This is a genomic window from Bacillus canaveralius, assembly GCF_002860125.1.
Classification (GTDB): Bacteria; Bacillota; Bacilli; order Bacillales; family Cytobacillaceae; genus Bacillus_BJ; species Bacillus_BJ canaveralius.
Window position 1 is genome coordinate 1 of record NZ_PGVA01000003.1, and the last position, 115,343, is coordinate 115,343.

Genomic DNA, 115,343 nt, shown 5'->3' on the forward strand with positions numbered 1-115,343 from the left:
AAATAAAAATAAACTTAACGTTGACGTTTTTGCTTGCTTGTTCAGTTTTCAAAGAGCAATACTTTGGAGCGGGTGATGGGAATCGAACCCACATCATCAGCTTGGAAGGCTGAGGTTTTACCACTAAACTACACCCGCAATATTTACATATGGTCGGGAAGACAGGATTCGAACCTGCGACCCCTTGGTCCCAAACCAAGTGCTCTACCAAGCTGAGCTACTTCCCGTATCTCAATTTTAATGGCGCGCCCGACAGGAGTCGAACCCATAACCTTCTGATCCGTAGTCAGACGCTCTATCCAATTGAGCTACGGGCGCTTACTTAAAATAGCAACTAAACTATCATAGCACCTAACTATTATTAAGTCAATACTTTTTTTGGTGCGGCCGAGAGGACTTGAACCTCCACGGGGTTGCCCCCACTAGGCCCTCAACCTAGCGCGTCTGCCGTTCCGCCACGACCGCATCGTTTTAAGGCGACAAAAACTATTATATCACGATAGTTTTCATCATTCAACTGGTAAAGAATGGTGCGGGTGAAGGGAGTCGAACCCCCACGCCTTGCGGCGCCAGATCCTAAGTCTGGTGCGTCTGCCAATTCCGCCACACCCGCGCATTAAATATCGAAATCAGATGTATTTGTTCAATCCGACTTCCGTTTTCTTACTACTAAAATGGTGAGCCATGAAGGACTCGAACCTTCGACCCTCTGATTAAAAGTCAGATGCTCTACCGACTGAGCTAATGGCTCTTTGGCTGGGCTAGCTGGATTCGAACCAACGCATGACGGAGTCAAAGTCCGTTGCCTTACCGCTTGGCTATAGCCCATAGATAAAGAGTTATATTTTAAGTATAATACTGGATTCGTTCTCCAGTTAGATAAACACTTCAATATAAAAAATAACACTAAAATGACCCGTACGGGATTCGAACCCGTGTTACCGCCGTGAAAGGGCGGTGTCTTAACCGCTTGACCAACGGGCCATGCTAAAATATTCTGGCGGAGAAGGAGGGATTTGAACCCTCGCGCCGCTTACGCGACCTACACCCTTAGCAGGGGCGCCTCTTCAGCCTCTTGAGTACTTCCCCATATAAATGGCTCCGCAGGCAGGACTCGAACCTGCGACCATTCGGTTAACAGCCGAATGCTCTACCACTGAGCTACTGCGGAATATTAATAATGCTTCCTAAATTCAGTTTTGCTTCGAATGTCCCCATCTCAGTAAGCTATGCCAAGTTGCAGCTCGATGGGTACAACTCGCAGTTCTTTCATGGAAGCCTTGCTCGTTGCTCTACCACTGAGCTACTGCGGAATATTAATAATGCATCCTAAATTCAGTTTTGCTTCGAATGTCCCCATCTCAGTAAGCTAAGCCAATTTGCGGCTCATACAGCAGTTTAAAGTGAATTTGGCTGAACTTCTATCAATATCGACTCTTACTATTATAAAAACCTCAGGCATATAAGTCAAGATGATTTTTTCATCTGGTCATAGTCCCAAGGTTTCATGAATTTAGTGCGACTTCTTTAACTTTCATCAGTTTGCCTTTACATTTGCCACATACGTATTTAGATGTATTCACTGTCCGTTTCCGTTTGTAAAGATGCCCGCATTGTTTGCATTGGTATATAAGCATTTTACTCAGTGTTTTCTTTTTAGGTTTTTCCGGCAGTGTCGAACAAAAACGGGGAGCGTCTACTTGTTTGAGCAGGGTCCTGAAGTCCTGATCACGATGGCGGTAACCTTTGCCCTCCAAGTGAAGATGATAATGGCATAACTCGTGTTTAATAATACCGATTAATTCTTCCTTACCGAGCTGTTCAAAATACTTTTTGTTGATTTCTATATTGTGGGAGTGGAGGAGATAACGTCCTCCTGTTGAGCGGAGTCGCGCATTGAAAGTAGCCTTATGCCGGAAGAGCCTATGAAAGGATTCAATGGATATTTGCTCGACTAATCTTTGAAGTTCATCATCATTCATGGTGTGTCTCTCCTTTGGGTGAACATGACAACCTATTATAGCATACATTATATATACCTTTTGAAACGAAAATGATTAGGGAGGTATCATTATGCCGGCCTGGTTCCAGAATCAAATGAAGAAGGCATTTTATGAAAAAAATAGTTACCAAATTAAATTATTAAATCAATGTTGGTTTTTTTACCAAAAAAAACACTGCTCTTAAAAAGCAGTGTTTTTTAAAGCGACTGTCTACTCGGCGGGCGACAGCATCGTCAGCGCAACCCTGCCTTTTTGTTTGTCGACACTATCCACCCAAACCGTGACGACATCCCCAACAGAAACGACATCCAACGGGTGCTTTACAAACTGGCGGCGCAGCTTCGAAATGTGAACCAAACCATCCTGTTTGACCCCGATATCGACAAAAGCGCCGAAGTCAACGACATTTCTTACCGTTCCCTGCAGTTCAAGGCCGGGCTTTAAGTCTTCCAATTTGAGAATATCCTGCTTTAACAATGGTTTTGGCAATTCATCACGAGGATCCCGCTCCGGCCTCATTAAAGCTTCGACAATATCCTTTAAGGTTAGTTCACCAATTTTCAATTCAGCGGCTGTTGCTTTAATATCCAAATTATTTAGAGATGCCTTTAACGCTTCTGTGCCAAGGTCTGTTGATTTGAACCCAAGCATACTTAACAATTTTTTAACTTCAGGATAAGTTTCCGGATGGATTGCAGTCCGGTCAAGGGGCTCGCTACCATCAATAACCCGAAGGAATCCGATTGCCTGCTCATATGTCTTGGCGCCAAGCCGGGGTATTTTTTTCAACTGTACCCGGCTCAAAAATTTACCTTCTTCATCACGTTTTTTGATTACATTGATGGCGACCGTTTTCGATAAACCGGCGACATACTGCAAAAGCGAGGCTGACGCTGTATTAACGTTGACGCCGACCTTATTTACAGCTGTTTCTACAACGAAGGTCAGAGACTCAGATAATTTTTTCTGGGACACGTCGTGCTGGTATTGGCCGACACCAACTGACTTCGGATCAATCTTAACGAGCTCAGCTAGAGGATCCTGAAGTCTGCGGGCAATCGATACTGCGCTTCTTTCTTCCACCTGGAATTCAGGAAATTCCTCTCTCGCAATATCTGATGCTGAATAAACACTTGCCCCTGCCTCATTGACAATCAAGTAGAAAATCTCTCCTTGAATCTCTTTGAGGATATCTGCAACAAATTGCTCTGTTTCCCGGGAAGCTGTTCCATTGCCGATCGCGACCATTTCCACTTTATATTGTTGCAGAAGTTTGATTACCTTCTCCTTTGCCTCGTTTACTTTTGAAACAGGCGGATGCGGATAAATAACTCCTTTTTGCAAAAGCTTGCCGGTCTCATCGACAACCGCTAGCTTACAGCCTGTCCGGTATGCAGGATCGACTCCAAGCACAACCTTGCCTTTTAATGGCGGCTGGAGCAGCAGGTTGCGAAGGTTTTCAGAAAAAATATGGATCGCCTGCTCCTCAGCCTTTTCTGTCAACTCATTGCGGATTTCACGTTCAATCGATGGTTGGATAAGCCGCTTGTAGCTATCTTCAATAGCTTCTTCCATGAGGTGTGCTGTAATCGATTCGCGGTTTTTCATCCATTTTCTCGTCAGGAACCCGATGATTTTATCGGTGTTAGGCTTGATCGCGACGCGGATGATATCTTCTTTTTCGCCGCGGTTTAAGGCCAATATGCGGTGCGGGACTATTTTGCTGACAGGTTCGCTGTATTCATAATACATTTCATAAATGTTTTTCTCATCTTTATTTGCATCTTTTACGGCCGTTTCAATTAATCCGCTTTGACTCGTCTCTCTGCGAATCCATTTTCTACTGTCTGCATCATCAGAAACGATTTCAGCAATGATATCTTTTGCACCGGAAATCGCTTCTTCAATTGTAAGCACTTGTTTTTCTTCGGATAAAAAATCATTTGCTTTTTCATCCACTGATCCTTCCTTCGGCAATGCCATGATCCATTCCGCAAAAGGTTCCAGCCCTTTTTCTTTCGCGACAGTCGCCTTCGTCCGGCGCTTCTGTTTATAAGGCCGATATAAATCTTCGACTTCCTGAAGCTTGTTTGCCTGTTCGATTTGCACTTTCAGTTCATTCGTCAGCTTTCCCTGTTCATCAATTAAACGAACGACCTCTTCTTTTCTTTGCTCTAAGTTTTGAATGTATTGCCACCGATCCATAATATCCCGGATTTGTACCTCATCTAGTGCTCCTGTTTGTTCTTTTCGGTAACGGGCGATAAACGGAACCGTGTTCCCTTCCTCCAATAAAGAAATAACACTGCTTACTTGTTTACCCGTAATCTTTTGTTCTGTTGCAATTAAATTTATATATGTATCTTTTTTTTCAACTGTTTTCTCCAAGCTTCGAGCCTCCCGCTAAAAAATAAAGTCTTTTATCCTATTTTACAAAATGTTTTCCTGGTTTGCACGATTATACAGACAAAAAGAGCTTACTGTATTATTGAAGTAAGCTCCCGATTATAAAGGTGGTGTCATCACTTGTGGTCATATATTTAGATTTAATTTCATTAGCGATAAGTTCGAGTGGAAGAAATCCTTTGAGCAAAGACTTTGCTCCCTGCAAATGCAGCCCGTCAGAATGAATGAGGAATTTCGATCTTGGCTCATAAAGAAACCGTTGAGTATGAAAGGATTGCGGTCTTCCTGATAAATAGCCAGTCACCGGCAGGGGATATGTGAGCTTACCGGAGGGGGAATAGAGAAAAAACCGGATGTTTCCTACGCAGCTGTACACGAATTCCCTTGTTTTAAAATAAACCTTGAATATCGATACAGCAGCGCCTCGTTTTTGTAAAAGTGCTTTATTGCAATGATTCATGAGTGTTTCTACATCATCCCCATGATATTGTTCTACCGCAGCTACAACAGCGGACGAAGCTTCATTTGCATATTTACCACTTCCGAGTCCATCTGCTACAACACAGATAAAATATTCATCGGTTTCCTTATAATAATAAGCATCTCCGCATTCCTGCCGGCCTTCTTTTGCTGTTTGGTGAGCTAAAAGTTGGACCTTTTCTTTTGCTGAATCGTTCATGAAAGGCACTCCGAGTTATTCACCTCTGCATGGATGGCTTCTTGTAGTTTCTTGATGGCTCTCCTTTGCAAACGTGAGACGTGCATCTGAGAAATTCCCAATTTGTCACCTGCATCCTTTTGGCTCATATTTTCCAAATACGTATATTGAATGATTTTCTTCTCACGGTCTGTCAGTACATGCAACACTTTTTCCAGCACCATTCGCTGATTAATCTTTTCGTAGCCTTCATCTACATTTCCGACAATATCAAGCAGGGTAACCGTTCCACCGTCAGAATCCGCTTCGATTGAATGATCGACAGACAAAGCCTGATAGCTTTTCCCCATTTCCATTGCTTCAAGCACTTCTTCTTCGGAAACCTCAAGTGCAGCAGCGATTTCTTCTACTTTAGGAGAGCGATGCAACTCCGTAGTCAAATTCTCTACCGTTGTCTTGATTTTCGGGCCAAGCTCCTTAATTCGGCGCGGAACGTGGACACTCCACGTTTTATCTCTTAAAAACCGTTTAATTTCACCAATGATTGTCGGTACGGCAAAAGCTTCAAAGCTTTTGCCGAAAGTTTCATCATAGCGGCGGATCGCTCCCAGCAAGCCAATCATGCCGACTTGAAAAATATCTTCATGAAAGGATCTGCCTTTGGAATACTTTCTAGCGATTGTTTCAACAAGGTTTTGATATTGAAGGACGAGCTGTTTTTGCGCTTCTTCGTCCTGATGCAGCTGATATGCTTTAATTAAGTCGTTCGTTTCTTGCTTGGGTTGGTTAGGTTGAGATTGTTTCTGCATCTATCTCCACCTGCTCTCCTTCCAGGTATTTGGTCATGAAGACCGTCACACCCTCTTTTTGATGGATTCGAACTTCATCCATCAATGTTTCGATAAGATAAAGGCCTAAGCCTCCTTCTCGCATAAATTCTACAGAATCGGTTTGCTCGTACGGTCCGAGTCCTTGACGGGCAGATTGGAAGTCAAAGCTTCTTCCGCTATCCGAAACCATCACTTCCAGGCGGTCCGTGTACAAGCCGAAGCCGATTACAACCTCACCATGTTCGTTTTGCCTGTATGCGTGTTGAACTGCATTCGTACATGCTTCACTCGTGGCAATTTTCAAGTCCTCAATCTCATCATAAGAAAACCCCAGCCTGCTCGCAATGCCAGAAAGGGTTAACCGAATAACTCCGACAAATTCCGGTTTTGCCGGAATTTTCATCTCAATATAGTCAAACGGCTGATTCATTGCACTCCACCTTCTATCTCGCTGTTTATATCGATAATATCGGCAAGACCGGTAATGTCAAATAGCCTTTTTAGCCGTTCAGACAAGCCAACTAATTGAAATTTCCCGTCATGGGAACGGATATTTTTAAAGGCGCCGACAAACACACCTAAACCTGTACTGTCCATATAGGACACTTCGGAAAGGTCGACGATCATTTCAATCCCTTTCTTTTCGGACATTGGTAAAAGGGCTTCTCGGAGTTTTGGCGCAGTATATGCATCAATTTCACCGCTTACTGTTACTTCAACCAAAGTTTCTGTCTCATTTACATCTATTGTTAAATTCATTTTTTGACCCACCTCTTTATCTCAATTGCTCTTTCTGTTTACCCTTTTCGAAAAAAATTAAACATCTCTTTTTAAAATGATTAACGTAAAGTCGTCACGCAATTGAAAGTGCTGAAGCTTTTCAAGTTCCTTATATATATTATTAACAATTTCCTGAGCACTTAAGTGATGGTATTTCCTGATATACCCGATTAATGTTTCTCTCTCGATGAATCCCTCTTCTGTCCTGCATTCTGTTACTCCATCAGACATAAGGACAACCATATCTCCCGGCTTGATTGCCTTTTTATATTGGGTGTATTTTGTACGCTTGTCTACGCCAAGCAGCAAACCCTTTGCTTCCAATTCAAAAAATTCATCCTGAGCTGAACAATAATAAAAACCAGGCTCGTGACCGGCTGATGCATAGTAAAAAATATTTTCGGCCGGATTAAACATACCGTAAAACATCGTGATAAACATGCTTGGATCGACATTTTGTTCGACGACACGGTTGAGGTTTTCAAGAATCACACTCGGTTCATTCCGATTTTCAGGCAAACTGTCCATCGCATATTTGATCATCGACATACAAAGAGCGGCGGGAATTCCTTTTCCAATTACGTCTGCAATCGCGACGCTTATATAATCATTTTCATCCTGGACAAAATGATAGTAATCCCCGTTCATGTGCCTGGCCGGCACACTGATCGCCCCAATATCAAGCCCGTCGATTTTCGGAACTTTTGTACCAAGCAGCGTTTGCTGGACGTTAGCGGCAATTTCCATTTCCGACCTGAGTTCCTGCTGCATATGCCTTAATGTTTGATGTTCCCGGTAAGCTAAGCCATATCCGATCATCACTTCCAATAAAATATCAAACGAGTTCATTACATGGTTCGGAATATCGGGATATAGATCAGTAAGAAGCCCTTTATGAAGGCTGATAATTTCTTCCGGTGAAATCTTATGCTCAATCGTTTTGCGACTGAATTTTTGACTTGCATATAATGCCTGTTCATTCTGTTCTTTTAAATAACTTTCCAATATTTCTCGATACTTTGACTCCATCGATTCGCGAAAATCCATTATGTTCCCCCTAACGGAGCCACTTTGTTGCTTTTATATCTGTACCATTTCCCGGCGATGAATCGATATCAAATTCATCCATTAATCGCTTAACACCCGGCAGCCCGGCTCCCAGTCCGCCTGATGTTGAAAATCCATCTTCCATCACTTGGCGCAAATCACTTATACCAGGTCCGCTATCTATCGCATGAATCAGCAACCCGGCTTTTCCGCCATCATATATTTTTTCGATGCAAATCTGTCCTTGCCCGGCATACAAATAAATGTTCCTTGCGAGTTCGCTTATCGCCGTTGTAATTCTTGCCTGGTCAACTGTTCCGAACCCAAGCTCTTTTGCAACATTCCGCCCAAGCTGGCGGGCTGCAACAATGTCCCACTCATTTATAATCTTAACGCAGGATTGGATTCCCATACAGTCAATCCCCCAGTTCCAGTTGCAATTTCTCCAACCCTTTTTCTAAATCTAAAGCTGTGAGGACATCATCCAACCCAATCCCCAACTCTATCAGCGTAATAGCAACGGCAGGCTGTATTCCGGTAATGACAACTTTTGCACCCATTAGCTTGGACATGCTAATGACATCTCCCAAAACCTTTGCAATAAACGAATCGATAAAATCGATCGAAGTAAGATCGATAACGACTCCGTTTGCGCTTGTTTCATGAATTTTGTGAAGCAAATCCTCTTGGAATTGGAGAGCGGTTTGGTCATCCAACTCCCATTGGATGGAGACTAATAGGCAATCATGCAATTTTAAAATAGGTATTCTCACTCTGCTCCCTCCACATTCACAATTTTGCGATTTGTAATTTCTAATGCCGCTTCAATTCCCTTTTTCAAGGTATTTTTCGTAGTAAATTGATTCAGTTCAATCCCTAAATTCACAATGGTTTGGGCAATTTCCGGACGAATTCCGACAAGCATGCATTTGGCCCCGACAAGACGGACAGCATCTGCCGCCTGGATAATATGATGCGCTACCATCGTATCAACAACCGGAACTCCTGTGATATCAATCAAAACAACTTCCGAACGGTGTTTAACAACCCCGCTCAACAGGTTTTCCATGATCTGCTTGGCCCGTTCTGTATCAATCGTACCAACGAGCGGCATCACCGTGATCTTTTCAAATACGGGAATTAACGGTGCGGATAACTCTTGCAACGCTATTTTTTGCAGGGAAACGGTTCTTTCCCAGGTAGTGGAATACATACTGACGATTTCATTTGTCATCGGTGTCAGCCATTTATCAAAATCATAAACTATATCCATCTGATTATCCCGGGTTATCAGGCCTGCTTCTTGCATTCCTTCAAACACAATTTTCCCGAAAGTCTGTAAACCTTTTGTTACAAATGTTAATGGCCAGCCTAACCGGACCACCTTTTCAGCAAAGTCAGACAGTTTTGCAATGAATTCTTCGTTCGAATCTGTTATGTTCGATACAATCAAATCAATAAATTCACGGCTTGTCCCAATAAACACCTGGTCGGACGCTACGCGAATAATGCGCTCATCGGCCTGTTCCCTAATCTCCTCGATCCAGTCCGTTAACATTGCTTCTCTATTGGTTTGAATGTAATCAACAATTTGTTTATTCATTAAGCCGAACCCTCCCCATTCTATCACACAAAAATTAACCGTACCGTTTTCCTGTATGCTGTAAAGTAAATTTAAATTTGTAAACTAAATTAAATAATCCTTCTCGCGATTCCTTATAACTATTTAATGATAACAAATCCTCTTCGTCAAATTAAATACTACAGGAATGCAGGGATTTCCTGCAAACAAACAAACCTTTTTTGCACCTCTCATGACTAAAGTCATGAGATTCCAGCATACAGAACTGCAACGAACCCTTAAAACAAAATAAAACACCCGCCATTCATCCCACGATTGATATCACGGGTGTTCTGGCGGGTTTCATAAAAACAAAAAAGCAAGCTGCCCAAAACAGCCTGCTATGCAGAAAAAACAAATCTTCATGATGATATATAAACAATATTGGCGGCTGTCCCCTGTAAATTTCTTCATAATCAAGCAAGCGTTTAGACCTGCGCGGGTCAACTTTTTACAATCTCATCATATTATAACTTTATACACGTAAATTTCCGTCGCAACGGCGTTCGGCATGTCTTTTTTCAATAAAAAACGCCCTTTCACCAAAGAGCGTGCTTGCAGTTAAAATTCGATGAGACCCAAACTTATCTGCAAGGCTTCATCCACTTTTTCCATCATTTCGTCATCGAGATGTGTAATCTTATCGGTTAACCGCTGTTTATCAATGGTACGAATCTGTTCTAATAGGATGACCGAGTCGCGTTCAAAACCATATCGTTTCGCATCAATTTCAACATGAGTAGGCAACTTTGCTTTTTGAATTTGTGCTGTGATTGCGGCTACAATTACTGTCGGACTAAACCGATTCCCGATGTCGTTTTGGATGACTAACACTGGACGGACTCCACCTTGTTCTGAACCAACAACTGGTGATAGGTCCGCGAAATATACGTCACCACGTTTGACAATCAAGGGATTACCCTCCGCTTACTAGACGTTCAACTGTGTGTTCTGCCTCATATTCTGCTTGGAATGCTTCAGATGCAATCGTCAAATTAATTTTGGCCATTTCCATATAGCCCCGTCTCATTGATTCACAAATTTGCCTTTTTTTTCGCTCACGTAAATACATTTTTGTAGCTTGGTAAATGAATTCACTTCGGTTTACATTTTCTTGTTTAACAAATCCATCTAATTCGGTTAAAAGATGTTGCGGCAATTTTACCATGATCTCTGTTGTTGCGCCGGATTCTGACACAAACATACACCTCCACCATCAACTACACATCATTTTGAGTCTCTACCATTTCTAATATTATCACTATTCAAGGCCCATGCAAAGACTATTCATTAATTCTTCTGTATTATCGTCCAAAAAAATCAACTTTTATGCATGAAGGCAAACCGAATCCTTCCTTCCAGCGCAAAATAACAACTAAAAAGGTCTGTCATCGGTTTTTTTCACTTTCTCATGGATTTGCTCCCGCCACTCCTATACTATGTCAACAAAGGATTGTTTATGGCTAACATTTTTCCATTTTGTTTAAATATCCTCGGTACACGGTTTGAAATCATACAGGGAATTTCATAGTTAATCGTTTCCAGCTTGGAAGCAATCTCATTTATGGAAATTGTTTCTGCTTTTTGTGAACCAATCAAGGTACAGTTTGTTCCGACTGGAACATAACTTGGTAGCTTGACCATGCATTGATCCATACAAATCCGCCCAACAATTGGCACCCTCCTGCCCTCGACCAGGACGTCCTGTCCCTGAAGCTTTCGGATCCAGCCATCTGCATAACCGATCGGCAGTGTGCCGATCCATTCATCTTCTGCAGCTTCATATGTTGCACCGTAGCTGACCTTTTCACCTTTGTTGATTTTTTTTACATGGACAAGCCGCGAGTGTAATGAGAATGCTTCCTTTAATGCAATCGGCAACTGAGCTGCGATTTCGAGTGAGGGGGTTAATCCATACATGGCGATTCCAACGCGCACCGCATTAAAATGAGCTTCCGGAAACCTGATAGCTGCTGCACTGTTGCTGCTATGGATATAGCGGGGAAGGTTGTCAAGAACGCCGAGCAAATCATTGAAGCGCTCCAACTGCTCCCCAGAATACGAAAGGTCCAGCTCATCCGCGGTCGCAAAATGAGTATAAATACCTTCCATGCGAATTTGGCGATTATTCGTGATCGATGCTTCGAGCTTCCTAAGTTCATCCCTGGTACCGACGCCAATTCTATTCATTCCGGTATCCACTTTAATATGCACCGATATTTCCAGCTCCGGTTTTAAGATTCCCGCAGCCTTAACAATCCACTCCTCTTGAAAAACGGTAAGCGTAAGATTTAACTCAGCTGCGACATTTATATCTTCCGGGCGGCTTGCACCGAGAACAAGAATCGGGGCTGTGATTCCTTTCCTCCTCAGTGCGATTGCTTCGTCCATAAACGCTACGGCCAGCATCGATGCACCGGCACGAAGGGCTGCTTCAGCGGTTTGAATGTCGCCGTGTCCATAGGCATTGGCCTTCACTACAGCAATCATTTCCACCTCGTTCGGCAGTAGTTTTTTTATTGACTTCAGATTATCTTCGATATGATTTAAGTCTATCTCAACCCAGGTATCCCGATAAAAACTTCCTTGGTATTCCACCTGCTCCACTTCCTCCTGAATCCGTTCAACGCTGTATATTTATCATAAAAAGCTACATCCTTGATTATTATGCTCAAGCACCTCTGATGTCAAATGAAGAATTTACTATCCAGCGTCGTTCCTGGATTGCATTCCGCTTCCGGCAAGGCTCTTTAAAGCCAATCAGATTAGATCGCTTTCCCTGAAACTTAAAAACACGGCTCCAAATAGACGTAGAAAGCAGGCTACCAGTCGGAGCCTGCTTTCGCATGTTATTATTTGAATTTCATAAAGCATTCCTTTAATAGAAAAACGAACGGTTATTTACGATTAAGATAGTATTATTCGGTATCCTGCGGCATACTACCGTTTATTAGACAACTACATTCGTTTTTCAGTTTAGCCTATTATATTGTGAAATTCACTCATTTACTTACATTTCCTTGTACAGAACGGGCGATCATTACCAATTCTTCCTTCGTTAAATCGTTGGAAGCAACCATATAGTCGACCCCCTGTTGAGTCCATGTCACCATATTGTCAGCTAAAGCCCCAATCGTAAACCCTAAATCGACCGGCTCGCCATTCATCGTCATAGCCGAAGCAGTTGACTCCATCACTTCTGCTTTTTCTTGCACAAGCGTGAACGTTTTTTCATCGCCATAAGTTAAGACGACCCGTTTTCCATCCGCAGTTGCGATTTCCTTTTCATCTACCAGACTGGCACCAGGAATCTCTGCTGTTGGATATTTGACTGTAAATTCCATCTCATTTAGGTCAGCCATCACTGGCACTTCCAATTGGGCTCCGGTCATATTTTTCTTCATGTCAAAGTCGTTTTTGTCAAAAGTCACATCGAACTTAACATTGGAAAACTCCACTGTTACTAACGCTTTCCGGTCAGGATCCATTACTTTGACACTGACAGGGGCCAGGTCTTTGTTTAAGGTGATTTCCTGCAAAGGAAGCATTTTTTTATTTTGGTAGCGTGTTTTTGTTTCAAACACATAACCTTCTTTCGTTGCTTTGAATTTTGCCTCATTGTCTTCAATAATGTCCGTAATTAAGGATTCATATAAATAGGCCTGGCTGCTATTTTGCGGCCATTCACTCTGGAAACGGAAGCTCTTATTAAGAGCAGGAGTCAGGACAAACACTCCTTCTTCGTTTCGGAGAATCATCTGGCTTTGATCCTTCTGGGCATTTTTTAGATTTACCCGGTAGAAATCAGGTTGTTTATGCCAAATTTCAACATCATACTCCTGCGGCTCCTCCCCCATTTGCAAGGTCATTTTTGCGTCAGCCTTGTAGCCTTTCATTTCCTCAAACTTGCCATTCAGTTCTTGAACAACATCCTCCTGAGTTTTTGAACCGCATGCAGATAAAACGAAAATAACCATTAGCCCGGCGAGAAGCAGCAACCATTTCTTCTTCATTTTTCCAACCCCTTTTGTCTCATTTCAACACGGTTACGGAGAGTAAAAGGATGATCAGACATTGACGCCAGAAACATTTTTCGGTCTGTTGGAGTGACCCTTTTAAAGGGCTTAACGCCAATGTTCCCGCCTTTTTGCCTTGTCTCTCCTGTTGCACACTATGAATATATGAGACAACCTTAATGAATATACCGGGCCGGATGACAAGCTTTTATTTTTTAGAAACTTTTTTCTAAGACCACCTGGGCAACCGCATATTGACGGCTATGGGAGATCGACAAATGCGCACCTGTTTGCAAAGGCTTAATGAAAAACGGCTTTCCTTTCTCATCAGTTGCAACCTCGATGTCCAAAAAAGAAAGATCTTTCCCGATTCCGGTTCCTGCTGCTTTCGCAAAAGCCTCTTTCGCTGCAAATCTTCCTGCCAAATATTCGATTCTTCTGTTAGGAGAAAGCCGTTCAAATTGCTTAATTTCGGCATCTGTTAAAACTCGTTTAATAAATTTCGGCTGGGAAGAGACAATTTCAGAGATCCGCTCCAGCTCGACAATATCCACTCCAATGCCTGAAATCATCATTCATCATCCTTCTATTTCAATTTTTATTGCATAAACAATAGTACAAATAAGGTTTTCCGCTATCGATCCGGGATAGAATGTATGTATATAAATTCGGGGGGTTAATTATGTTTACAAGAACAGAAAGCTTTCGGGAGTTTATCCGTTTTTACCCAGTTATCACCTTTATTCTCATTTTACACGCAATTCTCTATCTATTAACAGTTCTTCCTCTATTTCCCGGCATGCTTTTATTTGAACAATTGGCCGGAGTTAATCTATTTGTTTCAGAAGGACAATGGTGGCGCCTGCTTACACCTATTTTCATGCATGCCGGCTTTGCCCACGTCCTTTTCAACAGCTTTTCCCTTGTATTATTCGGACCGCCCCTCGAGCAAATGCTCGGCAAAATAAAGTTTATTCTTTTATACACGTTCAGCGGGATTCTTGCAAATGTGGCCACCTTTTTGTTGATGCCTTTAACATATACACATGTTGGATCAAGTGGGGCTATTTTCGGTCTGTTCGGCTTTTATCTTGCGATGTTCACTTTTAGAAGGTACATGCTTTCCCGCCAAAATGCCCAAATTATTTTAACTATTTCTGTTATTGGAATCATCATGACGTTTATCCAGCCAAATATCAATATTACCGCACATATTTTCGGTCTTATAGCGGGATTTTTAATCGGGGCTTTCTCTTATACAGACTCAAAAAAAGACATTTATCATCAAGTGAGAGACAACAGTTCATGGCGGCCTGCTGGCAACCGAAAATCGTTCTGGCAGATGCTTCTTTGGGGAGGCGTCGCCTTGCTCGCTGTTCTTGGACTGATTAATAGGTGAATGAATTGCTGTTTATTTAGACAACTGCATTCATTTTTGGGTTTAACTGCGAATTTACTGAGGTAAGTAAGCCAAAACGCGAAAAAGCATCCCTGTACGAAAGGTTTGACAGGGATGCTTTTATTTATGCAATCATAGTTTTATTCAATCTGTTCCGGAATACCATTTATATATTTGAATTGCATCGTTTCTTTCGATGTCAATGACTTTCCCGCCGCCGGCACCAATTCCCGACATGACGAACGCTTCAACTGTTGCCAAGTCTTTGTTCTTTTGAAAATAGCTTTCTTGATTGCTCAAAGACTGGATTTTTATTTTTCTCATATACACAGTGTTTTTAACAATCCCCCGGTATCTGAGCGCAAGCTGCTGATTGTCAAGATTCCAGCCGGCATCTTTATACATTAACAGCGACCAGATCACTGCTGCAATAAAAAGCAGCAGGGATAAATATCCCCACGGACGAAAGAAGACAGCCGGCACAACAGCGAACGGGAAAGCAATTAGCAATCCTCTCGTCACATATCGTACTTTCGCCCTAAGCGGTGCCGGGACAAAACATGTTTCAAGCTGATAGTCATTCAAAACATTTTGCAAAAGATCGCCGATCTTATTTTTTCTGATCATCGGCAGCAACAAAACCTGCGATTGATCGCCTTTTTCGAATGAGCCTCCGGCGCTTTCCAATGATACAGCAGCATAACCAAACGGCTGCCTGATCAAGTTTTCGCTAATTCTCATTGCCTGAATCCGCTTCAACGGAATCGTCGTCTGGCGTTTTTCCAAAAGGCCCCTTGAGATGACTAAATCATTGTTAATTCTTTTTACTGTAAAATCTGCATATTTAAGCATCGTCCCTATTAAGGCAATCACCCAGGCAATGAAAAACCCGATGAACACCAGTGTACTTACAAAAACAATCCCGCTTCCGATCAATCTTTCAAATCCTGTGAACAATCGCCGATAAGGGATAAGCTCATCAAATTGAAAAAAGAACGCGATCACGGCAGAAATGACTACCCCAACACCTCCGGAAGTAGAAGCAAGCAGAAGCAGTTCAGGAGCAGATATTTTATAAATGAGTTCTTCTTCCGTTTCATTAAGTATTTCGACAGGAATGCGGTGATTGTTTTTTGCGGAGGTCAAGATCTGTTGAATAGCATCTGCCTCTGCTTTTGTAATCGCAGTTAAAACAGCCTCCGCCTCGTTCAATCCAAGTCCGCCTGCTGTTTCCACTTTTACTTTCACAAGCCCGAACGGACGATGGAAAATTCCTTCTGAATAGTCAAGGCTTTGAATTCGTTCAAAAGGAATATAGCGTTTCTTTCTAATGACGATTCCGTATTCGATCCTCAATTCACCGACTTCAACGCGGTAAGTAAACCTCAGCCAGGAGAGCACGCCTCCTACAAGGATAAATAGCACTGTTCCAATTGAAATCAACCAGAAAACCCAATCAGCGCCTGTTCCATTTCCGCCCCAGAAAACGAAAATGATAAACGGGAAGAACAGTTCCTTCACATGCCTGGCAAAATTATAAAGTGTAGAGATCGGGTGCAGGCGTTTTGCTTCAGACATCCTCATCCGCCACCCTTGCCAGTTTTGAAATAAAGACACGAAGTTCATCCGCTTCCGCAACATCGACGGCAGGAATTTCATGTACAGTCGCCGCAGTTGAGATCGCGACTGTCGCCAGACTGTATTTTCTCAATAAAGGTCCCTGCCGGGTGTCAACATGCTGAACCCGAATCATCGGCACAAGCGTCCTCTTAATAATAAATATCCCCTGCTGGAGTTCGATCTCTTGTTCTCTAACCTCGTAGCGCCACCGCTTCCAGCGAAGGGAAGGAAACAAATAAACATAAAGATAGCTGTAGCCAAGCATAATCACGACAGTCAATCCAATGATCCAGCTCGGCCAGGAAAAAACAATCGATAAAATAATCAGCGCGGCTCCAACCAGGCCAATAATAACAGACTGGATTGTACCTGATATCCTCCACACTTTTAACGCCCGTTCAGAAATTCTCGTTTGCGGTTCCATTATCACGCCAGTATCCTCCTGCGTTTTCCTTGGTATATCCCCTTTAAGTATACATGAATGTCATACATTTGAAGAAGATGCTATTACTTTTACGCAGAAGCCAAGCTAAAAGTTTTATAAAAAGCAAATCCTCACGGCATCCGAAAGCTTGCTTCATTGATCAATTCTACTCCGGGTACCCGCTTAATCTGCCTCATCAGCTGAAAAAGCGCTTCATCCTTCTTTTTCGCTTCAATCATACAGTAAATTTCCGGAACGGAGCCTTTGATCGTCTTTAAAAACGTCAAAAACATCTCCACATCGATATAATCTCTATGTGCCCGAAAATCTTTTTCGAATCTCGGGCTGGAAATGTGCATTTTAATCGGCAAACTGGAATCACCCCATGTTGAAACAACCCGTTCCCATGCGCCTTCCCAATTGCCAGCCCCTTGATTGGCAAGATGATGGTGTAGTCGAAAACAAGCGGAATCCCGAGCCCCGATAAAAGCTTGAAAGAATGACTTAATGATTGAGCGGAAATTTGCTTTTTACGAGCTGTTTTTCGCACAAAAAAGAGAGCAAATGCTCTCTTACCGATAACTTTTTGAATTGGTTGACTGGCTGCTTCGCTTCGTCCCGGAACGCGGCTTATAAGGGCCTTTTCTTCGACTATTGGCATCATTACCCCTTTTATTATCGTAGCCTCTGCTCCGGTCATTTGAGCTGCGATCTCTCCGCTGCGGGCGAGGAGCTTCTTCTGTCAGCTTAACAGGTGTCATATCAGGTTCTTTTGTAATCATTTTTAATACGGCAGCTACAATAGTGGAAGCATCATGCTGTTCGAGCAGTTGATCCGCTGTTTCTTTATACTGCTGCAGGTTATTGTTTTCGATCGTTTGAAGAATCCTATCGACAGCCGCTTTCTGTTGACCTTCGAACGCTTCATGTTGAGTAGGCGGCTTTAATAGTTCCATCCGCCGTTTTGTTGTTCTTTCGACAACTTTTAAGTAGTCTCTTTCACGGTAAGTAACAAACGTGATCGCCATTCCCGTTTTTCCGGCACGGCCAGTACGCCCAATCCGGTGCACATAGCTTTCAGGATCCTGTGGAATGTCAAAATTATAGACATGGGTCACTCCAGAAATATCCAAGCCGCGCGCAGCAACATCGGTGGCAACAAGAACATCAATCGAACCCTCTTTAAATTTGCGCAATACCGAGATGCGTTTCGCCTGGCTGAGATCGCCGTGGATTCCTTCTGCCATATATCCGCGAAGATTCAAGGCTTCGGCGAGCTCATCTACACGCCGTTTTGTCCTTCCGAATACAATCGCCAGTTCAGGAGATTGGCTGTCAAGAAGCCTTGTCAAAACGTCAAACTTGGTCTTTTCCTGGACCTCTACATAATACTGTTCAATTAGAGGAACCGTTACTTCTTTTGTTTTTACGCGGACAACTTGCGGGTCCTTCATGAATTTTTCAGCCATTCTCTGGATCGGTGCCGGCATCGTTGCTGAGAAAAGTAGCGTTTGCCGCTCTGTTGGAATTTGGCCAAGAATTGCTTCAATATCATCAATAAAGCCCATGTTCAGCATTTCGTCCGCTTCATCGAGAATCGCCATCTTAACATTATTAAGCCGCAATGTTTTACGGTTAATATGATCTAAAATCCGGCCTGGTGTACCCACAATGATATGCGGGTTTTTCTTTAAGGCTCGAATTTGCCGGTTAATGTCCTGCCCGCCATAAATCGCCAAAACGCGGGCTCTTTTTCCATAACCAATTTTATATAGCTCCTCAGACACCTGGATTGCAAGTTCACGAGTTGGTGCGACGATAATTCCCTGGATGACGTCCTGGTCTTTGTCGATTTTTTCAACTAGGGGAATTCCAAATGCAGCCGTTTTACCGGTTCCTGTTTGGGCCTGGCCGATGATATCTTTGTTCTCAAGGCTCAACGGGATCGTCTGGGCTTGAATTGGAGTTGCTTCTTCAAATCCCATTTTCTGAACTGATTTCATTAATGCAGGGCTTAAACCTAAATCTTGAAACTTTGTCAATTTTCATTCTCCTTCTATTCGTACAAAAATGATATAAGGTATGCATCTTTTAAGGGCTTGCTTAAGCTAAGATGACAACCAAATCGGACTCTTCAGCTATTTTTTGCAAATAGCTGGAGCACCTACTAGAGTAATATGTGATGTGAACAGCTGGTGAGTTTTAAACAGCACAACCCAGCAAAACACAAAACTTATTCAGGGTGGTTCGTAAAAAAAGACATTCTCCATCAGGAGCATGTCCGCTTGAAAAAGAAATTTCTCTCTTAGGCACTTTGATGTTAATCTTAGCATTTAACAACATTAAATGCAATGATATCGCATGCCTCAGAGGGGCTTCTAATTCATTATAGACAGATAAATCTAACTCAGATTACTTCTGCTGGTTCGTCTGCTTTTAAAAATTGGAAGACGTCTGAAAAGAGCTGCTCCCTTTTATCACAATGACAAATTAAATGACCCGAGTTGCTCACGTATTTAATATCTTTATGATTCGTTCCAATTTTATCGTACAAGTATCTGGCACTTTTAAGGGGAACAATTCCATCCTCTTCACCCTGGGCAATAAATGTTGGTATTTGGATTTGCTTCAAGAGAGGCCGAATGCTGGCAACCAGCCGTCGGAATTGAATTGTTGCCGATAATGGCGTGCTGATGATTTTTCGCTTATACCTATGAAACAATTCATTTTCTAATAAGCTCCCGGCAACTGCATCCTTGACCATTAATCCTATGTCGGCAGCAAGTTGTCTCGGGTTCACATAATAAGCCGCCGCACTTAGCAGGACCAGTTTAGTAACTGGATAATGAACCGCCAGGTAACTTGCAATGATCCCGCCCATCGAAAAACCGATCAAATAAACTTCATCACATTTCTCCAATAGCATTTGTAATTCTTTTTCTGCATGTTCAATCCACTGTTTGTAACGAATACCCTTCAAACTAAGGGTTTCTCCATGTCCCGGCAGAGTTGGAATTGAGAATTCCCAATCCGTCCTTTCTTGCAAATAGCTAACTAACGGTTCAATTTCAAAGGGAGAGCCGGTAAAACCATGAATGCATAAGCAGCCAATCAGTTTGATCACCCACCATTACTTTCAGTAAAAGTTTGATATAAACATGACTTCCAAAAGAAGTCCTCTTTCTCAGACCGGACCGTTAATGTCGATAGGAAAGGATTATCGACTTTCTCCACGATATCAAAACTCTTTCCCTATTCTTTACTGGTTTACACTTATGATACTAAAGAACAAGAAAGATATCAGTTATGACCAGTGACATGTCAGCAAACGCTTGGTTGAAATGGGCGAGTACTGCAATCATTTCGCATTCTCCTTACACTGGATTTTGCAACCCGATAACAACGTCCTCAAGCTTCATTCCCCGCGAAGCTTTTACGAGGATCAGTGTATTCCGGTCCGTATATTTTTTTAATTCGTTTATTAGATCGTTTTTATCATCAAAAGCAAATATCTTTTCCGCCTCGAATGACTGACGGGCACCTTCTGCGATAAAGCGGCCTAAGGGGCCGTATGTAAAAACATAATCGATCTTTTCAGGATCAAGGCTTGCGCCAGTTTGCTGATGGTATTCAATTTCGAGCGGTCCAAGCTCCAGCATATCGCCAAGAACGACAATCCTTCTTGAAAAGCCCTCCAAATCCGAAATAAGCTCAATCGCAGCCCTCATCGCTGTTGGACTCGCATTATAGGCGTCATTTATAATTCTTTCTCCCTTGGCGCCTTCGACCAGTTCCATTCTCATCTGTGTTAACTTTAAGCCTTGAAAGCCTTTGTCCATTTTTTCGTAAGAAACACCAAAAAAGCGGGCGGTCAGCATGACAGCGAGCGCATTGAGAACATTATGAACCCCAAGAACAGGCAGATGAAATTTTCCTTCAAACCGATTTACTGTAAATTGACTGCCTTGTCCACTCTGGATAATATCGGTGGGATAAAGATCATTTTCGCGCGATTTACCAAATGTTTTAACGGTAAACTTTGCTTCATAATCCTTCAGCCGTTCCCGGAGAAGCGGTTCATCACCGCAATAGACAATCAGACCGCCATCCTGCAAGCCCTTCACAATTTCGAGCTTTGCTTCGGCTATCCCTTCCCGTGATCCGAGATCCTGCAAATGGGCTTCTCCGATATTTGTAATAATCACGGCGTCAGGCCGGGCAAGCTTTGTTAACAATTCAATCTCACCTTTTGCACTCATGCCCATTTCAAGAACAGCCATTTCCGTTTCCGGTTTCAACTGCAGGACGGTCAGGGGCAACCCGATATGGTTGTTAAAATTCCCTTCTGTTTTTTGGACTTTATATTCGAGGGAGAGAACGCTAGCCATCATGTCCTTTGTCGTCGTTTTCCCGTTGCTTCCAGTAATCCCGATGATTTTTGTTGATAACTCGTCTCGATAATTGGCGGCCAGCTCCTGTAAAGCAAGAAGAGTATCCTCGACGATAATAACCGGCAAATCGACGGGTGGGTTTGGTACATCCTTTTGCCAGAACGCGGCCCCTGCACCTTTATTAACTGCTTCCTCCACGAACCTGTGACCATCGGCGTGTTCACCTTTAAAAGGTATAAACAAATTCCCTGTTTCTATCTTTCTCGAATCAATGCTGACCCCGTTAATTTCAGTGTCTCCCCATTGCTGGAGATCAATTTCGGCTTTAATCATTTTTGAAAGCTGCCTGATCGTTTTTCGGATCATTATACTCCTCCTCGGATTATTCCAAAACATGAAGGAACACGGCATCAAGCGCCGTGTATCCCTTTGCTGCTAGAATGTATGCTTAATGTTTTGCTTTTCTGCATGTCTTTCTTCTGCAAGCTTAACAAGACGTTCAATCAGCTCCGGGTATTCAACCCCGGTGTGCTTCCACAGTAAAGGAAACATGCTGAAGGGCGTAAAGCCAGGCATCGTATTGACTTCATTGATATATGCGTTTCCGTCCTTTGTTAAGAAGAAGTCGGCGCGTACCAGTCCTGAGCAATCCAGAGCTTTAAACGATCTAATCGCCATTTCCTTAAGCTCACTGTATTCTTCTTTTGTAACATCCGCCGGGATAATCATCGCGGTATCGCCGTCTTCATATTTTGCTTTATAGTCGTAAAAATCCTTTTTCGGCACAATTTCACCGGCAACTGAACATTCAGGCTCATCATTTCCAAGTACACCGATTTCAATCTCTCTGGCGGTAATGCCTTCTTCGACAATGATCTTCCGATCAAATAGGAAGGCTTCCTCACAGGCTGCTGCTAATTCATCACGGTTGGAAGCCTTGTTGATGCCAACACTGGAACCGAGATTGGCCGGCTTCACGAAACAAGGGTAACCAAGTTGTTTTTCGATTTTTTCATAGGCTGCTTCGCTGGCCTTCACCCACTCACTGCGGGTAAACCAGGCATATTTGACCTGGGCAAGCCCGGCTTGTGCAAATACATTTTTCATGATGATTTTATCCATGCCGGCAGCGGAAGCAAGCACTCCATTACCTACATAAGGAAGGTTTAAAAGCTCAAGCAGACCTTGAACCGTTCCGTCTTCTCCATTTGGTCCATGAAGAAGCGGGAAGATCACATCCAAAGATTGATCCTGCCCTGCTGCGCTTCCTTGAAACAATGCCGGAGCGAGAGCAGCTTGAGAAGCTGCGTCTCCTTGAGAAAACTGCAATGCTTTAACATCAGCCACGGGACCGCTTAATTGCGGCCCTTTTACCCATTTTCCTTCATCTGTTATGTAAATAGGATGAATATCGAATTTTTCTACATCAAGCGCTTTAATGACAGCAAGAGCTGTTTGTAGAGAAACATTATGTTCAGCGGATTTACCCCCGTATAATAACCCAAGTTTAGTTTTCATCATCGAACCTCCAATTAGTCATTCACACGAGTGAATTTCACAATGTAATAAGCTAAACCGAAAAACGAATGAAGTTGTCTAAATAAACAAGAGAATGCCGTAGGAAACGAATAATAATATCTTAATTTTAAATTACTGTTCGTTTTTCAATTAAAGAATTGCTTTATGAAATTCACTCACACACATGGTTTTATTTTAACATGTTCTTTTGAAAGAAAAGAGTCATACGCGATTGTTTTCTAATGGAAATTTATCGCCCGGCGATTTGCCATTACTATTCTCTGTTAAATGACATGCAACATCTTTTCGTACAGCCTGCAGGCGCGAACACAGAAAGCGATTCCGTAATCGCTCTGCTGGGAATAAGTATGGCTGAATGATTGATCCCTCACTATAGTCAACAGATTATTATTTTAACATTATATTAAACTCATTGAAATCTTGTCTATTTCAGAAAACACACAATTATTTTATTTTTATAATATTTATTAGTTAACTTTTCGATTTATTCACGATATAATCCGCCTGATAAAAACAAATGCTTATTTTAGGAGGACATCATCAATAAATTAGGCCTACTGCGCAAGATTATTGTCGCAATTGCCGCTCGGGATCCGGGATCGCCCCTCGGCCTTATTGCTCCTCAATGGTAAGTACTGATCAATTGACTGATCGCACTTGATAGGCCTTTTTTATTTTGTTTTATGACGGATCTGCGTTATTTCACAATCATAACCGGTGCTTTTGCCCTTTTTGGCAACCTTATGGCTGACACTGCCAAGCACCATTTCTTGTCAAGCAACTCTTGATGTAAGCGGCATTTTCGTAACCAATCTCTCATTTTCGCCATTTTTAATGTTTTTCATATATAAAATGTATCTATAATTTTTTTCACCAAAAACATTTCCAGTTGGTGTTTTCCGACAAATAGTTTTAAAAAATATTTCATTGACAACCACTTCCCGAAATCCTAAAGTTATAAGTAACGAATTGCTGTTAATTTAATAATTTTGTTCTCTTATCGAGAGTGGCGGAGGGACTGGCCCTGTGAAGCCCGGCAACCATTCCAATTTGGAATTGGTGCTAAATCCAGCAAAACATTTTAGTTTTGGAAGATGAGAGCGGGCGACCATACATATGATCAAACCTCTCTACTTTGGAGAGGTTTTTTTGTTTTAGAACCTTTATCAAAAAATCAGCTATTTAGAAAGGAAATGAAATCATGGCGGTAATCAGCAAGGAAGATCCTTTATTAGCAAAAATGAAAGAGACCGGGCTCAATTTTTCAGTCGAAGAGTGGGAAAGGGCGGCTGAACGTATTCTTGAGCAAGGCTCGTTCGGTTATATCCAATCAGGGTCCAGCGGTGAAGAAACGCTGCAGAAAAATACGAGAGCTTTTGAACAATACAGCATTTTGCCAAGAGTTTTAACGAATGTAGCAAATCCAGACTTTTCAATAGAATTGTTGAATCAAACTTTTCCTTCCCCTTTATTGTTCGCTCCGGTTGGAATGCAAAGGATTGCTCATCAAGACGGAGAATTGGCTGCAGCAAGAGCAGCAGGCTCGTTTGGAATTCCTTATATTGCAAGTACTGTATCGAGCTACACTATGGAAGAGATTGCCGAAGCGAACCCGTTTAGCCCAAACTGGTTCCAGCTTTACTGGTCCAATGATCGTGATTTATCGTTAAGCATGGTTAAAAGGGCTGAAAACGCCGGTTATCAAGCCCTCGTCGTTACAGTCGATACCGTCATGCTCGGATGGCGGGAAAAGGACTTGCACAATAGCTACTCCCCGCTCAGACTTGGTTTTGGAAAAGCAAACTATATTTCTGATCCTGTTTTTCAGGCTAAAGTGAATATTGAAGACAGTGATGAAGTCGTGGACGAAATTTTAAACCAGATTCTCCATCCTTCCTTTAACTGGGATGATTTGCAGTGGCTAAAAACGCAAACGAGTTTGCCGATTGTTTTAAAAGGAATCCTTCATCCTGACGATGCAGTCGAAGCAGTTAAAAGGGGCTTCGAGGGAATTATTGTGTCAAACCATGGCGGAAGGCAGCTGGACGGGGTCGCATCCTCGCTGGATGCGTTACCATTAATTCGCAACGTTGTGCCCGAAACATTTCCAGTTTTGTTTGACAGCGGCGTCCGCCGTGGCACGGATATGGTCAAGGCGCTTGCACTTGGTGCGGATGCTGTATTGCTTGGAAGGCCTTATGTATACGGGCTGGCGGTTGCAGGCGAACACGGAGTTCAAAAGGTTGTTTCGAACTTACTCGATGAATTTAAAGTATCGGCAGGTCTGGCTGGGGCGAAGAATATTACTGAGGTGAAAAAGACTACTCTCATGCGATATATCATGGATGATGCAAAAGGTTGATAAGTACTGGCGAGCATTTTTTGCTCGCTTTCTTCATGTGACTCAAGTTCGTGAAGCATATCGTTGCCCAGCTAAAAATGCTAACGGTTGTGTAATGATAAAGATTTTGACAACCCTCTCACTTTAATGCTAATTTAAAGAATAACGTCCGTCTGAACAAGAGAAAGCCTTACCAAAAGCCCGTGTAAATTGCTTTTTCTAAGGAGAGGTGAAAGATGAATAAAGAAATTGTAAAATTTTTAAGAAAAAGCTATAACATGAATCAGCGCGACTTTGCAAAGCTCGTTAATTGCAGCTTCTCGCTTATTGCCCTTGTTGAAGTTGGCAAAAGAAGGGTTACAGAAGATCTTGAAAGTAAAATTAAAAACACTTTTGACCTTGATGAAGAACAATTGCAATCGATCGCAACCCTCGTCTCTGAATTCAGCAAAGGCATACCGCCTTTGTTTTAGGGCAATAAAAGTTTCAAGTGCTCTATGTAAAAAAAGATGGAACTGCTAAATCCACCCTTCCGCTATTGAAATTGCCTCTATTTGATTTTTTACACTCAAGCTTATTTAAAATTTCTGATATATAGTTCCGGATGATAAAAATAGCTTGAAATCTCCTTGGCTTTTTTACCTTCTGCGACCATCTTCAATATTTCCCTTTCACAATGCGTCAGTGGATTATCTGTTCGAACGCTCCCAAAAATCAATTTCGGTGAAAATTCCTTTTTCCCCTTCATAACACTCACGTTTCCACTCTTTTTCATCTTACAATCCAGGCCATTTTCTCACAATTTTGATATGATTAAATTATCTTTTAACAGACAAAGGCGGGACACTAGTGAACTGGAAAGAAATCGAACATCAAATGTACACATTATGTATGGTGGTGAAAGGCGATAAGGTGCTGTTAATCAAAAGGCCGGAAGAACGCGGATACCCTGGATTTGTTGCACCCGGCGGCAAAGTCGACTATCCGGAAAGTTTATCTGCAGCGGCCATCCGCGAAGTTAAGGAAGAAACAGGTTTAACTGTTCGCAATATTACGTATAAAGGCCTCGATGAATATGTCAGCCCCCATGAAAATATCCGCCATATGGTTTTTAATTATTTGGCAGACGATGTTGAAGGCGAACTTCTCGATGATCCCCCTGAAGGAGAATTATCTTGGTTTCATAGAGAAGAAGCCTTACAGCTGCCGATGCAGAGCTGGTTTCGACGTAAATTCCCGTTATTTTTTAAAAAAGGGACATTTGAAATCCATACCGTCTGGGATGCGCGAAACAATCGAGAAGCCGAGCATTTCATCAAAAAAATATAGGGAGGTCAGCCCTCTCATGAAACTGCTTTTAAGCCAATCACACTTATGATAATCATGGCGATGAAAAGAATTCGTCGCCAATTTCTGGGCTCGCCGAAAAATAACATCCCAAGCAGCACACTGCCGGCAGCGCCAATACCTGTCCAGACACCATAAGCCGTTCCGATCGGAAGCTCAAGCAATGCCTTTGATAATAAATAAAAGCTTGCAAAACCTGAAATTCCGCAAAGAATGCTATATTTGGTGCGGGTAAAACCATCAGAAAGCTTCATAAATATGACGAAGCCTACTTCACCCAGTCCAGCAAACAGCAAATAGATCCACGACATATTACGAAGCCCCCTCTGTTCTCTCATCTTGATCTGTTGATGAACGTTTCAAACCGATAATCCCTCCGAGCAATAAGGAAATAAACAAAACCTTCAGCAAGCCGGCCGGTTCACCCAAAAATACAATGCCGATTAATGCAGTGCCAGCTGCGCCAATCCCCGTAAACACCGCATAGGCCGTTCCTATCGGAATGGTTTTCATCGCTTTTGCAAACAACATGAAGCTGACAATAATTAACATGATTGTCACAACAGTTGGAACCGGTTCGGAAAAACCCTTTGAGTATTTTAACCCGAACGCCCAGCCAATTTCGCTAAGTCCAGCGAGCAGCAAATAAAACCAAGCCATGATGTGATTCCTCTCTTGTAATCAGGAATTGTTATTTTGCAGTATTCCCTGCCAGAAAATCGTCCAAATCGAGTTTCGCCGTTTTTCATATTCATCCTGATCGTAATAATGAGACTCCATTAACAATCCATCAAGCATGCAGTAAAACGTTGCGACCAAATCCTCCGGGTTTAGAGGGACAATTTCACCTGCATTTATCGCTGTTTTAAAGAAATCCGTGAGCCGTTCACTCGCTTTATTTTCAAAGCCGACAAACTCCTGTTTCATTTTTTCTTTAAGATGATTGGGCGGAAGCAGGACAGCTCTTTTGAAAAAAAGCTTTTCTTCTTTATGGTCGTTAAGATCTGTCAGTTCATTAAAGATCGTTCTTAGTATTTCCCCGGTTCGTTTATCTTTTTCTTCCATTAAAACATTTTCAATCGTCCGCATCTCACTGGACGCATGCTCACGGTAAATGGATAAAAACAAGTCTTCCTTTGAAGGGAAATGAGCATAAATAGACGGTGTCTTGATTCCAACCATTCTCGCTATTTCTGATAAAGCAGTGCCCTCATATCCCTTTTCAGCAAACAATTGCAAAGCAGCGGCCTTTAGTTTGTTAGAAGTCATTATTCCACCTTCCTAATTATCATTAGTTAGATTTTAACAACATAAAGTTTTTAAATCAACTGGAACAACTTGTTATAAAAATCTTTAGGTACATTGATACGAAAGTATTATTTCTAAAAATTCACAATATATACTATAATTTAGAAATACAAATCAGGGGGTGAATGCATTGAAATCATACTTACATATAGGAAAGAAAGTATCTATTAGGGAGATTACGGAAGATGATATCCCAGTGTTTTGGGAGTATATTTATGGCACGGGTGAGCCTGAGTGGAAGAAATGGGATGCCCCCTATTTTCCGCTGGCACCGATGAGCCTTGAGGATTACCGTATCCATATGCGGATGGTTTTAGAGGTTGATCCCGCGCCAAGAATGGCAATCGAAATTGACGGGGAGATTGCTGGCCAGGTTAGCTATTATTGGGAGGATAGGGACTCTCATTGGCTTGAAGCCGGAATTGTGATTTATGATTCAAAGTATTGGAATGGCGGCTATGGAACGGAAGCGCTATCGATATGGGTGGAGCACTTATTTCAAAGCTTGCCTCTTGTTCGTGTAGGAATCACAACCTGGTCCGGAAATAAACGAATGATGCGGGCCGCCGAAAAAATCGGGATGAAGTTGGAAGGACGCATGCGAAAATGCCGGTTTTATAACGGGGAATATTACGATTCAATCAGGATGGGAATTTTACGAGAAGAATGGAGAGAAAAAAAGGAGAGCCAGCTTCTTTAGGAGCTGGCGGTTTATGATATTGCTAATCTCTTAAATACATTCAGAAATTGTTTAACACCCCGTTCCTGCTCCTTTAAAAATACGCTTTGTGTGAAGTGTCCCCTTCCAGCAAAACTTTAAAGCTGCCTCGTTCGATCTGCACAATCGTCAAGCTCGCCCCTTCGATGACAGGTGGCTTCCAAACTTTTTTTTAAAAATCAACATCATCGTTTTTATGACGACCCCATGGCTAACAATCAATAGATTGCCTGCATCATGGCTAGCTTGTAAATCTGTTAGAAAACTGACGAGCCGCATCTTTACATCCTGAAAACATTCTCCATCAACACGCTTGTAGAGTGCAGGTGAATTCCGGTAATGGTCGTAATCCTCTCGATACAGCTCTTGAATCTGATCCTCTGTCATTCCTTGCCAGCAGCCAAGCTGAATTTCCATGAGCCGTTCGTCTTCAATAACAGGAATGGTCCTGCTCCCTTTAATGATCGTGGCCGTTTCTGCTGCTCTGCCGCTCGGGCTTGTATACAGAGCTGTGAACTCGAAATCATGCAGTCTTTCTGCAAGCAGCCCTGCATCTGCTATTCCCCGGGAAGTGAGCTTCGAATCCATCCGCCCCTGCATGCGCTTTTCGATATTCCACTCTGTTTCTCGTGCCTTGTGATGTATAGTGCCAGCATTTTTTCATCCCTTCAGCTGAATCTCCGAAAATAAATCAGCAGCTTTCCGGCGCAGTTTCTCTTCTCCGTTTTTGGAATAAGCGATTAAGAAGCAGGTTGATGGGCCTGATGATTTTTGTAAATCGAGATTGTTTTCACACACATACTCTTTTACATCGCAAAAATGAAGGAGCTCATGTAAAATCCCCTTCGAGCCAACAGGCATCACTTCTTTTACTTCATCCTGTTCGGTACACCATTGAAACAATTGAAGAGGAGCAATGGACTCGGGCTGCTCGACAACCTGATCACCAACCAGCGGCTGGCCGATTACTGCAAATCCGATATCATCGGAAAGGGAAAATTTCCGGTCTGTTTTGTTAAGCTTGCTCCCAACAACGATGATCCCTGCTGCAGATTGCAGCAGCTGAAAATTACTTTCTGTACTGCCGGATATCGGTATATGATCCAGTTCAAGCTCTCTTAGTCCTTGCTTAATACCGATGATCAGTTCCTCCCAGGCACTATCCCCGCTAAAATTATGAATAATGACTGCTAAAGGAGCACCGCCAGCCGCAATGCATTCCATCGCGGCAACGCGAAAACCATAATACGAAACAACCCCGTAAGGCACATGAACGATATCATGCTCCTTTAAACCAATTCCGCCGCTGTTATCACTGGCGATCACAAGCGACTCCCTTTCATTAAAAGGTAAAATGAGCGCATCCCTCACAGCCAGCCTCCTTCCAGCCATGCCATTCGCCTGTTCATTTCACTTGTCCTCCTTGCGCTTGCCCTCACGAAATACTTTTGCGCTTCTGATATACTCAACATCGTGTACGCCGGATCGAAAGTTAACGACCCTTGCCAATGCAAAAAAGTAGTCGGATAAACGATTTAAATATTGCAGAGTAATCGGCGGCATATTCTCATCAGCCTTCGCGAGCTTGACAACAAGGCGCTCAGTCCGGCGTGTAACAGTACGGGCAATGTGAATCGATGCGGAAGCTTTCGTGCCACCCGGCAAGATAAATCTTTCAAGCGCTGGTGCTTCTGCAATAAACTCATCAATTCTTTTCTCAAGGTACGTAACAGCTTCGTCGGTCAGTTTTAGCTGCCTGTTTTTCGAGATGTTCGCCAGATCACCGCCGCAGTCAAACAGCTCATGCTGAATCTTTTCGAGATCGTCCAACACATCGCCGAACAGCTTCCGGTCCAACTCTGCCATGGCCTGGCCCACATAGCAGTTTACCTCATCGACAGTTCCGTAAGCCTCGACCCGTGTATCATCTTTATCAACACGGCCACCAATTAAACTCGTTTGTCCCTTATCCCCTGTGCGCGTATAAATCCTCATCTTCATTCCCCCTGTTTGAGCTGTTTTGACATGCCGTACCAGATTAAATCAACCCTGCTTGAAAACTTTGCGATATCCTGATAAACCCAGCCGGTTAAATCGCGCCACTGTCTCGCGCCCGGATCGGCCGGAACGACCCCTTTTGTAATGTCAGCCCCGATCACCACGAACGTTCTTGCTGGATCCCCCGCTTCCCATGCGAGCCAATTCTGCAATAACCTCTGCCACTCTTCTCTTGAAGCATCAATGCTGCTATTGACATGGCAGTTTTTTAACCACTCTTCTATTCCTTCTAAAACCACCACATGCCCAAAAAATGAACCAGGAAGTGAATTACCTTTATAAGCCGATATCCAAAGATGTTCTTGTTCATTTAACTGATAAAAATTTTTTACCCACGCTGATTTTCCGTTAAAGGCACCGCCCGTAACAAAGTGCACCGATTACCACCTCCAAATGAGTTTAATGACCATTCAAGCTGATAACCTGATCCAAAGGGAATTTTCCATTCCCAAAAATTTTTTTCTTCCGGGGCATATGTCATCAGCAAATACCGGATCACCCCGCCGTGTGTAACAAGGGCTGCACTTTTTCTATGATCAGCAAGCATTTTATTTTGCAATTGGGAAAAGCCTTCTTCAATCCGTTCCGTGAACTGCCCAAAGGATTCCCCTTCCGGCGGCTGAACGGTGAACGGACTTGTCAGCCATTCCTGATAATATGAATCTTTTTCTAGTTCGAAATGGTTTTTACCTTCCCATTCGCCAAAATGCAGTTCGCGAAATTCGCTCATTGGCAGCAGGCATTTTCCCGGAAATAAAATCCCGGCTGTTTCCTTGGTTCGCATCAGGTCACTGGCGACGATCAGTTCATAATCCGGAATATGCTTGATCGCTTTAAGCTGCTTCACTCCCTCTTTGCATAATTGCGGATTGGTCCAGCCACAATAGGCCCCTTTTTTGTTTGCCCCGGTCATACCATGACGTAACAGTGCAACAACCATACGATCATCCATAGGAAAAACTCCATTCCTTCAGCAGAGGCCCCGACCACATCCCCGGTGACTCCGCCAAACCATTTGATGATTTTTATTTTTCCATACAATCCTGCACAAATAGATGTGGTAAGCAGAATAACCGCGGTCAGCAGCGATTCCTCGACAAAAAGCCAGCTTGCCACGATAATAACGATTGTATAGAGAAGGTAAGGCCATAAACTCTTCCTGTCCACCGCGTTCGCAAAAAATCGGGCCATCCCCTCCTCTCTTGCCGGCGGCAGGGTGACCAAGTAATAGCCCATCAGGCTTTTGCTCAAAAATGGAATGATCGCAACCACCCAGGCAGCAGCATTGATATCTGCATAAGCTGCCAGCTCATAAATGAACAAAAACTTCCCGGACAGTAAAACGATAACGGATAACACGCCAAAGGCACCTGTTCGCGGATCCTTCATAATTTCAAGGCGCTTATCCTGGTCCTGATAAGAAAAAAAAGCATCACTTGTATCGATCCAGCCATCAAGATGAATGCCGCCAGTCAGCACTATCATTAGCAGCCAGACAACAAAAGCTGTTGCCAGGGCCGAAAGCGGCGTAAACTCCGTGAGTCCGAAAAAAGCCCCACCAATGATCAAGCCTTGAAAAAGTCCCAGTAACGGAAAGGTTTGCACCGCTTTTTGCAGATGATGGGCGTCCATTGGCAGCTGGATGCGGATCGGAATTGAACTGAACAACTGCAGATTAAGCAATAATCCTTTCAGCATCGCGAACCGCTCCCAATCATCATTTCTTTTAGCGTTTGCCAATCCAGGTGCGGAGCAAATCGTTCAGCCAGCTCGTCATATTTCTGTTCCTTGAGTGTCTTCAGCATAACCGGCTTGTGCGTCTGCAGTCCTTTACGGCTCCGCAGCCTGTTCAGCCATTCACTGCGCCATTCATCATTATGAAACAGATGGTGAACGTATGTACCAATCACCCTGCCGTTAAGCTCGCATATTCCTTCCCGGCGATTGTCTTCCAGAAGCAGAAACGGCGTAAGCGATTCTCCATTTTCAGGGAGCGTTTGCCCGAGATGAATTTCATAACCTTCAATCGAAATTTCCTGATTTTTATAAAGCGAGCCCGATGCCCTGACTGTTATCTTTTTTTCGTAAAAAGTCGTAACAGCCGGAATCAAGCCAAGTCCAGGCACACTTTTGCCCGGTGTCCCGGTGTCCGATCCTTCCGCATCAATAAGTGTTCGGGACAGCATTTGGTAGCCGCCGCACAGGCCAATAATCGTACCGCCTTCTTGCAAATATTTGATGAGCAGCTGATCCAGCCCTTGTTTTCTTAAATAAGTTAAATCGCTTATCGTACTTTTTGTGCCGGGAATAATCACGGCATCAGGCCGTCCGAATGTTTTGTTACTGCCAACCCAGCGGATCGCCACATCCTCTTCGTATAAAAATGGTTCAATGTCGCTATAATTTGAGAGATAAGGCAATCTTAACACAGCAATGTCGAGGCCGGTTTTTCCTTGCAGTGAAAAACGATCCGGGAGCGACAGGGAATCCTCCCCCTCAATCATATGCTGATCAAGATAGGGCAGGACGCCAAGAACGGGAAGGCCGGTTTTTGCTTCAATCCAGCTTATTCCATCTGTAAAAAGCTCGCTATCACCGCGAAATTTATTAATGATAATCCCTTTTACCCGTGAGCGTTCCCGGGGGGATAAAAGCCCAAGCGTACCAACAATACTCGCAAAAACTCCGCCTCTATCAATATCTGCAATTAAAATGACCGGGACATCGGCCAGCTCGGCAACTTTCATATTAACAAGCTCTTTATCTTTTAAATTTATTTCAACCGGGCTGCCTGCTCCCTCCATGATGATAAGCTCGTAATCCTTTTCAAGCCTGGATAATGCTTCCTTGATCGTTGCGATTCCTTTTTCGTAAAAAGTGTCGCGATAGTCTCTTCCTGATAAAGTCTGAAACGTTTCTCCGAGCAGGACTACTTCAGCCTGCTGGTCAGAGCGCGGCTTTAATAGAATCGGATTCATCCAGACTATCGCTTCCGTTCCTGCTGCCTCCGCTTGCAGCCCCTGGGCCCGGCCGATTTCCTTACCGTCCGAGGTAACGTATGAGTTATTGGACATATTTTGCGACTTAAAGGGAGCGACCCGGTAGCCTTCACCGGCTAACAGTCGACAAATTGCTGTGACAATCAGGCTTTTGCCAACATCGGAGGCTGTTCCTTGAAACATAATTCCGTTCATTGCGGTTCTCCCTTCATCTCAACAGTGAGACCTGACTCCACCAAATAGGCGCTCCTTGCCTGGCGGACAATCCATTGATGGAGCTCGCCTAGAATTTTACTGTATGTATAAATGACTTCATTATCACGGATCGACTCATTCAATATCTCATTGCTGACAATGATCATTGCCTTACACCGTGCTGCTATCGTCATAATGCTTTCTTTGATTGAAATTTTCACATGCTGGCAATAGTCTCGTTCCCGCCATCCATCCTGTTCTGAAAACAGTCTGTTATTAAGATGAGTTGTTAAACAGTCAAAGAGGACTACCGAATTTGGCGTCAGCTCGGATGCTGCCTGTTCGAGCCCATCCGGGCATTCCAGCGTGATCCAACCGCTCCCGCTCTCCGCTCTTTCCTGCCGATGATGGGAGATCCTCCGCTTCATTTCCTCATCTTCCGTCCGTCCTGATGCAAGATAAAATAAGGATGATCCAGCTTGTTCCGCAAGCTTAACTGCTACGTCCTCTGCAAACCGGCTCTTCCCGCTTCTGACACCGCCTGTTATAAAGATGATTGAACTTGCCGCCATTCCTTAAGTACCTCCATCAGCCTGTCGTTATCTCCAGTTCTTTTCACCGCAAGCCGGAGCCAGCGTCCGTGTAAACCTTTAAAATTGTATGTATGCCTCGCTGCGATTCCCTGTTCCAGTAAAAACTTCAATAATGAAAGCTGATCATTAAGAAACGGATCCTGCAGCAAATAGAAGTTCACGCAAGAATCAGAAAATCGATAGCCGCTCTCTTTATAGAAATGAAACAGTCTGCGCCGTTCGGCTTCAATATATTTACGGCTATCCGTTAAGAACGGGCCGCTGTTTAAGCATTCTACTCCAGCGGCAAGCGCGACACTGTTGACACTCCAATGCGGCTGGAACAACGATACTTTCCTGATTAGTTCATGATCAGCGATTAAGTAGCCGAGCCGTAATCCCGGAATGCTGTATATCTTCGTTAAGGATCGGAGAATCAATAAGTTAGGAAAATCCTTCACAAAAGACACAAACGAAGCTTCATCCTCCAAAAAATGATAAAAAGCTTCATCAATGATGACAAAAGTATTCATTTTAAAGGATTCTTCGACAATTCCTTGAATCGCAGTCCGCGAAAAAGACTGGCCGGTCGGGTTGTTGGGGTTACAAATAAAAACAGCATCCGCCCAGTTTAGCTTATGTAGTACGTGTTCCACATGAAGATCCCAATTTCCTTCTTCAAGAAAATGGTGGATGATTGTGCAGCCTGACGCTCTGCATGCTGTTTCATATTCACAGAAAGATGGTTCGATAATCAATATTCTTTTCCCGGCGAGCCATCTGCCGATAAGAGCAATTAACTCCGCCCCGCCATTTCCAAGCAGAATCGAGTTTTCTGCTAGATCGTCCTGAGCGGCAAGCAGCGAGACGAGTTGGGCTCCTTCAGGATCTGGATAGTCTATTATTTTCGTAAACATTTCATTCCATTTCTCTTTTAATGCTGGCGGCGGACCGAACGGATTTATATTGGCGCTGAAATCGCATATTTGCCGGGGGAGATCGATATTCAAAGTCTTGTATAAGGAATGGGGATTAGAACCGTGCAATGGCATATTCAAACGCTAGACCTCCCAGCCATAGTAATAATAAGAATAATAGAGATGCCCGCTTCATTAACGTAATAGAAGATAAAATATGTTTCTTTTCAAGAGAGAGAATTGGATCACCCATTTTTGCGCGGAAAGAAACAATTCCTTTATAATAGTTCGTTCCGCAGAGCTGGACGCTGAGAATTGCCGCGCATGCCGCTTCACACCAGCCACTGTTCGGGCTTGGATGCTTCTTTGCATCGCGAATAACTATTTTCCATGCTTGTTTTCGGCTTATCATTGCCGGTTGCATGCAGACAATCATCAACAAGGAAGTAAGCCGGCTTGGTAACCAGTTGGCGACATCATCAAGCCTGGCTGACGCCCAGCCAAACTGCCGGTACTTTTCATTGCGGTAGCCAACCATCGAATCGCATGTATTAATCGCCCGATAAGCTACAGAAAAAACAGCGCCGCCGAGCAAGCCCCAAAACAAGGGTGCGGTCACTCCGTCACTTGTATTTTCCGCAACGGTTTCAACCGTTCCGCGGACAATCTCCTCTTGATTAAGCCCATCCGTATCCCTGCCAACAATATAAGAGAGCTTCCTTCTCGCTTCCCCGATTTCACCAGCTTTTAGAGGCTTGTAAACATCAAGAGCTGCTTCCTGCAAACTCTTTTGCGCAACTGTCGTCGAAATTAATATTGCCTCCCAAGCGATCCCGGCTGCCGGATGGATGGCATAAAAACCAACCACACTTAATGCAGTGATCAACATAACGACTGTTAGGACGATTAAAACCATCCCAACCCCTTTCCACTTTCGAAACTGCCCTTTATTCCATTTTCTATCCACACATGCAATAAGAGACCCCATCCAGCGAACAGGATGCGGCCATCTTGGTGGATCTCCGACTAACCAATCAAGCATAAAAGCGATTGTAACGGCTGCGAGATGATAGAGAATCATCGTTCAAGCCTGCCCTGATATTTTTGCAGCGCTTCAACGGTGCATTCGTAAACACCTTTGCCAACGAGCTTGCCAAGTGGGGTAATCGTCCCGCCGAATTCCTGGAGCTTGCCTCGCTGGGAAGCGGCGATCATGATGCTGTCCGTTGAGGATCCGGTAGCCAGCGTTCCCGTCAACCGGTCGTAAACCTGCTCATTTTGCAGCCCTTTCACCTTTGCTTCTGTTGCAGTCATAAGCGCCTGAATGAAAGCCTCTTCACTGAGGGTTCCATTGATAAAAACCCAGATGTTGATCGTGCCGGGCTGCACAATTTCGTAACTGTGCCGTTCACTTTGCGACGCATCAATCGCATTTCCTGCTCCCGCTGTCACGACGATAAATACGGATAGGCCATCATCTTTAAAAAGGCGATAAGCAGCATCCGCCAGATTGACAGCCGTCATCATTCCGACCGTCTCGCCCGGCTCATAGCCGTTTTTTTTCAAAAACTGTGCCATCTCCTCACGATGGTCGCTGCAGTTATAATCCTGATTAACGTGACGGTTTATAAAATTTTGATACCAGCCTGTCCCCGCACCTGTTACCCCTGAGGACATCGTCCTGAGCGGAGCTGGTGCATGAAGCTCAATCATTTCGTCTGAAATTTTTAAAAAGCGTTCATCAATCTCGATGTTCAATTGGCCATCGGAATCCAGTTCGGGAATCATCAGCATTTGCGGTTTCGGAACGTTTGGATGGGGATGCTTTTTCACCGCGGTCCCGTAAACAGCCTGAATCCGGTCCTCCTGCAATACCTCGTTCGGGATATCGTTAATGCTGACCTCTCCGTTATTCAACAAGAGCAGCCTGTCACAATACAGCCCCGCCAAATTTAGATCATGAAAAATAGAAATAACGGTTAAGTCCTCTTCTTTTGCCATTTTTCTTAGTAAATCCAGCAAATCCTTTTGATAGGAGAGATCCAGATGATTGGTCGGTTCATCGAGTAACAACATTTCGGGCTGCTGGGCAAGCGCCTGGGCTAAATAGACGCGCTGGCGCTCCCCGCCGGATAGTTCCGAAAGATGATGATCCTGAAATGAGTCAACACCAGTTTGTTTCATCACTCGTTGAACAATTGCCTCATCTTCTTCGTTCCATGTTTGAAACCAACCCTGCTGATGGGCATATCGGCCAAGCGAAACCGTATCTTTCACCGAATAAGCAAACACCTCTGAAGAATGCTGGGGCAAAACGGCGACCGTCTTTGCGAGCTCCCTTGTAGCATAGCTTGAAATAGGTTTATCTTTTATCAGAATGCTTCCGCTTTTAAACTCGATGATTCCGCTTATCATCTTGAGTAATGTCGTCTTGCCGCTACCATTCGGACCAAGGATCCCAAAAAGTTGACCTTTATTTACTTTAAAAGAAACATTTCTTAAAATCGGATCCCCGGAATAGCCTCCAGACAGATTTTCGATCGTCAGCATGCTCTATCCACTTCTTTCTCTTCTTCTTCTCAGCAAAATCGCAGCAAAGACAGGCGCCCCAATTAATGCGGTGATAACACCGATCGGCAGCTCTGTAGGCGAGATAATCGTTCTCGACACCAAATCTGCCAGAATTAAAAAGCCGCTTCCGGTGATCATTGACAATGGCAGTAAATGTTTATGGTCCGGTCCCCACAGCAGCCTTATTAAGTGTGGAACGACAAGGCCGACAAAGCCGATCGTTCCGGATACAGACACGGCAGCACCGGTTAAAATCGAACCCGCTACCAGAACTATGTGCTTTCGCCTTTGCACATTTACGCCCAAATGCTGCGCTCGTTCCTCCCCAAACGACATCGCATTCAGCTCTTTTGCATTCATCATCAGCAAAAGTACTCCAACGATAAAAAACGGCAAGAAAATGATAATATAATCCCAGCCCCGCATTGAGACGCTCCCCAGCAGCCAGCCAATGATTTGGCGCAGCTCCTCACCTGTTAAAGCAATCATTAAAGAAATCAGTGCTCCTAAAAAAGAACTAAAGATAATTCCCGTTAAAATGATCGTTTCCACTCTCATCGACCGATCTATTTTTCTTGCAAAAAATAAGACAGCAAAAATCGTCGCAAACGAAGCAAGAATACTAAAGACAGGCAGTGTGAACATCCCGGCAAATGGGAGAGTGATCTGAAAGAAAAGCACGACAACCGCGCCAACTGAAGCCCCCGATGAAACGCCAAGTGTATAAGGATCTGCGAGCGGATTCCGTAACAAGCCTTGATAGGCGGCTCCTGCAATTGCAAGAGACGCCCCAACAAGTCCAGCGAGAATGACTCTCGGCAGCCGGATATTCATGACAATATTTGTGTACATCGGTTCTATTGTCCCGCCTATCGGTACTTGGAAAACTTTCGCAGCAATGATTTGGAAGATTTCGGTGACAGGAACCGAAACGGTCCCGACCGATATTCCCATCAGGATTGCAAAAAATAGAAACAATCCTGATAAAACATAAGCAGCTGTGCGATTATTCTCCAAAAATGTCCGGATAAATGGCCTTTGCAAGTTCCTCTACTCCTTCAGCAAGACGAGGGCCTGAACGGGTTACCATGTCAGAGTTTACATCCACTATTTGTTGACTTTGGACGGCCTTCACATCTTGCCAGCCATCCCGGCCCATCACTGCTGCGACCGGATCCCCCGTATATGTGCCATGTGTGGTTAAAACGACATCAGGATTTTTTTCAATAACAGCTTCCTGATCGATCTCAGCCCAGCCTTCCAAATCAGCAAAAGCATTCTTTGCATTGACGATTGTAAGCATTTCGTCCATAAATGTATTCTTTCCGGTAGTAAAAATCGGATCTGTCGAGACCTCAACGTACACCGTTTTCCGATCTGTTTCAGGAATATCAGCCGCTTTGTCCTTTATCTCGTTGATTCGGTCTTTCATGTCTTTAACAATGCGGTCGGCTTCATCAGACTCTCCAGTTGCCGTCCCGATCATTTCAATAGAATCGTATACTTTATCGAAGCTCGTCGCGTCATTGACAACCAAAACCGCAATACCTGCATCTTTTAATTGCTGAAGGCCTGCTTCACCATTATGGGCACTTGACGCGTGTGCCAGGACAAGTTCAGGATCCAGGGAAATGATTTTTTCAACATTAAACTCCATACCGCCAATTTTTTCCTTCGATGCTGTCTCTTCGGGATAATTGTCAAAGTCAGAAATACCGACAATTTCATCCCCTAAACCTAGTTCGAACGCAATTTCCGTATTGCTTGGCATAAGCGAAACGATTTTTTCAGGCTTGTTCTCTATTGTTACTTCTTCTCCGATCCCATCTTTAATCGTGACCGGAAAAGCAGCCTTTTCTGATTGATCAGTTTGTTCTTCTCCACTGTTGCCTGAGTCTGGAGCAGCTTTCTCTGTTTCTCCACAAGCAGCTAACAAACCAACTGAGAGCAGTAGTGCAAATAATAGTGAATATAGTTTTTTCATGTGCTTTCCCCCTACTAAAATATGAACAAACCCCATCCCCTCTCCGAATGTAAATGGGGCATTGTCCGTGTACTCAACGAAAAATAAAAAAAGCACCTCCACGAAATATGGAGATGCGGTGAGGGCTTGTCAATCACAATCCAGTTGCGAACTGTGAACCTTCACACACCTCCCTATCCTCGTAGGTTTTATCGGTGCAGAAACTCAGGCAGGTCTCCTGGCTCATGGTCATCACTTGCTGCATCCTTCCCGTACAATTGCTGTACAGTGGCTTTTTGCAGCTTGCTACCATTTACAGTGGCGGGACCGCGTTGGAATTTTCACCAACTTCCCTTTTAAGTCTTCATTAGAAAGACACCTGGTTCTGTTCGTATGTATTAAATTTTCCGTCAGATTGATTATACACTATCCCTCCGACAAAAAAGCAAGCTTTATCTTCCATAGACCTTGATAAAATCAAACAGGAAAGACACTAATTCGCCAAAACTTGCCACTCTTTCTGTTTTTTATCGTAAATCAGTTTTGCATCTGATCGTTGTCTGCGTACTTGCTGATAATGGTCATACATATCATCCATGTTGGCATAATCGCCGAGTACCCATATCGGAATTTCGATTCTGCTCCTGCTGTGGACAGCGTCCTTCAAGGAAAATAAGACCCCTTCCTTAATATAGCTTGACAGGGAAAACAACAGTTCTTTCGTTACTGGCGGGTATGTGCGTTTTTTCCTCATGCCGAGAAGTGTTTTCTCCATTTTCAAATGGGACAGTTTCAGCGCGGTTGCGTTGCCAAGCATATAGTAAAAATCATTAGTATTCCGGTAATAAATTTTATTAAACCAGCCATCGTCATGGGCTAAATAAACGAATTGGTTGCCAAGATGGCTATAAAAAGGGCGCTTTAAATGCTGCTTTAAATGCCCCAAATAAAGCAACTCGGCGATTTCCTGGCCGGATAATTCATCTAAAGCATCCAGCTCATCAAAGTCCAGCCAACAAAAATCGCCATAGCTATAAACATCATCCTTGATCAATTGTCCGACCCGCTCCTTTGGAACATATTCAAGGGACGTGTGCATATTAAAATCGCCGTCATCAAAACGATGCTTCAGCAATAACAAATGGTTCAATGGTTCGGGCAAGGATATAGCGAATTCATAGAACTCAATCCCATACGACATTACATATTGACTTCCCGTATTCAGATGAACATAAATGAGATCCCGAAATTCCTGATTATGCTTTTTCAATGGCGAAACCCCCGCGCAAGTTTAATACCAGCTTATAAGAAATAGACAGCTTCAGGCGAAACTGTCTAACTTTAACCAACTTAATTGTATCTTTTTCATTTTAGCAAAAATTTTCAATAATATCTCTTTTAAAAACCCATCTTTTTATTAGACCTTATTTTCTGAAAAATAGTTTCACTTTTTCAACGAATTTCTAAAAACTATTTACCGTTACACGGAAACTTAATGCAAAAATTTTTCGTCTATATTATATACGGGCTTACAGAACGATACTGACAGAGAACGAGGTTGAAAATGAATAAAAACCAGGCGAATTTTGATGCTAATTTATTATTTATTATATTTTTATTTATGATCATCAGCTGTGTGTCAATTTATAGTTCTCAAAAGTACTTGCCATATCCGGATAATTTCGCAATGAAGCAAGTTGTCTGGTATGTGGCCGGACTAGTTATATCGACTGCCGTTTACTTTTTTGATTTCGATCAAATTAAAAAAATTTCGGTCTATTTATATTTATTTGGAGTGATGCTTCTGTCTGTTTTAATTGCAGCTCCGGAAAGTATTGCACCAGTCACGAAAGGTGCTAAATCATGGTTTAATTTTGAAGGCATTGGTACGATTCAGCCGTCAGAGTTTATGAAGGTGTTTCTGATCGTGTTCCTGGCAAAATTGATTGCATCACATAATGAAAAGTTTTTGGAGCAGACCATCCGCACCGACCTTGTCCTGATTTGCAAAATCGTCGCAGCCACTTTGCCGCCGCTCGTGCTGATTTTAATGCAGCCTGATGCCGGTACAGCAATGGTTATCTGCATCATCATGATTGGTATGTTGTTGGTATCCGGAATTCATTGGTTAATTATTGCTAGCATGGCATTATTATCGTTAATGGTTCTGGGAGTACTTGTTTACATTTATGTGAAGGTTCCGGATCTTTTATTGCTTTTCCTCGATCCTTACCAGTTAAACCGGATTGAATCATGGCTCGATCCTTTTAAATACCGGGAAGGCATCGGCTATCAACTGGCAAATTCAATCCTCGCAGTAGGCTCTGGAACCTTGTATGGAAAAGGCTTTGACAACGCTCAGGTCGTGGTACCGGAAGCGCACTCTGATTTTATCTTTACAATTATCGGTGAAGAGTTCGGTTTCCTCGGAACAAGCATTGTCGTCGGCTTATACTTTATTCTAATTTATCGAATTATCATTATTGCCCTGCAAAACAAAGGAGTATTTGAATGCCTGATCGCCGCAGGAGTCATTTCCATGCTCACCTTTCATATTTTCGAAAATATCGGCATGGTGATCGGACTCGTACCGATCACAGGCATCCCGTTGCCATTGCTCAGCTATGGCGGCAGCTCGCTTCTAGGGTCTTTATTGGCGTTAAGCCTTGTTTTAAATATCTCGGCGAAAACGAAGAGGTATATGTTTGGGAATAATCAATGATTTGTTTTTCGATCGACTGCTATTTTCGTCATTAGGAGAAATTTGTATAACAGGAACAAAATATGGATCCGGTGCTTGAAGCACTGGATCCATATTTTTTTAACCATGATTATGCCTCAATCTTCTTAAAAAACTGCGGTAAGTGCTCTTTATGTGCTTCCATCATTTCGTCTAAAATTTCCCGGCCGATCCTATCGGACGGAGTCAAAGGATTTATCGTCATCGCCAGCAGGGCTGTATTATAATCGCCCGTGACAGCTGCCTCGGCAGCCACTCTTTCAAATGACTTAATTTGCTGAACAAGCCCGCGGACCGGGACGGGCAGATCTCCCATCACAATTGGTTTAGGACCGTCCTTTGTAATGACACAGCTTACTTCAACTGCAGATTCATTCGGGATACTGGCAATAGCCCCGTTATTCCTTGTATTAACAGGCTGAATATCGCGTTTATCATTGTAAATGGACGTGATCAGGCGTACTGCAGCATCTGAATAATAGGCTCCGCCCCGCTTTTCAAGTTGCGGCGGTTTAATATCCAGGTTGGGATCTTTATAAAGCTCGAACAATTCTTTTTCGAGCTTTTGGACTACTTCAGCACGGGTTCCTTCTTTTTCTGCATTAGCAACATCTTTATCGATCATTTCTTTTGTTTTGTAATAGTACATATGATAGGGACAGGTCAAAATATTTAATGCTTTAATGAATCCCGGTTCCCAGCCCAATCCTTGAATATTCTTGACGAAGCTGCTGTTATTCGGGTCTGTCAACAGATCAATGACTTTATCCTTTACACTCTCTCCGTCGACATAAACATCCAATCCATAAACCATATGATTCAAGCCAGTAAAATCAATACGGATGCGCGAATGTTCCACATCCAGTAATTTGGCGATTCCCATTTCCATCCCGATTGGAACATTGCACAGGCCGACGACTTTTTTAATGTTGGAATCGCGCAGTACTGCTTCTGTTACCATGCCTGCCGGATTCGTGAAGTTAATCAGCCAAGCGTCAGGACATAACTCTTCCATGTCCCGGCAAATTTCCAAGATCACTGGAATTGTCCGCAACCCCTTAAATAATCCGCCTGGGCCGTTCGTTTCCTGGCCAAGCACACCGTATTTCATTGGAATTCGTTCATCTTTTGCGCGTGCTTGCAACAATCCTACCCGGAACTGAGTGGTGACGAAATCTGCATCTTTTAAAGCCTCGCGGCGATCAAGTGTTAAAAAGATTTCTATTGGCAGACCCGCTTTTCTGACCATCCGCCTTGCGAGATTGCCAACGATCTCCAGCTTTTCCCTGCCTGCTTCAATGTCGACCAACCAAAGTTCACTTACAGGAAATTCATCATACCTTTTAATAAAACCCTCGACAAGCTCCGGTGTATAGCTTGAACCTCCGCCAATGGTTGCGATTTTTATACCCTTTTTCATTTCTTTGTACCTCCACCTATTTTGAAATTTTCTCTAACGTGATCATTTCATATAAGTCTACAAATTCAGTGGCTAAATCTTTCAATGTAATAGCATTCATTAAGTGATCCTGGGCGTGAACCATCAGAAGCGAAACTGTCGCTTGTTCTCCCTTTGCTTCTCCCTGTATTAACGAAGTCTGGAATTTATGCGCTTCATTTAATGCATCTGCAGATTCCAGCAATTTTGACCTTGCCGCCTCGAAATCGCCCTGTTTGGCAGCTGCAATAGCTTCCATCGCCGAGCTTTTCCCATTTCCTCCATAAAGGATAATTTGAAAAATAATCCCTTCTAATTCTTCCAATGCTTTCACCTCCGATGTCAAAGGAACTTATTCATATGAGATTGACAATCCCTTATCGCTCCCTCCATTTTCGTCATGAGGAACGTCGTGCTGCTGGCGATTATTCTTATGATGCTTGTTTCGTTATGCCCCGATGATTTCAGTTTATTGTAAAAACGCTTACATTTACACTTATGCTTTTTCCTTTAAGCAACGGAAAAAGTTGATCCTTGATATTTGACGAGATATTCAATGACAGGTAAAGTGAATCATAGCACGAGGCAGCAACGATAAATCTGGAGGTTTTCCCATGAATTCTTATTTGTTATTAGCTATTGCCATTATCTCTGAGCTGTTTGGCACTTCGATGCTAAAAGCATCTGAAGGGTTTACACGAATACTGCCCAGCATTGGTGTCATTTTAGGCTTCGGTGTAGCTTTTTTCTCCCTGTCGCTCTCTCTCAAAACGATCCCATTGAGCATTGCATATGCTATTTGGTCGGGAGTAGGAACCGCTGCAACTGCTGTTATTGGAGTATTAATCTGGAAAGAAAAAATCAGTTTTAATATGGTTGCAGGAATTGTCTTGATCATAGTTGGTGTTGTTTTACTCAATTTAAAAGCGCCATTGCATGAAACGTTTCAGGAACAGGGGCCAGGAAACGAGCAGCAGCATTCCAGGTAATCTAGGAAAGATTGATGCTGCCCCGTAAATCGTTTTGATTTCAGTCTATGTTTCTAGTACCCGTTCATAGAGGTCGACAAATTCCGCAGCTAATTCCTTGATAGTCATGGCATTCATTAAATGATCCTGGGCATGGACCATTAAAAGTGAGACTTCATTCTTAACACCACTTATCTCTACCTGGATTAAAGATGTTTGGATATGGTGCGCTGAGTTTAAAGCCTCGCCCGCCAGCTGCAGTTTTTTTCTCGCTTTTTCAAAATCCCCTTGTTTCGCTGCAGCTATCGCTTCGATTGCCTCACTTCTGGCATTTCCTCCATGAAGAATCAATTCAAAGATGATTTGTTCTTTGTTTTCCAATTGCTTCTCCTCTCTATACAAAGGACTGGTTAAAAGCCTCTTTGTAAGTAACCAATTCAACGCCCTTTTCTGCGACAGCGCTGCGGACATTGTTATCTGTTAGTATCGCAAGCTCACGCACTCTTTGAAGGGCGTAGGAACTCCCGGTTAAAAGCGGTTCGTCAATATATGCTGGATGGCACATTAGTTCAGCGCTTTCATAAGAAAGAGATTGATCAATTAGCTCCAGCAAGTGCTCCGCAGTTAAACTGTCCCCATAAAAATCCGGTATAAAATGCTGAACTGTCGACAATTCAATATTGCTGGAATGTTGCAGGTCAGCTGACACCTTTCGAACCGGAAGATGATATTTTCTGGCAAGCTTGCTGACAATCGGAAATATCTTTTCGTGGCCATGAAGATGATGGTGGCTGTCAAGATGCGTCGGGCTCAGACCGAACGAAAGAAATTTCTCAATTTGGCTCGTGTATTCTTTTTCAATATCCACCAGTTCAGCAACCTCGATCAAAGCATTTGCACGATGAAAATCCCCTTTTTCATTAATAAGCGAAGGGACATTTTCATTCACAGGCCGGCCACAATCCAGCACTAGATGAATTCCTACCCCGAGGTTCGGGTTTTGTAATGCAAGCGCTGCGGCATGCCGGGCGCCAGGCATATTTGTCATCAAAGTGGCTGAAGTAACAATGCCGTTTTGATATGCCTCGATAATTCCAAGGTTAACCCCTTTTGAATATCCAAAGTCATCTGCATTGATAATAAGTTTAGTCATTTTCTCCTCCTATGCATTTATCACTTTATTTTCTTCGCCGCTGATCGGTACAGCACCCTGTTCTTCAGCAAATTTTTGCTTATCCCACATCCTGAAAAACGGGTAATAAATAGAAAATGCAATCACGAAATTGACGAGTTGAATGACGATTCCGGAAATTTTTCCGCCTGTTGCCAAATATCCTCCGATAAATGGCGGCATTGTCCATGGAACGGCAATTCCCGCCGGCTTGGCAACCAGCCCGGTTCTCATGGCAATATAAGTGACAATGACAGTCGCCAGCGGTGTTAATATGAATGGAACAATCATGATCGGATTCATCACAACCGGCATTCCGAACGTGATCGGTTCGTTTATGTTGAATATACCCGGTCCAACCGCCAATCGTCCAAGCTGTTTCATCTGCTGGCTTTTCGCGAGGAAAACCATCGAAAGCACAAGAGCAAATGTAGCTCCGCTTCCGCCCAAGTGAATGAAAATGTCAAAAAACTGTGTTGTAAATATATTAGGAACCTCTTCACCTGCTTGAAACGCGATACGGTTTTGGTCCATTGCCGATAACCAGATTGGAGACATAACCCCGCCTACTATCGTAGCACCGTGCAATCCTGTTGACCATAGTAAATGGATTAAGAAAGCTGCAACAAGGCTGCCAATCAGACTTCCTCCCAAAACACCAAGCGGTTTCCCCAATAGAACCCCGACGATATTATGCAGGCTTTCAAAATCGGTTTGTTCTACTATTAAACGCAATATCCAGATTAGTGCGATAACAATAAAGCCAGGGATCAGGGCAACGAACGATTTACTCACCGCCGGCGGTACGCCATCAGGCATTTTGAAAACAATATTTTTTTGGATAATCCAGCGATAAATCTCTGTAGAAAGAATGGCAATCAACATTGCCACAAATAACCCTTTACTGCCCATTAGTGCAGAAGGAATAGCGCCTCCTACCAAAATAGCTTCAGTTGCACCTTCAGGAGTGAATGAGATTTCATAAGGAGTTGCCAGTAAGAAGGCCGCCACTGAAATTGCCCCCGCTGATAAGGCATCTACAGAATATTTTTCTGCAAGTCTGTAGGCGATCCCAAAGGCCGCGATGATCGCCATAATATCAAATGTAGCCCCTACCGGATAAGTGAGTTTTGTCAGCCATGCCTCTCCAAATGTGCGGGCCATGAAATCCGCATATCCCGGGATGGGCAGAAAACCTAATATTAAAAACACCGAACCGATAATGATTAACGGCATACTTAAGATCAATCCATCGCGCAATGCTTGCAGATGCCTCTGCCCTGCTATTCGCGCCGCTGTTGGCATAACTTTGTTTTCTAACACACTATTAAATTTGCCCACATTTTTCACGCTCCTATTTAGAAACTAATTGTTTAGCAAACTTTAAAACCTCAGCGCCATTACATGTACCATAGTGCACGGTATTTATGACATCGACTGGAATACCCTTTTCTTCGCCCAGCTTCTTAAATGTCGGAAGCAGATAGCGGACCTGCGGACCGACAAGGAGCACATCAGCCTCATCAATATGATTTTTGACCGCATCGCCCGGTACCGCCCAGATTTTACAATCCTGACCCTGTTCTTCCGCACTTTTCTCCATTTTGGTTACTAAAAGACTTGTCGACATTCCTGCTGCACAACATAATAGAATGTTCAAAACATGACCCCCTTTTTGAGAATAAAAGTAAAACTCTTTCGTAATCCAATCTTATTATGGAAACGCTTTCAATTACACACATTGTTTTTCCTTTGCATAACGGAAATCATTGTTTATTTCAAACCTATTGAAAAAACCACCGGCCTCAATTAGCACGAGGTGGTGGTTACTATTGACTGGCAAAGACACTTGTAAAATCTTTGTACGTTCTGCACCGTACCAATTGTTGGACAAGACTTGCATCATCGACTACTTTTCCTAGCAATCTGTACATTTCTTGCAAATCTGAGCTACTGTTTTTTTCAACACATAATAAACAGACAAATTGCACGCGCTTATTTGCCCATACAATTGGCTTTTGCAAAGTACAGATTACCCAGAAAGTTTCCTCAGTCTGCGGCACCATCGGATGCGGAATGGCTACCATATTACCGAAGCAAGTCGGGGATAAAGCTTCCCTTTCAAAAACCGATTGAATAAAAGTGTCATCTACCAATCCATATGATTTCAGCATATTTTCAAGAAAGAGCAGAACTTCGTCACGTGTTTCAAACTTTTCTTGCAGAAAGACTAATTCTTCCCTCGTGTAGTCAATCGTTATGTCCGACCGATGATTGATGACCATTTCAATTCTATGAAAATCCTTTCCGCCCAGAATCGTATTGACCTCTATAACGGGTATTGGCAAAGGCTCCCTGATCGGAATTGTACTGACGATAAAATCAAGTGTATCAAATGGAATCTCGTTTATCTTGTAATACTCAGTTGTGCCTACTACCTCAAGTGCCCCGCTAAACTTAGACTGCAGCTTGTAGAATAATAGCCTGGCACTTCCAAGACCTGAAGCACATACAATCATGCATCGTTTTAACTGGTTGTTCATATTTCTGCGTTCTATAGCTGCCCCAATATGAAGCGCAAGATAAGCAATCTCACTCTCATGAACATCAATCCCGATCTCTTCCTTTATAACCATCCCAGCCAGAATTCCTGATTCAAATGCAACGGGATAATTCGATTTGATCTCGTTAAGCAGCGGGTTTCGCAAGTTCATACCATATTTATAACGATTAATCGCAGGTTTTAAGTGTAGGCTCAAGCCGACAACCAGCTCTTTATCCTGTTTAACTCCAAGCATGAGTTTGTTTTCAATCTTATCCAGTATCTTCATAGTCAGGTCATAGATGCTTTTATCAAGAAAGTTTTGAATCTCTTTGTCACCTATATTCGGATTGGCAACGATTTTAGTGCCCATCAAATGAATCGCTACATAAGCAATTTCAGTTTCCGGGAACACTACCTGCAGCGCGGAATCGATCTTTTTGACTACCTCTTTGGCAACTTCATATTCTTTCTGCTTCATGATATCCATAAATTCGTCAGGATAGATTGATACATAATTGCCATTTCGTATCCGTAAGCATGCAATCGCAATGTGAATAATCAGATTATTTAAGCCGATATCCGATAAGGTGATTTTATTTTGTTTTACCTCATCGAGGATAATGTTTCGAACAGCGTCCATTTCTGCACTAGGCATAATCGAACTATGAGCAATCATATCGTGTTCAGTCCCTCTGCGCCGAAAAATGTATTCAGACATACAAAAGCGCAGCTTTACTTCTTCTCCTCTTAATTTCACACCATAATTAGGCCGCTTTTCTAAAACAATCCCGTAGGCCTGTAATATTTTCTTTACTTCGCGAAGATCATTTTGAACAGTTGATCTGCTGATGTACAATTCATCAGCCAACTCATCGAGCTTTACAAATTTGTCCGAAAGCAACAAGCGCTTGATTAAATAACGGATTCTTTCTTCCGGCAAGGTTGGAAGGTCCTCGTGAAGGGAGCTGTTTTGAAAAACTTCTTTTAATAGCTTTAGAAAACGCTGGTCGTCGTCAATTCTGAGCTCATACCCGCTCCCCCGCACTGATTTAATTCCAGCCCCATTCGCTGACAGTAGCCTGTCCAGCTCTTTAATATCGTTTCTAATGGTTCTCGACGTTACTTGAATCACATTAGCTAAATATTGACTGGTTAATGAATTCCGGGCTGCCATAAGTTCACGCAAAATACTGCTCAACCGGGCATTAAGCATTTTGGCCCCTCCATCCGGTTCATTGAGTGATTTCAGCTTCCTGAACATCATCTGTTGTGTTTTTTTCTATATTATACTGCATCCTTCACTCCAGTTTTCAATTTTACAAATGATTTCGTAAAAAAGAATCCAATAAACAGGGCCAATATGCCAAGGCCAATCATGCTGATTTCCATTAATTTAAGAACTACGCTTAACAATGTAGCAATATAAAGGAGCGCCATGTAGACTTTAATTTCCTTTTGTTGATAATAGCTCGTCAACTTTGCCCCAAACTGGGAGCCAAGCAGACCTCCCGCTGCGAGAAGCAGGCCAACGCGGTAATCAATTGAGATCGTAAGGGCGTAGGAGATAAACCCGACACTCACGATCATTAACACCGCAAAAAGGCTTGTCCCGACAGCCTTTTTCGGGTGGAAACCAAGAAACGCAATCGTTAACGGTACAATAATAAAGCCGCCGCCCACTCCGAGAGCAGTTGAAATAAAGCCGCCAAAAAAGCCGATCAACGCCAGCTTTATGTATGAGGGATGAGTTGCCGCATTGCTTTCGATTATGGCTCCGTTAGCGCCCGTCAGCATTTTAAAGGCAAAATAGCTTAATAAAATTATATAGAAAACAGGAATGACGATTTCATCAAATCCTCTTCTTTCCAAGAAAAAAACGAAAGGCCGGGCAAATTGGGTCGCGATGACTCCGCTGCTCCCAAGAATGAATCCTTCCTTCCACAAGATATTTTTCAGACGAATATGGCCGGCTATTCCTGAACCGGATGTTGCCATTGAATAAAAAAGGCTCATGGTAATTGCCACGATAGGCGAAAAGCCAAGCAATAATAGAATCGGTGTCAGGATAAAACCGCCGCCTACTCCGAAAAAACCAGAAAGGACACTGATGATTGCACCTAAAATAAAGTAAAGTATAATTTCCAACGTTAACACCCTTTTATATGCGTATGTAGTTACGCTGTCAATTTACGTACATGCTCTTCTATTATCACCCTTTTTCACTTCGACCTCAACAACGGAACCGAGCATTATTGTTTTTTACTATAAACACGTTTTAAATTATAATTATATTTATTTTATAATTATTATAATTTAGTATTGATTTTAATATGTATACAGGATAAAATACAAATAAGCTCACATTCAGGAGGGATTTCTATAATGACATTACAAAAACTATTAAACACACAAATTGCGAATTGGAATATTCTTTATACAAAATTGCACCGTTTTCACTGGTATGTAAAAGGGCCACTATTTTTCACCCTTCATGAAAAGTTCGAAGAGCTTTACACGGAAGCTGCCCTTGTTATAGACGAAACAGCTGAACGGTTGTTGGCGATTGGCGGCGAACCGATAGCTACCTTGAAGGAATATATAGAAGCAGCAACATTGCAAGAAACAAACGGCGAAACAACAGCGAATGAAATGGTCCAGTCACTTATTGAAGACTACAGAAAAATAAATGAAGGTTTACAAGAGGTGGCAGTCCTTGCCGAAGAACAAAATGATATCATTACCAATGATCTTGCTATCGGCTTGATTCAAAAAGTTGATAAACATATCTGGATGTTAAATGCATACTTAGGGGAATAAAAAAAAGATAGGTGCCGCAATTCGGCACTTATCTTTTTTTAGAAAAACAATTCTAATAAATGGCTTCAATTAAACAGCAAGGAAAATGACACTGCTTCTGTTCATAACTGAAAAATGTTGTCGGCATACTGGTTTTTTAAGCCGGCTTAATGAACCGAAAATAATGTTTTAAGACGGTCAGCTCACAAGGGGTTTGCAAATAAACCTCTCCATCCATATCGGCTTCCATTCTCTTTTCTGTTTCGATCTTTATTTTGCTTCCTCTTGAAAGCTGAAATTCTCTGCCTGTTTCTTCATTTATTTGAGTTAAATCCAGGGTAAAAAGTTCTTTTAATAATGTTAAACTCGCGTTCTTTACGATAATGATCTCGGCCAGGCCGTCATCAAAGCTGATATTGCAAAAAGGAAGCCGATTCGTTCCAATGAATTGGCCGTTGGCAACAAGGATCATGATTGCTTCACCAGCGCTAGTCTCTCCATCACAGGTTATTGTATAGCGAAAAGGTTCCATTTTATTAATTGTGCGGATTGCACTTAGATAATAGCTGATTTTTCCCAACCGTTCTTTTTCCGCTTCATTGATATTATTTGATGTTTTCGTGACTAGGCCGATACCCCAGAAATTAATCAAGTAATGATCATCAGCCTTGATGGCATCAAACGGCCGAGCGATACCAGTCAACAATGCCTCAGCCGCTGTTCGGATATTTTGGGGAATTTCCATCATTCGGCTTATATCATTACATGTTCCTCCAGGCAATACAGCAATTGCCGGTTTTTTTTGTAATTCGGCCAGTCCATTAATACATTCATGAACCGTTCCATCCCCGCCCAAAATAAACAGCACATCCTGCTCAGCCCCATAGTTTTTACATATTTCAGCAAGATGTCCTTGTTCTGATGATTTCATCACCGTAAGCTGCTCAATTTCTGCTGCTAATATAGGGAGGCAGGCTTCTAAATTTGATTGAACCCCTTGTTGCCCCGCATGCTCATTGTAAACAAGCATAGCTTTGTCTATCTTCCCCATGCCCGCACTCCCTTTTCAGTAAAATTGACTATATTGAATCAATGCCCATTTTAAGAAAAAAATAAACCATGTTTACATAAAGGCAGGATACTGGGTCGCTGCATGCGAATAAAATACGGGTCAATCTTTCTGCCAACGATCGTCTTTGCACAAAAAAAAGGACAGACCGAGATGGTCTGCCCGTTTCTGTTAAATTTTTACTTGTCAGCTGCTTCGCTGACTTCCAGTTTTATTGGCTGGGATTTTTTTACTTCAATATATAAGATGTGATGTCCGTCAAGCTCTTTAACGATAAAATCGTACCCTTCCGCCTGCATGACATCACCCTGCTCAACATCATACCTCTGTGTCAAAATCCAGCCGCCCAGCGTATCGATATCCTCTTCGGGTATAGAAATGCCAAGCAAGTCGTTAACATCGCCGATTAACACCTTGGCGTCAAAAATATAGTGCTGGTTATTGATTTTCCGCACTAGCGGAATTTCATCGGCATCGAATTCGTCACGAATTTCGCCGACAATTTCCTCCAGAATATCTTCAACCGTTATCAGTCCTGCTGTCCCACCGTATTCATCAAGAAGGACTGCCATATGGGTTCGTTCTTTTTGCATCTTCAGCAGCAAATCGTGAATTGGGATGTTTTCAATTACACGAATCACAGGTTTTATATATTTCTCAATCTCAAATTCACTTTTTACAAACAAGCTTGCCGTAAGGAGCTCTTTTATATTGATGATTCCGATGATGTTATCCTTGTCGCCGTCAATAACCGGATATCTTGTAAATTTTTCATCACGAATTGTCCCCAGAATTTCATCAATGGATGCATCCTTGTCAAGGCCAATAATTTCCGTTCTTGGAACCATGATTTCCTTGGCTATTCGATCATCGAATTCAAAAATTTTGTTCACATACTTGAATTCAGATTGATTGATTTCGCCTTTTTTGAAGCTTTCTGAAAGTATGAGGCGAAGCTCTTCTTCACTATGGGCAACTTCATGCTCGGAAGCAGGCTTTAAGCCAAATATCCCCACTAGCAGCCTGGCAGAACCATTGAGGACCCAGATGAAAGGATACATCACACGATAGAAAAGAATCAACGGTCTTGAAAAATAAAGAGTAACAGCCTCCGCTTTCTGAATAGCAACCGTTTTCGGGGCAAGTTCCCCAACTACAACATGCAAAAACGTTACGGAAGCGAATGCGATCGCAAACGATAAGATATGAGATAACGATTCATTTACAGCGTATTTTTCAAATAGGGGAAACAAAAGCCTTTCGACTGTCGGCTCGCCAAGCCATCCTAAACCTAAAGCGGTAATCGTAATGCCAAGCTGGCACGCTGATAAGTACTCATCCAGGGCCCCAATGACCCTTTTAGCAGCTATTGCATTTTTATTTCCTTCTATCACAAGCTGGTCAATTCTCGTTGTTCTAATTTTCACAATAGCAAATTCCGCAGCAACGAAAAATGCGGTTAAAGCTATCAGGATTGCGACTAGTATCAGGTTAACTGTTATCAAGCAAGTGCCTTACTCAAGTAATGAGTAAGACAAACACCTCCCTTTAGGTGAATAAATTATTTTTGATTTAAATGTCAGTTTTAAATCTAGTCTGGGAAAAAGGTAGATTCGCATCCTTCTAAACTCACATCAGTAATAAAAGCAGCGACTGTATTAATGACATGTTCTCAGACGTGAAATGCTTTTTAAAGAGAATGCGTTGATCAGGATCCAGATTTTCCAGAAGTGGAATAATTGTTTCCATATCCTGCTGGAGACGTTTTATCTGTTCTTGTAAAGATCTGATCCATGAATGTTCTGGATTACTTCCTTTTTCTTCGCAATTAAACGTTTTTTTATTTCTTCAAGTGTTAAGTTTTCACGTTTACACTGTTCAATGAACCGTAATTGTTCAAGATCATGATCATCATAATAGCGGTAGTTTGAACCTGAACGTTTCGGTCTTAAAATCCCAATATTCGTATAATAATCGATAGTTCGTTTGGTGACGTTGGCCAATCGGGCCAATTCACCTATACGATATCCTACAACCCCATGGTCAGCCACCCCCCTTTGTCAAAACCATCACGTGATGGTTGTAATCAAATGATATAAAATATAAACGATTCTGGCAAATCATATGTGTCCACGCCACAAAAATGTTTTTTTATCAAAGCTTCTTCATACAAAACTACCCTTTATTTTTTAAATTAATCACAACCATGAACGTTTTTTATGAATCCCGGCAAAAAATGCCTGAAGTGAAAGTCCACAACAGGCTGCCTTAACGATTTTTTTTGAAAATTAATCTGTTTTTTGTGTTCCCGGAATGATGCATCCATCTGGTCCGCAGACATCGTCTGATCTCATTTGTTCTTCAGCACGTTCTCTTTCAAGTTGCTTTTGCTGCCACTCGATATCTATTACAGGAGAGAATTTTTCTGGAAAGCGGATGTACCACCGCTGTTTGCGAATTAAGAAATTATCAGGATCAAGCTCAAGCGCATCATCAAGCTGCTTTAAGGCGTCATCATGTTTTCCGGCACCTGCATACGCCAGTCCGAGCTTAAATTTTGTTTGTGCAAGGCTTACTTCAAGTTCGCTCAGCTTTTTTCGGTGAACATGGTACGTGTCCTGTAGCTGAATCGATTCTTCTTGATTATCGATTAGTTTTTCAACGGCTAAAATATGCTCCTCGTTTGTTACATGAAATCCTTCTTTAATGAGGCGAATCGTGCCGTCATGGTCAATAAAAACTCCATTCGGGACAATCTTAAAGCCAAAAAGGTTCGATAACTTATTTTCGGTATCGACGACTGTTTGAAAAGAGGTATATTCTGTATACCGCCTCACGACCTCAGGTCCTTGAATATCAACAGCAACAGAAAGAATTTCAAAGCCGTTGTCGCGATGCTTTTCATGAAATCGCTGCCAGCCTGGCAGCTGCTCTCTGCATCGTCACCAAGAAGCCCACATAAAGATTAGCGTCTTTTTGCCTTGTAACTCCTTGAGTGCAAATGGGTTACCGCTCATATCTGTTAATGAAAGATCCGGTAATTTTTCAAGCAGCATTTCAACAAGCCTCCCTTTTTAGTACAAAGATACATGAATTCTCAGGCTTAAAGCAAATAATAAGTTTATGCCGGCAATGTTTTATGACCCTCGCACTATTTTTGATAAAAGCGAAGCAAGTCTCCATAAATGATTTGATCTGAATACTCGAGCTCCTGTTTTGCCTGTTCGATAATTGGTTCACAGCTTGCTTTTTCGATGACTATACCTGTATCCTTCTGATAGCAATTGCCTCCTGTAAAAATAAAATCGTTCGAGATAAAGCTTCCATCGCGGAGAACGGTAAATTGATCCCGCTGCTTCGAAAAAAGATCCGTACCAAACTGGATATCTTCTTTTGTTTCAATGCCCAGTAAATGCAACAACGTTGGACGCAAGTCCACTTGGCCGGAGATGGAAGAAATCGTACCGCCTTTAATACCAGGTATATGAATAAATAGAGGGACCCGCTGCAGTCTGATGTTCTCGTACGGGGTGATTTCCTTTCCCAAAAATTGTCCCATCGCCTCATGATGGTTCTCCGAAATCCCATAATGATCTCCATACAAAACAAGAATGGAGTCTTCGTATAAACCTTCCTTTTTTAAATCTTCTATAAAAAGCTTTATGGCTTCATCTGTATAACGTACAGTCGGAAAATAACGATTTAATGTCCCGCTCACAGAGTGGTATTCATCGATCAACCGATCCTCGGGCTTGAGCTCAAACGGAAAATGGTTCGTCAGTGTAATGAACTTTGTGTAAAAAGGACGGGGCATTTGCTTCATATGCTGAACCGACTGATAGAAAAAATCGATATCCTTCATTCCCCATCCAACCGAATTTTGCGCTGTGACTTGATAATCGAGCAGAGAATAAAAACGGTCATATTTTAAATTCCCGTACATCACATCGCGATTCCAAAAGCTTTTATTATTGGCATGCAATGTGGCCGTAAAATATCCTTTTTCCTTCAATTTTTCAGTCATCGAATAATAACGGTTATCAGCATGAGTAAAAAACACAGCTCCCCTGCTTAACGGATACAGTGAATTATCGAGCAGAAATTCAGAATCAGACGTTTTTCCCTGTCCAGTTTGATGATAAAACTCGTCAAAATAGAAGCTTTCCTCCTTAAAGTCATTTAAGAAAGGAGTGATTTCCTGTTCATTAACCTTCTGGCCAATAACAAAGCTTTGGGTCGATTCAAGCGAAACGACAATCAGGTTCTTTCCTTTGCCAATTCCGAACAAAGTTGCTGTGGGCTGTTTATAGCGGGCTTGAGTAAAATTTTCTATATCACTCAATTCATCCCCATCAGCCATTGCCCGCTGTGCTTTTGCTTTTGTATGGAGAAAAGCATCGTAAATATGGTAATGATATGTCCCAATATTTTTCACAAGAATTTCCCTGTCAAACGTCCGTGTCAATAATTCAGACCGCTGCGTTTCGGCCAGGCTTAAGTTTAAGAACGCAAGTGCTGCTGCTATATAATAGAAAGCTGTTTTTTGGGGCCGTGAATAACCTTCCAGTGAAAGGAGAACAGGCTTTCGAACAACAAGATATGCGAGGAAGACAGTGTCCAAGAAATAAAAAATATCAGTCAAGTTAACCAATTCCCTGATACTCGTTCCCAAATCGGCGAAATTGCTCCTCTGCATTAATAAAGGAATCGTGATGAAATCGAAAAACTCGCGGTAATACACCACGTTCGCATATAGAACGACCGATATGAAAGCATGGAAAATGAGCACAAAATAGTTTCGTTTCCTGCCAGTAAAAAACAGGCCAATTCCCGCGCCAATCATCAAAAAGCTTAGTGGGTTTAAAATTAAAATATATTCCTGCATTAGATTTTCGCCGCTCAATTCGAAGCTGTATTTATAGGCTAAATACGTCTTGCACCAGAGAAAGAAAACGGCTGCATGAATGATGTTAACTTTTATTTTTCGATCTGCGCTCACACAACCCCTCCTGATTCTTTCCCAGGTTAAACCATTGTTCAGTGTTCAGTACATGCTTGACAGCATCCTTCATGCTCCGAACTTACCATTCTTGCTTCCATTTCAAAGTATGCGTTTATCGCCATATCTGTATTCATGGCACTGGATCAGCTTGGTGCAGCCGCTTCGATCGTCAACCAGGCATTTATTCTCATTCTTCGCGGACTGGCCGTGTCATTCGGGCTGCCGTTTGCTCATAAATTCCGAGTTTTCCATCATAAACGGCAAATATCAATTTCAGTGATAAAGGCATAAAATTCATCCTTATTGAAAAAATAACAAATAATATGAGGAGGCGAACTAATGGATCTAAATCGGGTTAAACAAATTCTATCTTCTCCAGCTGATATTGAAGTGAAATATCATAATATTTCAGTCTGGATTGACGAGGTGAATGAGGACGGCCGAACAGCAACAGTTCATATGAGAGGGCCGCTCAAAGAGACCAACGTAGTTGAGATTGGAGAGTTAACTGAAGCAGAGTAGCTGTATTCGGAGATGGATAACAAACGCCTGAATTTGCAAAAACCACACTTGCGATTACGACATTGTATCTACACATTCCAGTTAACTTCCTAATCTAATCAAGAACCACCCATATCATTCAGGGTGGTTCTCTCGTTTCTATTCGTGGAACTCTGACTTACAAAATCGACCGAACGATACCCCCATCAACGCGCATGGCTGTTCCGGTTATCGCAGCTGCTTGTTCTGATGCTAAAAATACAACCAGATTTGCTACCTCTTTGCCGGAAACGAAGCGCTTTACCAATGAGCTTGGAAGGCTTTTTTCAAATAGATCCTTCTCAATTTCTTCAAATGTCTGTCCCAATTCGGCTGCCGCTGATTTAAAATGCTCCTCGACTTTTTCAGTGCGGGTGGGCCCGGGCAGAAATGTGTTAGCCGTTACACCGCTCCCTGCTGTGCTTTCGGCGACTCCCCTCGACAATCCCAATATCGCTGCCTTGGTTGCCCCGTAGTGAACCATTTCTCCCGAAAAAAACCCGCCTGTCGAGCTTCCGTTAAAAAGCACTCTCCCCCAGCCTCTCTCAACCATTCCTGCTGCATAATAGCGCGTAAGCCGGACAGCAGTCATCACATTTACTTGAAAATACTGCTCCCATTCCTCGTCATCGATTTCAAAAAAAGGCCTGGGTTCAAATATACCGATGTTATTAACGAGAATATCCGCTTCCGGCCAATATTCCATTAACCGGCTCGCTTCCGCACTCTTGCTCAAATCAGCCGCAAAACCCGTTACCTCTGCTTTCACGACTTCATCATGAAGCCGCGCGACAGCTTCCTCCACGCCTTTCGCGCTGCGCCCGTTAATAAGCACAGTTGCGCCAGCTTCAGCTAAACCTTTTGCAATCGCATATCCTATTCCTGTCGTTGATCCGCTGATAATTGCTTTTTTACCTGCTAAGTTAATATTCACGATTTTTACTCCTTCTTTTTTATGCATAAATTGTCTTGAAACTCAACTAAACCTTTGCATCTTCTTAAAATCTATATTTCCATATTCGCCAAAATTAATATCAATCCTGCAACCACCATCTGTACGGCTGTAAAAGTAAACCCACCAAACTTCGTTTCGCCAGACACCCGATTTTTAACCGTAATCATTTGCTCGTGATATAATGAAACCAATGCATTTAATTGAAGGAGGAGCTAAGATGACGAATCGCAGCAAGCTTATTGGCTATGTCGGAACGTATACAAAAGGTGACAGCAAGGGAATTTATACTTTTGCATTGGATACAGCCCAAGCCGAAATCAGCGGGGTAACTGCTGCCGCTGAGCTGGACAACCCTACATATTTAACGATCAGCAAGGATAATCAATTCCTTTATTCAGTTGTAAAAGAAGGAGAAGCGGGCGGAGTTGCTGCTTTTAAAGTGACTGGCGAAACTGGGAAATTACAACCAATCAACAGCCAGGTAAGCGCAGGATCACCTCCATGCCATCTTAGCGTTGACAGCGAACACCGCCTGGTCATGACTGCAAACTATCATAAAGGAACGCTCGAATCATTTTTGCTCAACAAAGAGAATGGAGCCGTTCAACCTGCCTCATCCATTATCCAATTTGAAGGCACTGGTCCTAACAAAGAGCGCCAGGAAAAGCCGCATACGCATTACGCCGACTTTACACCTGACGGGAAGTATATCGCTGTAGTCGATTTAGGCATTGATAAAGTCCTTACTTATAAAGAAAACAACGGGGTACTGACTGAAGTAAACAGTTTATCGGTCAAAGCGGGAAGCGGGCCAAGACATCTTGTGTTCCATCCAAACCAAAAATATGCATACATTATGACAGAGCTCAGTTCCGAAGTAATTGTTGTTCAATACAATGAACAGGACGGCAGCTTTACTGAACTGCAATATATTGCAACAATTCCGAACGACTTTACCGAGAACAATCAGGGAAGCGCTATTCATATCTCCTCTGATGGCCGCTTCGTATACGCCGCTAACCGGGGGCACAACAGCATCGCCGTTTTCAGCGTCAATGCAGATACGGGTGAACTCACGTTTGTCGAGCATACCTCAACGGAGGGAGACTGGCCGCGCGATTTTGTGTTAGATCCAACAGAAAAATTCCTTGTCGCTTCCAATCAAAATACAAGCAATCTCGTGTTATTTGTCCGGGACGAAGCGTCGGGTAAGCTGAAGCTCCTGCAAGCGGATGTCACCGTTCCCGACCCGGTTTGTGTAAAATTTTTAAATATATAAACAGCAAAGCTGCCGAAACTGGCAGCTTTTTTAATGGGTTGTTTGTTAGTTCTGCTGTTGCAAGGGTATACATTTAATATAGTCGAAACGGAAGAGGAGGAAGAAACGATGGTAAACCACACTAAACGTGTAATCGCTTCTTACGAATCAGAGCTCGAAGCGATCCAGGCAGTCGAAAAGTTGAAAGCGGATGGTTACAGAGCAGAAGATAGACGGTAAGATTGTAAAAAGAACCCGGATCAGGGTTCTTGTACTTTCAAACTGAGTCGAACGATGTTTCTAAATGAATATTAAATCCTTTTTACACTTCAGAGCCGAATACACCTCTATCTTTTCGCAGGGGTGTTCATAGTCTCACTTTCCTTATACTTTGTTAAAAAACCTAAACGCAAAACACCAATCAAAAAATTCGGTGTTTTGCGGGTTATTTAAGCCTTTGCAAGTTTTTTATGTTTTCGGAGCAGTTCATCATGGTGGTGGGTGGAGTAAAGAGCAATAAGGTCTTGTTCCGGTTCGAGGTATGCTTTAGCGCTATTAACAGCTGTCGGTCCTTCCGCGAATCCGCCGGCTATTAATTTTAGCTTATGAGTATAGTTCACAACGTCTCCGGCGGCAAAAATCCCATCGATACTTGTTTTCATATTTCGATCAACTTTAATCGTGCCGTTCTCAATCTCCAGGCCCCAATTCTTGATGGGACCAAGATCGATATCAAAGCCATGGTTCACAAGAAGTTCATCCACGATGATTTCTTCTGTTGCACTTGTTCCCAGCCTGGACACCGTTACGCTCGAAAGTTGTCCGGCCTCTCCAGTCAAGGCTGTTACAGTGTATGGAGTCATTATTGAAATAGAAGAGTTTCTCATCGCTGTTATGTTGCATTCAAGGCCGCCGAACTCATCGCGTCGATGAACGACGGTCACTTTCCTGGCAACTGGTTCCAGTGCGTTCGCCCAATCAACAGCGGAGTTGCCTCCACCCGATATTAAAACATGTTTATCCCTAAAATAATCGATCTTATCTACTGAATAATGAAGGCTTTTACCCTCATAGTCATTTGCATTTTCAACGTCGAGTTTGACAGTTTTCAAAGTCCCGAAACCAGTTGCCAAAATGATCGTGCGGGTATAATGTTTCTCACCGGACTGGCTTGTTAAAACGAACGTTCCATCTTCTTGCTTTGTTAATTCAGTTACCTGCTGATTTAAGATAATTGTCGGATCGAAGGTTTTCGCCTGCTGTTCAAGCTGCTTGATGAAATTTTCACCAGAAATTTGGGGAATACCCCCAATATCGTGAATCATCTTCTCTGGATAAAAATACGACACTTTTCCTCCCAGATGGGGCAGAAATTCGATGATTTTCGTGTTCATTTCACGCATTCCACAGTAATAAGCCGCAAACAAACCAACCGGCCCACCGCCAATGATCGTTACATCATACAATTGATGCCATTGTACCATTGTTTTTTCCTCCTAGAAACTGGCTGCTTCTTTTGATAATCGTGGATTATCCAATAAATCATATGAAAGACAGACAGGTTTTTGCGTTCGCGGATCTTGAACGACCTCTGCATCAATGTGGAATACATCTTTTAAAACTTCTGAAGTCATGATCTCTACAGCAGCCCCTTCCTTAATCACCCTCCCACCGTTCAAAGCGACCATATGGTGGGCAAAACGAGCCGCATGGTTTAAGTCATGGATCACCATCACAATTGTGCGATTCTGTTCTTTATTCAACAGCTCAAGAAGCTTTAGCACCTCAAGCTGATGGGCCATATCAAGATATGTTGTCGGCTCATCTAGCAGTAAGAGATCTGTTTCCTGGGCAATCGCCATCGCAATCCAGGCCCGTTGGCGCTGACCGCCTGAAAGTGTATCAACCGCTTGATGGCTCAATGGCAATAATCCTGTTACCCCCAAAGCCCATTCAATCACTTGGCGGTCTTTATCAGCTAACCGCCCAAATCCGCTTTGATGGGGTGAGCGCCCATAAGAAATGAGTTCATAGACCGTTAATCCAGTCGGAGCTTCGGGTGATTGAGGCAAAATCGCCATCTTCTTCGCAATCTCTTTCGTCGGCATTTTGTGAATCATCTTGCCATCCAAGTAAACAACACCCGCTTTCGCCTCGTGAATTCGGGCCAGTGTTTTTAAAATTGTTGATTTCCCACACCCGTTCGGACCAATAATCGTCGTGATTTCTCCTGGCGGAATACGCAAATTCAAATCCTTTACGATCACCTTTTCACTATAGCCAATTTCCAGATTCTCAGTTGAAAGTGAAACCACGATCATCTCTCCTTTTACTTTATTTTCATTAATAGGTAGATAAAATAAGGGGCACTTAAGATAGAAACGACAACACCAACGGGAATTTCTGAAGGGGCAAGAATATTTTTCCCTATTGTATCAGCCAGCAACAAAAGTAAAGCGCCGAGCAAACTAGTGATCGGGATGAGCAGCTGATGCTTCGGTCCAACCATTCGCCGGGCAATATGGGGAGCTACCAAGCCGAGAAAGGCGATTCCCCCACCGGCCGCCACAATTAAACCTGCGAGTGCAACCGCAACAACCAATAATATTCTCCGTTCGTGTTCTACTTTTGTTCCAAGCCCAATCGCCAGCTGGTCTCCTAAATTCAAAATATTTAACGCATGTGATTTATAAACCGCATAAATGATTAGCAGAAGAATCCACGGCGCCAGCGCCCATACAAATTTCCAATTTGCTCCCCAAATATCACCTGATAACCAGACAGCGGCCTGCATAAAATCCTGCGGATTCATTTTCAGCTGAAAAATGATAATTGCTGCGCCAAACCCGGCATTAACACCAATTCCGACCAGAATTAACCGCACCGGATCAAGCCCCTTTTTCCATGCCAAAACGTAAATAATCAATGCAGCTCCTAAAGCACCAAACAAAGCGAATAACGGCATGATAAACACGCCGGAAGTGCTTAAGTTTGCCATTGAGCCTTGAAAAAAGAAGATAAACAGGATGACTGCAAATCCCGCTCCTGTATTAATCCCCAATATACCGGGGTCAGCTAATTCATTTTTTGATACGCCTTGTAAAATCGCTCCCGAAACAGCGAGTCCTGCACCAATTAACAGGGCAAGAACCATTCCGGGCAGGCGAAAATCGACCAATATTAGTCGGTCCCGCTCCGTCCCCATTCCGAGGAGAGTTTTTATTACATCCAGCGGAGCAATGCGGACTACCCCCATGTTCAAGCTGATAAAAAAGAGAACGACAATGAGGATAGACAGAAAAATCGAAGTAAATAAAAATTTTCTTCTGCCTGTTTTTTTCAGTGTATCCATCACAATCCCCTCCTTTCCCCGCGAGCAAGGTAAAGGAAAAAAGGAACCCCAATTGCCGCTGTGATCGCGCCAACCGGCGTTTCAAATGGAGCATTGACCATCCGCGCTGTTACATCCGAGAGGACTAACAAAAGGCCGCCCAGCACAGCGGAGGACGGAATGATCCAACGGTAATCAGAACCAACCAAAAAGCGCGTGATGTGCGGAATAACCAATCCGATAAACCCGACCGCTCCAGCCACCGATACCGCTGCGCCTGTTAAAAGGAGAATAACAATGATGCCGAGTGCTTTAACGAGCAAGGTATTTTGCCCGAGCCCTTTTGAAACCTCTTCTCCAAGGCTAAGTATCGTAATCGAACGGGAGATTAGCATCGCAAGCAGTAGCCCGGCTCCACCGGCTATCAACAGGATGTATACTGAAGTCCAATTGGTTGAGGCTAACCCTCCTGCGTACCAAAAGCTGATGTTTTTGGCCACTTGAGTGTGGAGACCAATTGCAGTTGAAATCGACCTCAGCAACGCACCTACTGCAACTCCCGCGAGCGCCAGTTTAACGGGCGTTAGCCCACCCTTTGAAAAAGTACCAATCATAAAAACAAGCAGGACCGCGAATCCTGCACCAATAAAAGCTGAAAAGGATTGGCTAACAATCGTGGCTGACGGAAGAAAAGCGAGCGTAACAACAAGCGCAAACGCTGCTCCATCCGTAACACCCATAATCGAAGGGGAAGCGAGCGGATTGCGCGTTAACCCTTGCATAACAGCCCCGGATACGGCAAAAAATGCTCCTACCAATGCTGCGGCGATTGCCCGCGGCAACCTTATTTCCTGAATAATCTGGTGGGATGTCAATTCAGAATTAAAGGCAAAAACAGCTGCAGAAACAGTAGACAGATTTATATCTGCTGCCCCGTAAACAACCGAAAGGACAATCGCAAAAACGATTGCGATAGAACCGCCGACAAGCACGAACATCCCGCTGATTACACGCGACTGTACTTTTTTCGACTCAGCTTGTAAAAAAGAACGTTTGCTCCGCTTCAACCGTCTTACATTCCCTTCCTTCTCCCACTATCAGCTTCACCAGTCTCTCTGACCATTGCTAATCCTTTAGAAGTTAATCTGTTATTCTATATCAAAAAGTAACCCAATTTTAAGTTAAGAATGATAATTATTATCAATACTATTAGTATAACAGGGCTTAAAAATTATTCAATCATGAATACATTAATGTTGCACCGCTGACAGATTTGTTCACTTTTTCTTCAAAAATAAATCTTTAATAGCAGCGGAATATTGACAGTCTACTTGAAAGTGATTATCATTTTCATATAAATCTCTTTTGAATAATAGACCTGGGAGGAAAAAAATGTTTTCGATTAAGAAAAGAATTTTACTTGTCTTTAGTTTAGTATTATTAATATCACTAGGAGCTGCTTGCAGCAGCGAAGACAATTCAAATACATCTGAATCAGGTGAGGGAAAAACAGCAGAAAACAACGGTGAACGTACGTTGGAGGATGCGACTGGCGAGGTTACTATCCCTGCCGATCCCGAACGCATTATTGCTCCTTATTTAGAGGATTCTTTGTTAGCCCTTGGTATTACACCCGCAGCTCAATGGTCGATTGGAGATACTGTCCTCGATTATTTGCAGCCTCAACTAAAAGGAGTCCCGAAAGTCAGTTACGATCTTCCATTAGAACAAGCTATCAGCCATGATCCTGATCTCATCGTGTTCAGCTCCCCATCCGCGATTCAAAATGGGCAGCGTGAAGAGTATCTGAAAATCGCTCCGACCTTTGTACTTAAAGAGGAAGTGAACGCAGATTGGCGCCAACAGCTCCTACAAATGGGTAAGATTGTTGATAAAGAAGATGATGCTGAGAAAACACTTGCTCAATATGACGAAAAAGCCGCCGAAGCCAAAGCGAAAATAAAAGATGCAATTGGGGATGAAACAGCGGCGATTATTTGGGTAATGGGTGAGCAATTCTATTTATTTGAAAATAACCGCTACAGCGCCACTGTTTTGTATAATGATTTAGGTATTCAACAGCCATCTTTTGTCGAGAGTCTCCCTGAAGCAGGAGTACAGTGGGATCCAATTTCACTTGAAAAACTAGCCGAGTTGGACGCAGATCATATTTTCCTTGTGAGCAAAGAAAACGAACCAGGATTGGAAATTTTAGCGAACAGCTCTATATGGCAGGGCCTCCCTGCAGTCACCCAAAACCATGTTTATGAAATGAATGATCCAAGCCATTGGACAATTAACGGCCTGATTGCCCATGAAATGACGATGGATGAAGTGGTAAAGGCTCTTACAAAATAAATTACCTATAGGAAAAGGGGGTTGCTTTTGGCAATTCCCCTTTTTTGATGGTCATCGAAATGAAATAAGCATATCCTGCTCGCTGATATTCGGACTAGGTACTTGGTATTTTGGTATAGGGAGAGCCAAAAATGCTTCTTTGGTTTTGATTTGAAATTATATTTTACCTATACAACTAAAATTCGCAATGTCTTTAGCATCGGTCGGGCCGTCCGGAACTTTGCGGACACCAAGTGTGAGTGATAAGTAATTATTTGAGGAACGTCATAGAAGTACAAAAATTTTCCGTCCACCTCGTGGACTAACGCCTATTTTTTCGCTGAGCGAAACTTTTTTTGACTTCCGTTACTTTTATAGCGAAGATTAAAAACGTTGCTGTAGACCCACTTGCGAAACATTTGGTAAGATAGGCAAGGACTATAAATGGAGGACTAGCCATGGATCAAGACAAATACACTGCTTTAAAAATGGGAGAACGTGGAGCGATGATCAGTATTATCGCTTATCTCTGCCTTTCTGCCTTGAAATTATTTATTGGATATACCTCTGACTCCAGAGCCTTAGTGGCAGACGGATTGAATAATTCAACTGATATTATTGCATCGGTCGCCGTTTTAATAGGATTGAGACTATCGCAAAGGCCTGCCGATGAAGATCATCCCTATGGCCATTGGAAATCGGAAACGGTTGCGTCTTTACTTGCTTCTTTTATTATGATGGCTGTAGGTATACAAGTTCTATATAGTGCAGGTACAACCGTTTTTTCCGGAGATCACCAGGCCCCTGCACCGATTTCTGCGTGGACAGGCTTTCTGAGTGCTGTCGTTATGTATATGGTTTATCGCTATAATAGAAATTTAGCAATAAAAATAAACAGCCAGTCTGTAATGGCTGCCTCAAAGGACAATCTTTCTGATGCCTGGGTCAGTATTGGAACGGCTATTGGAATTGTCGGTTCACAATTCGGCCTTGCCTGGCTGGACCCTTTGACTGCTGTTATTGTCGGTTTATTGATTTGCAAAACCGCTTGGGTTATTTTCCGCGAAGCTTCCCATCATTTAACCGATGGCTTTGACGAGCAGAAAATTGACGACTATAAAGAAACAGTGCAAACGATTTATGGTGTCAAGGGAATTAAAACAATCAAAGCCCGGAATTACGGGAATAACATAGTCGTCGATATCATTATTTTTGTAAATTCGAATTTGGATATCCGCAATGCCCATGATATATCGACAAATGTCGAAGAAGCATTAATAAAAGAGCACGATGTTTACGATGTCCATGTCCATATTGAACCAAATTAACTCGTTATGTATTTGGAGAAGATCGTTGTACAGTTTTATCTTCTCCAAACATTCCGATTGAACAGTTGTACTTTTGATTCTGGATCTTTCTGTATTTCTCGATACTTATCCGTGATTTCCACTAAATTACTCACCGCCGATTCAAACTCTCGCTGCGACAATTGTTTGTTTGCCAGGGCCTGACAGAGAATGGCTATAGCAATTGGCATCGTATCAACATTCACATTCACATTTACATCGACATCTGAGTTACCGCTATCGCCAATGGAAGACTGGGTAATTTGAGACTCATTAACAGACTCATTTTGTTCATCGGGATGGGATTCCTGTTCCCGAACCCGAAATGGATAATTGATCCCTCGTGGTTTCATAAAAATCCTCATTTCAAATCCCAGTTAATTTAAGAATAGGGGTATAAGAATATACCCCTGGTTCGTTAAAGATCATTTTATTATTGTTAGTCTTGCTCCTGGTCGTTGTCTTGCTCTTGATCTGCTTCTTGATCAGCATCAGCATCGGCACGAGTGCGAGCTCTTGCTCTCGATTCAGAATCAACATCGACATCAATGTGAACTTTGGCGTTTCCACTGTCGACAACCTTCGCTTCCGCCCTGTTGTAGTTCCTATTTTTCAGCTTGTTATCTGTTTCCACCTCGGAATCCACTTCAGAGTCGCTTCTGGAATCATTCTCGTTATCAATATCAACATCAGACTCGCTATCGGACCTTGACCAGCTCCTGCTTCGATTGTCTCCGCCACCGTTATTTCGGAACCATGGTTTATTCATCTGTTTTACACCCCTTTCTCTTTGCTTAATCCTATACTATTCAGCTAACCTAAAACTAATTGGACAAAAACCTTAGTGCAAATGTGGAATTTTCCGCTTCCGTTGATTGTTTTCGGGGGAGAATCATTATGGACGAAGATTCCCTATCCTTACACAGGCTGTAACAGGATTTTGCACGGTGGATTTTTCATTCAATAATACGAGTACACCATTAAAAGGTTAGGCTTCAATTTATCTTATTTTTCTCAGTATCTTTCTGTGAAAAAAAGAAGCATCATTATTGACTGATGCTTCAGGATGATTGCTCAAAATTCGTAAAATATAAAAATTCATGTTGGATTTAGTTTGTTTATAATAATTAAGACTGTCTTGTAGTGTACCCGAATGGAATTCAAATCTATGGCCATCCGGATCTGTAAAGTAGATCGATTGTTTGTCCCGGTCATCCCTTTTACGGCCGGGTAGAATATTTACGTTTAAGCTTTTTAAGTGTTCATACAATTTTTCAAAATCGTCTTCGTCGAGTGAAAAAGCAATATGGGTGTAATCATTTGTTTCACTTCTATCTATATCCTTTTCCAGGTTTAAGGCAAGCCACATCCCCAAGAAGTCAAAATAGGCTGTACTCTTCCCCTAAACTAAAAGTTTGGCTCCAAACACATTTTGATAAAACTCAATAGACTTATCTAAATCCGACACAGAAAACAAGAAATGATTTAACCCTTTGATACGCAAAAAACATCCTCCGCCCACTTTTTTGTATTTGGTATTGCCACTAACTTCCCATCCCCTTAATAGCTCCAGCATACTCAGGGGTATTACATAACACTTTACAACCCACTCTGTTCAGATAAAAGGGAAAATGTGCTCACTAGATAGCCAGTTCCAATGATTTTTGTATCCCACTACGTTCAGATAAAATGATTGACCGGGTTTTGAAATTCCCATTCTATTATCTTTTTATATCCCACTACGTTCAGATAAAACACTCAATTTTAACACGAGAAGAACCCCGATATATCTAGGGCTAGACACAATTTCTTGATATACATCGTTTTCAAGTTCTGCTGTAAATTGGTAGTTGTTGTTTCGATTTAAAAAGGAAGCTCAATTCTCTTATTAAAAAGTAATGGAAGTATCTCTCACTACCATTTTATCTCAATAAACACTTTGATTATGGTAAAAAGATGAAAATTTTGTGAAAAACTTAACATAATTTGTCGAATAAAAGAGAATAACTCCTTTATCTTGATTGTTCCCACAACATTTTATGCCTGCTTTTTCAATTCCCGGGGAAATAATGCAGATGACGACATTTCGATGATCCTTGATCCCGATTAAGCAAAGGTACAATTCATTGGGAGATTGTCGTAATGGTTCAATTTTCTAGATTTCCTGTTTGACTTGCTGCCGTAGGTCTTCCAATTCATTCAAAAGTTTCATGACGAGCTCGTCGCTTTGCTTTAGCTGTTCGTTTAAAAGGAGAATCGTATCCTCTTCCCATTTAAAAGGGTCGCCATTATCCGGTGTGCGGGAAATGTTTTCATACACGTCACCTTCCTCACTCTTATCCGGACGGAAGTAGACCGCTACTTCACATCCTTCATCCCCGACGGCGATCCTTTTTCTTAAGCTTACTTTTCCATATCCGAATTTACGGGAAGCAATGCCTCCAAATACGCTTGATGTCATATTGCATAAATGAGGAGCATCCTTAACAACCTCCCCAAAAGGACACTCTTTTGCTTTCACAACCACATGATCTTCATGAACAGCTGAAATATAAAAGTGGCCTCCAATCGAATTTTTCAGATCTACGATCACTTCCGCATACTCATCAATTGTCCAGGCCGCATCTTTATCACCATAAAAACTCTCAATCCATTCCCCTGTCCGCAGCCCAATTTGCCGCACATATTCATCGGCCGTCTTCCCAACTGTCTTCTGGTGGATATGTGCATATTGGGTGATGAGTTTTGAAAGGAACACTGTTCCCGTAAGCGCCGACTTGGAATTCATGTTATACCTCCCTCGTTTTAAAGTAAAATAGGTTATATGCCAACTTCAGTATAAGTGATAAAAGAATAGATTAACAGGATGATAGGACCTAGACTAGATAGAAAATGATCCTCCTGTTAAGAATTGGAATGAGGATCTTTCTTATGAATCCATATGCATATAAACACTTTTTTCGTGCTTGGGAATAGATTGGGTTATTCTTTTACAATTAGGCCGAGAGCTTTTGAGAAACCAATCGCTTGTTCTGATGATACGATACAGCCAGCTAATTTATCAAAGGATACAACTAAGCTTTCGAATGAGCAGCTGCTTAAATCAATATCTGCTAATTCCGTCCCCGCCAAATTAGCTTGATTAAGATTACATTTATTAAACTCGACGTTTTTTAGCTTTGTCTCATAAAAATCAGCATTCGTTAGTAAGCAGTTTTGGAATTTAACTTGCTTGCTATTTGAAAAACTAAATGCGGCATAGGTTGCTAAACAATTTTCAAACAGAACATTACGCATGGTCGACGCTGAAAAATTGCCGCCGATCATTTTACATTCCTTCAATTCAACTTTATGTAAAATCGCATCGCTAAAATCCACATTAGACAAGTCACATTTTTCAAAAATAACATCCGTGAATTCAACGTTTCTAAAAGTGGTGTTTTCAAAGGAGACATTGTTGAAAACGACTTGTTCAAAGATGACTTTATCGGACGTTTCTGCATATATTTTACAATCAGTAACTTTGGCCATACTAAAATACCGCTCTTCCTGTTCCAGTTCATCATTTATCAATAGCGGTGTAATTGCTAGTGGAATTTTCGGAGATTGTACAGTTGCTTTCTTTTTTTGGTTCATCTCGACGAGTCCCTTCAATAACTTTATTCTTTATCAATTATACTGGTCCGAATCATTTATCGCTTACTTGAGCCATTCCAAAATTTCGATTCGATTGCCAAAAGGATCGTGAAAAACATTCTAACTGCATTAGTTTCCAGTCTTGGACATGGCAAGGCGAATTCCCAGCAAGATAAGGATGCCACCAGACACTCGTTGGACCCAAATGGACATTGCCGATAACCGATTTCGTATATGGTTATGGCTTAGGAAAGTTACCAATAGTGAGTACCAGATCATCTCTATAGCCACTGCGGAACAACCATATAACAACTGTGTATAGACCGAAGTTTGCGGATCAACCACCTGAGTGAATAATGACAGATAAAACAAAGTTGCTTTTGGATTTAACAGGCTGGTTAGCAAGCCAACCCGATAAAATTGCCAACGATTGGGTTGATTAACTTCGATGTCGCGGTCGTCAAGCAAAGCTGTCTGATGTTTTTTTGTAAAAAGCGATTTCAACCCCATATAAATTAAGTAACCGGCCCCAAGCCATTTCAGGATGTTAAATAATAATATCGATTGTGAAATGAGTACGCCGATTCCAATCAAACAATAGGCAATATGGATCATGCTCCCGGAACACATCCCAAAGACTGTAGAAATACCATGTTTCTTTGACGATAAGCTCGTCTTAATAGTAATCGCCCATTGCGGACCAGGAGACAGCACGATTAAGAGGCCGGCACCTAAAACCGTTAACCACGTTTGCAGATCTGGCATATAATCCTCTCCTTCAAATTTAAATGAAACGTTTATTTCAGTTTGAATACGAAAATTCCCAGGATCATGATCGCGATCCCAACCAGCTTATTGGCCGTAAACGGCACTTTATCAATACCAAAGAAACCGAAGGAATCGATCAGTAACGCAATAATTAATTGTGAAACGAGCAACAGCGACACCGAGTAGGCAGGCCCAAGCAGCGTTATTCCTTTCATGACACTGAAAACGACGACGGCTCCGAATGCTCCTCCCAATAAATACACTTTATTAACGTCGTTGATTCTTTGAATAGTCCCATCCTTTATGATTAAAAATACGGCCAAAGACACGAGGAATCCCAGGCCATGAACGATTGTGTTTGTCTGCCACAACCCTAGTTTCTCACTCACTCTCGTATTGAAGACCGATTGCAAACTAATAAAGATGCCAGCCAGTACTGAATAAAATAAACCGAGCATATGTAATCTTCCTTTCCTTATTCATAAAGATTTCCCTTTGATAAAATCATTAATTGATTGACGTCTTTTATCAAAATCGCTCCTCGTTTTCTTTCAATGATCCCTTTTGAAACAAGCTGATTAATCACTCGATTCAAGTGTCGATAACTGGTTCCGAGCAGCTCCGCAAATTCAGTTAATTTCGATGTTTTCAATTCTTCTATATGGGCATAGTTATTTTCATCAACCATGGTAGAGACTAGATAGCTGGCAAATTTGTTTTCGACGGGATATAAAAGATTCAAACTTGTCGTATTCGAAAGCGTATATAATTTATGGCTTAAATTTTTAATGATGAAATTTAAAAATTTCGGTTCATTTTCAGCAAATTCGTGGAGTTTTACAAAACTTATTCGAATCATTATCGAATCATTCAAAGATTCAACGGTGTTCCTCACTTCATACCCGGTCATTAATTCGACATCGCCAATAATCCCGAGCGGGTTGATAAACCTCAGTAATAACGATTTTCCATTCGGCAAAATCGTATAAACCTTTAATTTGCCATCTACAAGCAAAGACAAATGGGTTAACGTATCGCCACCCGAACAGACAATTTCCCCCTTTTCAAATGAAAATAGTTTCATATCCGCAATCAGCTTTTCGGTAAAAATCTCTTGGAGGTTTTGGCTTTTAAAATACGACTTTAATAACCATTCATCAGCAATTTCTTTCATCAAATCCCTCTCTCTGTTCCGGGAATACGATATTGTTTACTATTAAATACAATTGCGCATTAAACCAAAAGGACATATGTCCCAGTTAAAGCTAAAATTCCATGTAACTCAATTTTAGACCAATCACTGGAAATGATAAATAAGGAGAGTGAGCTGGGGAAAAGTCCTTCATCCAGGTGGTGAAGCACCAAATTAGGTCACTCGTACGCAGCCTCAAATTAACGTTTGCACATACCGACACCTTTTTATTTTCATAATTCATTTCCCGATAGTAGAAAATAACATCATGAGTTTATAAATCGGGGGTGCGAGAATGTGAAAAAATTAATATTGCTGATTGTAGCGACTGTAATTCTTTTTTTACCTGAATTTGCCCAAGCAGAAGTTGTGAACGACGACGTGAAAGTGGCTTTTTTCAGGGACGGGCATTTATGGACAAAGATAAACGGCAAAGAGGAACAAGTTACAGAGGAACCTGCCCAATTTCCGTACCCGCCACAGTGGTCTCATGACGGGAAGTGGATCATGTATCAAAAAGATGTGATCGCCACGATAAATGATTGCAAAAAAGTTCAGTCGGAAATATGGGTTTACAGCGTAGCAGAGAAAAAACATCAGAAAATTTTCTATGATGGATTTGGCCCGAAATGGTCACCAAAGGAAAATATTATTGCGTTCCAGAGCAGGGGTGTCCTGAATATTTCAGACTTAGACAAATTCTATAATATCGCTTTGGGAGTCGATGATTTTAATTGGTTTCCAGATGGAAAAGGATTTATTGCATCATCTGGCGCTTCGCTTCGCCCTGATGGCTGGACCAATCCGATTCTTTATAAAATTTCGTTAAAGGAAGACTTTAAGAACCTCACCAGTCTTATGGAAAACGCTAAACGGTTTTACACGATTCCTAAAGAGCTTTCCAAAGACAGCGCAAGTGTTATGTCAATTAACGCCACTACCTTTGAATTTTCTCCCGATCATAAGTGGATTTCGTTTATTGTCTCACCGACAGGATCGATGTCGATGGATAGTAATATGCTATGTGTAATCAATACAGATGGAAAAGATTTTGCAGTCATCGATGAAATGATCCTCAATTTAGATAATCCAAAATGGGCTGACCAAAAAAATATGTTAGGATATATAGCCGGCGGAGGGAGGATTGTCGATGGTTTTAAAAACAAAGATATGAAGGTCACCGAAATCCCTTCAAATCAATCATTGAACCTCACTCCTGCCAGTCAGGCTGAATTGGGATTTACATGGGTTAATGACAACTCTCTTATTGTCTCAAGAGTGCCAGAGAGTGAGTGGTCAAACGATCCCAAGGAGCGGCCGAAACCTTCTTTGTACTTGATAAATATTATCGGACAAGAACAAACGAAAATCACCAATCCCCCAGCGGATCTCGGTGATTATCTGCCAAACTATGTACCCGCATTAAAAAAAGTTGCATGGCTAAGAAAAACAGAAGCAAATGAGAGCAGTAATTTATGGATAGCCGATCGCGATGGCAAGAATGCACAAGTCTGGATCAAAGATATTAGCATTAGTGGCTATGCGGTGTACCCCTATTGATAAAAACGGCAAGGGATTTCCGTCCCTTGCTGTTTTTATAATCGAATGTATTGAATAAAAAGACCTTTAATTTAACTTGATACTTTCAATCGCCTGCATCACGTTTGAATAGGTCGTGAACGACGAAAAATCAATTCCGCCATGAACGACTTTTGTCGCTAATTCAGGGCGTATCCCAGTGATAATTACATTGATCCCAAGCAAGCGAAGAACATCATAAATGTGAAAGATATGGCCTGCAACTTCGGCATCAATTGTCACAATTCCAGAAAAATCAATGATCAGGCATTCCACTCTTAGCTGGGGGATTTTCGGGACAACCTTATTTATAAGGTGCTCAGCTCTTTCGAAATCAACTGCACCAATCAATGGCAGGACAGCAACCCCCTCTTGAATTGGAACAATCGGCGCCGATAATTCGTTGATCTGGCCCTGTCTGTTTTTTATAATATTATCAGTGAGGCGTTCAAAGGCGATAATCGTTTCCGTGATGCTGACATCAAGCATCAAGTTCAGGCGTTTGTTAACAAAGATCACATCTTCGGCAGAGAGTCCAAAAGATAAGATGATTTTATTGATACGTTCACTGAACACCAATCTTGTATCGGGATAGCGCCGAATAATACTCGAAATTCTGCCCATTAAAGCTGCTTCGCGCTCCCCGTTTCTTTTGCTCCACTCAATAAGCCCTTCAGGCATTTTAATATCCGTTGAAGTTAAAGCTTCTCCCAAAATTCCAATAAACTCTTTATAAACGACAATTGCCTGTTTAATTTCTTCTGCAGGAATTGTAAATTCAAATTTATCGAGAATTTCATCCAAGATTTCAGTAGCCAATGAGTCCGCAGTATCGGTAAGATATTTAGCAACAGTTGAAATCGAATTCATTTCCCTGACACGTCCTTGTCTTTTAAACGTTTTATTGTTCCATGATGCAAATAAAAATCGCTTATTAATTAAGTGAAACTTGTTTTACTGAAAAGCGTATATCCAACATATATATATTAAAAATAACACAAAAAACCGCATTACAAAATGGGCAGTTTAAGTGAGTTGACTGTAGCAGCTACTATATTAATTATATAAAACAAAAACAAGCTCTGACATGAATAGCTTGTTTTTTTGTAAAGATCATTTATTCAATTTACGATTTTTTTCTCAAATTCCGAATAAGCCTCAACCCAAAAATTCCAACCAGTAATAAAAATAAAAAGATAATGATCGGATAAATAATATTCATAACCAATGCTTTCACCCCAAGATCATTTTCGTTTCCATCAATAGAAATCCATCCATCTTGTGAACATTTAAAAATGTTTCGTTGTAAATAATTTTCATACAATCTTATACTTCTAAAATAACATCGATAGTTTCTAAATGCTACGCCTTCAGTTCATTGTACATAATTATGAAGATTTTTTTCAGAAATACATATTCGCCCTTTACATGTCATTGTAATGGCATTTAGACTCTAATAAATGACCCGCAAAAAAACATTTCATATATAAGGAAACTATTAATGATAGAGGTGAATTTTATGCAGATTGAAGATATTTACGGAGAATTGCCTATTCTGGAGACAGATCGTCTTGTCCTAAGAAAATTGAGCTTGGAAGATTTAGAAGATATCTATTCATATGGATCGAATCAAGAAGTTTCGAAGTATGTAACATGGGATACTCATCTGTCTTCCGCTGATACTAAACAATTTCTGGACTTTGTATTACAACAATATGAAAACAAGAAAATTGCTCCATGGGGAATACAATATAAAGAAAACGGGAGATTGATTGGAACAATTGATTTTGTGTGGTGGAAACCTGCCCACAAAAGCGCAGAAATTGGTTATGTCCTGGCGCCGCAGTACTGGGGTAAAAGCATTGCGACTGAAGCGGCAAAAACTATTATTAAATTTGGATTTACTAACATGGATTTAGTGCGGATTCAAGCACAATGCTTTGTTGACAACAAAGCCTCAGCAAGGGTCATGGAAAAGGCGGGAATGTCGTTTGAAGGCGTTTTGAGGAAATCGATGTTAGTAAAAGGCAGCCATCAGGATATAATGATGTATTCAGTTTTAAAAGAAGAGTTTTCAGCCTGGCTTTGATGGTAGTATATTGATATTATTGCTCCGAAAAGAGAACGTGCAACAATTATATTCAGATAACAAGGATAAATCTCAGGCTCATGATAAAATGTGTTATTAATGATACAAGCGGAGCTTCACAGCCAGCTCCGCTTGCCTTTTATTCAAATTTAAGTTCAGACACGTGAAATGGCGACCACAGATGGCCTCGGGATATCGCCATAGGGCCATCTGCTGTGTGGGTTGTTCGGATCCTCAGTCTCCTCCCCGGGGTGCTGGACCGACAGGAACAATGTCATGCCATCTGGCGCCAGCCATGGGCCCGTTAATTCCGCCTCGACCGGTGCCGAGGCAAACTGCATTGCTTTTCCACGATTCGGCCCTTCTGTCGGGATCATAAAGAAACCGTTATTTCCGAATGGCTCGTAGACCCCTTCGTTCAGTTTGTCAGAGGAAATGTCGGTCGTTACCCACAGATTTCCCGCTTGATCGAACATCATGTTGTCCGGGCAGGCAAACCGCTTTGCGGTCCACCTGATACAAATATCTCATACATAAATGAAGTGCTTTCCGAATCGTTATTATCTTCAACGAGACGATAGATTTGACCGTAATAATTGCCGTGTTCAAGATTATTCGTAAGCGCAATGTAGATGGAACCATCGCGGGGATGGATTTCGATGTCTTCAGGGCGATCAAGCGGTGTTCCACCAACGAGCTTGGCGGCATCACGCGTATTTACCAGCAGTTCGCCCTGTGTTTGATACTTTTCTCTTAATTTAGGGTTCTTGTTAATATCAAGAGGTCTCCATTCGTTAGCACCCATATCGGCTACATAAAGCGTGCCTTTTTCAAGAAGCCTGCTATTCTTTTTTCCTAGTTCCGGTCTGTACACATCGTCACTAACAAATTTATAGACGCACCGGTCGTTCGCATCATCACCCGTATAAACGACAACGTGACCTGATCTGCCAAGGGTCATGACTGCATTTTCATGGGCAAACCGGCCGAGGAATGTATGCTTCTTCGGTGTCGAAGCAGGATTATAAGGATCAATTTCAACTACCCAGCCATAATGCGTGGCATTCAATTCAGTCGTGTCTGTCGCTTCTTGCTCCGGCTTCCGCTCCTGTTCTGCCGTTGACCAATCTTCAATCATATCCATATAATTTTCTTCACAGGAGAACACCGTATTCCACAGTGTTTTTCCGCCCGAACAATTAGCAAAGGTTCCTATAACCGTAGACACTCCGCCTACTGCAGGATCACCTTTCGCGGGCCCAGTCAGATCAATCGGAGTATTGGCGGTAATCCTCCGATTATATCTCGAACCCTTTACAATTCTCCAGTTTCCGTCGCGAGTCTTGCGGATATGGATGACCGAGCCGCCCACATTATACTTTTCGATTTCAATTTGTTCTCTCGTTCTCCTGCCCTGTTCTTCGCGATAACCGGAGACATACATACTAAGATTTCCAATATACTCATGATTCACCCAAAGTAAACCTTCATTCGGATTTCCGCCAAAATAACAGGTAAAATCATTATTAAATCCAAATCTTTCACCATTTCCCAATTCATCGCCCCACGAAGCTACAATATCGTATTGATAACCTCTTGGAACAATCAATTGATCCTGAGTCGACGGACGAATCGGCCGAAACTGCGAGAATAATGAACCATATGGCTGATAACTGGCTAATGGCCTTACTGTCTGCCGCTCGTGAACATACTGGGGATAGTTTTGATATTGTTGATTTCCATAATACGCGAAATAGGGGTAATTCCCATTTGACATAGTTAACCACCTCTCCACCATTGTTTTTCTACTTGGACAGTTATTCCACTGTTATGTATATGACTGAAGAGATGGTTCTTTTCTCTTTTTAAATAAATTTCATAAAAGAACAAGCTATGTACGAGTTTCTTCCTACTGACAATATTACAAAACAGCAATAATCCCAATGAAAGAAGCACAGACGAGCTGGCGAGATTATATATCCGCGAACAACAACATATTATCCGCGAAGCGGCTCAACCGGATTCAAATTTTTTGCACAACAAAAACCCTCGATATCCAAGGGTCCTTGTTTTAGCTATTAATCTATTTCCCGATTATGTTCGTCCATCATTAAATCTTAAATTGGGCAATCGTCAGTTGCAGTTCTTCAGCGAGTTGAGAAAGTGCCAGTGCTGAAGATGAGACCTCTTCCATCGTCGCGAGAGATTCCTGGCTGGCAGACGATGTTTGTTGGCTCGCACTCGCGCTTTCCTCGGCTGTTTTGTTGACCACGTCCATAGAGCTGACAATTTGTTGGCTGCCGGCAGACATTTGTTGAACGGTAGCCGCGACTTCTTGCACTTTTCCTGTTACATTTGCTACGGCAGATTCAATAACAATAAATGTTTCGCTCACCTGTTGCGTTCTGGCAACGCCATCAGCCACTTTTTCTGTGCCGCGATTCATTGATTCGACTGCGCTTTCAGTTTCTGTTTGAATTTTTCCAATCAATTCGGCAATCTGTTGGGCAGAGCTTGCAGATTCTTCGGCAAGCTTACGGACTTCGTCGGCTACGACCGCAAACCCCCTTCCCATTTCACCGGCCCGGGCAGCCTCGATCGCTGCATTCAATGCGAGTAAATTAGTTTGACTGGCAATTTCGGTGATCATCGAAACAATCTTGCCAATCTCGTTGGATCGATCACCAAGAGTTTCGATGATTGTGGCTGTTTCTTGGACGGTTACATCAATTTCATTCATCTGTTCCAAAACTGACTTAACAGCGTTGACCCCCTCTGCAGACGCCTCGGAGGCGTTTTCCGCCAGGCCTGTGACTTCCTCACTATTAACAGCGATTTGCTGTATCCCCTCTGACATCTGATTGACCGCTGTCGCAGTTTCAAAGACGGAACTCAATTGTTTTTCTGATCCAGCTGCCAATTGTTGGGTGGCAGACACAATTTGTTCGGTCGCTTTTGTCGTTTGCTCTGCACCTGCTGTCAGTTCTTCCGAGGACGCTGCTACTTGAACTGAAGCGTCTCGAACTTTTGACAATATAGAACGAAGATCCTGAACCATCTTATTCGTCGCGAGCATCAGATCTGCCACTTCATCCTGTGATTTCACCTTCATTTCCGCCACGGTCAGATCGCCGCCTGCGACTTGGGTTAATGCTGTTGATACGGTTTGGATTGGTTTGGAAATCATTCTTGACAAGAAGACTCCAATAACAACTGCTCCCACACATGCAATAACACTTAATATCGCTACCAAAACCTGCGTTGATTTAACCTGTTCGCTTGTCTCTATTGCTGATGTATCCATGATTTCTCTTTGGCCATTGGCAATCGATTCTGCTTGCGGCGCCAATTCCTTGCCGATCGGAAATACGTCACTAAGAAAAAAATCGACAAGGACCTGATTATCTTCTTGAGGCAATTTGAGTAATTTTTCATACCTCGACTTAAATTCAGTATTATGATCCGTCAGATCATTTAAAGTTTTTTTAAAGTCTTTGAGAACAACTAGATCGTTTGTTTCGTCAATCAGCTTGTCCATTTCTGAATTTGCTTCTTGTAGCTTATTGATGTTTTCTGCATCGCCCGTGATCAGGTAACCTCGCAGAAAATTAGTTTGTTCCAATGCAAGTGCCTGCATTTCCTTAGCATTAAGCGCAATAATTGCCCGTCTATTGACGAGATCATCATAAGATTTATCAGTTTTGTTCAAGGAGTAATAAAAAATTCCACTGATAAATCCTAGTAAAGCTGCCACAGATAAAAATCCGCCAATCAACTTTTTACCAATTGTCCATTTCATTTACATTTCCTCCATAATCATGATGTATTAGTGGTATATGGTAGCTTAGTTTACTAGATAAATGAAAATTCTACCATCAGGGGATTCCCTGATTTTTACATAGGGGAAAAAGGAGAATTGTGTCAATTCGTGTCACAAAAATGAAGGCCCAACCCGAAAAAATGTTATTTCCGAGTTGGGCCCGATTATTTAAACCAGCCTTTCTTTTTAAACCATATCGCCATCCCAAATCCTACTGCAAACATGACAAATAATGTTGCAAAGTACCCGTATTTCCAGGTCAATTCCGGCATGTTTTCAAAGTTCATTCCGTAAACCCCTGCAATAAACGTTAATGGCATAAAAATCGTTGTGATAACCGTTAATACCTTCATGACGCGGTTAGACTGATTGGCATTTAATGAAAGGTAGCTATCGCGGATATCCATTGTTATTTCTCTATTCGTATCAATCATTTCTGATAATTTAAGTAAATGATCATGAATGTCAGCAAAATATTCTTTTCTATGTTGCAAATTTGTAAGCCGATGTGAATTTAGCATACGGTATAACAAATCCTTCATAGGAGAAACCGTATGTCTAAATGATAATAGATCGTGCCGTGTGTCAAATAAGCCTTCGAGCAGCTCTTCCATACTCTTATTTGTGGAATTATCTTCTATTTCAGTAAGAGTATCTTCTATTTTATAAATGATGGGAAAATAATTATCGACTAGCTTATCGATTAAATGGTATAAAACAAGATATTGATCCCATCGCTCCAACTTGGACGATTCGTGAAGCCGCCCCCATACTTCCTCAATTTCATTTGATTGATGTTGGTGAAAAGTGACAATATAATGCTCACCAAGAAATACATTTACTTCTTCTTTTTCGAACGTTTCAGGATTTACACTATGCGTTACAAAAAAGACTTGTTCCTCATAATAGTCGAGCTTCGGGCGTTGTAGTCTGACCGTACAATCTTCAATCGCAAGTGGATGGAAGCGGAGGGGATGCTGTAATATCAGAAGTTCGTCAGCGGTCGGTTCTGAAAAATCAATCCAATACCACAAATAGTCATTTGAAATTAGCTCCTCAATAGCTATGTCATAGACCAGTTTATACGAATGAGTAATAGCATATGTTTTGATCATTAAGACCTTCTCCCAACAGGAACGACTTATTTCTTAGTAATTAAGCGATTTTTTATAAAGAGAGCGGCGAATAAAATAAGTATAACTGCCAAAATAGCGTAAACCACATTTGAATAGATATCCATATAGCCAACAATGGTTTCCCAGGAAGAGCCAACCGCGGCTCCGATATTGACGAGGATGATATTCCAAATGAGTGTTCCTGCTGTTGTAAAAATGAGAAAAATCCCAAAGTTCATCCGAGCCATACCTGCCGGTACCGAAATAAGGCTTCTGATCAAAGGGATCAGCCTGCAGAAGAAAACCGTCCAAACCCCATACCTGTCAAACCATTCATTTGCTTTATGAACGTCTTTTTTTGTTAAACGGAGAATATGTCCCCATTTTTCGACGATCTTTTCGATTCGTTCTATATTAATCAGCAAGCCAACCCAGTAAAGAACGGCTGCCCCGGCAACGGACCCAAGAGTAGAGACTGCGACCACTCCGGTTATACTCATATTTGATGTCGTTGTCATAAAGCCGCCGAATGTTAAAATGACCTCTGATGGGATCGGTGGAAAAATATTTTCTAATGCGATAAGCAAAAATATCCCCATATATCCGTAATTATTCATTATTTCCGTTATCCAGTTTTCCATTTTGATTTTCTCCCTATAAATAAATATTTTATTTCTCCAACCATTGTCTTTTTAGTTCCAAAATATGCTGCTAAACTAGCTCCTGAATTTTAATGTCCAGGATAATATCATAATTCTCATTATAACAAGAGGATAAACGTTATAGAAACACATAGATTAAAACTGATCGAATTGGCAGATTCCAAATCAGCTCAGCCACCATCTGCATTTACCATTTTTCCTTTTAAACGCTGAAACAACCAGATTGTAAATCCAAGCCAAAGTCCACCTGCTAAATAACCGCCGATAATATCACTTGGGTAATGGACTCCTAAATAAATTCGGCTTATTCCGATTATACAAATCATAAAGACGCTGAACATAATCAAAATTCTGCGTCCCGATTTGCTGGGAATATGTCTCAAGAGCAAGAATGTCGATATCCCATATACCGACATTGCATTCATGGCATGTCCACTCGGAAAACTATAGCCACCTATCTCAATTAAGCGGTGCAAGTCGGGGCGGGCCCGCTGAAATATCAGCTTTAATAGTTGATTTAAAACAGCTGATCCGGAGGTGACGGCAATATATAATGTTAGTTCTGAACGATCATCCAAAAATTTCCTAATTAAAAACAAAAATATCAGCGAAAGAATCACGATCACAGGTGCAGATCCAATAAGAGTGAAAAATTTCATGACAGATGTTAGATAAAGTGATTCAAACCCTTGAATATAGGCAATCGCGATATTATCAAAGCGTATGAGTTTGGAGCCGCTGATTGAGAACGCCATAAAACTAAATGCGGTGAGAGAGATGATAGCCAGTATGGAAGGCGTTATCAGTTGATATTTTTTCTTCATCTGGACACACCCTTTCTGGTTCACTATATTTGTGTACTTCCCAAGAAAGAAAACTAATTTCTATTGTAACAAATTCCTGGCATATAAAATAACATACCCTTTACCGTGATTTTAAAATAGCTCCCGCTGGATCCTTCATCCATATTTTCAATAATGGGATCAATTTTATTTCAGCCAGGATAGCTTCCCTCCATAAACGTACCTTCTCAGGAAAATCAATATATTAGACATTATCGTAATAAAATATTATTCTACTGTTAACGATAGTCTTTTTTAACGGCAACTTCTCTTCCTGTTGCCGCCTTAACTACCATTTGATAAATTTGGGAAAACTATACTCGAAAACTATCATTCGAGTCTCTTTCAATCCTTCAAGCGATCGACCTCTATGTAATGCAACAAAAATGCTCAGGCAAACTAAAATTGTAAGTTAATTCCTTCCCGTTTTTGTCACAATTTTTTCAGTATAATTATGTTAACATCATATGTATAGTGTTAATCAAAATGTCTTGGTCAAGGGTTTATGCTTATTTATTGTGTGAACAATTGAGCATTTTTTGTGATGTATTGAACAATAATTTCCTATAAAGGAGTGAACATTGGTGAAGCCAATCAATAAACTGGTTTCTCTTCTTGCAGTAATTCCAGTCATATTCTTAAGTGGCTGCGTACCGGACATGGTTGTATTTGAGCCTCAAGGTCCTGCAGCCAGATCCATTATGGAATTAATCAATTGGTCTCTATGGTGGATGCTACTCGTAGTGGCGGTTGTGTTTGCATTATTTGCTTACATCGTTTGGAAATACAGAGAAAGAAAAGAAAACATGGATTACGAACCACCAGAAGAACACGGGAGCACGCTTCTTGAAATTATTTGGACCGGCATCCCGATTTTGATCGTTATTGCCTTGACGATTCCGACAGTTAAAACGCTTTATGCATTGGAAGATGTGCCTAAAGGCTATGAAAATAAAGAACCGATTACAATCCATGTAACTTCTGCCGATTGGAAATGGATCTTCAGCTATCCGGAACAAGGAATTGAAACTATAAACTATGTGAATATTCCTGAGGATACTCCAGTCAACTTTAAGCTTACCTCTGCAAGTACGATGCAATCTTTCTGGGTTCCTGCGTTGGGCGGCCAGAAGTACACAATGGGTAAGATGGAAACGCAACTGTATCTGGTTGCCGACAATCCAGGATCCTATGAAGGCAGAAACTCAAACTTTAACGGAAAAGGTTATGCAGAAATGCAGTTCGAAGTTCTTGCCCAGACTGAAGATGAATTTGACAAGTGGGTCAACGAAGCTAAAGCAACTGCTCCAAAGCTGACTGAAAAAGAGTATGAGAAATTGCTCGAACCAACACATTTGGGCCGACTGACTTTTTCAAACACGCATTTAGCGTGGGTTGACCACTCGGAAATGGATTCGAAGACCTATACAAACCCTGATCTTTACAAGACTCACGGTTACCGGGGCAAAACGTTTGAGGAAGAAGACAACTATAAGAACAAAACAGGTAACGACCAAGAGCATAAGCATGAAGGACATGAACAACATGCAGATACTGAACAAGCCGATGGAGGTGACCATCATGGGCATTAAATGGGATGAGATTTTATTAACTGGAGACCCATTATTACTAGGTTCACAGATTGCCATTCTTTTAACTATGATTGGTATAATTGCTGGAATTACTTATTTGAAGAAGTGGAAATGGCTGTGGACGGAATGGTTGACCACTGTAGATCATAAACGAATTGGGATTATGTACATTATTTCGGCAGTGTTGATGTTTTTCCGTGGCGGCATGGATGGATTGATGATGAAAGTACAGACATCACGTCCTGAAATGCAACTTTTGGACGCACAGCATTATAATGAAGTTTTTACAACACACGGAGTCATTATGATTTTGTTCATGGCGATGCCTTTCCTGATCGGTTTAATGAACGTCGTGATTCCGCTGCAAATTGGTGCAAGAGACGTGGCTTTCCCGCAACTGAATGCCTTAAGCTTCTGGTTATTCTTTAGCGGTGCGATGCTTTTCAATATTTCCTTTGTCATCGGTGGTTCACCGGATGCAGGCTGGACTTCATATTTTCCTCTGGCAGGAAAAGAATTTAGTCCGGGAATCGGCAATAACTATTATGCCGTTGCCCTTCAGATTGCAGGGATCGGTACATTAATGACAGGGATTAACTTCATCGTGACGATTCTAAAAATGCGGACTAAAGGCATGACATTAATGAAGATGCCAATGTTCACATGGACTACATTAGTAACGTCTGTTATTATCGTAGCGGCTTTCCCTATTTTCACAGTCGCCCTTGCACTAATGACATTTGACCGCCTTTATGGAACTCACTTCTTCACGCTGTCCGGCGGCGGAATGGATATGCTCTGGGCTAACCTTTTCTGGTTATGGGCCCACCCGGAAGTATATATCGTAGCTTTGCCTGCTTTCGGTATTTTTTCAGAGATTATTGCGACATTTTCGCGTAAATCGTTATTCGGATATAAATCAATGGTCGGCTCGATTGTCGGTATTGCCGTGTTAAGTATGGTTGTTTGGGTCCATCACTTCTATACAATGGGTGCAGGACCTGGTGTAAACTCATTCTTCTCGATCACAACAATGGCAATCGCCGTACCAACTGGTGTAAAAGTCTTCAACTGGCTATTCACGATGCGAAAGGGCCGGATTAAAATGGCTACACCGATGCTTTGGGCACTCGCTTTCGTTCCATGTTTTGTTATTGGAGGCGTAACGGGTGTTATGCTTGGAATGGGTGCAGCTGACTACCAGTACCATAACACTCTGTTCCTGGTCGCTCACTTCCATTACGTGCTTATTCCTGGTGTCGTGTTTGCCGTATTTGGTGCACTTTACTACTGGTGGCCAAAAATGTTTGGGCATATGCTGAACGAAAGACTTGGAAAATGGCATTTCTGGCTGTTTGTGATTGGTTTCAATCTTACTTTCATGCCGATGTTCTTCCTTGGCTTAAACGGAGCCGTACGCCGGGCTTACACGTATTCAGCTGAATCAGGATTTGCGCCATTGTTTGGCTTGTCGGCTATCGGCTCACTGATTCTTGCGGCTGGCTTTGCAGTCTTCTGCTATAACATCTATTGGAGCATCCGTTATGCGGATCGCAACATTTCAAGCGATCCTTGGGATGCAAGAACATTGGAATGGGCAACAGCATCACCTGTTCAGCACTATAATTTTGCAAAATTGCATGAAGTAGAAACACAGGATGCCTTCTGGCACATGAAGAAAACGAAAACAGGTTTAACACTTTCAGATAAAGAAATCGAAGAAATTCACATGCCAAGCAATTCCGGCCTGCCTTTCATTATGTGTGTTGTATTCGGTATTGCAGGATTCTTCCTCGTATTCGAATGGCATATCGCTGCGGCCATTGCAGGTCTCGGTATTATTGCCGGATTAATCGTTCGTTCATTTGATTATAACGATGGATACCACGTTCCAGTTGAGGAAATCAAAGAAACAGAACATGCTTGGAGAAACGTCGAAGGAGAGGTGAATAATCATGTCAGCTAATGTCAATACGTCATTGCCTTTGGAATACCAAACAGAGCAAAGCCGCCTGAACATTCTCGGGTTCTGGATTTTCCTTGGCGCTGAAATTGTTTTATTTGCCACGCTTTTCGGTGTTTACGCAGTGCTTTACCAACGTTATGCAGGCGGTCCAACCCATCAGGATATTATTATGATAAAAGAAGTTATGATCCAGACACTCTTGCTATTAACAAGCAGCTTCACGATGGGACTGGCAATCTTTGAAATGCGCCGCGGCAACCTGAAGGGACTGATAGCATGGCTGGTCATTACCTTATTGCTCGGTGCAGGGTTCCTTTTCATGGAAATAAATGAATTCACGCATTACGTCCATAAAGGCGCAACGATGCAAACCAGCGCCTTCCTATCGAGCTTTTTCGTTCTGCTCGGAACTCATGGAGCTCACGTAACACTCGGGATTGGCTGGGCTATTATGATTATTATCCAGCTTGTGAAACGAGGACTAACCCCGGTAACGGCTCGGAAAACGTTCATTATCGGTTTGTACTGGCACTTTCTTGATGTTATTTGGATTTTCATTTTTACATTCGTTTATTTAAAAGGGATGGTGGCCTAGATGGATAAGAAAACAAACGCTTTTCCAATCAGCCATGTCGTAGGATTCGTAATCTCATTGGTTTTAACGTTGGCCGCAGCAGGCATAGCGCTGAAAACCAATTTATCGTTCAAAGTGATCATGATGATCATCGGCACATTAGCTGTGCTGCAGGCTGCCCTTCAGTTAACAATGTTTATGCACATGAATGAAGGCGAAGATGGCAAGACTCAAACGATCAACGTAATTTATGGCATCTTCACTGCGATTATCATTGTCGCAGGTACTGTATGGGTGATGTCATTTGGCATGCACTCCCATTAATTGATAGTCTTATAGATGAAAATTCCGGCTAAACTTTAGCCGGAATTTTTTTTGCTATCATGCAGCTTGTTTGAGCTTTTCTTCTTTTGCTTTTTTTCTTTTTCTGTTAGTCAATGTCTGTACCGCTCCGGCCAGGCCAGATGGAAACGCCAATAAGACAATGATGTATAAGAGCCCAAGGAAGATCGACCACCTTTCAAATATCGGGTAGTCTCCCGCAAGCTCTGATAAGAAATGCTGGATAAATTCCACCACTCCTGCCCCGGCAATTGCCCCCGCCAGTGTTCCCAATCCGCCAATCATCGTCATCAATAACGCATCCAAAGTCGTTTCAATCGAAAAAACTGTCGTATTGACAAACCGGAGAGTTACTACATACAATGCTCCGCTAAAGGCCGCCACAGTTCCCGCTACAATACTGGCAATAACTTTATAATGCAGGATTTTATAGCCGAGTGCTTCGGCCCGCTGCTCATTTTGAGAAATCGCTTTGAGTACTTTTCCTAAAGATGATGTCGTGAAAAGACGCAGCAATAGAAAAAGGACGACAAGACTAATTAACGAGATGTAGTAAAAAGAGAACCGGTCCCGAAAAATATCGGGTACATGGAAAGTGAAGCCATCTCCGCCATGTGTCAACGTCCGCCATTTTTCCGCAAGCACAAGGAACAGTTGGGAAACAGCAAGTGTAAGCATCGCGTAAAAATGGCTTTTTAATCGCAGCGACAACATGCCAATTACATAACTAACCAGCGCCGCCAAAACAACTGCAACACATACTGCAATGAAAAAGTTGATTAACGTTGCCTCATAACGATCGAGCATGAGCGCAATACTATAGGAACCTATCCCAAAAAACATACAGTGCCCAAATGAAACAATTCCCGTATAACCCAAGAGGATATCAAAGCTCATCGCAAAAATAGCGAAAATAAATATTTGCGTAAACAGAATAAGCATGCTCCGGGAATCATTTACAACCGGAAATAACATTAAAAAGAAAAGAATGGCTATCCCCCAGGGTAGATGGATTCGTTTAGAAAATTCGGTCATGAAGAGCTCACCCCTTTTTCACCAAAAAATCCTGTCGGCTTAACCAATAAGACGAACACAAGCAGCAACATATTCATGGCAAGCGATAAATCAGGAAGATAATACGCGATAAAGGCTCCTGCTATCCCGACGATCAAGGAAGCCACAGCAGAACCCTGGACGCTCCCCATCCCGCCAATAATAACGACGATAAAGGCTAAAATAGCATACTGCATACCCATTTCTGCATACACCACACCGGAATACGGCGCGAGCAACGAACCACCCAATGCAGCCATCCCGGCTCCCAATAAAAATACGAAGGAGAAAATGGCTTTGATGTTGATGCCAAGTGCCTGGACCATCTCTTTATCAATAACACCGGCACGGATCATCAGTCCTATTTTCGTTTTCTTCAACAACAGCAATAAGCCGGCGTAGATGATCAAGCCAATGACAATGACAAATAGTCGATATTTGATCAAGATGATGCCGTCAAACACAAGGCTTCCTTGCAGCCAGGTCGGCAATGAAGCGCGAATCGGGTTAGGTCCCCAAAACACTTTCAAGCATTCAGTTAAGACAAGCATACCGCCGAGCGTAACTAGAAGCTGAAGAACATGGTTTCCATACACCGGGCTAATCAAAAATTTTTCCAATATCCAGCCGAGGAGCATTCCCATCGCAATGGCACCGATTATCGCCAAAATAAAGCTGCCGGTTTCGTTAAATAGCCATACACCCGTATAAGCTCCCCAGGCAAACAAGCCGCCATGGGCAAAATTCAGGACACTCATGAGCCCAAAAATTAGTGTAAGCCCTGATGCTAACAAAAAAATGAGCATCCCAGTTGACACACCATTTACAAATAAATTCACCAGCACTTCCACTTTCATTGCACCTCCTTATAACATCAGGCAATCCCTAAATATTTTTGGCATGTTTCTTTATCTTCTTTCAGATCACTCATAAGGCCGTTATGGACAATCTTCCCGTCATCCATAATGTGGAAATACTCGCCAATTTGACTTGCCATTAAAAAATTTTGTTCGACAAGCAGTACGGTTGTTTTTTCCTTCATCTTTAAAATCGATTCCATAAGCTTTTCAACCATAATTGGTGACAATCCTTTACTCGGCTCGTCAATTAACATCAGACCGGAACTATTAATATAAGCTCGCGAAATAGCAAGCATCTGTTTTTGCCCTCCGCTTAATAAGCCGCTTTTTTTATGCCAGAACTTTTTCAAGTCTGGAAATAACTGAAGCATCCAATCAACTTTCTCTTCCGTCTGGAGACTTTTTTTCATTTGGGCGAGGGAGAATGTTTCTTCCACCGTTAAGTCATAAAATATACCCTGGTTTTCCGGCACATAGCCAATTCCTTTTTGCGAAATCGTATGGGTCGGCAAACCGCTGACCTTCTCTTCGCCGTAGTAAACAGCTCCATTGGCAATAGTATGAAAGCCCATAATCGAACGGAGCGTTGTTGTCTTTCCGGCACCATTTCTTCCAAACAATACGGTAATCGAACCTTTGTTGACGCTAAACGAAACACCCTGTAAAATATGGAACTGATCTAAATACGTCTCTATATTAACGACCTTTAAAAGTGTCATGATATAGACCCCCTAAATAAGCAGATTGCACACGTTCATCTTTGATAATCTCTGGAGGTATCCCTTCAGCCAATAACTCCCCGTGAAACAACACGACAAGATGGTCTGAGAGATGAAGGATCATTTCCATTTTGTGCTCAATTAGGACAATTGTTTTGCCGCTTTCTTTTTTGATATTCTCGATCACTTGTAAAATGGCCGGAACTTCTTCTATCGATATTCCGGCTGTTGGTTCATCAAGCAACAATAAATCTGTGTTAAGTGCTAATAGCATCGCAAGTTCCAATTTCCGCTTCTCTCCATGTGCCAGGTCTTTTGCAAGGACTCCTTCTTTTTCCTGAAGCAAAACAACTTCAAGAAGATACCTTGCTTGTTTTTGCTGCTGCCGGAATTCGGATCGTTTTGGAAATAACCGATAATAATCTTTAGCAAATGACTGCACGCCGAGCCGGACATTTTCAAGCACTGTCAAGTCAGGAAAAATATTAATAAGCTGAAAAGAGCGCCCGATGCCGAGCCGGGTCCTGTTTGCAATGGATAACCTGGTAATATTCTGCTCCTTAAAGTAAATCTCTCCTTCTGTCGGGGAAAGCTGCCCGCTTAACAGATTAAATAAAGTAGTTTTTCCTGCCCCGTTCGGTCCAATAATCGACGTCAGCTTTCCTTTTGGAATATTTAGATGAACGTCTTTAATGACTTGATGTTTTCCAAAAGAGACAGAGAGATTACGGGCTTCTAATAAATTTTCCAAGTAAAAGCCTCCTATTCTTTTATTCGTTTTCAAACAAGAAGGAGATGCATGATTCATCCCCTTCTTTTTGACTATTCTGAAATTAATTCCCGCACTTATTTATTCCGTACTGGCGGCTCTGTTTCTTCCATACTTAATTCTTTCACTAAAACAGGAACAGGATGGTCGATACCGTCTTGTTTTTCCAGTGTGATCGCATAAAGTGCCTGCAACGCTTGATGGTCTTCAGCCCGGAATTTCATCGGTCCCTTCGGCGTTTCAAATTCCATTCCTTCCATCGTCTCAATGAGAGTATCAATATCGGTATCTCCCTCGGCCTGTTTTAATGCTTCGACGATCGAAATAGCCGCTGACATTCCACCAGCAGTGAACAAGTCTGGAATTGCCCCATCATTCCGTTTTTTATGCTCTTCAACTAACCAATCATTCACTTTGTTGTCTGGAAGTGTATGATAATAAATCGAGAAACCTTCCATTCCAATAAGTGCATCCATCGTTTTTAATGACGCGATATCCTGTGCAGCCGTTGAAATTTTGATTCCCTGGTCTTCGACTTGCATATCCTTTAATTGCTTCCAGGGAGCGTTGGAACCAGCCCATACGATAAATAAATAATCCGGCTTTGAGCTAATAATATTTTGAATGTTCGCCGTAAAATCTGTTGAGGCTGCATCGGCATATTGTTCATTGATAATCTCTGCTCCCAGTTTTTCCGCTCCTTCTTTAAATGCAGCCACTCCCTCTCGCCCGTACGCATTATCTTGAGCGAGTGTAGCGATTTTAACTCCTTTTTCAGCGATTGCAGCCGCACCGGCAACCGCATCCTGGGAAGAGTTTCGCCCCGTTCTGAAAATGTATCGGTTCCAGTTCTCCCCTGTAATACTGTCAGCAACGGCAGGTTCCACAACCATTACTTTTTCATATTCCTCCGCAAGCGGCAATACTGCCAAAGTGTCACTTGAGCTTGATGAACCAACCAGGAAGTCAACTTCATCTTCCTCCAGCAATTTTGTCGCTTTTTTAACAGCAACATCCGGTTTTGTCTCCGTGTCTTCTACAACAAATTCAATCTTTTTGCCAGCCACTTCACGTTTTCCTTCGGTTGCATAATCGAGCCCGAGCTCAAATCCCTCGACTGTTTGTTTCCCATACGACTCAAGAGCGCCTGTCAGCGAAGCGAGAACACCCACCTTAATGGTGTCTTTACTCGTTTCACTAGAATTTGCTTTTCCGCCAGAGCACGCTGCTGTTATCAAAAGTAAACCGATTATCCATGTCGAGATCAGCGTGTTAAGCCAATGACGTTGTTTTTCTTTCATCCTTCATTCCCCCATTTAGTTTGCTTTCTTAAAGAATTGAATTCGCTGCAGCAGCCCATCAGCAATGATGATATTTCCGTTCTTATCAATGTCAAGACCCTGTGGTGAAAAGAAATTTCCCGCGGTTCCACTAAAGCTGCCAAACTGCTCAAGAAATCTGCCGTTTTGATCGTAAATGTTCATGCGATTATTCGATGTGTCCGTGACGTAGACAAGATCATTGCTATCGATGGAAATGCCTGTTGGCAGAAAGAGGTCCCCTGGGCCTTCACGCCAGTTTTCCAATGGATCAAGGTTTCCTGCTCCATTGTTCGTACCCCATTTGGCAAGAAAGTTCCCATTGTTATCAAATTTTTGGATTCTGTTATTAATTCGGTCAACAACATAGACGTTATCCTTGGAGTCAATCGCCAGCTGCATCGGTTGAGAAAACTGTCCGTTACCGCTCCCCTTTGTTCCCCATTCCTTCATGTAATAGAAAAACGAGTTGAATTTTTGAATTCGGTTGTTTTCAGAGTCAGCGACAAAAATATTGCCGTTACTGTCGACAGCCACCCCTGATGGAAACTGAAAATATCCGCTTAACGTACCGAGAGAACCGTAAGATGCGAGGAACACTCCTGAATTTGAAAACTTCTGAATCCGGTGGTTAACCGAATCGGCTATATACACATTGTCATATCGATCGACAGCAATCTGTCGCGGCACAAAAAATTGGCCGGCGTAGCTTCCATAACCTAGTGGTCCACCGTTCCCATACATGCTTCCCCATTTGCTAATGATATCGCCGCTGGAATTATATTTTAAGATGCGATGGTTAAACGAATCGGATACAAATATATTTCCGTATGAATCACTTTCAACATCATAAGGACCTGCAAACTGTTTATCCCCATTCCGTTCAGTGCCGACTTCCATATAGAATGAAGCTGATAAACCATATTCCTTGTAAACAAGCAGGCGGTTATTGCCGGTGTCTGTGATATATAAATTCCCGAGGCCATCAGGCAAAATTTGATTCGGATAAACAAATTGCGGAAAGCTGCCTGTTGTATATAAAAATTGATCCTGATTATTGAATTTCATAATGCGGTTGTTATATGTATCGGCTACATATAACGATCCCGTTTGCCGATCAAAATTAATCCCGCGTGGATGGTAAAATTGATAAGAACCCATCCCATGCTCAAGGCTGCCAATTTTTCGTTTATATACGCCGTTCGCGCCAAACACCTGGATTCGATTATTGTACGTATCAGCAATATATATCTCGTTTTGCGCATTTATCGCAATTCCCTGGGGCAGGGCCAATTGGCCATTCTCTTTACCATAGCTCCCAATTGTTAATAAGTATTGACCGTCCGGGCTGTATTTCTGGATGCGATGATTGAATTCATCGGTAATGTAATAATTGTTATTCCCGTCAACAGCGATCTCTCTTGGAAAACCAAACTGGCCATTTGCTGTTCCTTTAGTTCCCCAGCTTTTTATAAATTGAAATTGTGAATTAAACTTTTGAATCCGATAATTTCCGGTGTCTGCAACCAGTATATTTCCGTCTATGTCAATGGCGATTCCAAACGGCATGTTAAACTGCCCAGGGTTTTTTCCTAACGTGCCAAACGTATTGACAACTCTCCCGGCAGAATCCAGCTTCACAATCCGATGATTGCCCATATCGACCATATAGATAAATCCGCTTGCGTCCCGTGCCAGGGCGACTGGAGTCCGAAACAGATTTGAGCTGTCTATCTCATTACCCCACGATTTTTCATATGTAACAGTGGCGGCACTAACTCCTGTCACAAACATGCTTATCATTATGACAATCATGATCGACAATCGCACAATTTGTTTCATGTCTTTTCCCCTTTCCATTCGATAACTGTCGCGGCCCAAGTATATCCGGTACCAGCACTGACAGTGACGGCAATATCTCCGGGCTCTAACTTTCCTTGTTCACTGGCAAAATGGAGGCCGATACAAGGATCAAGTGCTGACATATGCCCATGATGATCCAAGTACAATGCCTTCTCCTCGGGTAGATTCAATGATTGTAACAATTCCCTGAACATTGAACGTTTTGTATGCAACGGCAAAAGTATTTTAATATCCTCTGGCGTAAATCCGCTCTTTTTTAGTGATTTGCGAATCACTTCTGTGAAATATGGAATAGACAGTGGATCGAGCCGTGCTTTCATGCCTGCAGGATCGACGACATCAATATAATGCTCCCGCTTTTCAACGGTTTCAAAGCTGGCAAAACGTTTAGATCCACCTGCGGGAATTCGGACATCATCATGAAAAGAACCATCTGTTGTGATAGCGCTTTCTAAAATGTCGCTCATTTTTGCTCCCCGTTTAACTAAAACAGCACTTCCGCCATCGGCGAAATTAAACATAAATCGTGAACGCGGATTATCGTAATCAATAATTTGCGATTCCTTACAACCACCGACAAGCAAAATGTTGTGAATCGATTGATCGGATTTCAGCATGTCCTTGGCAACCTTTAAAGCAATCGGGAAGCAGGAGCTCACATTCATAATTTCAAAGGCGTAGGCATTTTTCGTTCCAAGCTCATACTGAATCTTCGGGGCACTCGACCAAACATGATAGTCTTTATGTGGGCTGCCAAAATAGATGACCACATCAATCGATAAAGGATCTACTTTGGCTAAAATCGGGCGCGCCGCTGCGATCGCGAGGTCGGAAGCATGCATCGTATCATCAGCTACATGCTTTTGGTATAAACCAAACTTATCAATGATCACATTTTCAGGGATCCCTGTCTTTTCGGCTAAGACGGCCGCTGTTTCGATCTCGTTTGGAAAATAAGTACTTGTTGCTTCAATCCCAATATTCACGATATTTCTGCCTCCTCCTTCGGAACCATCATTACAGCTGATCCTGTCAGTACAAGCTCCTCCTTTTGATTATGGCATTCAGTTAACAACTTTAAGATGTTCTTTTCTTTGATAAATTCATCGACAGTGGCTGTTGCGGTGATGGTGTCCCCGATAAAAACAGGGGCTTTGAAACGTATCGTCTGTTCCATATACACGGAGCCTTTTCCCGGTAAATGCATTCCGAGAAGTTGCGACAGTAAGCTTGAGGTTAATAAACCATGGGCAATCCGCTGGTTAAATCTTGTTTTCTTCGCATACTCGCGATCGATATGGATCGGGTTAAAATCGCCGCTTAAACCGGCGAATAAAACAAAATCGGTTTCTGTTATTGTTTTACTGCACGACGCCTGCTGTCCTATTGTAAATCCAGACATTTCTTTCACCTGCTTCTTAATTAGTTACGAGACGGTTTTTTTGAATTTTCCCGGTTGAATTTTTCGGCAATTCATCTAAAAAGACCACTTGTTTTGGAACTTTATATTTCGCTAATAAGCTGTGACAATGGTCGATAATATCATCTTGTGTCAACAGACTTCCCTCAGTTTTCACGACATAAGCGGCCGGTACTTCTCCCCAGATCGAATCAGCAACTCCAACCACCGCTACTTCTTGTACTTCCGAAAGCTGGCCAATTGCTTGTTCTACTTCGAGCGGATAAATGTTTTCTCCGCCTGAAATAATCATTTCTTTTCTTCGTCCGACAATGTATAGAAACCCTTCGTCATCAGCTCTTGCTAAATCCCCTGTATAAAGCCAGCCATCCCGAATCGCGTCGTTTGTTGCTTCAGGCCTTTTCCAATATTCCTTCATCACATTAGGTCCCCGGACGATTAACTCACCGACCTCTCCCGTTCCAACTTCGTTTCCTTGTCGATCGACAAGCATGTAGTCACAATAAAGAACAGGCTTGCCAATTGACCCTATTTTCCGGTTAGCATCTTCCTCTGACAGCATGAAGACAGTCGGCGATGTTTCCGTCATCCCAAACCCTTGCCCGAAAAGAAAGCCTTTATCGACAAACGCTTTAATAAGTTCGGGAGGACAAGGGGCGCCGCCATTATAAAACCAACGGACAGATTGTAAATTTTTCGCCTGGAATGATGGGCATTTTAACAGGGCTTGATGAATTGCAGGCACACCCATCACGACCGTAGCCTGGTGTTCTTCAATCATCGACAGAGCTTTAGCCGGCTCAAACTTGCCTGGAATAACAATGGTTCCACCTGTAAATAAAGTCGGGAGGGCGAATAAACCGATTCCTCCGATATGGAAAAGCGGCAGCAAAACAATCGAACGATCTTTTGAATTTAAATCAATTGCGAGTATATTATTAATCGCATTCCAAAACATATTTTTTTGCGTTAAAACCGCGCCCTTTGGCTTACCGGTCGTACCCGATGTATAACAAATAATAAAGGAAGCGTTTTCATTTATTTCATAGGAAAGACGATTCAGGGGTTCTTCAAGATGTGTTAAAGTCTCTAACGCCACTACTTGTTCGATACCTGATTCTGTTTCTAATGATTTTGCCATCTGTTGAAAAGCTTCTTCAGCAAATAAAACAGTCGATTCACTGTCTTTTAGCTGAAAGACAAGCTCGTTCATGTTTAAGCGAATATTAAGCGGAACAGCAATACATTCGATTTTGGCAATCGCAAAAAGCAAGACGACATATTCCAATCGGTTTTGTGACAAAATCGCAATCCGGTCCCCCCTTTTTACACCAAGCCTCCGAAATAAGTAAGCTGCAGCCTTGCATATTTTCTCGTCCAATTCTTTGTATGTGATCTTTTCTTGTTCTGTGATGATGGCAATGCGATCTGGATGTATGCTTGCGTGTTTTTCAATCCAATAGGCAATACCTTGCATAAACTCCACCTCACTTTTATTGTTTTTTCAGCCCCTCAAAAATTAAAGTCATAGCTGCATCAAATGCTTCTTCGGGTACATCTTGCTTTTCCCAGTAGACCCAGCGCATTCCAAGAAACTGGCCAATTGACATTAAGCAGTACGCAACCGTCTCCCGGTCAATCTCTTTAAACTCCCCTGCACTGATTCCGGCTGACAGGCTTTTTAAAAAACCAGCTGCAAGCTTGTCGTAATACCAGCGATACAGCTCTTCATCGACAACTACCGCCTGCTGGACGATGCTGTATAGATTGCGGCGATTTTTTACCCAGTTAAAAAACGCCTGGAATCCCTTTCGTTGTGAATCTTCATAGTTTACAGCGTTGGCCATTTCTTCTTTAATCGTTAAACGCAAATCGCGGCTAAATTGGCGGATTAGTTCATCAAAAATATCTTTTTTTGATGGAAAGTAATTATAAAAAGTTCCCTGGGCTACTTTTGCCTCCTGGCAAATGTTAACGATCGAAGCTTCATAATAGCCTTTTTTACCAAACACCTCTTCTGCAGCAGCCAACAGCTTTTCTCTCGTTTCCATTCCTTTTTGCGTCAAAATCTTATCATCATAAACGGCTTTTTCTGACACCTGAATCACCTCTCAGTTTTCATTATATAGACTTTTCTGAATTTTACAATATGTTTTTTATTTAAAATGGATTAAATCTAATACCAACAAAAAAACTTGAGAACACTCCAACCATTAGCCGGAATTCCCAAGTTTTTTTAAAAAAATTGATTTGTAGACTGATAGAAAATTAATATAATTGCGGTGATTTTTTATAAACAAACGTTGAAGTTGATCTGTGCTGACGCTGGACAGCCCGTCTCTTCCCGCTTGCTTCTTCCATGATCTTGATAAATATACAAAAACCAAAGGTTAAAATCGAAGACACCATAATACTTAAACTAATCGAAATAAGGTAACCCTGCTTGATACCGCTTGCAAATAAACTAACTAAAAACAATGAAAAACCCGATAACCAAAACATGGTCGTTACAATCTTAATCACCTTTAAAGATTTCACCTGCTGTTCACTCATGATTATTCATCCCCTTTACAGAATATTTTATATTTGTTCACAAATTTGTCAAACTTTTTTTGCGAACAATATTTCTTTCTCATTCTCTTTCTGCTTATAGATTTATAAACCGGGCATTAGCCCAAAGCCATTTCCTTGGCTAAACATACTAAAATTCGTGATAGAATACGGTATAACTAGCCAGGAAAGACAGTGATTTTATAAAGCTGGATTCATTCAAATATAATTGGCAGGTACGGGAAGAATGGTTTGAATGGTGTAAAGATGTTTCAAATGATGAGCTTTTAAAGAATCGTGTAGGCGGAATAGGAAGCATTATAAAAACCTTATTTCATGTTGTTGATGCAGAACAAATATGGATACATCCATAAAATGAATATTCCTGTTATTAAGAAAGACTTTGAGAAGATGACGGCAATTAGTGAGGTAAAGGGATTTTCTGACTCTACCCGTCCGGCATTACAGAACTTTTTAAACACATGGACAGCTGAAACGGAAGAAAACATATATAGTGTGAAGCGAAAATAATGGTGAGATTGTTAGCTTTCCATATAAAAAGGTCATTCAGCATGTTATCACCCATGAAATTCATCATATCGGTCAATTATCGATCTGGTCCAGAGAGCTTGGAATAAAACCTGTTCATCCGATTTAATAATAAGAGTATATTAGTATTATCATAAATAAGAGCAGGCCATTAAGGTCTGCTCTTTCGGTCATTTCGTGTTTTTACCTTTTATAAAAACAAGGGCCAAACCAATAATAACTACTAAAACTAATATAATTATAGTAAATACAGGGAGTTCGTCGCTCCAAGATAACGTTCCTTCTTTTAACATCATATACGATACTGATTTCTTTATAGTGTTTGATACATCATGTATAGCATATACTATGATTCCCGTTAAATATCCTTATACAGGAAACTATACGATTGATGTAAAGCTACCGAACTCCACTTGTCGGGAAAGCCAGTAGCTTTTGGAATTTTTGCTTATTCTTTTATTTTTAGCTTTATTTCAAAGCTCTTACCATTAGAATTTTTGGAATCAATATAAATGAGAGCCTTTTTACTGGATACGGAGATTTTTACACCTTCGCTAGCTGCAACTACTGTAGGATTCGGTACATCAACTTTCAGTTTCATTTTATCCAAGCTAAAAGTCGGATCAGAAATGGCAATGGTGACCGTATCTCCATCCTTCTTTACTAGAATTGAAGCTTGATTATAGGATGTGAGATTACTAACCGTTTTCTTTTTATCACTGAAGAAATTAAATCCTTTGATTCCCAGCTTCATATTTTCAACGGCATGGACATCTTCTGTATTGGATAATACCTTTACGCTCGGACTTGCCGCATATTGTTCTGTTTTCTTTTCATCAAAATTAGGTAAAATCACGTAGGCATATTTCGCTTTTTGTGGATTCTTTCCATGATCCATGCCCAATGTAAAGAAGTTCTTCGTTACTTTTGTATCTGGGTTTCCTGTGCGAATTTTTCTTAAGTTTTTGGAAACTGTATCATTCGTAACTTCGATATGAGCGGCCTCTGGGAAATAATAGCCTACCTTAGTACCCTCAGCATTCGTTTTGAAATGAATCCATTTTAAATTGTACTCCCCAGTGGCTGGATCTATTAATCTATCCTTATCATATGTTTCTCCAGCAATAGAACTTGTTTCCGTTCCATCAAACATGCGATTGTCGATCGTGGAGATGACCTCTCTTCCCATTATATCTTCGATACCAGATCCCATTAAGACAATCTCATCGTCAAACATAAAGGCTGACTTATTTGCTTCTGCATTTTTATATACTACAAAGTCTTCTGGTAATAACCCCCGTTGTTTATCGTTAAATCCAATTTCATCCCCAAGCTGGATACCTGAAACTCCATATTTTCCAAGCTTTACTCCTCCCGAATAATTATTTGTACCTACTGGAAAATACACATAATCATTTTGTGACTCAGAAGAAGCATAAAAATTTAATGGATGATTCGTATTTTCATAGTAGAGCTTTCCGCCATAAAGTTCTGGAATCGTTTTTCTTTCTTCTACAGGTACAGTTGTACCCGGGAATTTATAAGGATTGATGGTCGCAAAAAAATTAGCTCCAAAAGACCTCGTTTGATTATTTCCAGATAAATACAAATAATAGGCCCCATCCCCTTGGAACCATGGCATTAAATTTTCGCCGCTCATATATTCATATTTGCTGATTCTATTGGAGCTTCTGGAAAAAGCAAAAGCATACGAATCTCTTAAATGCACGGTTTTATCCATTAAGTTAAAGGCATAGTGGTTTGCTTCATCAATCCCATTTTTAGCCTCAATTTCAGGATTTGTCATTAGCTGATTAAAATTGAGAATCGAAGCATATGAAGTAAAAGATCCTGTAGAGATAGTCCCTTTAGTAGTGTCAGCGATATATTTTATATGTGATTTTAACTGTTTACTGTCTTCTTTATCTAAGTAGTTCGTTAAATCTACCATCGCTTCTATGATGCTATGGACATCCTGATAACCTGTTCCAGTCCTTGAGATCGCTCTCCCTTTTACGATTTCCATCATATAACCTTCAAATATGACTGGTGAAAAACCTTTGTATATCCAATCCTTTACAGCCGGAACCAATAGTTCTTCAGGGTTGTATTTACTGTCCGCTAGTATGTTCATGGTTTGGATAATTCTATTTAAGAGAACTTTTCCATAAGAGCCTGTATAGGCAACTCTATGATGTTGAATAAAAGAACCGTCCTCATAAAACCCATCCCTAATTCCATTAATGAGATTGTTGGGATCGATGGTTTTAAAAACAGTTAGAATATGATCTACTGCCTTCGAAACTCGTTCTTCGTCCCCAACCAGTGCCCCTTGTATAATTCGATTGGTTGCAATATCAGCCAGGTTGGCACCAGTATGAAACCGGGAAGTTAAATCGATATCTCCATTTGTGCCGTTCCTTAAATACAAATCCATTGACTCTGTATAGGCATTAATTAATTCTGGTTTATAATTTTTAATCTCATCCTCTAACAGCAGCAGTGTTTTCGTAATATTCATCGGCATGCCGATTTCCCATGAATACCAATTTCCATAATAGCCCTTTTCTTGATCTTTGAAGAAGTTCGAGTAAAGCCAATCTAATCCATCAATTACTTTATAGATGGTTTCCTGATTTTCATATAAATTTACACCACTTGAATCAACTCTCTTGTACGTTTTAGTGGCAAGTGCCATTTGGTATAAATATAAATAGGAGTTGCTTAAATTGGCATCCTTCTCTCCAAGGACCAGATTGTCAAATAGGAATTTTTCTTCCCCATTCACTCGATCTTCACTAGATAGGAAGGAAGCAAGCCTTGTATTTGCCATGTTATGGACTGAATTAATCTTAGTATCTAGTACGTAATTATTGTTCATACTCTCGTTACCGACAAGGTACTCACTATAGTTCAGCTTTAATTGATGCAATTGATCTAAAACATTCGCATTGCTAGTATAGACAGCCGCATCTGCAGTAACTGGTGCCGGCTTTTCAGAGGCTTGAGCATTGTTGTTCGATTCTATAATTGGCACGGTTAAGAAGGTTGTTAATGTGAGTGAAGACGCTAAGATTCGCTTCAGATTTTTATCCATTAAGACACCATCCTAATTTATATTTTTATGATATCGAAATCAAAATACCGTTACCGTGCCAACCATCCTCCGTCGACCGCTAAAATATGACCGTTTATATAATCGGAAGCTCTGCTTGATAAAAATACAACAGCACCCATCAAATCAGATGGATCTGCCCAGCGGCCGGCCGGGATTCGGGACAGGATTTCAGTGTTGCGCTTTTCATCCGCTCTAATTAGGGCTGTATTATCCGTAGCAATATAACCAGGGGCAATCGCATTGATTTGAATATTATATTCGGCTAATTCATTTGCAAATGCTTTTGTAAGACCTGCAACCGCATGTTTACTGGCTGTGTACGGCGGTACAAACTTGCCGCCTTGGAATGAGAGCATGGAAGCAATATTAATAATTTTTCCTCTCTTCTGCTCAACCATCACTTTGGCCGCTTCCTGGCTCAGTAAGTATAGAGAGTTTAAATTGACCTCCATAACTGTATCCCAGTCTTCTTCCTTATACTCCAATAATGGAGCACGAAGGATCATACCAGCATTGTTTACTAAAATATCAATCTTTCCAAATGTTTTTAGGCATTCTGCTGCTACTTGTTTTACGGAATCCCTATTGGCTAAATCCGCTTGAAAAAACACAGCCCGCCGTCCTGTCTCTTCAATTATTTCCCTTGTCTCATCCCAATTTCCGCTCCTTGAGACAAGAAAAAGATCGGCACCAGCTTTAGCAAGTGCAGCAGCATACCCCTGCCCTAATCCTTTGTTTGCTCCTGTCACGATCGCCACTTTACCGATTAGGCTAAAATAGTCAAGTGAAAATGATGTAAGATCATTTATCATTCAATTCATCCTCCTTTTCTAACTAGAATCTGAATATAGAACTGCTCCCTCGCTAAGTGGTTAACGCAATTCTTCCATTTTCACATGATCCATGTCGCTATAAGTGATATTTTCTCCGCACATTCCCCAAATAAAGGTGTAATTGCTTGTTGCTGTTCCTGTATGGATGGACCAGCTTGGTGAAATGGCTGCTTGTTCATTTTTCATCACTAAATGTCTTGTTTCATCCGGCTTGCCCATAAAATGGAAAACACGAGTGTCAGGATTCATATCAAAATATAAATAAACTTCCATACGGCGCTCATGGGTATGACAAGGCATCGTATTCCAGACACTTCCCGGTGCAAGCATTGTTAATCCCATTTGCAGCTGACAGCTCTCACAAACATTTGGATGAACGTATTGATAGATTTTGCGCTCATTTAATGTTTCAGAAGCACCCATTTGTAAAGGATCAATTTTGTTAATATCAATTTTAACTGTCGGATACGTATGATGTGCGGGAGCAGAATTAATATAAAATTTAGCTGGATTGCTGGCATCCCTGGAAGAGAATAATACCTCCCTTATGCCTTTGCCAACATATAATCCGTCTCGCTGCTTCATGTCATATTCTGTTCCATCAAGCACGACAGAGCCTTCTCCGCCGATGTTAATAATTCCAAGTTCACGGCGTTCTAAGAAATACTCGACTCCTAATTCTTTATCAAGCTTAATCGTTAATTTCTGTTCAGCCGGAGTCACTCCGCCAAATATCATTCGGTCAACATGCGTATAAGTTAAGTGAACCTTGCCTGATTCAAAAACAGTTTCAATGAGAAATTCTCTTCTAAGTTCATCTGTTGTGTATTTTTTCATATCCTCCGGATGGTGTGCATAACGTGTCTCCATTATTTATCTCTCCTTTTTGATGGTATTGACCTTAAAAGGCTTAAGTTAAAATTTAAATACTAGCGAACAATTTTGCCGTGATCAGTGTTAGCAAACTAAAAAACCTCTTTACTTGAAAATACATTGCAGTCCTCATTTTCATTGGGAAATACCCTGCTGACTAAGGAGTAGATTAGATAAGCACCTATGCTGAAACTCATTAACATGGCTGCAGGGAAATAGAGACATAATACAACGGCCCCTGCAATGATCAGGATGGACAAGAAGGTATAATGCAAGCGGCTGATTGATAATAGCAATGCATTTTTAATAACCTTAGCCAAAGATGCTTGATAATGAACGCTCACAGGGAAGATATAGATAGATACAATCAAGTACAAAATTCCTAAGAGAAAAAAGAATGAAAATAAGATGTATTTGACATCGGAATTTAGCTGATTGGTTATAATAAAATCCCCCAAAAGCAAACCGGCAAAAGCCATCCACAAAGTTCCAATCAAAAAGCTTTGTTTAAAATTCTCTTTAAATAGACAGAAAAAAGCCGAAAAAATTTGAATATCCTTTCGATTTTTCCACTCCCGTACAACACCGAACATGGCCGCTGTAGCAGGAAAAATGGTCAGGATTGGAAGGCATGTCAGCAGCCAGAGGGTATTCAACAAGAACGCATTCATAATAAACTCCATAGTTTTATAAATCTTCCCATCCATCATCCCTATCTTTTCCCCTTTCCCTCACTGAGTTTATGAAAATTCATTAAAAGGTGGGCGTTTCCCAAGTCGCCTTTATCTTCCCTTACCAATACATTTTCCAGTCCTTAACGAGCCTGATTAAAGCTTCAAAATAATAATAATCTCCCCAAATACAGCTCTCATCTACTCCGCGGCCGCCGCCTTTATAATAGACAGCGTGCTTTAGAATACCATTAGCTTCACTATCAATTTCGGTTGTATAGTTTTCATATAATGATTGAATCATTATAAGCGCTGCATTTTCATACGTTCTCCTTTCTGGGTCGGTTAAAGGCAAATGCTTCGCCATCTCCAGCAGTCCGCATACGGTAATGGCTGCCGCAGAACTGTCACGTTCTTCATCACCTTCTGTAAAAATTAAGTCCCAGTAGCAAATTTGATCTTCCGGCAGTCTATTTAAATAATAGTTTGTAAGCTTTTTCGCTAATTCGATTAAACTCCAATCATGAATATATTGGTAGCTTAGAGGAAATCCATAAATACCCCATGATTGCCCGCGTGCCCAACAGGAATTATCAGAATACCCCTGCCTTGTGTTTCCATACAATGGTTTGCCTGTGTTTGGATCCATGTAGTAAGTATGGAATGTTGAAGCATCCTGCCTGACTATATATTTGGCCGCCTGCTTGACATGCGTTTGACCAATTTCACGATAGACAGATTTTCCGGTCACTTCTGATGCCCAGTAAAGCAAAGGCAGGTTCATGTTGCAATCAATGATCATCCTTCCCCGTTCCTTTGGATCATTCAAGTCTCCCCATGCCTGGATAATGCCTGCTTTATCGAGGTATCTGGTAATTAATAAATCTGCGGCTTTAATTGCAGTTTCTTTCGCCTCTTCATTTCCCGTTAACTTATATGCGCTTACACAGGACAAAGTGTACAAAAACCCTAGATCATGATGATCTACTTCAATCCGATTATCAAGGCGCTCTTTGAAGCTCTCCACTTGCTTTTCGGCCACTTTCCGGTATTTTTCATTCCTTGTGTATTCATAGGCAAGCCACAGCATCCCCGTCCAAAAGCTTGTTGTCCATTCCACGTTTTGAATCGGTTTATAGACAAGATTTTCACTATTTGAATCGGGAAACATATCTGTAAAAACATCTAAGCTTTGATCAATTTTAGCTAATACATGTTGAATTGCCTTTTCCACAAAAGCCCGGTTAACAGCAGATGTTTTCTCAAACCGTTCTTTATCCCGGATTTTTTCTTCTCGAACTTCATCAACAAATACAGTCATTTCAGGATCACCTCAAAATATATAGTAGAAAAGGTTCTTTCAAGTCTTTAAGCCAGGACCATCTGCCGTTCCAGTCCTTCTGCAATCGAATGTGAAAAGGTCTTCTATCTTTTCAGGATGAAACTGGAAAAGTGGTAAACAATCCTCATTTTCAGAACCTGCTGCCTAGCGATACCATTGATCCACAAAACGTTTTGCACCTTTAACCTTTTATACCAGTGTTAGCAACTCCCTTGATAAAATGGTCTTGAGCTAAGAAGTAAACAAGGATGGTTGGTACAATGGCGGAAACGGCCGCAGCCATTAGCAATGAATATTCAGTATTGTATTCAGTGACAAAATGCTGGATCCCTAACTGCAATGTATATAAGTGATCAGACGTTAAGTAAATCAATGGACCAAGAAAATCGTTCCAAGCGTGCATAAAGGTAAAAATCACTAATGTAGCAATAACAGGTTTAGACAATGGCATTATAATCTTGCGATAGATGCCAAACTCGGATAGGCCATCAATTCTTGCAGCTTCCAATAATTCATCAGGTATCGATAAGAAAAATTGGCGGAACAAGAAAACACCGAATGGATTGAATGAGCCGAGTAATATCAGTGCCCAATGGGAATTAACGAGTCCAATCTCACTCATCAGCATAAATTGTGGAATCATCATAACCTGATAGGGAATCATCATCGTAGCGATATAGATGAAAAATAAAATATTGTTTTCAGGAAATTTAATTTTTGCAAAAGCATAGCCTGCCAGTGAGCTATTAATCACAAGCAAAAAGGTAGTGATAACAGAAATCTTCAATGTATTTAAGTAATAAATATGAAACGGCACCCGTGTCCAAACTTCTTTGTAGTTGCTCCAATGAAATGTTTCAGGAATCCATTTAATCGGAAATCCGAAAATTTCTGATTCTGCTTTCAATGAAGCCGAAAGCATCCAGACAAACGGAAGAATCATTATTAATGAAACCAATGTCAAGGCAATATAGGTGATCAGTTTTTTCACGGCTATTTTCCGCGGTTTAGATGTATCTGTATAAACTGAGGGTTCTGTGACAATCTCCATGAAAATTTCAGCTCCTTACTTCATGTTTAAACATGGCAAATTGGCGAAATTAATAGTTAACCCACTTTTTTTGACCTTTAAATTGGAAAAAAGTGAAGATAAGAATGATCAGGAACAGCACATACGCCATCGCAGAAGCGTATCCGTATTCAAATTGCTTAAAGGCTGTATTGTAAATATCATAAACAAGAACATGTGTGGACCTTCCAGGCCCGCCTCCAGTCAAGGTATAAATTAAATCAAACACTTTAAATGAATTAATTACACCGATAATCATCGTAAAGAAGATGACAGATGACAGCATGGGTAATGTGACATTGAAAAATTTCGCGATTGGTCCAGCCCCATCTAAATCAGCAGCCTCATACAAATCGTCTGGTATATTTTGCAGTCCCGCCAAATAGAGAATCATATAATAACCAATTGAATGCCATATATACACAATAGAAACGGAAATTAACGCCCAGTCCGGAGATGAAAGCCATCCAGGCAGATTCTCAACTCCAAACCTTATCATGAGACCATTGATAGGTCCCATTGTAGGATTGAAGATTAATTGCCATACTGCTGCAACCGCAATGGTCGCGGTAACATAAGGTAAAAACACTGCGGTTCTAAAAAGTTTAAGAAAGCGGATTCCCCGATTTAAAGCAACTGCTACGAGAATCGATAGAAATAATGTAACTGGAACTGAAATCAATGTGAAAAGAATGGTATTAACAAATGAAATTCGAAAATTAGGATCATATAATAAAGTCTTGTAGTTTTCTAGTCCGATAAATTCTATTTGTCCGAAGCCATTCCATGAGGTAAAACTCATCAAAAAGGAAGCAATAACGGGTATAAAGATAAATGCAAGAAAACCGATGATATTTGGAAATAGAAATGCATAGGCGATCAAGCGGTTTCGTCTTATCACAGTCGATTTTGGTCTTCTGTTTTTGTTCATCGTCTTCAGCCCTTTCCATGTAAAACGGTGCACTGCCGCTTTCTTTCACTCCAGCAGCAGTGCGTCATTCCTTTATTTTTGTTGATCGCCGTACTTGCTTGCCCATTCACTTTGGACACGTTTTGTTATCTCTTTAATCGCATCATCAACAGATTTCTGGCCGATTAAGACAAGCTCTCCCTCTTGTTTAAATATCTGACCTACCACAATATTATTGACGCCTGGGATCATTGGATATTCAGGATAATCTTTTGTCTCTAAGAAGTAATGAAGATTTTTCGGTTTTTGCGATCCATCACCGAGATACGCCTTTTCAATATCTTCATCCATATATCCTGTCAAATAGCCTTCTGAAGCAAGCAGCTTCGCACCATCTTTGCCTGTCATGTATTTGAGGAATTCAAAAGCTTCTTTTGGATGTTCCGTGTTTTTATTCATCATGATCGATACAGGCAATGCAAGTGATGTATTTTTTGCAACACCCTCTGGACGCGGAATTGGAGCAACATTCCAGTCAAATTTTAATGTTCCTTCTTTTTCCGCCTGACGCAGCTGAGCAACATGCCAGTCCCCAATTATGTTCATAGCAATATTTCCTTTTTGGAATGCCGTATTATAATGAGCACCAGTAGATACTTGTTCAGACCATTTCATAATCGAGCCGTCTTCTTCAAGGTCAACCCTTAACTGCAATGCATCCTTAAACGGTGTTAAGTCTTTATCAATGATGGAAGCGCCACCTTGAACAGCACTCATATACCATGTTTGCGGCCACTGTTGTAAATAGGCGCCATATATTTTATTATTCCCGCTTCCACTGGACATCTCTTTCGCCAATTCGCGGAATTCATTCCATGTCATATCGTCACTTGGATAGTCTATACCTTTTTCATCAAACAGGGTTTTATTATAGTAGAGCATCCAGTTAGATTTACGATATGGCAGAGTCATGACCTTACCATCTACTTTATAGGCTTCATACATCGTTCCGTATCCAGATACATCCATTTTACTTTCTTGAATGTAATCATCTAGTGGTGCCAGCAATCCCGTGTCGATCATATTATCCATTTGCCCAGTAAATAAATCATAGCCTTCGCCACTTGAAAGCTGCATACGGAGCTTTTCATAATATTGCTCTTGCGGGAAGGTTTCAAATGTGATTTCAATATTCGGATGATCCTTTTTGAAATTTTCGTATGCACTTTCAAATACTTCTTGATCCGCCGGGAATACAGCCATTTTTAAATCGACTTTTTCATTTGAACCACCCTGCTTTTCTGCTTCGGCACTCCCTTCTTTTGTGCCGCCATTAGAGCACCCTGCAATCAGGCCGATGAATACAATCAAAACAGCGAATAAACTCACTACTTTTTTCACGCCAATTTCCCCCTTAATTTTTTAAATATTTTGTTATATACTAAGTGTAAGGGTTTTCATTTTTTGTCATAAGTAGAAAATTTTATTCCCCTTTTTCCACACTGGGAGTGACTTCCGTGATTTTTCTATACTTGCTTTGTATTGTTCTTTTAGTACTTTTTATCTATAAAAATTTAAACAGCTGGTCCATCTTCTTCTTAAGTACGTTAACAATTAGCTGGATATTAGCCTATGTTTCTTTTACACTCTACCTGTCAAAATTCAATTACTACTATAATGTTGTCAATCAATTTATAGATTTCAGTCCGGGCAACTGGAATAATCTTGTACTAATAAACTTTGATGCGAATACATTGATCCGCCTGTTTAATTTTGGGATCATCCTCTTTTATTTTTCTTTGTTAAGTTATTCTGTTTCGTTTGTGTGCAGCCTTAAGTTTAATAAAAAATGGGGCTTTTTTTTCGCGGCCATTGTCGGGATCGCCACCGTCCAATACCTTTTTTATGACCCAAGCGTGAATCTCATGGTACAGGACTATGCGTTTAGAGGGGAATTATTGCATCAATACCAGCTGTACAGCCGTGCAGGAGATATTGTGTTCCAGGTGGTAAATTTCGTTTATATTTTAATAAGCCTAGCTTTATTCGCATACCATTATTCCCGTTATTACAGGCTTAGATATATCCGTGACTATACGCTCTATAATTTAATCAGCCTGGTGCCTTTGACATTTGTGCACCTCTTTATTTTTAACTGGGCACCAAACAACTTTGTCAGAACAACATTCAGTAATAGTTATATAAACTATTTGCAGCCGCCAATCAATTTGTTTTTAGTGGAGTATCGCTTTTTTCCCATTATTGCTCTCTTTGCTATCGCATTTATGATCTATAATCTTTTTAAATACAAATCGAATGAAGCCCACTATTCAAGTATCAATTTTATTACAAAGAAAACAATTGACACTGCTTCTTTGGGAGTTAGAGCGTTTACACATTCGATCAAGAACCACTTACTCGCCATTCGTTCAGAAACGGAATACTTACAGGAACGACTTGCTGATGATGAAGAAGCGTTATACAGCCTAAAGCTAATCATGGATTCTTGTGAAAAGTCCTTTCAAAACATTAATGATGCAAATGATAAGCTCAAGCAGATTACGCTAAACATGAAAGTTGTCCCATTAAACATTCCCATCGAGAGAGCAATTGAACGATTCCATTTGACAAATGCAGCCATCCATTATGAAAGACCTAATTCCAGCATTCTGGTTTATATTGATGAAGAACAAATCCATGAAGCAATTTACAATATCCTAAAAAATGCAGTAGAAGCTTTAGATAGCAATGGACAGATTTGGATCAAAATTAATGAAGTAGAACTATGGGGAACGATAACAATCATGGACAACGGTCCAGGAATTGATGCTGAAAACATCAATGAAATCTTCACACCTTTTTTTTCTACAAAACCGACCATTTCCAATTGGGGCATTGGGCTGTCATTTTGCCATAAGGTTATCACGGCTCATGAAGGGAAAATTGAAGTTTCAAGCGAAAAAGGGAAATTAACTCAATTTGACATATTATTGCCGCTGGTAAAGAGGGTATAAAAATGTACCCCCTTATTCATTCTTTTATGGGAGAGGGTTCTAATGGAAAACATTAAGATTTTAATTGCGGATGATATGGAAGCTAACAGGAGGCGCCTTGATAGGATGATACGCGCTGCTGGAAATCTTTCGTTAGTAGCTTCTGCTAAAAGCGGATATGAAGCGGTTGCCTATGCCGCGGTCAAGAAACCGGACATTATATTGATGGATATTGAAATGGAAAGCCAAATGGCAGGGATCAATGCGGCAGCAGAAATCCATAAAATATTGCCCGAAACAAAAGTCATTATGCTGACTGTTCATCAAGATAATAACATTGTCTTTGCCGCCTTTCAAACTGGTATCGTCGATTATGTAATAAAAACAGCACCGAAGGAAGAAATACTGGAAGCCATTTATTCCGCCTCCAGCAACCAATCACCCATTCGCCCAATTATTGCTGAAAAAATCAGGCAGGAGTTCGCACGGATCAAAAAATCAGAAGATCATTTAACCCATTTTTTTAAAATCATCGCTAACCTAACACCATCCGAGCTGGAGGTATTAAAACTACTTTGCAGCGGGTTAAAACGGAAGGAAATAGCTGAAGCACGCGCCGTAGAAATCGAAACAATCAAAAAGCAAATCGGAAGACTTTTACAAAAATTTAGTAAAAAAACGACCAGGGAAATTGTAGAGGAGGTTAACGAGCTAAAACTATTCGATATATTAAAAGATATTTCTTAAGCTAAAAAAAGTGGATGGAAGGCATTCAACAGACTTAACAAAGCAATATCTATTGATTGAACTGTAGCTCCTAAACTGTCAGACTTCCTCCTCTACTTTAATAGCCGACTTGTTCAAGCTAAGCGAAGACAAAACTGTTCTTTGTTAATCAAACGTTTGTTTAAATAATCAGGCATCTGTATCTGGTATGTTGCCTGATCATATTCAATCTTAGAAACAGATTTTACCAGATTAGATTCTGCTTTAACATTCTCATGCTGTATCAGCAACAAAGTGTGAAATAGCAATAAGCCATTTCACACTTTGCTTGTTCCGATACTCAAATAGGCATTTCCCGCTGGCTTCTTTTTCTGGCTCCAGTTATCAAATTTTTGACACCTGAGGCAGTCAATACGCCCAAAATCACCAGTATAACTCCGATGATTTGGAACACGGTAACCTCTGCTCCAATTATGAATGAAATCATCATGGTGACTATCGGAACAAGATTAAAAAATAAAGAAGTTCTACCTGCACCAATTAACTTCATTCCCTCGTTCCACCATAAATAGCCTAAAACAGTGGTGAAAAGGGCCATAAAAGTAACCGCTCCCCAAGCACCGATAGAAACCTCAGCTAAACGAACAGGATTTTGATTGAACCCTTTCCCAAATACAACCGTCCTTAACAAATTCCTGGATATCCTCTAATGCCATTCCAGTATCTTTCAAGCTTTTCAAAAATTTTATAAATTGAACATCTCTTTCTGAGTATGCCCTTTTCCCACCGTTAAGCCGTTCTGGTGAAGGCAGGAAAAAATTTTATTCTGTTAACAATTAACCATAACTGGAAATTTTCAAAATTATGCCGATATAGTTTGCATATACATATTTATTCGATGAGAGAAGGTCAACAATGAGCATTCGTAAAAAGTTGTTTATGTTATTAGGAGTTTTAATTGTTTCATTGCTTTTATTAGGTACATATTCGATTATTCAGCTTAAATCAACTCATGAGAAAAACACTGAATTAACCAATGCTTTCGTGATTGAGAACCATTTAAAACATATTCAATACCGGCTAGCAGGATTATCAAATGATGAAAGAGCTTTTTTAATTCAAGGTGATGCAAAATTTCCTGAACAAATGGAAGAAAAGGCGCAAGATGTACTGAAGTCCATTGAAACGGTTAAAGGAATGGTAAATGGCTCTGAGGAACACGCAAGAATTACCGATGTTGAAAAAGGCTTTAACGAATATTGGGCAGTGAGCCAACGTGTAGTAGATCAATATAAGACCAACACGGATGAGGCACTGGACCTGCATTTTGGGGAAGAACGTACAATCCGAAAAGAAATACTTGATCCTAAAATTGATGAGTATTTGGAAGATCTCACTGCTGAGATAGACGGAGATAACAAGAAGCTGGAAGCCGACATTAATCGTTTCATGTTGATCTTAATCATTTTAACCATTGCGGTGTCTGCGCTTGGAATCATTTTTGGGCTGGTCGTCATCGCCTCAATTTTAAGACCTTTACATCGATTGAATACGCAAATGAAAGAGATTGCTACCGGTGAAGCAGACCTTACAAAACAGATACTCGTAAAAAACCGCGATGAATTAGGTGAGCTTTCCTCGTCATTTAACGATTTTATTCAAACCATCCGGCAAATTATTGTCAGCATTAAAACGTCGTCGGAACAGGTCGCTGCTTCATCCGAACAGTTTTCGGCAAGTGCAGAACAATCGAAAGTCACTTCAGAGCAAGTGTCACACTCAATGCAGGAAATTGCCGCAAGCACTGTTATGCAGAGCACCATGACTGAGGAAAGCACTATTTCGTTAAGGGAGTCCCTCCAGGGATTAACCAATATCACTACATACAGTACCGATGTAGCAGGAACGACAAATACTGTTAAAGAAAAGGCAGAAAACGGTGCAAGTGCTGTTAATCAGATTGTCGAACAGATGCAGTCCATTCAGTCATCGGTTGAAAATACCGTTTATGGAATCACATCATTGGCTGATTCCGCTTCAAAAATCAGCGATTTCACTGCTCTCATTAATGATATTGCAGCACAAACCAATCTGTTGGCTCTAAACGCTGCGATCGAAGCAGCCCGGGCCGGAGAACATGGCAAAGGTTTTGCCGTCGTCGCTGAAGAAGTAAGAAAGCTGGCTGAACAATCAGGCGAGTCAGCAAATCAAATAAAAGAAATCGTCGTAAGCATTCAAAGAGAAACAGAAGAATCGGTCAATTCCATTCAAAACGTAAAAGAAGATGTGTCGTCCGGAATGATGATTACAAAAGAAACTGCAACTCAATTTAATGAAATCCTGAATTCCATCGAATCAGTTTCATCACAAATTCAGGAGATTGCTGCAACTTCTCAACAGCTGAATTCCGGATTCGAACTGGTAACCAATTCTGTTGAGGACATGTCTGCCTTAACAAAGGAGACCACTGAGAGAACAGAACTGGTTGCAGCATCAACGGAAGAACAATTGGCTTCTTCAGAAGAAATCCTGAATGCAGCTAATTCGTTAACGTCATTAGCTGAGGATTTACAAGGCATGATCAAGCGTTTTCAAATATAAATCACTGGATTTAAAGAGAGTGTCCAACGAAGCAACTTTCGGGGACACCCTCTCCTATTTTTTACCTGCTCAGTTAATCTGCCACTATCTTATTGCCACCACCAAGATTGGGCACCGTACGGATATTCAACCCGGCTGTCCAAATGAGCAAAGCTGCTCTCATTGTATATTCCGCTGAATCCACATGTTTTAGCGGTATTTTTTACGGTTGTACTCGATACACCAGAAATAGCGACGTCCGCAGCAATGCCATACATATGCTGGCTATTTGAAGCTCCTCCCACATTGCTATTATGTGAAATACTGCGGAAGCCCGAATTAATCGTGACAGGCTTATTCCCTGCCTTCACGCGAAGTGCTTCGAGCTTGTACATCAAACGGCGAACATTTTCCTTTACCGTTGCAGCCGATACTTTTCCACCGTTAAATCCACTTCCGTCCTTCGAATAAAACTCAGTATAGTTAAAATTCTTAGTGCCTGTTGAACTTTCAAGAGCATTTAGCTTCGCCTGGGTGCCGGCTCCGACAATACCATCTGCCGTTAACCCGTAAGCGCGTTGAAATCTTTTAACAGCTGCCGTTGTGCCGGGACCAAACTGACCATCTACAGCAACATAGGTTTGCGAAGCGGAATCAGCCGCCCAGCCGGCAACGCGGATTTGCAGCTCTTTAACGTCTTCACCACTCGAACCCTCTTGAAGAGTACGATTCCAGGAATACGCCTCGGCCTCTGGCGCTGCCAGCAAGGATAAACCTAAGCCAAGGAAAAGAGTAAACCAAAATACTTGAAAGAATCTTGCATGGTTTTTAGTCATTTCTATCAATCTCCTATCTACTATTATTTTTCAGATCAATCCAAATCTCTAACAGTTAAAAGGCTGATGAAATAGGATAACAGGGAGATATCTAGCTGTTGAACGTCTGTGTTCACATGGACTTTTTTCACCGACAAGAGTTTCACAAGGTACTAAGCGCTGACTTTCAAATTCATAACTTTCGATAGGCTTTATCACCCCTCATTTTTATTGTTTTTCCATTTATGTAACATTCATCTAGAAGTATTTTAAATATTAACAATATTCCCTTAATATGTATACATGTCAAAATTACTCTTTTTTTATCATAAAATATCTAAAAAAATTATTTTTTGGTACTTTTAGCCTTTGAAACAACAAAAAAAGACAACCTTACGGGCGGTTGTCTTGCGTTTTGGTATTGGTAATTGTATTTGACGAATGTGTGGTTAATAGAAATAAAAAAAGATAAGCTAATTCACCATTGGAATGGTATCAGCTTATCTTGTTTACTAAATTTTCTTACTGGGTAACCGCCCTGTCCGGTTCAGCCGGTCCTTCATGTGCAAGTGCATCATAGACAAACGTGAAGGCATTTGGGTCATAGGAGATGCCCTGGTGCTCAATTTGATCCAGTGGATAGTAGTCTTGCAAGGTAATATTTTTCACTTGTTGCGATGGTCCGCCGAGAAAGGACGAAGTATACGGGACAACGACCTCATCGTTACTGGTTGCGACTACCGTATAAGACACACTGCCAGGGGTTTCATCACCTGCATTCAGTTTTCTCAGAAAGTCGGAGCCTGTTCGCTGCTGGTCGCAGGCAGCACATGAACCGAGTCCCGAACCTAACGACGTTAAGCCTGAAAGCCCGGCAACGCCTATTGTTCCATGATTGGATGGAACCAGCCCGATA

At 41.7% G+C, this 115,343-nt stretch carries 114 protein-coding genes, 10 tRNA genes, 6 pseudogenes and 2 riboswitches (1 of these 132 running past the window's edge); of the genes and pseudogenes, 25 read left to right on the forward strand and 105 right to left on the reverse strand.

Annotation, left to right across the window (positions count from 1 at the left end):
- Positions 1-64 precede the first annotated feature (64 nt).
- The 11 genes from CU635_RS01320 to CU635_RS01370 form a co-directional block, all read right to left on the reverse strand.
- A tRNA-Gly gene (locus CU635_RS01320) sits at positions 65-138 on the reverse strand.
- Positions 139-150: 12 nt separating this feature from the next.
- Positions 151-227 (reverse strand) — tRNA-Pro (locus tag CU635_RS01325).
- Positions 228-241: 14 nt separating this feature from the next.
- Positions 242-318, reverse strand: a tRNA-Arg gene (locus CU635_RS01330).
- A gap of 61 nt (positions 319-379) precedes the next feature.
- Positions 380-465, reverse strand: a tRNA-Leu gene (locus tag CU635_RS01335).
- Between the two features lie 63 nt (positions 466-528).
- A tRNA-Leu gene (locus tag CU635_RS01340) sits at positions 529-613 on the reverse strand.
- A gap of 62 nt (positions 614-675) precedes the next feature.
- Positions 676-751: transfer RNA gene (locus tag CU635_RS01345), tRNA-Lys, on the reverse strand.
- A 2-nt stretch (positions 752-753) separates the two neighbouring features.
- Positions 754-828, reverse strand: a tRNA-Gln gene (locus tag CU635_RS01350).
- Positions 829-912: 84 nt separating this feature from the next.
- Positions 913-984: transfer RNA gene (locus CU635_RS01355), tRNA-Glu, on the reverse strand.
- Positions 985-998: 14 nt separating this feature from the next.
- A tRNA-Ser gene (locus tag CU635_RS01360) sits at positions 999-1,089 on the reverse strand.
- A gap of 7 nt (positions 1,090-1,096) precedes the next feature.
- A tRNA-Asn gene (locus CU635_RS01365) sits at positions 1,097-1,171 on the reverse strand.
- Positions 1,172-1,505: 334 nt separating this feature from the next.
- The gene (locus tag CU635_RS01370; RefSeq protein WP_101575377.1) at positions 1,506-1,982 is read right to left on the reverse strand and encodes a SprT family protein; all 477 of its coding nucleotides are present in this window, start codon (positions 1,980-1,982) and stop codon (positions 1,506-1,508) included.
- 91 nt (positions 1,983-2,073) lie between these two features.
- Between CU635_RS01370 and cmpA the strand changes: the two genes are divergently transcribed.
- The gene (gene cmpA / locus CU635_RS01375; RefSeq protein WP_101575378.1) at positions 2,074-2,187 is read left to right on the forward strand and encodes a cortex morphogenetic protein CmpA; all 114 of its coding nucleotides are present in this window, start codon (positions 2,074-2,076) and stop codon (positions 2,185-2,187) included.
- Positions 2,188-2,213: 26 nt separating this feature from the next.
- Here the strand turns inward: cmpA and CU635_RS01380 are convergent, their stop codons facing one another.
- The 14 genes from CU635_RS01380 to acpS all read right to left on the reverse strand — a co-directional run bounded on the left by CU635_RS01380 (position 2,214) and on the right by acpS (position 13,933).
- Complete coding sequence (locus tag CU635_RS01380) at positions 2,214-4,391, reverse strand: Tex family protein (RefSeq protein ID WP_101575379.1); 2,178 nt, start codon at positions 4,389-4,391, stop codon at positions 2,214-2,216.
- Positions 4,392-4,488: 97 nt separating this feature from the next.
- The gene (locus CU635_RS01385; protein ID WP_101575380.1) at positions 4,489-5,088 is read right to left on the reverse strand and encodes a PP2C family serine/threonine-protein phosphatase; all 600 of its coding nucleotides are present in this window, start codon (positions 5,086-5,088) and stop codon (positions 4,489-4,491) included.
- Positions 5,085-5,876 carry an RNA polymerase sigma factor SigB gene (sigB, locus tag CU635_RS01390; protein WP_101575381.1) on the reverse strand — a complete coding sequence of 264 codons (792 nt, stop codon included), beginning with the start codon at positions 5,874-5,876 and terminating at the stop codon, positions 5,085-5,087. Before sigB ends, CU635_RS01385 begins: the two co-directional genes overlap by 4 nt.
- Entirely contained in the window at positions 5,854-6,327 is a 474-nt protein-coding gene (gene rsbW, locus CU635_RS01395) for an anti-sigma B factor RsbW (protein WP_101575382.1), read from the reverse strand. The genes sigB and rsbW overlap by 23 nt, the downstream gene beginning before the upstream one ends.
- A complete protein-coding gene (locus tag CU635_RS01400) occupies positions 6,324-6,656 on the reverse strand; it encodes an anti-sigma factor antagonist (protein ID WP_101575383.1) in 333 nt (110 codons plus the stop codon). Before CU635_RS01400 ends, rsbW begins: the two co-directional genes overlap by 4 nt.
- Positions 6,657-6,713: 57 nt before the next feature.
- A complete protein-coding gene (locus tag CU635_RS01405; RefSeq protein WP_101575384.1) occupies positions 6,714-7,724 on the reverse strand; it encodes a PP2C family protein-serine/threonine phosphatase in 1,011 nt (336 codons plus the stop codon).
- Positions 7,725-7,734: 10 nt separating this feature from the next.
- Positions 7,735-8,136 (reverse strand): anti-sigma regulatory factor, encoded by a 402-nt coding sequence (locus CU635_RS01410; RefSeq protein ID WP_101575385.1) that lies wholly within the window; start codon positions 8,134-8,136, stop codon positions 7,735-7,737.
- A gap of 4 nt (positions 8,137-8,140) precedes the next feature.
- Entirely contained in the window at positions 8,141-8,497 is a 357-nt protein-coding gene (locus tag CU635_RS01415; protein ID WP_101575386.1) for an STAS domain-containing protein, read from the reverse strand.
- Positions 8,494-9,327, reverse strand: a complete 834-nt coding sequence (locus CU635_RS01420; protein ID WP_101575387.1) for an RsbT co-antagonist protein RsbRA — start codon at positions 9,325-9,327, stop codon at positions 8,494-8,496. Before CU635_RS01420 ends, CU635_RS01415 begins: the two co-directional genes overlap by 4 nt.
- Positions 9,328-9,906: 579 nt before the next feature.
- Positions 9,907-10,257, reverse strand: a complete 351-nt coding sequence (gene ndoA / locus CU635_RS01425; RefSeq protein ID WP_009795787.1) for a type II toxin-antitoxin system endoribonuclease NdoA — start codon at positions 10,255-10,257, stop codon at positions 9,907-9,909.
- 4 nt (positions 10,258-10,261) lie between these two features.
- On the reverse strand, positions 10,262-10,543 hold the full coding sequence (locus CU635_RS01430; protein ID WP_101575500.1) for a CopG family ribbon-helix-helix protein: 282 nt from the start codon (positions 10,541-10,543) through the stop codon (positions 10,262-10,264).
- 239 nt (positions 10,544-10,782) lie between these two features.
- Positions 10,783-11,943, reverse strand: coding sequence for an alanine racemase (gene alr / locus CU635_RS01435; protein ID WP_101575388.1), 1,161 nt, complete (start codon positions 11,941-11,943; stop codon positions 10,783-10,785).
- Positions 11,944-12,347: 404 nt separating this feature from the next.
- On the reverse strand, positions 12,348-13,358 hold the full coding sequence (locus tag CU635_RS01440) for a LolA family protein (protein WP_101575389.1): 1,011 nt from the start codon (positions 13,356-13,358) through the stop codon (positions 12,348-12,350).
- A 218-nt stretch (positions 13,359-13,576) separates the two neighbouring features.
- Positions 13,577-13,933, reverse strand: coding sequence for a holo-ACP synthase (gene acpS, locus CU635_RS01445; protein WP_101575501.1), 357 nt, complete (start codon positions 13,931-13,933; stop codon positions 13,577-13,579).
- A gap of 110 nt (positions 13,934-14,043) precedes the next feature.
- On the opposite strand from acpS, the gene CU635_RS01450 reads away from it, so the two are divergent.
- Positions 14,044-14,760 carry a rhomboid family intramembrane serine protease gene (locus tag CU635_RS01450; protein WP_101575390.1) on the forward strand — a complete coding sequence of 239 codons (717 nt, stop codon included), beginning with the start codon at positions 14,044-14,046 and terminating at the stop codon, positions 14,758-14,760.
- A 144-nt stretch (positions 14,761-14,904) separates the two neighbouring features.
- On the opposite strand, the gene CU635_RS01455 is transcribed toward CU635_RS01450, so the two are convergent.
- The 7 genes from CU635_RS01455 to CU635_RS01485 form a co-directional block, all read right to left on the reverse strand.
- Complete coding sequence (locus tag CU635_RS01455; RefSeq protein WP_101575391.1) at positions 14,905-16,338, reverse strand: PH domain-containing protein; 1,434 nt, start codon at positions 16,336-16,338, stop codon at positions 14,905-14,907.
- A complete protein-coding gene (locus CU635_RS01460) occupies positions 16,331-16,810 on the reverse strand; it encodes a PH domain-containing protein (protein WP_101575392.1) in 480 nt (159 codons plus the stop codon). Before CU635_RS01460 ends, CU635_RS01455 begins: the two co-directional genes overlap by 8 nt.
- 125 nt (positions 16,811-16,935) lie before the next feature.
- Positions 16,936-17,316: an apurinic/apyrimidinic endonuclease family protein gene (locus CU635_RS01465; RefSeq protein ID WP_101575393.1), complete on the reverse strand. Its 381-nt coding sequence runs from the start codon at positions 17,314-17,316 to the stop codon at positions 16,936-16,938.
- Between the two features lie 60 nt (positions 17,317-17,376).
- On the reverse strand, positions 17,377-18,846 hold the full coding sequence (cshA, locus tag CU635_RS01470; RefSeq protein WP_101575394.1) for a degradosome RNA helicase CshA: 1,470 nt from the start codon (positions 18,844-18,846) through the stop codon (positions 17,377-17,379).
- 365 nt (positions 18,847-19,211) lie between these two features.
- Entirely contained in the window at positions 19,212-19,919 is a 708-nt protein-coding gene (locus CU635_RS01475) for an alpha/beta hydrolase (RefSeq protein ID WP_101575502.1), read from the reverse strand.
- A 259-nt stretch (positions 19,920-20,178) separates the two neighbouring features.
- On the reverse strand, positions 20,179-21,561 hold the full coding sequence (locus CU635_RS01480; RefSeq protein ID WP_101575395.1) for a UDP-N-acetylmuramoyl-tripeptide--D-alanyl-D-alanine ligase: 1,383 nt from the start codon (positions 21,559-21,561) through the stop codon (positions 20,179-20,181).
- Positions 21,562-21,630: 69 nt separating this feature from the next.
- Positions 21,631-22,713 carry a D-alanine--D-alanine ligase gene (locus CU635_RS01485; protein ID WP_101575396.1) on the reverse strand — a complete coding sequence of 361 codons (1,083 nt, stop codon included), beginning with the start codon at positions 22,711-22,713 and terminating at the stop codon, positions 21,631-21,633.
- A 1,015-nt stretch (positions 22,714-23,728) separates the two neighbouring features.
- A riboswitch (SAM riboswitch) is annotated at positions 23,729-23,835 on the forward strand.
- 100 nt (positions 23,836-23,935) lie between these two features.
- On the opposite strand from CU635_RS01485, the gene CU635_RS01490 reads away from it, so the two are divergent.
- The 3 genes from CU635_RS01490 to CU635_RS01505 all read left to right on the forward strand — a co-directional run bounded on the left by CU635_RS01490 (position 23,936) and on the right by CU635_RS01505 (position 26,404).
- Positions 23,936-25,096 (forward strand): alpha-hydroxy-acid oxidizing protein, encoded by a 1,161-nt coding sequence (locus tag CU635_RS01490; RefSeq protein ID WP_101575397.1) that lies wholly within the window; start codon positions 23,936-23,938, stop codon positions 25,094-25,096.
- A gap of 215 nt (positions 25,097-25,311) precedes the next feature.
- Positions 25,312-25,548, forward strand: coding sequence for a helix-turn-helix domain-containing protein (locus CU635_RS01495; protein WP_101575398.1), 237 nt, complete (start codon positions 25,312-25,314; stop codon positions 25,546-25,548).
- 403 nt (positions 25,549-25,951) lie between these two features.
- Positions 25,952-26,404, forward strand: a complete 453-nt coding sequence (locus CU635_RS01505) for an 8-oxo-dGTP diphosphatase (RefSeq protein ID WP_101575503.1) — start codon at positions 25,952-25,954, stop codon at positions 26,402-26,404.
- Between the two features lie 14 nt (positions 26,405-26,418).
- On the opposite strand, the gene CU635_RS01510 is transcribed toward CU635_RS01505, so the two are convergent.
- The 3 genes from CU635_RS01510 to CU635_RS01520 are packed head-to-tail and all read right to left on the reverse strand — an operon-like array spanning position 26,419 to position 27,691.
- The gene (locus CU635_RS01510; RefSeq protein ID WP_101575400.1) at positions 26,419-26,733 is read right to left on the reverse strand and encodes a DMT family transporter; all 315 of its coding nucleotides are present in this window, start codon (positions 26,731-26,733) and stop codon (positions 26,419-26,421) included.
- A 1-nt stretch (position 26,734) separates the two neighbouring features.
- The gene (locus CU635_RS01515; protein WP_101575401.1) at positions 26,735-27,082 is read right to left on the reverse strand and encodes a DMT family transporter; all 348 of its coding nucleotides are present in this window, start codon (positions 27,080-27,082) and stop codon (positions 26,735-26,737) included.
- A 21-nt stretch (positions 27,083-27,103) separates the two neighbouring features.
- Positions 27,104-27,691, reverse strand: coding sequence for a TetR/AcrR family transcriptional regulator (locus CU635_RS01520; RefSeq protein WP_101575402.1), 588 nt, complete (start codon positions 27,689-27,691; stop codon positions 27,104-27,106).
- 160 nt (positions 27,692-27,851) lie between these two features.
- On the opposite strand from CU635_RS01520, the gene CU635_RS01525 reads away from it, so the two are divergent.
- The gene (locus tag CU635_RS01525; RefSeq protein WP_373270861.1) at positions 27,852-28,430 is read left to right on the forward strand and encodes a GNAT family N-acetyltransferase; all 579 of its coding nucleotides are present in this window, start codon (positions 27,852-27,854) and stop codon (positions 28,428-28,430) included.
- 147 nt (positions 28,431-28,577) lie between these two features.
- On the opposite strand, the gene CU635_RS01530 is transcribed toward CU635_RS01525, so the two are convergent.
- The 14 genes from CU635_RS01530 to CU635_RS01595 form a co-directional block, all read right to left on the reverse strand.
- Complete coding sequence (locus CU635_RS01530) at positions 28,578-29,036, reverse strand: histidine phosphatase family protein (protein ID WP_245917263.1); 459 nt, start codon at positions 29,034-29,036, stop codon at positions 28,578-28,580.
- A gap of 72 nt (positions 29,037-29,108) precedes the next feature.
- The gene (locus tag CU635_RS01535; RefSeq protein ID WP_101575403.1) at positions 29,109-29,819 is read right to left on the reverse strand and encodes an ATP-binding protein; all 711 of its coding nucleotides are present in this window, start codon (positions 29,817-29,819) and stop codon (positions 29,109-29,111) included.
- Positions 29,820-29,858: 39 nt separating this feature from the next.
- Positions 29,859-30,443, reverse strand: coding sequence for a cob(I)yrinic acid a,c-diamide adenosyltransferase (locus CU635_RS01540; RefSeq protein WP_101575404.1), 585 nt, complete (start codon positions 30,441-30,443; stop codon positions 29,859-29,861).
- Between the two features lie 2 nt (positions 30,444-30,445).
- On the reverse strand, positions 30,446-30,883 hold the full coding sequence (locus tag CU635_RS01545) for a bifunctional adenosylcobinamide kinase/adenosylcobinamide-phosphate guanylyltransferase (RefSeq protein ID WP_101575405.1): 438 nt from the start codon (positions 30,881-30,883) through the stop codon (positions 30,446-30,448).
- Positions 30,835-31,458: a histidine phosphatase family protein gene (locus CU635_RS01550; protein WP_101575406.1), complete on the reverse strand. Its 624-nt coding sequence runs from the start codon at positions 31,456-31,458 to the stop codon at positions 30,835-30,837. Before CU635_RS01550 ends, CU635_RS01545 begins: the two co-directional genes overlap by 49 nt.
- On the reverse strand, positions 31,416-32,204 hold the full coding sequence (gene cobS / locus CU635_RS01555) for an adenosylcobinamide-GDP ribazoletransferase (protein WP_101575407.1): 789 nt from the start codon (positions 32,202-32,204) through the stop codon (positions 31,416-31,418). The genes CU635_RS01550 and cobS overlap by 43 nt, the downstream gene beginning before the upstream one ends.
- On the reverse strand, positions 32,198-33,700 hold the full coding sequence (locus tag CU635_RS01560; RefSeq protein WP_101575408.1) for a cobyric acid synthase: 1,503 nt from the start codon (positions 33,698-33,700) through the stop codon (positions 32,198-32,200). The genes cobS and CU635_RS01560 overlap by 7 nt, the downstream gene beginning before the upstream one ends.
- Positions 33,697-34,272: a bifunctional adenosylcobinamide kinase/adenosylcobinamide-phosphate guanylyltransferase gene (locus tag CU635_RS01565; protein WP_245917265.1), complete on the reverse strand. Its 576-nt coding sequence runs from the start codon at positions 34,270-34,272 to the stop codon at positions 33,697-33,699. Before CU635_RS01565 ends, CU635_RS01560 begins: the two co-directional genes overlap by 4 nt.
- Entirely contained in the window at positions 34,245-35,324 is a 1,080-nt protein-coding gene (gene cobD / locus CU635_RS01570) for a threonine-phosphate decarboxylase CobD (protein ID WP_245917268.1), read from the reverse strand. Before cobD ends, CU635_RS01565 begins: the two co-directional genes overlap by 28 nt.
- Entirely contained in the window at positions 35,305-36,270 is a 966-nt protein-coding gene (gene cbiB / locus CU635_RS01575; RefSeq protein WP_101575410.1) for an adenosylcobinamide-phosphate synthase CbiB, read from the reverse strand. Before cbiB ends, cobD begins: the two co-directional genes overlap by 20 nt.
- Positions 36,267-37,739, reverse strand: coding sequence for an adenosylcobinamide amidohydrolase (locus tag CU635_RS01580; protein WP_101575411.1), 1,473 nt, complete (start codon positions 37,737-37,739; stop codon positions 36,267-36,269). The genes cbiB and CU635_RS01580 overlap by 4 nt, the downstream gene beginning before the upstream one ends.
- A gap of 3 nt (positions 37,740-37,742) precedes the next feature.
- Positions 37,743-38,804 (reverse strand): FecCD family ABC transporter permease, encoded by a 1,062-nt coding sequence (locus CU635_RS01585; RefSeq protein ID WP_101575412.1) that lies wholly within the window; start codon positions 38,802-38,804, stop codon positions 37,743-37,745.
- Positions 38,767-39,744 (reverse strand): ABC transporter substrate-binding protein, encoded by a 978-nt coding sequence (locus CU635_RS01590; RefSeq protein ID WP_101575413.1) that lies wholly within the window; start codon positions 39,742-39,744, stop codon positions 38,767-38,769. Before CU635_RS01590 ends, CU635_RS01585 begins: the two co-directional genes overlap by 38 nt.
- A 190-nt stretch (positions 39,745-39,934) precedes the next feature.
- Positions 39,935-40,121, reverse strand: a riboswitch (cobalamin riboswitch).
- Positions 40,122-40,216: 95 nt separating this feature from the next.
- Complete coding sequence (locus CU635_RS01595; RefSeq protein ID WP_101575414.1) at positions 40,217-40,993, reverse strand: hypothetical protein; 777 nt, start codon at positions 40,991-40,993, stop codon at positions 40,217-40,219.
- Between the two features lie 294 nt (positions 40,994-41,287).
- On the opposite strand from CU635_RS01595, the gene CU635_RS01600 reads away from it, so the two are divergent.
- Positions 41,288-42,445, forward strand: a complete 1,158-nt coding sequence (locus CU635_RS01600; RefSeq protein WP_101575415.1) for an FtsW/RodA/SpoVE family cell cycle protein — start codon at positions 41,288-41,290, stop codon at positions 42,443-42,445.
- Between the two features lie 109 nt (positions 42,446-42,554).
- Here the strand turns inward: CU635_RS01600 and CU635_RS01605 are convergent, their stop codons facing one another.
- Together CU635_RS01605 and CU635_RS01610 are read right to left on the reverse strand one after the other, a co-directional pair.
- A complete protein-coding gene (locus tag CU635_RS01605; RefSeq protein WP_101575416.1) occupies positions 42,555-43,883 on the reverse strand; it encodes a 6-phospho-beta-glucosidase in 1,329 nt (442 codons plus the stop codon).
- Between the two features lie 16 nt (positions 43,884-43,899).
- Positions 43,900-44,226, reverse strand: coding sequence for a PTS sugar transporter subunit IIA (locus CU635_RS01610; RefSeq protein WP_101575417.1), 327 nt, complete (start codon positions 44,224-44,226; stop codon positions 43,900-43,902).
- Positions 44,227-44,515: 289 nt separating this feature from the next.
- On the opposite strand from CU635_RS01610, the gene CU635_RS01615 reads away from it, so the two are divergent.
- Positions 44,516-44,890, forward strand: a complete 375-nt coding sequence (locus CU635_RS01615; RefSeq protein WP_101575418.1) for a DMT family transporter — start codon at positions 44,516-44,518, stop codon at positions 44,888-44,890.
- A gap of 45 nt (positions 44,891-44,935) precedes the next feature.
- On the opposite strand, the gene CU635_RS01620 is transcribed toward CU635_RS01615, so the two are convergent.
- The 6 genes from CU635_RS01620 to CU635_RS01645 form a co-directional block, all read right to left on the reverse strand.
- On the reverse strand, positions 44,936-45,250 hold the full coding sequence (locus tag CU635_RS01620; protein WP_101665228.1) for a PTS lactose/cellobiose transporter subunit IIA: 315 nt from the start codon (positions 45,248-45,250) through the stop codon (positions 44,936-44,938).
- A 13-nt stretch (positions 45,251-45,263) separates the two neighbouring features.
- Positions 45,264-46,022: a chitin disaccharide deacetylase gene (chbG, locus tag CU635_RS01625; RefSeq protein ID WP_101575420.1), complete on the reverse strand. Its 759-nt coding sequence runs from the start codon at positions 46,020-46,022 to the stop codon at positions 45,264-45,266.
- Positions 46,023-46,031: 9 nt separating this feature from the next.
- Positions 46,032-47,345 carry a PTS cellobiose transporter subunit IIC gene (gene celB / locus CU635_RS01630; RefSeq protein WP_373270862.1) on the reverse strand — a complete coding sequence of 438 codons (1,314 nt, stop codon included), beginning with the start codon at positions 47,343-47,345 and terminating at the stop codon, positions 46,032-46,034.
- Between the two features lie 49 nt (positions 47,346-47,394).
- Positions 47,395-47,700, reverse strand: a complete 306-nt coding sequence (locus tag CU635_RS01635) for a PTS sugar transporter subunit IIB (RefSeq protein ID WP_101575422.1) — start codon at positions 47,698-47,700, stop codon at positions 47,395-47,397.
- A gap of 169 nt (positions 47,701-47,869) precedes the next feature.
- Positions 47,870-49,798: a BglG family transcription antiterminator gene (locus tag CU635_RS01640; RefSeq protein WP_101575423.1), complete on the reverse strand. Its 1,929-nt coding sequence runs from the start codon at positions 49,796-49,798 to the stop codon at positions 47,870-47,872.
- Between the two features lie 71 nt (positions 49,799-49,869).
- The gene (locus CU635_RS01645) at positions 49,870-50,730 is read right to left on the reverse strand and encodes a sulfite exporter TauE/SafE family protein (RefSeq protein ID WP_101575424.1); all 861 of its coding nucleotides are present in this window, start codon (positions 50,728-50,730) and stop codon (positions 49,870-49,872) included.
- Positions 50,731-50,967: 237 nt separating this feature from the next.
- Between CU635_RS01645 and CU635_RS01650 the strand changes: the two genes are divergently transcribed.
- A complete protein-coding gene (locus CU635_RS01650) occupies positions 50,968-51,402 on the forward strand; it encodes a Dps family protein (RefSeq protein WP_101575425.1) in 435 nt (144 codons plus the stop codon).
- A 136-nt stretch (positions 51,403-51,538) separates the two neighbouring features.
- Here the strand turns inward: CU635_RS01650 and CU635_RS01655 are convergent, their stop codons facing one another.
- The 6 genes from CU635_RS01655 to CU635_RS01675 all read right to left on the reverse strand — a co-directional run bounded on the left by CU635_RS01655 (position 51,539) and on the right by CU635_RS01675 (position 57,449).
- Complete coding sequence (locus tag CU635_RS01655; protein WP_101575426.1) at positions 51,539-52,432, reverse strand: diacylglycerol/lipid kinase family protein; 894 nt, start codon at positions 52,430-52,432, stop codon at positions 51,539-51,541.
- A gap of 197 nt (positions 52,433-52,629) precedes the next feature.
- Positions 52,630-53,955: a hemolysin family protein gene (locus CU635_RS01660; protein ID WP_101575427.1), complete on the reverse strand. Its 1,326-nt coding sequence runs from the start codon at positions 53,953-53,955 to the stop codon at positions 52,630-52,632.
- Positions 53,956-54,216: 261 nt separating this feature from the next.
- Entirely contained in the window at positions 54,217-54,501 is a 285-nt protein-coding gene (locus CU635_RS01665) for a MerR family transcriptional regulator (protein ID WP_101575428.1), read from the reverse strand.
- Positions 54,502-54,738: 237 nt separating this feature from the next.
- Positions 54,739-55,287, reverse strand: a complete 549-nt coding sequence (locus tag CU635_RS23070; RefSeq protein WP_308303488.1) for a tetratricopeptide repeat protein — start codon at positions 55,285-55,287, stop codon at positions 54,739-54,741.
- Between the two features lie 105 nt (positions 55,288-55,392).
- Positions 55,393-55,506: a TlpA family protein disulfide reductase gene (locus CU635_RS24185; RefSeq protein ID WP_125928851.1), complete on the reverse strand. Its 114-nt coding sequence runs from the start codon at positions 55,504-55,506 to the stop codon at positions 55,393-55,395.
- A 95-nt stretch (positions 55,507-55,601) separates the two neighbouring features.
- A complete protein-coding gene (locus CU635_RS01675; protein ID WP_245917266.1) occupies positions 55,602-57,449 on the reverse strand; it encodes an LTA synthase family protein in 1,848 nt (615 codons plus the stop codon).
- A gap of 78 nt (positions 57,450-57,527) precedes the next feature.
- Here CU635_RS01675 and CU635_RS23700 point away from each other — a divergent pair.
- A pseudogene (locus tag CU635_RS23700) lies at positions 57,528-57,680 on the forward strand (mechanosensitive ion channel); the annotation flags it as partial.
- A gap of 111 nt (positions 57,681-57,791) precedes the next feature.
- The gene (locus CU635_RS01680; RefSeq protein WP_101575429.1) at positions 57,792-57,974 is read left to right on the forward strand and encodes an H-type small acid-soluble spore protein; all 183 of its coding nucleotides are present in this window, start codon (positions 57,792-57,794) and stop codon (positions 57,972-57,974) included.
- 157 nt (positions 57,975-58,131) lie between these two features.
- On the opposite strand, the gene CU635_RS01685 is transcribed toward CU635_RS01680, so the two are convergent.
- Complete coding sequence (locus tag CU635_RS01685) at positions 58,132-58,926, reverse strand: SDR family NAD(P)-dependent oxidoreductase (protein ID WP_101575430.1); 795 nt, start codon at positions 58,924-58,926, stop codon at positions 58,132-58,134.
- Between the two features lie 238 nt (positions 58,927-59,164).
- On the opposite strand from CU635_RS01685, the gene CU635_RS01690 reads away from it, so the two are divergent.
- Positions 59,165-60,226: a lactonase family protein gene (locus tag CU635_RS01690; RefSeq protein WP_101575431.1), complete on the forward strand. Its 1,062-nt coding sequence runs from the start codon at positions 59,165-59,167 to the stop codon at positions 60,224-60,226.
- Positions 60,227-60,654: 428 nt separating this feature from the next.
- Here the strand turns inward: CU635_RS01690 and CU635_RS01695 are convergent, their stop codons facing one another.
- The 4 genes from CU635_RS01695 to CU635_RS01710 are packed head-to-tail and all read right to left on the reverse strand — an operon-like array spanning position 60,655 to position 64,534.
- Positions 60,655-61,689 (reverse strand): NAD(P)/FAD-dependent oxidoreductase, encoded by a 1,035-nt coding sequence (locus tag CU635_RS01695; RefSeq protein WP_101575432.1) that lies wholly within the window; start codon positions 61,687-61,689, stop codon positions 60,655-60,657.
- A gap of 12 nt (positions 61,690-61,701) precedes the next feature.
- A complete protein-coding gene (locus CU635_RS01700) occupies positions 61,702-62,520 on the reverse strand; it encodes an ABC transporter ATP-binding protein (protein ID WP_101575433.1) in 819 nt (272 codons plus the stop codon).
- 14 nt (positions 62,521-62,534) lie between these two features.
- Complete coding sequence (locus tag CU635_RS01705) at positions 62,535-63,557, reverse strand: FecCD family ABC transporter permease (RefSeq protein WP_101575434.1); 1,023 nt, start codon at positions 63,555-63,557, stop codon at positions 62,535-62,537.
- The gene (locus tag CU635_RS01710) at positions 63,557-64,534 is read right to left on the reverse strand and encodes a FecCD family ABC transporter permease (RefSeq protein ID WP_101575507.1); all 978 of its coding nucleotides are present in this window, start codon (positions 64,532-64,534) and stop codon (positions 63,557-63,559) included. Before CU635_RS01710 ends, CU635_RS01705 begins: the two co-directional genes overlap by 1 nt.
- Positions 64,535-64,928: 394 nt before the next feature.
- Between CU635_RS01710 and CU635_RS01715 the strand changes: the two genes are divergently transcribed.
- Together CU635_RS01715 and CU635_RS01720 are read left to right on the forward strand one after the other, a co-directional pair.
- Positions 64,929-65,894, forward strand: coding sequence for an ABC transporter substrate-binding protein (locus CU635_RS01715; protein WP_101575435.1), 966 nt, complete (start codon positions 64,929-64,931; stop codon positions 65,892-65,894).
- Positions 65,895-66,331: 437 nt separating this feature from the next.
- Positions 66,332-67,201, forward strand: a complete 870-nt coding sequence (locus CU635_RS01720; RefSeq protein WP_101575436.1) for a cation diffusion facilitator family transporter — start codon at positions 66,332-66,334, stop codon at positions 67,199-67,201.
- A gap of 35 nt (positions 67,202-67,236) precedes the next feature.
- Here CU635_RS01720 and CU635_RS23165 read toward each other — a convergent pair whose 3' ends face one another.
- The 8 genes and pseudogenes from CU635_RS23165 to CU635_RS01760 all read right to left on the reverse strand — a co-directional run bounded on the left by CU635_RS23165 (position 67,237) and on the right by CU635_RS01760 (position 72,797).
- Positions 67,237-67,572 (reverse strand): hypothetical protein, encoded by a 336-nt coding sequence (locus tag CU635_RS23165; RefSeq protein ID WP_180955746.1) that lies wholly within the window; start codon positions 67,570-67,572, stop codon positions 67,237-67,239.
- An 86-nt stretch (positions 67,573-67,658) separates the two neighbouring features.
- Positions 67,659-67,988 carry a hypothetical protein gene (locus tag CU635_RS01730; RefSeq protein WP_101575437.1) on the reverse strand — a complete coding sequence of 110 codons (330 nt, stop codon included), beginning with the start codon at positions 67,986-67,988 and terminating at the stop codon, positions 67,659-67,661.
- Positions 67,989-68,309: 321 nt separating this feature from the next.
- Positions 68,310-68,723 (reverse strand): annotated as a pseudogene (gene fosB / locus CU635_RS01735) (metallothiol transferase FosB); the annotation flags it as partial.
- Between the two features lie 651 nt (positions 68,724-69,374).
- Complete coding sequence (locus CU635_RS01740; RefSeq protein WP_101575438.1) at positions 69,375-70,007, reverse strand: methanogen output domain 1-containing protein; 633 nt, start codon at positions 70,005-70,007, stop codon at positions 69,375-69,377.
- A gap of 194 nt (positions 70,008-70,201) precedes the next feature.
- Positions 70,202-70,855: a pentapeptide repeat-containing protein gene (locus CU635_RS01745; protein WP_101575439.1), complete on the reverse strand. Its 654-nt coding sequence runs from the start codon at positions 70,853-70,855 to the stop codon at positions 70,202-70,204.
- 129 nt (positions 70,856-70,984) lie between these two features.
- On the reverse strand, positions 70,985-71,620 hold the full coding sequence (locus CU635_RS01750; RefSeq protein ID WP_101575440.1) for a LysE family translocator: 636 nt from the start codon (positions 71,618-71,620) through the stop codon (positions 70,985-70,987).
- A 32-nt stretch (positions 71,621-71,652) separates the two neighbouring features.
- Positions 71,653-72,081 carry a DMT family transporter gene (locus CU635_RS01755; protein ID WP_101575441.1) on the reverse strand — a complete coding sequence of 143 codons (429 nt, stop codon included), beginning with the start codon at positions 72,079-72,081 and terminating at the stop codon, positions 71,653-71,655.
- 17 nt (positions 72,082-72,098) lie between these two features.
- Positions 72,099-72,797: a Crp/Fnr family transcriptional regulator gene (locus CU635_RS01760; protein ID WP_101575442.1), complete on the reverse strand. Its 699-nt coding sequence runs from the start codon at positions 72,795-72,797 to the stop codon at positions 72,099-72,101.
- A gap of 315 nt (positions 72,798-73,112) precedes the next feature.
- Between CU635_RS01760 and CU635_RS01765 the strand changes: the two genes are divergently transcribed.
- Entirely contained in the window at positions 73,113-74,375 is a 1,263-nt protein-coding gene (locus CU635_RS01765) for a TolB family protein (RefSeq protein ID WP_101575443.1), read from the forward strand.
- A gap of 66 nt (positions 74,376-74,441) precedes the next feature.
- On the opposite strand, the gene CU635_RS01770 is transcribed toward CU635_RS01765, so the two are convergent.
- Positions 74,442-75,263: an STAS domain-containing protein gene (locus CU635_RS01770; protein WP_101575444.1), complete on the reverse strand. Its 822-nt coding sequence runs from the start codon at positions 75,261-75,263 to the stop codon at positions 74,442-74,444.
- A gap of 649 nt (positions 75,264-75,912) precedes the next feature.
- Here CU635_RS01770 and CU635_RS01780 point away from each other — a divergent pair.
- Positions 75,913-76,482 (forward strand): GNAT family N-acetyltransferase, encoded by a 570-nt coding sequence (locus CU635_RS01780; RefSeq protein WP_101575446.1) that lies wholly within the window; start codon positions 75,913-75,915, stop codon positions 76,480-76,482.
- Positions 76,483-76,637: 155 nt separating this feature from the next.
- Here the strand turns inward: CU635_RS01780 and CU635_RS01790 are convergent.
- The 5 genes and pseudogenes from CU635_RS01790 to CU635_RS01810 form a co-directional block, all read right to left on the reverse strand.
- Positions 76,638-78,280 (reverse strand): annotated as a pseudogene (locus CU635_RS01790) (PhoX family protein).
- 312 nt (positions 78,281-78,592) lie between these two features.
- On the reverse strand, positions 78,593-80,281 hold the full coding sequence (locus CU635_RS01795) for a methyl-accepting chemotaxis protein (RefSeq protein WP_101575449.1): 1,689 nt from the start codon (positions 80,279-80,281) through the stop codon (positions 78,593-78,595).
- A 185-nt stretch (positions 80,282-80,466) separates the two neighbouring features.
- Positions 80,467-81,417 carry a magnesium/cobalt transporter CorA gene (corA, locus tag CU635_RS01800; protein ID WP_101575450.1) on the reverse strand — a complete coding sequence of 317 codons (951 nt, stop codon included), beginning with the start codon at positions 81,415-81,417 and terminating at the stop codon, positions 80,467-80,469.
- Between the two features lie 26 nt (positions 81,418-81,443).
- Positions 81,444-82,058 carry a DedA family protein gene (locus CU635_RS01805; protein ID WP_101575451.1) on the reverse strand — a complete coding sequence of 205 codons (615 nt, stop codon included), beginning with the start codon at positions 82,056-82,058 and terminating at the stop codon, positions 81,444-81,446.
- A gap of 191 nt (positions 82,059-82,249) precedes the next feature.
- Positions 82,250-82,903 (reverse strand): phosphatase PAP2 family protein, encoded by a 654-nt coding sequence (locus tag CU635_RS01810; protein WP_101575452.1) that lies wholly within the window; start codon positions 82,901-82,903, stop codon positions 82,250-82,252.
- A 611-nt stretch (positions 82,904-83,514) separates the two neighbouring features.
- On the opposite strand from CU635_RS01810, the gene qoxA reads away from it, so the two are divergent.
- The 4 genes from qoxA to qoxD are packed head-to-tail and all read left to right on the forward strand — an operon-like array spanning position 83,515 to position 87,377.
- Complete coding sequence (gene qoxA / locus CU635_RS01815; RefSeq protein WP_101575508.1) at positions 83,515-84,513, forward strand: cytochrome aa3 quinol oxidase subunit II; 999 nt, start codon at positions 83,515-83,517, stop codon at positions 84,511-84,513.
- Positions 84,503-86,479, forward strand: coding sequence for a cytochrome aa3 quinol oxidase subunit I (gene qoxB / locus CU635_RS01820; protein WP_101575453.1), 1,977 nt, complete (start codon positions 84,503-84,505; stop codon positions 86,477-86,479). The genes qoxA and qoxB overlap by 11 nt, the downstream gene beginning before the upstream one ends.
- Complete coding sequence (qoxC, locus tag CU635_RS01825; protein ID WP_101575454.1) at positions 86,469-87,074, forward strand: cytochrome aa3 quinol oxidase subunit III; 606 nt, start codon at positions 86,469-86,471, stop codon at positions 87,072-87,074. The genes qoxB and qoxC overlap by 11 nt, the downstream gene beginning before the upstream one ends.
- Positions 87,075-87,377: a cytochrome aa3 quinol oxidase subunit IV gene (gene qoxD, locus CU635_RS01830; RefSeq protein ID WP_101575455.1), complete on the forward strand. Its 303-nt coding sequence runs from the start codon at positions 87,075-87,077 to the stop codon at positions 87,375-87,377. It abuts the gene before it with no gap.
- Between the two features lie 57 nt (positions 87,378-87,434).
- Here the strand turns inward: qoxD and CU635_RS01835 are convergent, their stop codons facing one another.
- From CU635_RS01835 to CU635_RS01885, 11 genes are all read right to left on the reverse strand, one after another.
- Positions 87,435-88,430, reverse strand: a complete 996-nt coding sequence (locus CU635_RS01835; RefSeq protein WP_101575456.1) for a branched-chain amino acid ABC transporter permease — start codon at positions 88,428-88,430, stop codon at positions 87,435-87,437.
- Entirely contained in the window at positions 88,427-89,299 is an 873-nt protein-coding gene (locus tag CU635_RS01840; protein WP_101575509.1) for a branched-chain amino acid ABC transporter permease, read from the reverse strand. The genes CU635_RS01835 and CU635_RS01840 overlap by 4 nt, the downstream gene beginning before the upstream one ends.
- Before the next feature lie 23 nt (positions 89,300-89,322).
- Complete coding sequence (locus CU635_RS01845) at positions 89,323-90,027, reverse strand: ABC transporter ATP-binding protein (protein ID WP_101575457.1); 705 nt, start codon at positions 90,025-90,027, stop codon at positions 89,323-89,325.
- On the reverse strand, positions 90,005-90,778 hold the full coding sequence (locus CU635_RS01850) for an ABC transporter ATP-binding protein (RefSeq protein WP_101575458.1): 774 nt from the start codon (positions 90,776-90,778) through the stop codon (positions 90,005-90,007). The genes CU635_RS01845 and CU635_RS01850 overlap by 23 nt, the downstream gene beginning before the upstream one ends.
- A gap of 95 nt (positions 90,779-90,873) precedes the next feature.
- Positions 90,874-92,097: a substrate-binding domain-containing protein gene (locus tag CU635_RS01855; protein ID WP_101575459.1), complete on the reverse strand. Its 1,224-nt coding sequence runs from the start codon at positions 92,095-92,097 to the stop codon at positions 90,874-90,876.
- 15 nt (positions 92,098-92,112) lie between these two features.
- A complete protein-coding gene (locus CU635_RS01860) occupies positions 92,113-93,909 on the reverse strand; it encodes a 6-bladed beta-propeller (RefSeq protein WP_101575510.1) in 1,797 nt (598 codons plus the stop codon).
- Positions 93,910-93,953: 44 nt separating this feature from the next.
- The gene (locus tag CU635_RS01865) at positions 93,954-94,964 is read right to left on the reverse strand and encodes a 3-oxoacyl-ACP synthase (protein WP_101575460.1); all 1,011 of its coding nucleotides are present in this window, start codon (positions 94,962-94,964) and stop codon (positions 93,954-93,956) included.
- Positions 94,961-95,380 carry a MaoC family dehydratase gene (locus CU635_RS01870; protein ID WP_101575461.1) on the reverse strand — a complete coding sequence of 140 codons (420 nt, stop codon included), beginning with the start codon at positions 95,378-95,380 and terminating at the stop codon, positions 94,961-94,963. Before CU635_RS01870 ends, CU635_RS01865 begins: the two co-directional genes overlap by 4 nt.
- A gap of 16 nt (positions 95,381-95,396) precedes the next feature.
- Positions 95,397-96,875: an o-succinylbenzoate--CoA ligase gene (locus CU635_RS01875; protein WP_101575462.1), complete on the reverse strand. Its 1,479-nt coding sequence runs from the start codon at positions 96,873-96,875 to the stop codon at positions 95,397-95,399.
- 16 nt (positions 96,876-96,891) lie between these two features.
- Positions 96,892-97,497: a TetR/AcrR family transcriptional regulator gene (locus CU635_RS01880; RefSeq protein ID WP_142382815.1), complete on the reverse strand. Its 606-nt coding sequence runs from the start codon at positions 97,495-97,497 to the stop codon at positions 96,892-96,894.
- A 169-nt stretch (positions 97,498-97,666) separates the two neighbouring features.
- Entirely contained in the window at positions 97,667-97,951 is a 285-nt protein-coding gene (locus tag CU635_RS01885) for a hypothetical protein (RefSeq protein ID WP_101575463.1), read from the reverse strand.
- A 206-nt stretch (positions 97,952-98,157) separates the two neighbouring features.
- Between CU635_RS01885 and CU635_RS24280 the strand changes: the two are divergent.
- Positions 98,158-98,296: pseudogene (locus CU635_RS24280) on the forward strand (DinB family protein); the annotation flags it as partial.
- A 214-nt stretch (positions 98,297-98,510) separates the two neighbouring features.
- Positions 98,511-98,606, forward strand: a pseudogene (locus tag CU635_RS24285) (DinB family protein); the annotation flags it as partial.
- A 339-nt stretch (positions 98,607-98,945) separates the two neighbouring features.
- Here the strand turns inward: CU635_RS24285 and CU635_RS01905 are convergent.
- The 8 genes from CU635_RS01905 to CU635_RS01940 all read right to left on the reverse strand — a co-directional run bounded on the left by CU635_RS01905 (position 98,946) and on the right by CU635_RS01940 (position 108,714).
- A complete protein-coding gene (locus CU635_RS01905; RefSeq protein WP_101575465.1) occupies positions 98,946-101,594 on the reverse strand; it encodes a polysaccharide lyase 8 family protein in 2,649 nt (882 codons plus the stop codon).
- Positions 101,595-101,644: 50 nt separating this feature from the next.
- Entirely contained in the window at positions 101,645-102,427 is a 783-nt protein-coding gene (kduD, locus tag CU635_RS01910) for a 2-dehydro-3-deoxy-D-gluconate 5-dehydrogenase KduD (RefSeq protein WP_101575466.1), read from the reverse strand.
- A 60-nt stretch (positions 102,428-102,487) separates the two neighbouring features.
- Positions 102,488-103,318 (reverse strand): 5-dehydro-4-deoxy-D-glucuronate isomerase, encoded by an 831-nt coding sequence (gene kduI, locus CU635_RS01915; RefSeq protein WP_101575467.1) that lies wholly within the window; start codon positions 103,316-103,318, stop codon positions 102,488-102,490.
- A 95-nt stretch (positions 103,319-103,413) separates the two neighbouring features.
- On the reverse strand, positions 103,414-104,028 hold the full coding sequence (locus CU635_RS01920; RefSeq protein ID WP_180956502.1) for a YesL family protein: 615 nt from the start codon (positions 104,026-104,028) through the stop codon (positions 103,414-103,416).
- Between the two features lie 85 nt (positions 104,029-104,113).
- Positions 104,114-105,313, reverse strand: a complete 1,200-nt coding sequence (locus CU635_RS01925) for a glycoside hydrolase family 88 protein (RefSeq protein WP_101575469.1) — start codon at positions 105,311-105,313, stop codon at positions 104,114-104,116.
- A gap of 202 nt (positions 105,314-105,515) precedes the next feature.
- Positions 105,516-106,385 carry a carbohydrate ABC transporter permease gene (locus CU635_RS01930; protein WP_101575470.1) on the reverse strand — a complete coding sequence of 290 codons (870 nt, stop codon included), beginning with the start codon at positions 106,383-106,385 and terminating at the stop codon, positions 105,516-105,518.
- A 49-nt stretch (positions 106,386-106,434) separates the two neighbouring features.
- Positions 106,435-107,334 (reverse strand): carbohydrate ABC transporter permease, encoded by a 900-nt coding sequence (locus tag CU635_RS01935; RefSeq protein WP_101575471.1) that lies wholly within the window; start codon positions 107,332-107,334, stop codon positions 106,435-106,437.
- 72 nt (positions 107,335-107,406) lie between these two features.
- A complete protein-coding gene (locus tag CU635_RS01940) occupies positions 107,407-108,714 on the reverse strand; it encodes an ABC transporter substrate-binding protein (RefSeq protein WP_101575472.1) in 1,308 nt (435 codons plus the stop codon).
- 116 nt (positions 108,715-108,830) lie between these two features.
- Between CU635_RS01940 and CU635_RS01945 the strand changes: the two genes are divergently transcribed.
- Both CU635_RS01945 and CU635_RS01950 read left to right on the forward strand, forming a co-directional pair.
- Complete coding sequence (locus tag CU635_RS01945; RefSeq protein ID WP_101575473.1) at positions 108,831-110,327, forward strand: ATP-binding protein; 1,497 nt, start codon at positions 108,831-108,833, stop codon at positions 110,325-110,327.
- A 42-nt stretch (positions 110,328-110,369) separates the two neighbouring features.
- Complete coding sequence (locus CU635_RS01950) at positions 110,370-111,053, forward strand: response regulator transcription factor (RefSeq protein WP_101575474.1); 684 nt, start codon at positions 110,370-110,372, stop codon at positions 111,051-111,053.
- Between the two features lie 319 nt (positions 111,054-111,372).
- On the opposite strand, the pseudogene CU635_RS01955 reads toward CU635_RS01950, so the two are convergent.
- Positions 111,373-111,693 (reverse strand): annotated as a pseudogene (locus CU635_RS01955) (EamA family transporter); the annotation flags it as partial.
- Positions 111,665-111,844 carry a MerR family transcriptional regulator gene (locus CU635_RS01960; protein WP_101575476.1) on the reverse strand — a complete coding sequence of 60 codons (180 nt, stop codon included), beginning with the start codon at positions 111,842-111,844 and terminating at the stop codon, positions 111,665-111,667. The pseudogene CU635_RS01955 and the gene CU635_RS01960, both read right to left, overlap by 29 nt.
- A gap of 103 nt (positions 111,845-111,947) precedes the next feature.
- On the opposite strand from CU635_RS01960, the gene CU635_RS01965 reads away from it, so the two are divergent.
- On the forward strand, positions 111,948-113,633 hold the full coding sequence (locus CU635_RS01965; RefSeq protein ID WP_101575477.1) for a methyl-accepting chemotaxis protein: 1,686 nt from the start codon (positions 111,948-111,950) through the stop codon (positions 113,631-113,633).
- 89 nt (positions 113,634-113,722) lie between these two features.
- Here CU635_RS01965 and CU635_RS24035 read toward each other — a convergent pair whose 3' ends face one another.
- Both CU635_RS24035 and CU635_RS01975 read right to left on the reverse strand, forming a co-directional pair.
- Entirely contained in the window at positions 113,723-114,448 is a 726-nt protein-coding gene (locus tag CU635_RS24035) for a D-Ala-D-Ala carboxypeptidase family metallohydrolase (RefSeq protein ID WP_101575478.1), read from the reverse strand.
- Between the two features lie 501 nt (positions 114,449-114,949).
- Positions 114,950-115,343, reverse strand: partial view of an esterase/lipase family protein gene (locus tag CU635_RS01975; RefSeq protein ID WP_101575479.1) — the 3' portion only. It continues 473 nt past the right edge of the window; 394 of the gene's 867 nt are visible here — the last part of the coding sequence; the start codon falls outside the window, past its right edge — the gene reads right to left on this strand; the stop codon is at positions 114,950-114,952.

What these genes read in the sequence shown, in the direction of transcription:
- CU635_RS01370 (WP_101575377.1), bottom strand. Translation starts at nt 1,982, where the DNA reads ATGAATGATGATGAACTTCAAAGATTAGTCGAGCAAATATCCATTGAA.
- cmpA (WP_101575378.1), top strand. Translation starts at nt 2,074, where the DNA reads ATGCCGGCCTGGTTCCAGAATCAAATGAAGAAGGCATTTTATGAAAAA.
- CU635_RS01385 (WP_101575380.1), bottom strand. Translation starts at nt 5,088, where the DNA reads ATGAACGATTCAGCAAAAGAAAAGGTCCAACTTTTAGCTCACCAAACA.
- sigB (WP_101575381.1), bottom strand. Translation starts at nt 5,876, where the DNA reads ATGCAGAAACAATCTCAACCTAACCAACCCAAGCAAGAAACGAACGAC.
- rsbW (WP_101575382.1), bottom strand. Translation starts at nt 6,327, where the DNA reads ATGAATCAGCCGTTTGACTATATTGAGATGAAAATTCCGGCAAAACCG.
- CU635_RS01400 (WP_101575383.1), bottom strand. Translation starts at nt 6,656, where the DNA reads ATGAATTTAACAATAGATGTAAATGAGACAGAAACTTTGGTTGAAGTA.
- CU635_RS01405 (WP_101575384.1), bottom strand. Translation starts at nt 7,724, where the DNA reads ATGGATTTTCGCGAATCGATGGAGTCAAAGTATCGAGAAATATTGGAA.
- CU635_RS01410 (WP_101575385.1), bottom strand. Translation starts at nt 8,136, where the DNA reads ATGGGAATCCAATCCTGCGTTAAGATTATAAATGAGTGGGACATTGTT.
- CU635_RS01420 (WP_101575387.1), bottom strand. Translation starts at nt 9,327, where the DNA reads ATGAATAAACAAATTGTTGATTACATTCAAACCAATAGAGAAGCAATG.
- CU635_RS01440 (WP_101575389.1), bottom strand. Translation starts at nt 13,358, where the DNA reads ATGAAGAAGAAATGGTTGCTGCTTCTCGCCGGGCTAATGGTTATTTTC.
- acpS (WP_101575501.1), bottom strand. Translation starts at nt 13,933, where the DNA reads ATGATTTCAGGCATTGGAGTGGATATTGTCGAGCTGGAGCGGATCTCT.
- CU635_RS01450 (WP_101575390.1), top strand. Translation starts at nt 14,044, where the DNA reads ATGTTTACAAGAACAGAAAGCTTTCGGGAGTTTATCCGTTTTTACCCA.
- CU635_RS01455 (WP_101575391.1), bottom strand. Translation starts at nt 16,338, where the DNA reads ATGTCTGAAGCAAAACGCCTGCACCCGATCTCTACACTTTATAATTTT.
- CU635_RS01480 (WP_101575395.1), bottom strand. Translation starts at nt 21,561, where the DNA reads ATGATCCGAAAAACGATCAGGCAGCTTTCAAAAATGATTAAAGCCGAA.
- CU635_RS01485 (WP_101575396.1), bottom strand. Translation starts at nt 22,713, where the DNA reads ATGAAAACTAAACTTGGGTTATTATACGGGGGTAAATCCGCTGAACAT.
- CU635_RS01490 (WP_101575397.1), top strand. Translation starts at nt 23,936, where the DNA reads ATGGCGGTAATCAGCAAGGAAGATCCTTTATTAGCAAAAATGAAAGAG.
- CU635_RS01495 (WP_101575398.1), top strand. Translation starts at nt 25,312, where the DNA reads ATGAATAAAGAAATTGTAAAATTTTTAAGAAAAAGCTATAACATGAAT.
- CU635_RS01505 (WP_101575503.1), top strand. Translation starts at nt 25,952, where the DNA reads ATGTACACATTATGTATGGTGGTGAAAGGCGATAAGGTGCTGTTAATC.
- CU635_RS01510 (WP_101575400.1), bottom strand. Translation starts at nt 26,733, where the DNA reads ATGTCGTGGATCTATTTGCTGTTTGCTGGACTGGGTGAAGTAGGCTTC.
- CU635_RS01515 (WP_101575401.1), bottom strand. Translation starts at nt 27,082, where the DNA reads ATGGCTTGGTTTTATTTGCTGCTCGCTGGACTTAGCGAAATTGGCTGG.
- CU635_RS01520 (WP_101575402.1), bottom strand. Translation starts at nt 27,691, where the DNA reads ATGACTTCTAACAAACTAAAGGCCGCTGCTTTGCAATTGTTTGCTGAA.
- CU635_RS01530 (WP_245917263.1), bottom strand. Translation starts at nt 29,036, where the DNA reads ATGGATTCGAAGCTCACTTCCCGGGGAATAGCAGATGCAGGGCTGCTT.
- CU635_RS01540 (WP_101575404.1), bottom strand. Translation starts at nt 30,443, where the DNA reads ATGAGGATTTATACGCGCACAGGGGATAAGGGACAAACGAGTTTAATT.
- CU635_RS01550 (WP_101575406.1), bottom strand. Translation starts at nt 31,458, where the DNA reads ATGGATGATCGTATGGTTGTTGCACTGTTACGTCATGGTATGACCGGG.
- cobS (WP_101575407.1), bottom strand. Translation starts at nt 32,204, where the DNA reads ATGCTGAAAGGATTATTGCTTAATCTGCAGTTGTTCAGTTCAATTCCG.
- CU635_RS01560 (WP_101575408.1), bottom strand. Translation starts at nt 33,700, where the DNA reads ATGAACGGAATTATGTTTCAAGGAACAGCCTCCGATGTTGGCAAAAGC.
- CU635_RS01565 (WP_245917265.1), bottom strand. Translation starts at nt 34,272, where the DNA reads ATGGCGGCAAGTTCAATCATCTTTATAACAGGCGGTGTCAGAAGCGGG.
- cobD (WP_245917268.1), bottom strand. Translation starts at nt 35,324, where the DNA reads ATGCCATTGCACGGTTCTAATCCCCATTCCTTATACAAGACTTTGAAT.
- cbiB (WP_101575410.1), bottom strand. Translation starts at nt 36,270, where the DNA reads ATGATTCTCTATCATCTCGCAGCCGTTACAATCGCTTTTATGCTTGAT.
- CU635_RS01580 (WP_101575411.1), bottom strand. Translation starts at nt 37,739, where the DNA reads ATGCTGACGATCGAAAATCTGTCTGGAGGCTATTCCGGGGATCCGATT.
- CU635_RS01590 (WP_101575413.1), bottom strand. Translation starts at nt 39,744, where the DNA reads ATGAAAAAACTATATTCACTATTATTTGCACTACTGCTCTCAGTTGGT.
- CU635_RS01600 (WP_101575415.1), top strand. Translation starts at nt 41,288, where the DNA reads ATGAATAAAAACCAGGCGAATTTTGATGCTAATTTATTATTTATTATA.
- CU635_RS01605 (WP_101575416.1), bottom strand. Translation starts at nt 43,883, where the DNA reads ATGAAAAAGGGTATAAAAATCGCAACCATTGGCGGAGGTTCAAGCTAT.
- CU635_RS01615 (WP_101575418.1), top strand. Translation starts at nt 44,516, where the DNA reads ATGAATTCTTATTTGTTATTAGCTATTGCCATTATCTCTGAGCTGTTT.
- chbG (WP_101575420.1), bottom strand. Translation starts at nt 46,022, where the DNA reads ATGACTAAACTTATTATCAATGCAGATGACTTTGGATATTCAAAAGGG.
- celB (WP_373270862.1), bottom strand. Translation starts at nt 47,345, where the DNA reads ATGCCAACAGCGGCGCGAATAGCAGGGCAGAGGCATCTGCAAGCATTG.
- CU635_RS01640 (WP_101575423.1), bottom strand. Translation starts at nt 49,798, where the DNA reads ATGCTTAATGCCCGGTTGAGCAGTATTTTGCGTGAACTTATGGCAGCC.
- CU635_RS01650 (WP_101575425.1), top strand. Translation starts at nt 50,968, where the DNA reads ATGACATTACAAAAACTATTAAACACACAAATTGCGAATTGGAATATT.
- CU635_RS01655 (WP_101575426.1), bottom strand. Translation starts at nt 52,432, where the DNA reads ATGGGGAAGATAGACAAAGCTATGCTTGTTTACAATGAGCATGCGGGG.
- CU635_RS24185 (WP_125928851.1), bottom strand. Translation starts at nt 55,506, where the DNA reads ATGCTGCTTGAAAAATTACCGGATCTTTCATTAACAGATATGAGCGGT.
- CU635_RS01680 (WP_101575429.1), top strand. Translation starts at nt 57,792, where the DNA reads ATGGATCTAAATCGGGTTAAACAAATTCTATCTTCTCCAGCTGATATT.
- CU635_RS01690 (WP_101575431.1), top strand. Translation starts at nt 59,165, where the DNA reads ATGACGAATCGCAGCAAGCTTATTGGCTATGTCGGAACGTATACAAAA.
- CU635_RS01695 (WP_101575432.1), bottom strand. Translation starts at nt 61,689, where the DNA reads ATGGTACAATGGCATCAATTGTATGATGTAACGATCATTGGCGGTGGG.
- CU635_RS01705 (WP_101575434.1), bottom strand. Translation starts at nt 63,557, where the DNA reads ATGGATACACTGAAAAAAACAGGCAGAAGAAAATTTTTATTTACTTCG.
- CU635_RS01710 (WP_101575507.1), bottom strand. Translation starts at nt 64,534, where the DNA reads ATGTTCGTGCTTGTCGGCGGTTCTATCGCAATCGTTTTTGCGATTGTC.
- CU635_RS01715 (WP_101575435.1), top strand. Translation starts at nt 64,929, where the DNA reads ATGTTTTCGATTAAGAAAAGAATTTTACTTGTCTTTAGTTTAGTATTA.
- CU635_RS01720 (WP_101575436.1), top strand. Translation starts at nt 66,332, where the DNA reads ATGGATCAAGACAAATACACTGCTTTAAAAATGGGAGAACGTGGAGCG.
- CU635_RS23165 (WP_180955746.1), bottom strand. Translation starts at nt 67,572, where the DNA reads ATGAAACCACGAGGGATCAATTATCCATTTCGGGTTCGGGAACAGGAA.
- CU635_RS01730 (WP_101575437.1), bottom strand. Translation starts at nt 67,988, where the DNA reads ATGAATAAACCATGGTTCCGAAATAACGGTGGCGGAGACAATCGAAGC.
- CU635_RS01740 (WP_101575438.1), bottom strand. Translation starts at nt 70,007, where the DNA reads ATGAATTCCAAGTCGGCGCTTACGGGAACAGTGTTCCTTTCAAAACTC.
- CU635_RS01745 (WP_101575439.1), bottom strand. Translation starts at nt 70,855, where the DNA reads ATGAACCAAAAAAAGAAAGCAACTGTACAATCTCCGAAAATTCCACTA.
- CU635_RS01750 (WP_101575440.1), bottom strand. Translation starts at nt 71,620, where the DNA reads ATGCCAGATCTGCAAACGTGGTTAACGGTTTTAGGTGCCGGCCTCTTA.
- CU635_RS01755 (WP_101575441.1), bottom strand. Translation starts at nt 72,081, where the DNA reads ATGCTCGGTTTATTTTATTCAGTACTGGCTGGCATCTTTATTAGTTTG.
- CU635_RS01760 (WP_101575442.1), bottom strand. Translation starts at nt 72,797, where the DNA reads ATGAAAGAAATTGCTGATGAATGGTTATTAAAGTCGTATTTTAAAAGC.
- CU635_RS01770 (WP_101575444.1), bottom strand. Translation starts at nt 75,263, where the DNA reads ATGAATTCGATTTCAACTGTTGCTAAATATCTTACCGATACTGCGGAC.
- CU635_RS01780 (WP_101575446.1), top strand. Translation starts at nt 75,913, where the DNA reads ATGCAGATTGAAGATATTTACGGAGAATTGCCTATTCTGGAGACAGAT.
- CU635_RS01795 (WP_101575449.1), bottom strand. Translation starts at nt 80,281, where the DNA reads ATGAAATGGACAATTGGTAAAAAGTTGATTGGCGGATTTTTATCTGTG.
- corA (WP_101575450.1), bottom strand. Translation starts at nt 81,417, where the DNA reads ATGATCAAAACATATGCTATTACTCATTCGTATAAACTGGTCTATGAC.
- CU635_RS01805 (WP_101575451.1), bottom strand. Translation starts at nt 82,058, where the DNA reads ATGGAAAACTGGATAACGGAAATAATGAATAATTACGGATATATGGGG.
- CU635_RS01810 (WP_101575452.1), bottom strand. Translation starts at nt 82,903, where the DNA reads ATGAAGAAAAAATATCAACTGATAACGCCTTCCATACTGGCTATCATC.
- qoxB (WP_101575453.1), top strand. Translation starts at nt 84,503, where the DNA reads ATGGGCATTAAATGGGATGAGATTTTATTAACTGGAGACCCATTATTA.
- qoxC (WP_101575454.1), top strand. Translation starts at nt 86,469, where the DNA reads ATGTCAGCTAATGTCAATACGTCATTGCCTTTGGAATACCAAACAGAG.
- qoxD (WP_101575455.1), top strand. Translation starts at nt 87,075, where the DNA reads ATGGATAAGAAAACAAACGCTTTTCCAATCAGCCATGTCGTAGGATTC.
- CU635_RS01835 (WP_101575456.1), bottom strand. Translation starts at nt 88,430, where the DNA reads ATGACCGAATTTTCTAAACGAATCCATCTACCCTGGGGGATAGCCATT.
- CU635_RS01845 (WP_101575457.1), bottom strand. Translation starts at nt 90,027, where the DNA reads ATGACACTTTTAAAGGTCGTTAATATAGAGACGTATTTAGATCAGTTC.
- CU635_RS01855 (WP_101575459.1), bottom strand. Translation starts at nt 92,097, where the DNA reads ATGAAAGAAAAACAACGTCATTGGCTTAACACGCTGATCTCGACATGG.
- CU635_RS01860 (WP_101575510.1), bottom strand. Translation starts at nt 93,909, where the DNA reads ATGTTTGTGACAGGAGTTAGTGCCGCCACTGTTACATATGAAAAATCG.
- CU635_RS01870 (WP_101575461.1), bottom strand. Translation starts at nt 95,380, where the DNA reads ATGTCTGGATTTACAATAGGACAGCAGGCGTCGTGCAGTAAAACAATA.
- CU635_RS01875 (WP_101575462.1), bottom strand. Translation starts at nt 96,875, where the DNA reads ATGCAAGGTATTGCCTATTGGATTGAAAAACACGCAAGCATACATCCA.
- CU635_RS01885 (WP_101575463.1), bottom strand. Translation starts at nt 97,951, where the DNA reads ATGAGTGAACAGCAGGTGAAATCTTTAAAGGTGATTAAGATTGTAACG.
- CU635_RS01905 (WP_101575465.1), bottom strand. Translation starts at nt 101,594, where the DNA reads ATGGATAAAAATCTGAAGCGAATCTTAGCGTCTTCACTCACATTAACA.
- kduD (WP_101575466.1), bottom strand. Translation starts at nt 102,427, where the DNA reads ATGATAAATGATCTTACATCATTTTCACTTGACTATTTTAGCCTAATC.
- kduI (WP_101575467.1), bottom strand. Translation starts at nt 103,318, where the DNA reads ATGGAGACACGTTATGCACACCATCCGGAGGATATGAAAAAATACACA.
- CU635_RS01920 (WP_180956502.1), bottom strand. Translation starts at nt 104,028, where the DNA reads ATGGATGGGAAGATTTATAAAACTATGGAGTTTATTATGAATGCGTTC.
- CU635_RS01925 (WP_101575469.1), bottom strand. Translation starts at nt 105,313, where the DNA reads ATGACTGTATTTGTTGATGAAGTTCGAGAAGAAAAAATCCGGGATAAA.
- CU635_RS01930 (WP_101575470.1), bottom strand. Translation starts at nt 106,385, where the DNA reads ATGGAGATTGTCACAGAACCCTCAGTTTATACAGATACATCTAAACCG.
- CU635_RS01935 (WP_101575471.1), bottom strand. Translation starts at nt 107,334, where the DNA reads ATGAACAAAAACAGAAGACCAAAATCGACTGTGATAAGACGAAACCGC.
- CU635_RS01950 (WP_101575474.1), top strand. Translation starts at nt 110,370, where the DNA reads ATGGAAAACATTAAGATTTTAATTGCGGATGATATGGAAGCTAACAGG.
- CU635_RS01965 (WP_101575477.1), top strand. Translation starts at nt 111,948, where the DNA reads ATGAGCATTCGTAAAAAGTTGTTTATGTTATTAGGAGTTTTAATTGTT.
- CU635_RS24035 (WP_101575478.1), bottom strand. Translation starts at nt 114,448, where the DNA reads ATGACTAAAAACCATGCAAGATTCTTTCAAGTATTTTGGTTTACTCTT.